We start from the raw sequence: 115,343 nt of genomic DNA on the forward strand, positions 1-115,343 counted from the left end.
AGGTTTCACGCACTTCCACCTGGCCGATGATCTTCTCTTCGAACTCCGGATCCAGCATTCCCTTCATCGCGGATTCGATCTCTTCGATCACCTTATAGATGATGCGGTGAAGCCGGACATCAACGCCCTCTGCCTCAGCGGCGCGTTTCGCGTTTACATCAGGACGGACGTTGAATCCGATGACGATGGCATTGGATGCAGCCGCCAAAGTGATATCCGATTCAGTGATGGCACCGACACCGGTATGGATGATCTTGACGTTGACGCCTTCAACCTCGATTTTCATGAGGGAAGCGGCAAGCGCCTCGACCGTACCCTGAACATCAGCTTTGACGATCAGGTTGATATCTTTCATTTCACCCTGCTTCATATGTTCGAAGAGGTTATCAAGGGTGACGCGGTTCTTTTCGCCGCGCTGTTCTTGAAGGTCGTCCATCGCGCGTGATTCACCGACCTGGCGAGCCGTCTTTTCGTCCTCGAAGACGACGAAACGGTCACCCGCGAACGGTACATCACTCAGGCCTGTGATTTCAACAGGAGCCGAAGGGAGCGCTTCTTTAACCCGTCGGCCGACATCATTGACCATTGCCCGGACACGCCCGAATGTGGAGCCGACAACAATCGGATCACCGACTTTGAGTGTTCCCTCCTGCACAAGCAGGGTTGCAACGGCGCCGCGGCCCTTATCCAGTTGTGCCTCAATGACGGTTCCGCGGGCATTCTGGTCAGGGTTGGCCTTCAGTTCTTCCACTTCGGAAACGAGCACGACCATTTCGAGCAGGGTATCAATCCCTTCGCCTTTCAGAGCGGACACCGGTACGAAGATCGTGTCTCCGCCCCAGTCCTCCGGTACGAGACCGTGCTCGGTCAGTTCCTGGATGACACGGTCAGGGTTTGCCGTCGGCTTGTCGACCTTATTCACCGCCACGATGATCGGCACTTCTGCAGCCTTTGCGTGGTTGATCGCTTCGACAGTCTGGGGCATGACACCGTCATCCGCCGCAACGACGAGAATGGTAATGTCGGTGATTTTCGCACCGCGTGCACGCATGGTTGTAAACGCAGCGTGTCCCGGTGTATCGAGGAAGGTGATTTTCTTGCCGTTCGCTTCGACTTGATAGGCACCGATGTGCTGGGTGATGCCTCCCGCTTCTCCTTCGGTCACTTTCGTGTTCCGGATGGAGTCAAGAAGCGTCGTCTTCCCGTGGTCAACGTGGCCCATGATCGTGACGACAGGCGGACGTTCTTCCTTAAGCTCTTCTGCACCTTCTTCTTCTTCGAAGTAGGTCTCAAGGTCTGTGCGGTCGATGCGGATTTCTTCTTCCACTTCCACACCATAGTCGGCACAGATCAGTTCGATCGCATCTTTATCAAGCTCCTGGTTGATCGTCGCCATGACGCCGAGCATAAAGAGCTTCTTGATGATCTCGGATGGTTCCCTGCCAAGCTTTTTCGCGAGTTCCGCAACGCTCAGGGACTCATAGAAAGTGATTTTCTCCGGTAGCGGCTTTGGTGTGCGAGGAGCCTGCTGCTGGCTGTAGTTTCTCTTTTTCCCTTGGTGGGTACCGCGGATCTTGCGGCCCCCGCCACGGCGATTGCCGCCTTGGCCCCCGGGACGGTTGTTGCCGCCAGGACGGTTGCCGCCGCCTTGGCCCGCCGGACGGTTGCCGCCGCCCTGGCCTGACGGACGATTGCCGCTGCCCTGGCCTGACGGACGATTGCTGCCGCCCTGGCCTGACGGACGGTTGCCGCCGCCCTGGCCTGACGGACGGTTGCCGCCGCCTTGGCCTGACGGACGATTGCCGCTGCCCTGGCCTGACGGACGATTGCCGCCGCCTTGGCCTGCCGGACGGTTGCCGCCGCCCTGGCCTGCCGGACGATTGCCGCCGCCTTGACCACCCTGGCGGTTACCGCCGTTTTGGCCTGCCGGACGATTGCCGCTCTGATTGTTCGGACGGCTCCCGCCCTGACCGAATTTACGGTCCAGCTTTGATGTTACATCACTGTCAAGCACCGACATATGGTTCTTGACGTCCACCTTCATTTTGTCCAGCTCGTCAATGACTTCACGGCTCGACTTATTCACCTTTTTCGCATATTCATGAACTCTCATTTTCGTCATTCAGTCAGTCCTCCTCTGGTTCCTCAAGCAGGCTGGACAGCTTTTTCGCAAAGCCGCTGTCCAATATCGCCAGTGTGACGCGCGCCTCCTTTCCGATTGCATGGCCCAGTTCGTATCTCGTCCCGAACTCATGCACTGGAATTCCGTAATGGGCACCCTTGTCAGTGACTTTGCCACGGGTATTGTCCGAAGCATCGCCAGACAGAATGACAAGCTTCGCTTTTCCCGAACGGATCGCTTCGATGGCGAGATCCTCGCCTGTCGCAATTTTGCGGGCGCGCGCCGCCAGCCCCAATAGGCTGTAAATCTTTTGTTCGTTCATAGCAGTTTTTCTCTCAGGATGAGGCGCAGTACCTCATCGTAGATTTCTTCAGGAACTTTGACGCCCAGCTGGCTGTCCAGCGATTTCCGCTTTTTCGCCATTTCAACAGCCTTTTCCGATTTGGAGATGTAGGTGCCGCGGCCCGACTTCTTTCCTGTCGGATCCACGGAAACTTCGCCTTCCTTTGTCCGGACGACGCGGATCATCTCTTTTTTCGGGAACATTTCGCCGGTTGCCGAGCATCTCCGGAGAGGGATTTTCTTGCCGTTCCCCATTGCTCCCATCCTTTCAAGAGTCAGTCTTCTTTCGATTCAGCTTCGTCTTCATCCCGTACGTCTTCGTACAGGTCGATATTTTCCGGGTTCCGATCGCCTATGCCCGGTTCATCATACAGGCCGCCGGCATCTTCGGTCCACTCTTCGTCTTCCCATTGTTCTTCCGGCTCATCGGTCACCGTTCGGGGGTAGATGCCAAGTTCCGTTGCATCCGCCTCACTCTTGATGTCGATCTTCCAGCCGGTAAGTTTTGCCGCAAGGCGGGCGTTCTGCCCGCGTTTGCCGATGGCGAGGGAAAGCTGGTAGTCAGGAACGACGACTGTAGTCGACTTGTCCTCTTCATTGACGAGTACATCCAGCACTTTGGCAGGGCTCAGTGCATTCGCCACAAAAATTTCCGGATTCTCGGACCATTCCACGATATCGATCTTTTCCCCGGACAATTCATCCACGATCGTCTGTACCCGGTTGCCCCGGGCTCCGACGCAGGAACCGACAGGATCGACATCTTCATCATGGGCATAGACTGAAATTTTGGAGCGGTCGCCGGCCTCACGGGCAATTGACTTGATCTCGACGATGCCGTCATAGATTTCCGGCACTTCCATCTCGAACAGTCGGCGCAGCAGGCCGGGATGAGTCCGCGAAACGAACACTTGCGGGCCACGGGAAGCACGCTCCACTTTCGTGATATATACCTTGATGCGGTCATGCGGGCGGTAGGTTTCGGATGGGATCTGCTCATTCTGGGGAAGAACCGCTTCCACCTTGCCCAGGCTCACATAGATGTTGCGCGGATCCAAGCGTTCGACGACACCGTTGACGATGTCGTCTTGCCGGTCCACATACTCATCGTAGATCATGCCGCGTTCAGCCTCGCGTACACGTTGCGTGACAACCTGTTTCGCCGTCTGGGCTGCGATGCGGCCGAAGTTCCGTGGAGTCACTTCCTCTTCCAGCACGTCACCGATCTCATACAGAGGATTGACTTTGCGAGCTTCCTCAAGCGAGACCTGCAGGCGGTCATCCTCGACCTCCTCGACGACATCCTTGCGCGAGTACACTTTCATCGTGCCTGCGTCCATGTTCAAATCGACACGGACGTTCTGCGCCTGGTTGAAATTGCGGCGGTATGCGGTGACGAGGGCGGTTTCAATCGCCTCGACAAGCACATCCCTCGAAATGCCCTTTTGTTGCTCAAGGGCGTTGAGCGCTTCAAGAAGATCGCTGCTCATCTGTATTTCACTCCTATCCCGACATTATGCCGAAAAATCGATGGCCAAACGTGCAAATGCAATTTTGTCCTTCGCAATCAGCACTTTCACTTTGCGTGTTTTCACTTTCATTTCAATTTCCGCACCATCTTCGCCGTAAGAAAGGAGATAACCTTCGAACTCTTTTCTTCCGTCGATCTGCTCATAAGTCCTGATATGGACATACTGGCCGACCGCGCGTTCCATGTCCTGCTCTTTTTTGAGCGGGCGCTCGGCACCCGGCGAAGAGACTTCCAGGAAGTAGTTTTGCGAAATCGGGTCCGCCTCATCAAGCTTGACGCTCAGCTGTTCGCTGACAGCCGCGCACTGCTCGATGTCGATGCCTCCCCCGGGCGTGTCGATGAACACCCGCAGGAACCAATCGCGTCCCTCTTTAACAAATTCGATGTCGACAAGTTCCAGATCCTGCTCTTCGAGGATCGGCGTGACCAATGTTTCGACTTCTTGTGTAACTTTGCTCATAAGGACCTCCTTGTTTACAGGGAATTTCCCCCGACAAACAGAAAAGAGCGGGGGACCCCACTCTTCTGTGCGCGACTATCCGAACTTGTTGAATCCATTTTACCATAGCCGCACGGCTGTTGCAACAAATCAGAAAAGCGAGAGCTGGTTGGCTTCGGGCATGCCTTCGAGGCATCCGAGCTCATCCAGGTAGTCGATAATGGCTCTCGAAACACGGCCGCGCTGCTGGAGATCTTCCTTGGAAAGGAACTCCCCATTTTCTCTTGCTTCCGCAATTGCGCGGGCCACGTTATTCCCGAGGCCGGGTACCGCGTTAAATGGCGGGATCAGTGAATCGCCTTCGATGACGAACTCGGTCGCCTTAGATTTGTAGAGATCCACCTTACCAAATTTATACCCGCGTTCGCACATTTCAAGCGCAAGCTCAAGGACGGTCAGGAGACTCTTTTCCTTCGGCGATGCATCCAGTCCCTTGGCCTCGATTTCGTCGATGCGGGCCCTGATCGTCGCAGATCCCTTGTTCATCGCGATCAGATCAAAGTCGGATGCGCGGACGGTGAAGTACGCCGCATAGTAGAGCAGCGGCTTATGGACCTTGAACCACGCAATCCGTACTGCCATGAGGACATAGGCGGCGGCGTGTGCCTTCGGGAACATGTACTTGATTTTTTTGCAGGAGTCGATGTACCAGTCCGGAACGCCATTCTTCTTCATCTCCGCTTCAAACTCGGGAGTGAGTCCGCGGCCTTTCCGCACCGACTCCATGATTTTGAACGCAAGCGATGGCTCAAGACCTTTGTGCATCAGGTAGACCATGATATCATCCCGGCAGCCGATCACTTCGGACAGCACGCAGGTCTTGTTGTGGATCAGTTCCTGCGCATTGCCGAGCCAGACGTCAGTTCCGTGGGACAGCCCGGAAATTTGGACGAGTTCCGAGAACGTGGACGGCCTCGTATCCTCCAGCATCTGTCGGACAAAGCGGGTGCCGAATTCAGGGATGCCGAGCGTACCGGTTTTACACCTGATCTGCTCCTCGGTGACCCCAAGAGATTCAGGTGTGCTGAATATCTTCATGACTTCCTGGTCGTCGACCGGAATCTTTTTCGGATCCAGGCCGGACAGATCCTGAAGCATTCGGATGACCGTAGGATCATCGTGCCCGAGGATGTCCAGCTTCAGCAGGTTATCGTGGATCGAATGGAAGTCAAAATGAGTCGTCTTCCACGACGCCTCCTGGTCGTCCGCCGGGAACTGCACGGGGCTGAAATCATAGATATCCATCGTGTCCGGCACAACAATGATTCCCCCCGGGTGCTGACCGGTGTTCCGCTTGACGCCGCTGCAGCCCTGGACAAGACGGTCGATTTCCGCATTTCTCATCGTCAGGCCATTGTCGTTCATGTAACCGCGCACGTAACCGTATGCCGTCTTTTCGGCTACCGTGCCGATGGTGCCCGCACGGTACACATAGTCTTCACCAAACAGCTCTTTTGTATAATTGTGCGCGCGAGGCTGGTATTCGCCGCTGAAGTTCAGGTCGATATCCGGGACCTTGTCGCCCTTGAAGCCGAGGAATGTCTCGAACGGAATATCATGGCCGTCTTTTGTCATTGCGACTCCGCAGGTTTCACAATCTTTTCGCGGAAGGTCGAAGCCGGAGCCGATGGAACCGTCTGTGATGAATTCCGACTTTTTGCAGGACGGGCATACATAGTGCGGCGGAAGCGGATTGACTTCGGTGATTTCCATCATCGTCGCGACAAGCGACGAGCCGACCGACCCCCGGGATCCGACAAGGTAGCCGTCGTCCAGCGACTTTTTGACCAGCTTGTGCGAAATCAGATAAATGACCCCGAAGCCGTGTCCGATGATGGACTTCAATTCTTTTTCGATCCGTTCGGTGACGATCTCAGGCAGCTCCTCACCATAAATCGAGCGTGCCATCGTATACGTCAGATTTCTGACTTCATCGTCCGCCCCTTCAATGACAGGCGTATACAGCTCATCCCTGATGACCTGGACATCGCCGATCAGGTCTGCAATCTGCTGCGGGTTGTCGATGACGATCTGCTCCGCCTTTTCCTCGCCGAGGAATTCGAATTCCTTCAGCATTTCATCTGTCGTGCGGAAGTGGACGTCAGGTAAACTATGGCGGTTGAGCGGGTTGGCCCCGCCCTGTGAGCCGACAAGGATTTTCCGGTAAGCGGCCTGATGCTCGTCGATATAGTGAACATTCCCCGTTGCCACGACGGGTATACCGGTCTTCTTGCCGAGTTTCATCATTTTCCGGATGATGTCCTCAAGATTCCATTCATCCCTGACCAGCTCCAGTTCGATCAGATGCTGATAGACCGGTTTAGGATGCACTTCCAGATAATCGTAAAACTTGGCGATCTGTTCGACTTCATCAAGCGGCTTCTGCATGAGTCCCTCAAACACTTCCCCTTTGTCACACCCGGAACCGATCAGCAGCCCTTCCCGATGACGCTGCAAAACCGACCGCGGGATGCGCGGAACCCGGTAAAACGTCTCGGTGTGCGAATGGGAAACAAGCTTGAACAGGTTTTTCAGGCCGACCGCGTCCCTGACAAGGATCGTGCAGTGGGACGGACGGGCACGCTTGTAAGATTCCCCCCCGCCGATATGGAGGTTGAACTCGTCATGGCGCCGGATGGCGTACTCCTGCTCCGCTTCCTTCAGCAGATGAATCAGCAGATGCCCGGTCGCTTCACAGTCATAGATCGCACGGTGATGCTGAGTGAGGTCGATGCCGAACTTTTTACAGAGCGTGTTAAGCCTGTGGTTTTTAAGCTCGGGATGAAGTAGCCTTGCGAGCTCCAGTGTATCGACGACTGGATGCTCGCGCTCCTCCACACCCGCGAGCTTGTAGGCTTCGTAGAGGAAGCCCATATCAAATGTTGCATTGTGGGCGACAAGGATGCCGTCACCTGCAAATTCCCGGAACCGGCGGGCCACATCTTCGATGGCCGGAGCGCCTCTCACCATATCATCGGTGATCCCGGTGAGCTCAATTGTCGTAGCGGACAGTGGATGACCCGGGTCGGAGAAGCTTTCGAATGTATCGATGATCTCCCCGCCCTTCACCTTCACCGCTGCGAGTTCGATGATCTTATCGTAGACCGCAGACAGGCCGGTCGTCTCCACGTCGAAGACGATGAATTCAGCATCATCAAGGTTCCGGTCTACCTCATCGTAGGCGATCGGGATGCCGTCATCGACCAGGTTCGCCTCAAGACCGAAAATCACTTTGATGCCGTGCTTTTTCCCCGCCGTGTAGGCATCCGGGAAAGCCTGGACATTGGAATGGTCAGTGATGGCGATAGCGGGGTGGCCCCACTTGGCTGCCTGGGCCACAAGCTCTCCTGCGGGAACCACAGCATCCATCTGGCTCATGTTGGAATGGGCATGCAGTTCGATGCGCTTCCGTCCTTCCGGCGCTTCATCCTTCTTCACCCTCGGGGCAATTTCCATAATGTCGTTTGCCATCATGACAAGATCGCGGATGAAGGTGTCGTTCTGGATGGACCCCCTTGCACGGACCCAGGCTCCCTTCTTGAGTGCGGTCATCATTTCCGCATCTTCCTTATCGCGGGAGAACATCTTGACGAGGATCGAATCTGTGTAGTCGGTCACTTTCACTGTCAGGAGGGAGCGGCCGCTCCGGAGTTCGCGCACTTCCACATCGAAGACGAAGCCCTCGATTGTGATTTTTCGTTCTTCGTCCTGGATCAGGCGGATGCCTGTGATTGGCTCATCCGGCTTGATCGGAAGGCCGATGGAAAACGGCCCCTCCGGACCGGTGGATTCCTTTTTATCTTTTTCCCGCTTTTTCATGTCTTCCAGAGCGCGGTTGGCGAGCGCCTCCTCCTCCAGTCTGCGCTGCTCGAAGAAGGCACGGCGCGCTTCTTCTTGGCCGTTGTCTTCTTCTCCTAGAACAAAATCGACGGACAGCCCTGTAAATCCGAACGAGCTGTAGGATTCCGAAATCAGGTTGCCGTACTTGCCCTTCATCGTCTGGAGTTCGAGCTCATTGCCGCATTTCAGCATGAGGGTCTGACCGTTCCATTGCGGAAGCTGCGACGCGAGCCGTTCCCGGACGGGCGGTGACATGTCCGCGATTTCGCCAACAGCGAGCTCATAATAGTCGCGGACGCTCTGTTCATCGAACACCGGTTTCTCGGCGCGGATATCCAGCAAAACACGTGCAATCGGGGAGAATGTGGCGTCGATCCGCTTTCTGAACTCCCCGAAGATTGCAGCCGGAAGAATTGACCGCACCGTCACCCTGAAACGCCAGACGCGCGATTTTGTATGGACGTCCAGCCGTTCCAGTGTTGCACCTTCAAAGTGACGGACCACTGCATCCTCTGTCATGCCGATATGTTGCAAAAGAATATTGAAGCGCATTCTCGGGTCTTGTTCCATAGGATGTTCCTCCTTCCCTTCAGAACCGAAAAAAGAAGGGAAAAGCCCAAAGGCTTTCCCGTTCTTCCGGTCCCGTCTTGTTTATCAGCCGAAGAACGAACGGAGTTTGTCCGTAAGTTCTTCTTTTTTCCATTCAGCTGTTTCACCGGTTGCCCGGAACTTAACTTCCACGATGCCTTCGACGGCCTTTTTGCCGACCGTCAGGCGGATCGGCAACCCGATCAGATCCGCGTCCGCAAATTTGACGCCCGGGCGTTCCGCGCGGTCATCAAACAGCACATTGTAACGGTAAGAGGACAGAAGGCCGTATATTTCTTCAGCCAGTTCACGCTGTACGTCATCCTTCATGTTCACAGGAATCAGATGGATATCCGCAGGCGCGAGGTCCTTCGGCCACTTCAGGCCGTCATCATCGTTGAACTGTTCCGCCATGGCGGAAAGAAGGCGCGATACGCCGATTCCGTAACAGCCCATGATGTATGGCTGCTGACGGCCATTGTTGTCCAGGAAAGTCCCTTCCATCGGTTCGGAATAGGTTGTCCCCAATTTGAAGATGTGACCGACCTCAATCCCTCTTGCAAAGCGGATGGTGCCGGTTCCGTCCGGGGACGGGTCACCTTCCATGATGAAGCGCAGATCTTCATAGGAATCCACCGAGAAATCCCGTTCCGGATTGGCATTCCGGTAATGCCGCCCGTCTTCGTTCGCGCCCGTCACCGCGTTGCGCATATAACGTACGGCATGATCAGCGATGACCTTCAGGCCGGTCGGCAGCTTAACCGGCCCGAGAGAGCCGATCTCCGTTCCGGTCGCCTCCTTGACCTGTTCCGGCGTGGCCATCTCGACCATGGATGCGTCAAGTGCATGCTTTACTTTAATATCATTGATCTCATGATCTCCACGGGACAGGACGATGACCGGTTCGTCGTCGACGATGAATACAAGTGTCTTGATGCAGTCTTCCGGACGGACATCCAGGAAAGCTGCAACATCATCGATTGTCTTCACGTCAGGCGTGTCGACCTTCTCGATTGCGAGTTCTTCACCTTCCGGTTCCGGGTAAGCAACGTTGACTTCCGCCATTTCGATGTTCGCCGCAAAGTCAGACGCGTCGCTGTAGGCGATCGTGTCCTCGCCGACCTCAGACAGCACCATGAACTCATGGGTATCCTTCCCGCCGATCGCTCCGGAATCTGCGATGACCGCGCGGAAGTTCAGGCCCAGCCGGGTGAATATGTTCGTATAGGCCTGTTTCATATCCTCGTATGTTTCATCCAGGCTTTCCTTGGAGTCGTGGAAGGAATAAGCATCCTTCATGATGAACTCCCGGCCACGGAGAAGTCCGAAGCGCGGGCGCTTCTCGTCACGGAACTTTGTCTGGATCTGATAAAGGGTAAGCGGCAGCTTTTTGTAGGATTTGATTTCATCGCGAAGAAGCGAAGTGATGACTTCTTCGTGGGTCGGTCCCAGTGCGAACTCACGGCCGTGGCGGTCATTAAGCCTCATCAGCTCTGGGCCATAGGTGTACCAGCGCCCCGTTTCCTGCCAGAGTTCAGCCTGCTGAAGGGATGGCATCAGCACTTCTGAACCGCCGATCGCATCCATCTCCTCACGGACGATTGTCTCGATTTTTGTGAGCATCTTCTTGGCCAGCGGAAGGTAGGAATAAACCCCGCTCGTATTCTGCCGTATATATCCTGCGCGCAACAAGAGCTGATGGGACTTGAGATCCGCGTCAGAAGGCGTTTCGCGCAATGTAGGAATGAACGTTTTGCTTTGTCTCATCGGTATAGCACCCCGGATATTCAATATTGTGGATCAGAAGAAAAATCGCTGGATATCGTTCCAGGTAACGACGATCATCAGGACCATCAGCAGCATGATGCCGACGAAATGGACCATACCTTCTTTCTGCTTGTCAATCGGCCGGCCTCTGAGCGCCTCAAATCCGAAGAACAGCAGCCTTCCCCCATCCAATGCAGGGAGAGGAAGCAGGTTCATGATGCCCAGGTTGATCGACAGCACTGCTGCCCAGTTCATCAGATTGAAAATACCCGCCTGCGCAACTGCTCCGGTCGCCTGGTAGATGCCGACCGGCCCCGATAGCGCCTCAATCGTAAACTGGCCGGTCACCAGCATGCCAAGCAGCTGGAAGATCCGCTTAAACCAGAACCACGTCTGTTCGGCGCCATAGGCAACTGTGCCAAGGACATTTTTCTCATAAACCGGCTCATAAAGGACACCGATCTGTCCGATCGTCTGTCCTTCCACATCGATGGAAGCTGGCGTGACATTGACCTCTTCGACAGAGCCGTCCCGCTCCACCCCGATTGTCAGCTGTTCGCCCGGGCTGTCCTGGATGATTGCCGAGAAAGCATTCCAGGTGCCGACTTCACGCCCATTGACGGAAACGATCCTGTCCCCCTTCTCGATGCCGGCAGAAATGGCGGGACCATCATCTGTCACATCTGCTATGACGGGATCATCCTGAGGGATTCCCTGGATCAGACCGAGAATGACAAAAATGAAAAATGCGAGGATGAAGTTAAAGAGCGGCCCTGCAATGATGGTTGCCGACCGCGCCGCGAGCGACTTGGACTCAAACTGCCGGTCGTAAGGGGCGATGAGGGTTTCCGTCCCTTTCTCTGAGATGATCGCTTTCCGTGATACCGGGTAGCGCACCCTCCGCTCTTCTTCATCATAGCCGTCAATGTACAGGTCTTTTTCCAGGTCTGCCTTTTCCACTTCCATATAGAGCATGTCCGGCGTCCTGTCATTCTGGTTCAGGACGATGCGCTCGGCACGCCCTTCTTTATCCAGAAGGAGTCCGATCCGGTGGCCGGGCTGGAGTTCGACCTTGTCGAAGTCCTCACCGGCCATCCGGACATATCCTCCAAGCGGCAGCAGCCGGATCGTATAGAGGGTTTCCCCTTTGCTGATGCCGATCAATTTCGGACCGAAACCGATGGCAAACTCCCTGACCATGATGCCGGACCTTTTGGCAAGGAGGAAATGGCCCAGCTCATGAAAGAAGACGAGCGAACCGAAAACGACGATAAATGCAAGGATTGTCTGCATGTGCACCCACCTTCAACCGGCTATCCGCCGGATTTCATATCGTCCTATTTTACCATATCGAGGACGGCTTTTCTTGTCTCCGTGTCTACAGCGAGCACGGTCTCCAGATCTGGTTCCGAGATGAGGTCATGCCGTTCAAGCGCCCGTTCAACGAGGGGCTCAATTTCGGTGAAAGTAATTCGGCCTTCCATGAATAGGGCGACCGCGACTTCGTTTGCCGCATTCATGACAGTGGTTGCCGTCCCTCCTGCCCTGCCCGAGTCGAAGGCGATCCGGAGTGCCGGGAAGCGGTTCAGGTCAACTTCCTCAAAGTGAAGCAAACCGATTTTCGCCAGGTCCAGCCTTTCCGTCCCCTTTCTCGGAAGCCTGTCCGGGTAAGTGAGTGCATACTGGATCGGCACCCGCATATCCGGTGAGCCCAGCTGTGCGATCACGCTTGTATCTTCGAACTCCACCATGGAGTGGATGATACTCTCCCTATGAAGAAGGACATCAATCCGGTCATACGGCATTCCGAACAGGTGGTGCGCTTCGATCACTTCGAGTCCTTTGTTCATCATCGTCGCAGAATCGATTGTCAGCTTGCTTCCCATTGACCAGTTGGGATGAGCTAGCGCTTCCTCGACAGTGACACCTTCCAGTTCATCACGGGGCTTATCCCGGAAACTGCCTCCGGATGCTGTCAGGATCAGACGATCCACCCGTTTCGGGTCCTCGCCGTTCAGCGCCTGGAACAGAGCGGAATGTTCGCTGTCGACCGGAAGCAGGCGAACGCCATGCTTGTCCGCCTCCGCCGTTACGATTGAACCTGCGGCCACCAGTGTCTCTTTGTTTGCAATGGCGATGTCACGGCCGCTCCGAATGGCTTCAAGTGTAGGCTCAAGACCGACGCTGCCAATCACCGCGCCGACAACGATGTCCGCTTCGACCCCAGCCGCAGCTTCGAGCAGGCCTTCCCTTCCGGAGCCAAAACGGATTCCCGGATATTCCGCCCTCAGTGTGGCGGCATCCGCCTCATCCGAAACCGAGACAAACAGCGGTTTCACCTGGTTGAGGATTTCCCGAAGCTTGATAAGGTTTCTACCGGCTGCCATTGCCGTGATTTCAAAACGCCCCGGATCTGCCAGGACGATGTCGACCGTCTGAGTACCGATAGAACCGGTGGCGCCCAATAAACTGATTTTCTTAACCATGATATGCTACTTCCTTTCCGTTCATCCAACAAAGTGAAGGAGGCTCAGCACCGGAAGGACAAAGAGCAGGCTGTCGAACCGGTCGAGGATTCCGCCGTGGCCCGGCAGGATATTCCCCGAATCCTTCACGCCGTAATGCCTCTTGAGCGCCGATTCCACGAGATCACCGATCTGCCCCGTCACCGAGGCGACAACTGTCACTGCGATTAGGATCAGATAGGAATCGGTGACCGGCATGAACAGCTGGAAAAGGCATGCTGCGATGACTGCAGCCACGATGCCGCCGAGAAAGCCCTCAACGGTTTTGTTCGGTGAGATTTCGGGCCAGAGTTTCCGTTTGCCGAAGCTGCGCCCGGTGAAATACGCACCCGTGTCTGTCAGCCATACGACGATGAGCGCATAAATGATATATTCGATTCCCGCGTCACGCGTGACAATCAGGTAGTAGAAGCCAATTCCCAGATAGAGCATGGCAAGTACCGTGAAGGCCGCGTGCTCGAATGTAAACCTGTTTTTCACGACAACGGTATATACCAGGAGCAGAAGGACTGTCATATAGACCACTTCAATCTTGGTATAACCGGTATACTCTGTGATTACCGCTGCCCATTCCGGCTTCAGCAGGAAGCTAAAAAGGGCAAGCACTGCAAGCAATCCCGGAATGGAGAAGACGGAAATCTTCTTCATCCGGAGCAGTTCGTACATCCCGATCGCAGCAAGCAGGAAGACCGCCAGCGTAAACGGCAGCCCCCCGATGATGACTAGCGGGATAAAGAGAAGGGCGGCCACCACGCCCGTAATGATTCGGGTCTTCAATCCGTGTCCTCCTTATCAACCCCGCCATAACGGCGGTTCCTTGCCTGGTAGACAGCGAGCGCTTCCTGCAGCCGGGTTTCGTCGAAATCCGGCCAAAGCGTATCGGTAAACCAGAATTCTGTATAGGCAAGCTGCCAGAGCATGAAGTTGCTGAGACGGACTTCTCCGCTTGTGCGGATCAAAAGGTCCGGCTCCGGCAGATCTGCTGTCATCAGCGTGCCGGTGATCATCGATTCATCGATATCTTCTGCGCTGATGCGGTTCTCGGCAACTGCCTTTGCAATCGAGCGGACGGCTTCCGTGATTTCTGAACGGCTGCCATAATTCATTGCGAAATTCAGGATCAACCCGTCATTGTCTGCAGTTTCTTCCATCGCCCGTGTGATCGCACGCCGTGTGTGCGGAGGAAGGTGCTCATAATCGCCAATCATCCGTACACGGACATTGCGCTCCACAAGCTCCGGCAGATAAGTCCCGAGAAATTCTTCCGGCAGCCTCATCAGAAATTCCACTTCAGGCTTTGGCCGTTTCCAGTTCTCCGTGGAGAAGGCATAGAGGGTGAGCACTTTTATGCCCAGACGATCCGCTTCTCTGGTGATCTTGCGGACAGTCTTCATCCCTTCGTGGTGTCCCGCAATTCTCGGAAGCGACCTCTTTTTTGCCCACCGGCCGTTTCCGTCCATGATGATGGCGATGTGCCGCGGAATCAAGGTCTCGTCCAGCATCGGACGGTCTGCATTTTCCGCCTTTGATTCGCCGCCTTTTTTGCGGATCAATTTATCCAACATAATCAGATTTCCTCCACTCAACACCAATTCGGAATCCATGCTTTTACTATCATAGCAGTTTTTCCACAACTAAAAAAGGCGTCCTTTTAGTTTAGGACGCCCTTTAAGGGTTTTGGTTCTTTCTTTAGACTTCCATGATTTCTTCTTCTTTTTCTTTCGCGATATCATCGATCTGGCGGATATGGTCGTCCGTCATTTTCTGGATGTCATCGCTGTAACCGCGCTGGTCGTCTTCCGTGATCTCGCCGTTTTTCTCCAGTTTCTTGAGGGAATCGTTGGCATCACGGCGAATGTTGCGGATGGAGATTTTGCCTTCTTCCGCTTCCTTCTTGACCAGTTTGACAAGATCTTTCCGGCGCTCTTCTGTAAGTGCCGGAACCGCCAGACGGATCACGTTTCCGTCGTTCGCAGGCGTAAGCCCGAGGTCCGACTTCAAGATCGCTTTTTCAATGTCGCCAATAACGGACTTGTCATATGGCTGGATTACCAGAAGGCGAGCCTCAGGAACGGAAATCCCGGCCAATTGGTTTACCGGTGTCGGCGCACCATAATAATCGACCGAGATCCGGTCGAGAAGCGATGCATTTGCGCGGCCAGCACGGATCGAAGCCAGCTCACGGCGGAGCGACTGCAGAGACTTCACCATTCGGTCTTTTGTTTCTTCAATCAGATTGTTCACCATTATGCATTCCTCCTGACAATCGTTCCGATTTCTTCACCGAGGACGGCTTTTTTGATGTTCCCCTGTTCCATGATCGAGAATACAATGAGCGGTATGTCGTTGTCCATGCAGAGCGAGGAAGCCGTAGAATCCATCACCTGAAGACCTTCCTTGATGACATCCAGATAAGTGAGCTTCTCATACTTCACCGCATCTGCATTGGTCTTCGGATCGTCATTATAGACACCATCCACATTGTTTTTCGCCATAAGGATGACATCCGCCTCGATTTCAGCTGCTCGGAGAGCGGCAGTGGTGTCAGTCGAGAAGTACGGGTTGCCCGTTCCGGCGGCAAAGATGACGACCCGTTTTTTCTCAAGATGGCGGATCGCCCGTCTTCTTATGTACGGTTCGGCAACCTGCCTCATTTCGATAGATGTGGCCACCCGTGTCTCAATGCCGAGTTTTTCCAGGGCATCCTGCATCGCAAGGGAGTTCATGACCGTTGCAAGCATCCCCATGTAGTCGGCTGTAGCCCGGTCCATTCCCATTTCGCTTCCGACTTTGCCTCGCCAGATGTTCCCCCCGCCGACGACAACGGCGACTTCCACGCCAAGGTCGACAACATCTTTCACCTGTTCGGCGACAGATTTGATGATTGCCGGCGAGAGCCCGAAGCCCTGCTCCCCGGCCAGTGCCTCCCCGCTTAACTTCAGGACGACTCTTTTATATTTCGGTACGCTCATGAGGTCTCCTCCATCATCTCTGTTTTTATCGAAAAAGAGGGAACACCTGGTTCGTGTTCCCCTCCCAATTATGGTATTGGATCAGTTGCCTTTGACTTGGTTCATGACTTCATCGGCAAAGTTGTCTTCACGCTTCTCAATGCCTTCGCCTACTGCGTAGCGGACGAACGACTTCAGCTCGCCGCCGGTCGACTTGACGAAGTCACGGACTTTCTGGTCGGAGTCCTTGACGAATGCCTGGTCGAGGACGACAACGTCTTCGAAGAACTTGCCGAGGCGGCCTTCAACCATCTTCGCAACGATGTTTTCCGGCTTGCCTTCGTTGAGTGCCTGTTCCGTGAGGACTTTGCGCTCGTGCTCGACTTCTTCTTCAGGAACTTCGTCGCGGGAGACGTATTTCGGATTGATCGCCGCGATATGCATCGCAACGTCTTTAGCCGCTTCTTCGTTTGTTGTGCCTTCGATAAGAAGGAGAACGCCGATCCGGCCACCCATATGGAGGTAAGCACCGAATGTGTCGCTGTCGGTCTTTTCGAGGATTTCAAAACGGCGGAGCGTGATTTTCTCACCGATTTTCGCTACAGCGTTGGAGATGTGATCCTGTACGGACAGGCCGGATTCCATTTCGGAAGCAAGTGCTTCTTCCAGGGATGCTGGCTCTGTTTTCAGGAGATGTGTGCCGATTTCGGAAACCAGCTGTTTGAAAGCGTCATTTTTGGCTACGAAGTCTGTTTCAGCGTTGATTTCGAAGATGACTGCTTTGTTGCCGTCAGTTTCAACGGAAACCGTACCTTCGGCTGCAATGCGGTCTGCTTTCTTCGCCGCGCTTGCGAGGCCTTTTTCACGAAGGAAATCTACTGCTGCGTCCATATCGCCGTCAGTTTGCGTGAGGGCCTTTTTGCAGTCCATCATGCCTGCGCCTGTTTTTTCGCGAAGTTCTTTTACCATTTGTGCTGTTACTGCTGCCATTTGCCATTCCTCCCGGTCGATTCAATTTGTTTAGAAAAGGCGATAAGGACTAAAAGCCGCTTATCGCCTGAACATACAGTCTTACTCTGCTGCGACTTCTTCGCCCTGAGCTTCGACTTCCGCTTCTTCTTCGCCTTGTTTCGATTCGACGAGTGCATCTGCCATTTTGCTTGTAAGCAGGCGTACCGCACGGATTGCATCATCGTTTGCAGGGATGACGTAATCGATTTCGTCCGGATCGCAGTTCGTGTCGACGATGCCGACGATCGGGATGTTCAGCTTTTGTGCTTCCGCAACGGCAATGCGTTCTTTGCGCGGGTCAACAACGTACATGACGTCAGGAAGACCATTCATGTCACGGATACCGCCAAGGAACTTGACGAGGCGTTCGTGTTCTTTTTTGAGCTGGATGACTTCTTTCTTAGGAAGGACATCGAAAGTTCCTTCTTCTTCCATGCGCTCGATTGCTTTCATGCGGTCAACGCGCTTCTGGATCGTACCGAAGTTCGTCAGAAGGCCGCCGAGCCAGCGTTGGTTGATGTAGTATTGGCCAGCACGTTCCGCTTCTTCACGGATTGCATCCTGAGCCTGTTTTTTCGTTCCGACGAAGAGCACTTTGCCGCCTTCTGCACCAGTCTGGCGCATGAAGTCGTATGCTTCCTCGAGTTTCTTGACCGTCTTCTGAAGGTCGATGATGTAGATGCCGTTACGCTCCACGAAGATGTATTTCTTCATCTTCGGGTTCCAGCGGCGTGTTTGGTGACCGAAGTGGACACCCGCTTCAAGAAGCTGTTTCATTGTGATAACTGCCATTTTTTTGTTACCTCCGTTTGGTTTTTTGGTCCTCCGCATCCATCAACCGGCGGGCAGCCAGTAGGCACCAGCCCTTCCGTCAGGATACGTGTGTAATCGCACCATTGGTCACTATACCACGTGTTTACCCGTTATGCAACACAAAACTCTTTGCATTAAAAACATCGTTTTCCCGGCCGCCGGATCGATTTTTTTCTACATATTAAATGCTTCCCTGTATCCGGTTCGTCAGATTCCAGTAAAAAAGAACCGGAAGTGACTCCCGGCTCTTCTGTTCCGCCAATGCAAAAAGCCAGGCAGGATTATTTGGATTTGAGTTCGTTCAGCTGGACGAGGAATTTGTCGTTCAGGACTTTGATGTACGTGCCCTTCATACCGAGGGAACGGGATTCGATGACCCCGGCGCTTTCCAGTTTGCGCAGCGCATTAACGATTACCGAGCGGGTGATGCCGACGCGGTCTGCGATTTTGGAGGCGACGAGAAGACCTTCCGTACCGTCAAGTTCTTCGAAGATATGCTCGATCGCTTCAAGCTCGCTGTAGGAGAGGGAATTAATCGCCATCTGGACGACCGCTTTCGAGCGCGCTTCCGTTTCGATTTCTTCCGCTTTCTCACGGAGGATCTCCATGCCGACAACCGTGGCGCCATATTCGGCAAGAACAAGATCGTCATCGGTGAACTGGTCTTTCACCCGTCCGAGGATCAGGGTGCCCAGTCGCTCCCCGCCGCCGATGATCGGAACAATTGTCGTGAGTCCTTCTTCAAAGAGGTCCTTGTTCTCGACCGGGAACACCGTGTGCTCATCATTGATGTCGAGGTTAGGTGAAGTTTCCGTTACGTTGAAGAGGTTTTTCGTATATTCTTCAGGGAAACGGCGCTCCTCCAGCATGTTCTGGATCCGTTCGTTCTGGATCTCCTGGTGAACAGCGGTACCAAGCAGCTTGCCCTTCCGGCTGACGATGAAGACGTTGGCTCCGATCACCTTGGACAGGGTTTCGGACATTTCCTTGAAGTTAACCGGCTTGCCGGCAGACGCCTGGAGCATGGAGTTGATCTCCCGCGTATTTTGCAATAGTGACATAACACAATTCCTCCTACTGGATATATGATTCATGAATATTCTAAAGGTTCGTAATCGTTTTGGGAAACGATAAGGTGGTATTACAGAATAAATTGTGACAAATCTTTGTTCGTCGCGATCTTTTTGAGCTTTTCGTCGACATATTCCGGAGTGATCCGGATTGAGGCAGGCGAAATATCGGATGCTTCGAAGCTCAGGTCCTCAAGCAGCTTCTCCAGAACCGTGTGCAGTCTGCGGGCACCGATGTTTTCCGTTTCCGCATTGACTTCCGCTGCAATTTCAGCGATGCGTCCAACTGCTTCGTCGGTAAAGTCGATTTCGACGCCTTCCGTCGAGAGCAGGAGCCGGTACTGATGGATCAGGGAGTTGTCAGGTTCTTTGAGGATCCGGACAAAGTCTTCCTTCGTCAGCTTATCCAGTTCCACGCGGATCGGGAAGCGGCCCTGGAGTTCAGGTATGATGTCAGACGGCTTGGAAACGTGGAAGGCCCCTGCCGCGATGAAGAGCATGAAGTCTGTCCTGACAGGACCGTACTTTGTAGTGACGGTCGTCCCTTCCACAATCGGCAGGATGTCCCGCTGGACGCCTTCCCGAGAGACATCGGCTGAGGATGCATTCCCCTGCCGGGAAGCGATTTTGTCGATCTCATCGATGAAGATGATCCCCTGCTGCTCCGCCCGTTCGATTGCGACTTGAGAGATTTCCTCACGGTCGACAAGCTTTTCCGCTTCTTCCATGGCCAGCACCCGGCGGGCATCCTTGACCCGCATCTCACGCTTCTTCTTCTTTTTGGGAAGAAGGTTTGAAAGCGCGTCTTGCATATTCATTCCCATCTGCTCCATACCCGAACCCTGCATGCTGTCAAACAAAGACGGCATGTTCTCGGTTACCTCGACCATGACCTTCCTGTCTTCCAGCCGTCCCGCCTTCAGTTCGGACCGGATTTCGGAACGCTTCATGCGGACCGAAGCATCCTCTTCCTCTTCTTCGGAGCGGTCCTGCATCTGTCCAAGAAGCATCTCCCACGGATTCTGCCCGGATTTCTCTTTCTTCATGGAAGGGACAAGCAGCTTTACAAGCCTTTCTTCGGCCAATTCTTCGGCGCGGCCTGCCACCTCTTCCATCCGTTCGCTGCGGACAAGGCGGAACGCGGCCTCGACGAGGTCGCGCACCATCGACTCCACATCCCGGCCGACATAGCCGACTTCTGTGAACTTCGTCGCCTCCACTTTTAAAAACGGCGCCCCGGCCAGCTTGGCGATCCTGCGGGCAATCTCCGTCTTCCCTACACCGGTCGGCCCGATCATGAGGATATTTTTCGGTATGATCTCGTTGCGCTCCTCTTCCGGCAGCCGGCTCCTGCGGTACCGGTTTCGCATCGCCACCGCCACAGCCCTTTTCGCTTCTTTTTGGCCCACAATGTACCGATCCAGCTGTTCGGTCAGAAGGCGCGGTGTCATCTGCTCGATTTTCATTCCCCGATCACCTCCAGGATGATTTGGTGGTTCGTGAACACACAGATGTCAGCGGCTGTCTCCAGTGCTGCCCGTGCAATCTGCTCGGCATCCATACTCTCGCCCGCATGCATTTTCAGGGCACGCCCGGCAGCCAGTGCATAGTTGCCTCCGGATCCGATTGCGAGGATGCCGTCATCCGGTTCGATCACTTCACCGGAACCGGAAACGAGGAGCATGGTGTCTTTGTCCATGACGATCAGCATCGCCTCCAGCTTCTGGAGCATCTTGTCTCCCCGCCATTCCTTGGCGAGTTCCACGGCCGCGCGCGTGAGGTTTCCGTCATATTCGGCAAGCTTCCCCTCGAACAGCTCGAACAGCGTGAAGGCATCTGCGACTGATCCCGCAAATCCCGCGACGACTTTTCCGCCGAACAGCCGGCGGACCTTCTTCGCGGTATGCTTCATGACGACCTGATTCCCGAGTGTCACCTGTCCGTCACCGGCCATTGCGGCCTTCCCATTGTGCCGGACTGCGAATATCGTGGTTGCATGAATGTCCATTGCCTCTCCCCCTTAAGCTCTAGGATGTGCGTTCATGTACGTCTTTCTCAGATGTTCTTTCGTCACATGTGTATAGACCTGTGTCGATGACAGGCTGGCATGGCCGAGAAGCTCCTGGACGGATCGCATGTCCGCACCATTATTGAGCAGGTGCGTAGCAAACGTGTGGCGGAGCATGTGCGGATGGATGGAAACGTGGAGGGCGGCCTTCTTGACCATCTCCTCCAGGATGTGCCGGACTCCGCGGTCAGTCAGCGGAGTCCCCCTCATATTGACGAAAAGCCGATCATGTTTGTTCCCCTTCATGATGGCCGGGCGTGCTGTGTCCAGATACCTGCCGAGTGCGTCGGCTGCGAAATGGCCGAATGGAATGTAGCGTTCACGGCGTCCCTTTCCCATGACCCGGACAATATCGAGATCCGGGTCGGCATCTTGTACGCTGAGTCCGGTCAGTTCGGACACCCGCATGCCGGTGGCATAGAGCAACTCCAGCAGGGCTGTATCACGGATCTCCTTCGGGGAGTTTCCCGCATTCGCTTCGAAAAGCTGCGCCATCTCTTCTTCGTAGAAGAATTGGGGCAGCTTTTCTTCCTTCTTCGGATGGTAGAGTGATCGGAATGCCTGGTCGTCAATACCGAACCGGGTGTTGGCAAATTTGAAGAACGAACGGAGAGAAGAGATTTTCCTGGAGATTGTAGCCCGCCCGAGCTCTCGTTCATACAGCCGCGTCACATAGAGCCGGGCCTCCGGATAACGGATATCCTCTTCCCCACCGATCCCTTCCGACTCAAGGAAAGCGAAAAACTCTTCAAGGTCTTTTCGGTATCCTTCCACAGTCAGAGGTGAAAAATTCCGCTCCAGACGGATATAGGATCTGAACTCCTCAGCAGCCTGCTTTAGCCTGGCATTCATTCCGTCACCTCCGGAAATATACAAAAGCCTCTAAAGTATAAGGCATTTAGAGGCTTTTGTTCAATCATTGTGCAATTGTATTCTTGAAATTTCGAATTGTATCCAGCGCACGCCCGGCCTGTTTTTCCGCACGCTCCGCTTTTTTCCTTACTTTCTCACCCAGAGAAGGGAAAAGCCCGAAGTTGACGTTCATCGGCTGGAAGTTGGCCGAGTCGGCTTCGCTGATATAGCGGGCCATGCTGCCGAGAGCCGTTTCTGCAGGGAATGTGACAGGTTCCTCGCCGAGCGCGAGACGTGCGGCATTGACACCTGCGATGAGGCCGCTGCCCGCCGATTCCACATATCCTTCGACCCCGGTCATCTGACCTGCAAATAACAGGTCTTTGCGCGCTTTTAGCTGATAAGTGCGCTCCAGCACCTTTGGAGAGTTGATGAACATGTTCCGGTGAATCACGCCATAACGTACGATTTCCGCATTCTCAAGTCCCGGAATCAGACGGAGGACTTCCTTTTGAGGTCCCCATTTCATGTGATTCTGGAAACCGACAATGTTGTAAAGGGTAGCTGCCGCATTGTCCTGGCGAAGCTGGACGACCGCGTAAGGGGTCTTGCCGGTTTTCGGATCCTCGAGTCCGACCGGTTTCATCGGGCCGAACCGGAGGGTATCACGGCCGCGCCGGGCCATTTCTTCGACCGGCATGCAGCCCTCAAAATACTTTTCCTCTTCGAAGTCTCTGAGGGCGACCGTTTCGGCCGATATTAATGCTTCATAGAAACGGTTGTACTCCTCTTCGGTCATCGGGCAGTTCAGATAAGCGGCTTCACCTTTGTCGTAGCGGGACTTCAGGTAGACCTTCTCCATGTCAATGGAATCCTTTTCAATGATCGGGGCAGCCGCATCATAGAAGTACAGATCGTATTCGCCCGTCAGGCTGCCGATCTGTTCGGCGAGGGATGAAGATGTGAGCGGTCCGGTCGCGATGACCGTGATGCCATCCGGAATCTCCGTTACTTCACCGTTCACCACTTCGACGAGCGGATGGTTTTTGACCATTTCCGTAACGCGGCCGGCGAAGTCGTGGCGGTCGACCGCCAGGGCACCGCCTGCCGGAACTGCGCTGGAATCGGCGGCCTGCATGATAACGGAATCGAGGATCCGCATCTCTTCTTTGAGAACACCCACCGCATTGGTGAGGTTGTTTGCGCGGAGCGAATTGGTGCAGACAAGCTCTGCAAACTGGCCTGTATGGTGCGCCGGTGTCTGCCGGACCGGCCGCATTTCGTGAAGGCGGACTCTGACGCCGCGGCTGGCAATTTGCCAGGCTGCCTCGCTGCCCGCAAGGCCTGCGCCGATAACGTTGACGACTGGTGTCATGTTGAATCGTGTCTCCTTTTTACTGTTGCGGTTGTTCTTTATAATCGCATTCCGTACATTGGATCTGTTTGCCCTTTTTCAGCTTTTTCTCAACCAGAAGGCTGCTGCATTTCGGGCACGGCCTGGAAACAGGCTTGTCCCACGAGATGAAATCACACTCGGGATACTGATCACAGCTGTAGAAGATGCGTTTTGTCTTGCTTTTGCGTTCGACGACCTCTCCCTTTTTGCATTTCGGGCACGTTACACCGATTTTCTTCAGAATCGGCTTGGTGTTCCGGCAGTCAGGGAAGTTCGAGCAGGCCATGAATTTGCCGTAGCGGCCCATCTTGATGACCATCGGGGACCCGCACTTCTCACAGTCCTCGCCTGCCGGCTCATCTTTGATGACGACCTTCTCCATTTCCTGTTCGGCGACTTTCAGCCGCTTCTCAAAATCCTTGTAGAAGGAATCGATGACATTGACCCATTCGTTTTTCCCGTCCTCGATGCTGTCGAGGTCCTTTTCCATCTCTGCCGTAAACTCGACATCGATGATCTCCGGGAAAAACTCACTGACCAGGGAGTGGACAATCTCTCCGAGTTCCGTCGGAATGAAACGCTTGGCGTCTAGAGAGACATAGCCCCTCTTTTGAATTGTATCGAGAGTCGGCGCGTAGGTGGAAGGCCGGCCGATGCCTAGCTCTTCCATCGTTTTGACGAGGCGTGCTTCCGAGTAGCGCGGTGGCGGCTGGGTAAAATGCTGCTTCGGATCGATCTTGAGGCTTTTGACGATGTCGCCTTTCTCAAGCGGAGGAAGCATCTTCTGCTTGACATCTTCCTTGTCATCCTCGCCTTCGACGTAGACTTTCATGAAGCCCTGGAACTTGACCTGGGAACCGGTTGCGCGGAAAACCACGTCTCCCTGACGGAGGTCGGCGGTCACGGTGTCCAGGACGGCAGGTGCCATCCGGCTCGCAATGAACCGTTCCCAGATCAGGCGGTAGAGCTTCAGCTGATCGTTCGAAAGAACAGCCTTCAGAGAAGCGGGTGTTCTGAGTACGGACGTGGGACGGATCGCTTCGTGCGCATCCTGGGCGTTTTTCTGCTTTGTAGTCCGTTCACCCGGGGCCAGGTATTCCTGTCCGTAATCGGAAAGGATGAAATCTCCGGCTTCTTTCTTTGCCGTGTCGGAGATCCGCGTCGAGTCGGTACGCATATACGTGATAAGGCCGACGCTTCCTTCCTTGCCGACATTGATCCCTTCATAAAGCTGCTGGGCAAGCATCATCGTCTTGCGCGCCCGGAAATTCAGCTTGCGCGCAGCTTCCTGCTGGAGGGAGGACGTAGTGAACGGCGGCGCCGGGTTGCGTTTCCGCTCTTTCTTCTCAAGCTCGGCGACTTCAAAATCACTTCCGTCCAGTTTGGCCAGGATGGTGTCGACGGCCTGACGGTCCGGCAGCTTGATTTTCTTTTTCCCGTCACCGTGGAAGGCTGCCGTAAACTCTTTTTTCCCTTTGCCGAACAGCCCTGTGATCGACCAGTACTCTTCCGGCTTGAAGTTGCGGATTTCGTTTTCACGGTCGATGATCAGGCGGAGGGCAACGGATTGAACCCGTCCCGCAGAAAGCCCCTTCTTAACCTTTTTCCAAAGGATCGGACTGATGTTATAGCCGACCAGCCGGTCAAGGATGCGCCGGGCCTGCTGGGCGTCCACACGGTCACGGTTGATTGCGCGGGGATGCTTGAACGCTTCCTTGACGGCATCCTTCGTGATTTCGTTGAACACCACGCGGCATTCGGAATCCTCGTCGATCCCGAGAGAGTGCGCAAGGTGCCAGGCGATTGCTTCCCCCTCACGGTCGGGGTCAGACGCCAAGAAGATTTTCTTGGCTTTCTTGGCCGCACTCTTCAATTCCTGGAGTACCGGCCCTTTTCCGCGAATCGTAATGTATTTCGGTTCATAATTGTTTTCAACATCGATGCCGGTCTGGCTGCGCGGGAGATCCCGCACATGGCCGACGGATGCTTTAACTTTGTATTTCTTCCCTAAATATTTCTCAATCGTCTTTGCCTTCGCAGGCGACTCGACGATGACCAAATAATCTGGTGCCATTGATGTGCCTCCATTCGAGGTGAACGTTACCTAAAGAAAGTCCTGATGGAAAATGTAAACTATCTTCTATATAATTGCAACCTTTTTCGGCTCTGCCCATTTCCGGGGTCAGCAAGCCCCCCGCACATTCAGACAGGTTCCCGCGGCAGCCCGCCAAGGATGGTATAGCCATCCAGCGCAGGAGCCGCCCCTTCCAGAATCAGCCGGTTGGGACCGGCGGAAAGAGGAGAATTGATCGGCCCCGGGACGGCATGGACATCCTTGCCGTGCTCCAGCGCATGGTCAATCGTGCTCATCGTTCCGCTCGGGCGGGCCGCTTCCGTCACAATGACGATGTCGGAGAGACCGCTGATGATCCGGTTGCGCATCGGAAACTGCCACTTTTTCGGACCGGCATAAGGAGGATATTCAGTAATGAGCAGGTGCCCTTCCTGCATCACATCATAGAGACCGCTGTTCTGTTTCGGATACCTGTGGGAAAGCCCGGTTCCGAGAACACCGATCGTTTTTCCGCCGTGGCGGATGGCCGTCTCATGCGCCATCGCGTCGGCACCCATCGCGAGACCGCTCACGATGGCATAGCCGCGCGAGACAAGCGGCGGGATGATCTTTTCCATGGCAACACGTGAATAGGAAGTCGCTTTTCTCGACCCGATAACAGCCGCTTTGTTCCGAATGGAAAGCAGGGACGTGTCACCCGCTGCATACAGAACGGCGGGAGGGTCGATCAGCTGGGCGAGTGATTGGGGGTAAAGTTCGTGGGTATACAGGATGGGGGTGATTGAGCTTGCGGCATACACTTCCGTGTATGGGGGGTCCGCATTGCAGTTAAGCTTTTTTCTGAGAAGCGACGCCCTGTCTGCGTCAAGGTCCAGCAGTGACGCCAGTTTGGCGGCTCCCATATCCGGGAGTGCCTCAAGCCCGGGGTCTGCTGCAAGCAGCCGTCCAAAACGGTTCAGCGGGGCCGGAAAAACATAATGCAACGCCAGAAGACGGTCTTCGAACCGATCGATGATCACTACCTCCTGTCCCGGAAAATTTCCGGAAATAGTAAAAGTGCGGCACTGAATGTGCCGCACTTTCATTTTAGTGGGTTTTGCACTGTTCGTACAGACCTTTTTCCTTCAGGACGCTGATCATCGTCTCACCGATGACCGATGGAGTTTCGGCAACCTTGATGCCTGCCGCTTCCATCGCTTTGATCTTCTCTGCAGCTGTTCCCTTACCTCCGGAGATGATGGCGCCTGCGTGGCCCATGCGCTTTCCTGGAGGTGCGGTCTGGCCGCCGATAAAGCCGGTGACAGGCTTTTTCATGTTCGCCTTGACCCACTCTGCAGCTTCTTCCTCTGCAGTCCCGCCGATTTCACCGATCATGACAACCGCGAGGGTTTCAGGATCTTCATTGAATTCTTTGAGGACATCGATGAAGTTCGTGCCGTTGACAGGGTCTCCGCCGATGCCGACAGCAGTCGTCTGGCCGACTCCTGCTTCGGACAGTTGGTGAACCGCTTCGTATGTCAGAGTTCCCGAGCGGGATACGACGCCGACATGGCCTTTTTTGTGGATATAGCCCGGCATGATGCCGATCTTGCATTCGTCCGCTGTGATGACGCCCGGGCAGTTAGGGCCGACAAGACGGGTCTTTTTGCCTTCCATGTAGCGGACGACTTTGACCATATCCAACACAGGAATGTGTTCCGTGATGCAGATTGCCATATCCAGTTCCGCGTCTGTAGCTTCGAGGATTGCATCCGCTGCAAATGGAGCCGGCACGTAGATGACGGAAACATTCGCACCCGTCGCCTTGACAGCCTCTTCGACCGTGTTGAAGACCGGAACGCCTTCTACTTCCGTGCCGCCTTTGCCCGGCGTTACACCTGCAACAATCTTCGTGCCGTATTCGATCATTTGTTTCGTATGGAAAAGGGCTGTTGAGCCCGTGATTCCCTGTACAAGTACTTTTGTATCCTTATTGACATAAATGCCCATCGTTTTCCCGCCTTTCTTAGCCTACGAGTTCGACAATTTTTTGTGCACCGTCAGCCATGGAGTCAGCTGAAGTGATGTTCAGACCGGATTCGTTCAGAAGCTTCTTGCCTGCGTCAACGTTCGTTCCTTCGAGGCGGACGACGAGCGGCACTTCAAGGCCGAGCTGCTTTGTTGCCTGGATGACGCCTTCCGCGATGATGTCGCACTTCATGATGCCGCCGAAGATGTTGACGAAGATCCCTTTGACGTTCGAGTCGGAAAGGATGATCTTGAACGCTTCAGTTACTTTTTCAGCTGTCGCGCCGCCCCCAACGTCAAGGAAGTTCGCCGGTTTGCCGCCGTAGAAATTGATCGTGTCCATCGTGGACATCGCAAGGCCCGCACCGTTTACCATGCAGCCGATGTTGCCGTCTAGGGAAACGTAGCTGAGGTCGAACTTGGACGCTTCGATCTCTTTCGGATCTTCTTCGTCAAAGTCGCGGAGTTCAACGATATCCGCGTGACGGTAGAGCGCGTTCGCATCGAAGTTGAACTTCGCATCGAGTGCTACGACCTGGTCGTCGCCTGTTACGACGAGCGGGTTGATTTCAAGGATGGATGCATCCTTGCTGATGAATGCCTCATAGATTCCCAGGAACAGCTTCGCTGCCTTGTTGACAAGTTTTGTAGGGATGTTCATGTTGAACGCCATGCGGCGGGCCTGGAATCCTGTCAGGCCGACAACCGGATCGATGACTTCCTTGAAGATCTTTTCCGGTGTTTCTTCAGCCACTTCTTCGATGTCCATGCCGCCTTCTTCGGAGCCCATGAGGACGACACGGTCCGTCGCACGGTCAACGACGAGGCTGATGTAGTATTCTTTGAGGATGTCGGAGCCTTCTTCAATGTAAAGACGTTTGACTTCTTTGCCCTCAGGGCCCGTCTGGTGGGTCACCAGGACCTTGCCGAGAAGTTCTTTCGCATATTCGCGTACTTCGTCGACTGTTTTCGCAATCTTGACGCCGCCGGCCTTGCCGCGGCCACCTGCGTGGATCTGCGCTTTCACGACATATACGTTGGTGTCGAGTTCCTTGGCTGCCTTGACAGCCTCTTCAGGGGAAAACGCAACGATTCCGTTTGGTACCGCGACGCCATAGTCGCGAAGAATCTGCTTCCCTTGGTACTCATGGATATTCATCTTACATCCTCCAATCGAACTGCTTGAATAGTTTCTTGCCATCCCCCATTGTAATCAACCCGTCACAGGTTGTCCATAATTGTCTTTTCCTGAGCCGGTTATTCGCTGGTTCCGACAAGAAATCCGGATACAGGCGCGAATGTCTTCCTGTGTTCCGGACAGGGGCCATGCGCTTCAAGCGCCTCCAGGTGCGCAGGAGTGCCGTATCCGGCATGGCGGTCAAAACCGTATGCAGGGTATTGTCCATGCAGGTTCTCCATATAGGCATCACGCTCCGTTTTGGCCAGGACCGATGCCGCCGCCACACTCAGGCTGAGCGCGTCCGCCTTCACGACCGAATGGCAGGGGACATCTCCCTGTAGCTTCATCGCATCTGCGATCACCGCCTCCGGCCTTATCGTCAGGCCGGCCACCGCCATTTCCATCGATTCGCGGGTAGCCCTGTAAATGTTCAGCCGGTCGATTTCCGCCGCCGGCTGAACATGGACCGACCAGGCGACGGCGTGCTTCCGGATCAGACCGGCCAGGCGTTCACGCGCCTCCCTGGACATCGCTTTGGAGTCATCCAGCCCCGACAATTCCGGGCAGGATGGCGGAAGAACGACTGCCGCTGTCACCACCGGACCGGCAAGCGGCCCCCTGCCCGCTTCGTCCACACCCGCGATGAGTGATTCCGGGCTGTGGCGATATCCGTCGTCAAACCGCTCTTTTTCAAGATGCCGCATAAACTCCAACCTTTTTTTCTCCAGTTTGCGCTCGTAGGAAGCCAGAAGCTTGCGGATGCCGGCCCGGTTGTCGTCCTTAAGTTCGAGGAAGTACGGATCCCCTTCCTCCGCCGACTCAAGCCACTTCATCACTTCACTGATCGTCATTTTTGTCACCGATAATCAGGCCCTTCCAGTCTTATGTATTCGCCCGCACCATCTGGAACCGGGCATGAGAAAACAGGCACGTCCCGCTTTGGCGGCGTGCCTGTTCACTGGTCTTCTGAAAAATCGAATGTTAGCTTGCCGAGCTGCTGGTCACGCACGTCGCGGACGATCAGTTCGGACACACTGTCGTAGTCGATGGTGCCGCCTTTTCCATAGACCTTGCGCCGCTCGCCGATCCGGTCGAAGGCTCCCGGTATGTCGCCGCCGAGAGTCCGGAAGCCATAGCGGTCCTCAAGGCGGTCCGGATAGTGCGCCTCAAGGAACCTGAGCGCATAGATCGCCAGTTCCTGCTGGGCTGTAATGGCATCCTTGATCGCCCCGGTCAGCGCCAATTTGTAGCCGGCCTCCGGGTCCTCGAACTTCGGCCACAGTATGCCCGGGGTATCCAGAAGTTCGAGTTCCTTGCCGACCTTGATCCATTGCTGAGCCTTTGTGACGCCCGGGGTATTCCCCGTCTTGGCAATATTCTTTTTGGCGAGCCGGTTGATAAGCGTGGATTTCCCGACATTCGGGATGCCGACGATCATCGCGCGTATGGCCCTCGGACGGATGCCCTTTGCCTTCATGCGCTCCCATTTCTCCTTAAGGATTTGCTGTGCCGCCTTCGTTACCTGCTGCAGGCCTTTTCCATCAAGTGAGTTGATCGCCACTGCTTCAGTGCCATCTTCACGGAACCTTTCCAGCCAGCGGGCGGTCTCGGCCTCGTCGGCCATATCTTTTTTGTTGAGGATGACAAGCCGGGGTTTCCGGCTGATGATGTCATCGATCATCGGGTTTCTGGAAGACTGGGGCAGTCTGGCATCGACCAGCTCAAAGACGATATCGACCATCTTCAGCTGTTCGGTGACTTCCCGCCTTGCCTTTGCCATATGTCCCGGGAACCATTGAATTGTCATGAATTACACCTCCGTCACTTGACGAACCCGATATCTTGCATCGGCCAGAAAATCAGGCTCGTGCTTCCGATGATTTCATCGAACGGGACGACGCCGATATGGCGGGAATCTTTGCTGAACCGCCGGTTATCACCCATGACGAAGACGTGGCCGTCCGGAACGGTCTCCCGCTGGATCTTTTCTTCAAGCGTGAAGTCCTCTGTCAGGGTTCCATCCGTGACCGCTTCCTTGTATTCATCCAGGTACGGCTCATCGTAAGCTTCACCGTTGATGAAAAGCTGATCATCGCGGTACTCGATATGATCGCCCGGGAGCCCGATGACCCGTTTGATGTAGTCTTTTTGTTCCGGTGCATGGAAGACGACGATATCAAATCGTTCCGGCTCGCCGATCGTATAGCCGATTTTGTTGACAATCATCTTGTCTCCATCCTCGAGCGTCGGCATCATGGATTCCCCGTCTACGACAATCGGCGTAAAGAGGAAATACCGGATGATGGCAGCCAGCCCAAACGCGATGAGAAGGACTTTCGTCCACTCCCACAGTTCATTTTTCTTTTTCTCTTCTGTCATCCCGTTGGCCTCCCTGTTCAATCTTATTCCATTATAGAGTGTATGAAACACTGAGGCAAAAAGAAAAGGAGCCGGACAGGCCGGCCCCTTTCGGATGTCGATTATCGGATTTCTTTGATGCGGGCAGCTTTTCCGCGAAGGTTGCGGAGGTAGTACAGCTTCGCACGGCGTACTTTACCGCGGCGAATCACTTCAAGTTTCGCGATTTTTGGCGTGTGCACAGGGAATGTACGCTCAACTCCTACACCGTAGGAAATCTTGCGGACTGTGAATGTCTCGCTGATGCCGCCGCCGCGACGCTTGATGACAACCCCTTCGTAAACCTGGATCCGCTCACGCGTACCCTCGACGACTTTAACGTGTACACGTACTGTGTCGCCCGGGCGGAAAGCCGGAAGGTCTGAACGAAGTTGTTCCTTCGTGATTTCTGCAATGATGTTTTGCATGTTTTCCTCTCCTTACTACAGATGCTCATGCACAAATTGCCTTTGCAGCGGAACACCGTAATCGAGTGCTTCACGCAGAAGCACGGGACTTATCATACCACAGGCCCGGCCTTCAGGCAAGCCCTGGACTCACGAACCTTCCTGCCAGCCAAGCCGGCGGAGCACTTCTTTCTGCCGTCCGGTGAGCTCGGCTTCATTGAGGAGGTCGGGACGCCTCTCCAATGTGCGCCTGAGCGACTGCTCCTCACGCCAGCGATCGATTTCCGCATGGTTCCCGGACAGCAGGACATCGGGCACCTTCATCCCCCGGAAGTCAGCTGGGCGGGTGTAATGGGGATGTTCCAGGAATCCCGTTGAAAATGAATCAAGTGCAGGGGACTCCTCGTTTCCGAGCACGCCCGGCAGGAGCCGGACGACACTGTCGATGACCGTCATCGCAGCCAGCTCCCCTCCGGTAAGGACAAAGTCACCGATGGAGATTTCATCGGTGATGAGATGCTGGCGGATGCGTTCGTCATAGCCCTCATAGTGACCGCACAAGAAAATGAGGTCGTCTTCGCGGGAAAGCTCCTCGGCCTTTTTCTGGGTGAACCGTTCCCCCTGCGGACACATGAGGATGATTCTCGGGGAGCGTCCTTCCGAAAGATTTTCCACGGCCCGGAAAAGCGGTTCCGGTTTCAGGACCATGCCGGCCCCTCCACCGTAGGGGTAATCGTCGACCTTATGGTGCTTGTCCGTTGCAAATTCGCGAAAATCCCGTACCGCGAGGCTGACGGCGCCGCTTTCCTGCGCCCGTTTCAGGATGGATGCATTGAAAACGCCGCCGAACATTTCCGGAAAGATGGACAGGACCGAAATCTTCATCAGGACAACAGCCCTTCGATCGGATTGATGACGATCCGTCCGTTTTCGGGATCGATTTCAAGGACGACATCCTCGATGTACGGAATGTAGTGCATCTTGCCTTCCGGCGGCTTGACCGCCCAGACGTCATTGGCGCCCGTCTCCAGAACCTCGGTCACCTTGCCGATTTCACGGCCTTCCTGGTCGACAACGGTGCAGCCGATGATTTCGTGGTAGTAGAATTCGCCTTCTTCCAGCTCCCCAAGGTCTTCATCCGACACTTTCAGGATGCCGTCGCGATACTTTTCCACGTCATTGATATTTGGGTGGCCCTCGAAAGTGAGGAGATCGAAGTTCTTATGGACCCGGTGAGAAGCTACGGTCAGCATGACCGGCTCCTTCGCACCCGGCATGAAGAGTGCCAGCCGCGCCCCTTTCGCATAGCGCTCTTCCGGGAAATCCGTCCGCGACATCACGCGCACTTCTCCGCGGATGCCGTGCGTGTTGACGATTTTTCCGACGTTGTACCAGTTCATCCGTCGTCCTCCTTCATCGGTTTTCCGGGGTATGAAAAAGGAAGGAACCTGAATCGTCCCTTCCTTAATCCATGATGTCGACGCGCACCCGTTTCCGGCTTGCGCCCTCAGCTGAATTTACGACAGTCCGGATCGCGGATGCCACCCGGCCCTGTTTGCCGATCACTTTCCCCATGTCTTCCGGGTGGACGGACAGCGAGCAGACAAGCCTGCCCTGCCGTTCTTCCACGCCGATCCGGACATCTTCCGGATGATCAACGAGCGGTTTGACAATCGTTTCAATCAGCTTTTTCATCATGTCGCCTCCGTCAAATTATTTTGCGGTCTTGGCGTTATGGAATTTCTCCATGATGCCCTGCGTAGCGAGCAGGTTGCGTACTGTATCAGATGGCTTCGCGCCGTTCTGGAGCCATTTGAGTGCAAGCTCTTCGTCGAGCTTGAGTTCAGCCGGCGTCGTGAGCGGGTTGTATGTGCCGATCGTTTCGATCTGGCGGCCGTCACGAGGGGAACGGGAATCTGCTACTACGATACGATAGAAAGGCGTCTTTTTTGCGCCCATACGCTTAAGTCGAATTTTAACTGCCATGGTTAGCACCTCCGAATAGTTTCACACAAGATAGTATATTACCAAGTCATTATTGCTTTGTAAAGTGTTTTTTCTTAACACCCTAATTACCGGCTGATTTTCACTCCGGGCGGACGCTTTCCGCGGGGAAGGCATCGAGCCCCTTTCAGGGTCTCTCCGCGCTTCCTTTTCCGCAGGAGTCGCCGCCCTCCGCTCCAATCAGCTGCAGAATGAGTATTCAATGACTGCGTTAGCTGGATTGCCAGCTGTACTTACTTGAACAGCGAGTCGAGTCCGGGCATTTTCATTTTCCGCTTGCCTTTGCCCTGTTGCATGTTCGACATCTGTTTCATCATCTTTTTCATCTCGTCGAATTGCTTGAGCAGGCGGTTGACTTCCTGGATGGATGTGCCGGAACCGCGTGCGATGCGCTTTTTCCGGCTGGAGTTGATGATTTCCGGCTTGGACTTTTCCGCGGTCGTCATCGATTTGATGACCGCTTCAACTCGGTCCATCTGTTTCTCGTCAACCTTCACATTGTCGATGCCCTTGATTTTACCCGCTCCGGGAAGCATTTTGAGGATCTCGTCAAGCGGCCCCATCTTCTTCACCTGTTCCAGTTGCTCAAGGAAGTCGTCAAACGTGAACGACTGGTCCCGGAACTTCTGCTCCAGTTCCTTAGCCTTCTGCTCGTCGACATTGGACTGCGCCTTTTCGATCAGTGACATGACGTCGCCCATCCCGAGGATCCTGGAAGCCATGCGCTCCGGATGGAACGGCTCGATCGCGTCGAGCTTTTCTCCCATCCCTGCAAACTTGATCGGCTTTCCGGTGACGGAACGGATCGAGAGAGCAGCACCGCCGCGGGTATCGCCGTCCAGTTTTGTCAGAACGACGCCTGTCACGCCGACCTGCTGGTCGAATGTCTCCGCGACGTTTGCGGCAACCTGGCCTGTCATCGCGTCGACGACGAGGTAGACCTCGTCCGGCTTCACCGCATCATGGATATCCCGGAGTTCCTGCATGAGGTCTTCATCGATCTGGAGCCGGCCTGCGGTGTCGATGAAGACGACATCGTGGTGGTCTTCCTTCGCCTTTTCGATGGCCTGTTTCGCGATATCAACCGGGTTCGCCTCGGTTCCAAGCTGAAAGACCGGCATCCCTAGCTGCTTGCCGATTGTCTCCAGCTGCTGGATGGCGGCCGGCCGATATACGTCGGCTGCGACCAGGAGCGGCTTCCGGTTATACTTCTTGCGGATAAGGTTTGCAAGCTTACCGGTAGTCGTGGTTTTCCCGGCACCCTGCAGACCGACCATCATGATGACGGTAGGCGGCTTTTTCGCAAATGTGATCGATTCGGCTTCGCCGCCCATCAGGTCCGCCAGTTCGTCGCGGACGATCTTGACGACCTGCTGTCCAGGCGTCAGGCTTTCCATGACGTCCGAACCGACAGCGCGTTCGCTCACTTTCTTGACGAATTCCTTGACGACCTTCAGGTTGACGTCGGCCTCGATCAGCGCGAAGCGTACTTCGCGCATCATCTCTTTGACGTCGGCCTCGGTTACTTTCCCTTTGCCCTTGATTTTCTGTAGCGTTTGCTGCAGGCGCTCGCCCAATCCTTCGAATGCCATCGATTGCCCGCCTCCTATCAGTCGAATTCTTTCAGTTCATGCAGACGCCGGATGATTTCGCCGGCATCTGTCCCGCCTTGTTCCACATCGGCCACAAGTGCGTCCACGGCTTCTCGCCGCTGGCGGAACTTGCCGAAAAGCTGGAGCTTCTGCTCGTACTCTTCGAGCATCGCCTCCGTGCGGCGGATATTGTCATAGACCGCCTGGCGGGAGATGTCATACTGTTCCGCAATCTCCCCCAGGGACAGGTCGTTCAGGTAATACAGGTCCATATAGCTCCGTTGCTTCTCGGTCAGGAGTGCCTGATAGAAGTCAAACAGGAAGTTCATACGGGTCGTTTTTTCAAGCAGCATGAAAGCCCCTCCTTCCCGTCTCCGTCAAGAGCATTCTATACAGGGTGCATCGTCCTGTCAAGTAAATCCCCTTGTCTCTCAATCTTCCTCCGTGCCGTCCTGGCCGGCGGCCGCGGCTTCCTGCTCGAGCCCTTCCGCAAACAGTCCATATACATACCGCTCCGCATCGAACGGCTGGAGGTCTTCCATGCCTTCGCCAAGACCGACGAACTTGACCGGAATGCCCAGCTTGTTGCGGATGGCGAGGACGATGCCGCCTTTTGCAGTGCCGTCCAGTTTCGTAAGGACGATGCCCGTCACATCCGTTGCTTCCTTGAATGTCTCCGCCTGGATGAGTGCGTTCTGCCCGGTCGTCGCATCAAGTGCAAGCAAGGTTTCGTGGGGTGCTCCCGGCAGTTCCCGTCCGATCACCCTGTGCACCTTTTCAAGCTCGTTCATCAGGTTGACCTTGTTCTGGAGACGCCCTGCGGTGTCGCAGATGAGGACGTCCACTTTCCGGTTTTTCGCGGCCCTCACCGCATCATACATGACGGCCGCAGGGTCCGAATGTTCAGCCTGGCGGATGACTTCCGCACCGACCCGGTCGCCCCAGACCTGGAGCTGATCGATCGCCCCGGCCCGGAACGTATCTCCCGCCGCCAGCATGACGGATTTTCCTTCACCGATGAACCGGTGGGCCAGCTTGCCGATCGTCGTCGTCTTGCCGACGCCGTTTACGCCCACAAGAAGAATGACAGTCGGTCCCTCTTCCTGCATGTTGATGCCGCCCTCGCCTTCTTCGCCTTTGCGGTAGATATCAACCAGCTTCTCGGAAATGGCCGTCTGGATGCCTTCCGTATCTTTGACGTTCCGGCGCTGCACTTCAAAACGGAGGTCGTCCATCAGCTCCATTACAGTGTCGAACCCGACATCCGCCTGAAGCAGGAGATCTTCCAGCTCCTCGAAAAAGTCTTCATCGACCTTCCGGTAACGGGCGATCAGGTCATTCACTTTCGAAGTGAACGATGTTCTCGTCTTTTCCAGGCCGTCCTTATATTTTTCAGTCGTTTCATCCGGCTTGCCGGCCATTTTCTCTTTCAGCTTCTTGAAAAAGCTCATGTTCCCGCTCCTTTCGGGCCAGCCCCGACCGACGGGACAGGCTCCTCATATTCCACTTCGCTGCCTTCCGTCAGCCTGACAGAGACCGGCTTTGAGATGCCGGATTCCTGCATGGTGATGCCGTAAAGCACATCGGCGCCTTCCATCGTCCCCTTCCGGTGGGTGATGACGATGAACTGCGTCTCGTTGCTGAATTTCTTGAGATAATCACTGTAGCGGAGGACATTCGCTTCATCCAGCGCAGCTTCGACTTCATCCAGCACACAGAACGGCACGGGCCGGACTTTCAGGATGGCGAAAAGCAGCGCAATCGCCGTGAGTGCGCGCTCCCCGCCCGAAAGCAGGCTCAGGTTCTGCAGTTTCTTGCCCGGCGGACACGCCACGATGTCGATGCCGGTCCGGAGCATATCGTCCGGATCGGTTAGGACAAGCTCTGTCCTTCCTCCTCCGAACAGTTCCTTGAAGACGATGCCGAACTGCCTGCTGACGGCTTGGAACGTACTGCTGAACCGCTCCGTCACTTCGGTGTCCATCTCGTCGATGGCGCTCTCAAGCGTCTCCTTGGCTTCAAGCAGATCATTGCGCTGAGCCGTCAGAAACGCATGGCGCTCCGAGACAGCCTCGAACTCTTCGATCGACGCGGTATTGACAGGTCCCAGTTCCTCGATCGACTGCTTCAGGAGCCGCACTTTCTTCCGGGCCTCCTCTGCGCCAAGATGTTCCGGGAAGCTGATTCCCTCAACCGGGAGTTCATCAATTCCGTAATCATCTTCCAGAGAACCTCGGAGTGATTCAAGCTCATAAGTGATCCGTCCGGCGCGGAGCTCTGCTTCACGGACGGTCGTTGAATGCACTGCCCTCGTTTCTGCCGCACGCCGGAACCTTGCTTCCGCGGATGCGATGGACTGCTGGAGAGATTCTCGCTGCTTCAACGCTTCCGACAGGTCTTTTTCGAGGGAGGCTTTTTTCTCTTTCCACACCAGAAGTTCATTCTCGGTTTCCTCGGGGCTCGAACCGGCATTTCCTCCGGCCGTCCACTCCATCTCTTCCCGGAGTCGCTCTGCTCTTTCCAGGCGACCGGCAAGCTCTTCCTCCACTCCGGCAGAAGCAGTTTCAGCCTGTGCAAGCTGTTCGGCAAGCACGGCGGCTTCCTGTCGAAGCTCCCCGAGCCGGTTATTCATTCTGTCACGCTCCGTGCGCCCCTCTTCATATAGGCCGGTCATTTCTTCGATCTCTTCGGATGCCCGGCCGAGCTCTTCCTTGAGCGCGGCCTGCCGGGCCTCGGCTTCGCTGATGCGATTTCGGATTCCGGATGCCAGAACCGTCGTGCCGGACTCCTCGTCACCGAAAAGGGATAGACGGTCGGCCAGGCGGCGTTCCGCCGCCTTCAGATTCGCGACCCTGCCGACAATTTCGACTTCCTTCTCCGTCAGCGCTTCACGTTCTTCCCTCACCCGTTCATGACTCCGGGTTTCTTCCGCCAGTCTTTGCTTCAGCGAACCGATCGACTTTTCAGCATTGCCGATCGACTTCTCAAGCCGGCCGGCATCAGCTGTCACCTGTTCAAGCTCCGCTTTCCTCATGAAGATCGGATTGCCCCGGTCCGTTCCGCCGCCGGTCATCGAACCTCCGGCATTGACGACATCGCCGTCGAGCGTTACGACCCGGTACCGGTGTCCGGTCATCCTGGCAATTTCGTTGGCCCCTCTCAGGGTGCGGGAGATAAGGACGTTGCCCAGCAGATTCTGCACGATGGGCATGTACTTTTCGTCCGCCGTCACGACAGCATCCCCAGTGCCGATAAAATCTTCGTGTGCGGAAGCCCGGGAAAGGGAGGAAGCATCCACACGCCGAGGCTTCATCACGGATAACGGCAAGAATGTTGCCCGGCCCTTCCGGCTGCTTTTCAGATAGCCGATCGCCTGGCGGGCATCAGCCTCCGTAACGGTGACGATATTCTGCGCTGCTGCCCCGAGCGCGGTTTCTGCCGCACCGGCGAACTCTTTTTTCACATTGACAAGGGAAGCGACCGCCCCCTCGATGCCGTCCAGGCGGTTGCTTTCTGCCGCCCGGAGCACTTCACGGACACCGGTATGGAAACCGGCGAATTCGGCCTCCATCGAAAGAAGAGCCTCCCGGCGGCCCCTGAGCTTTTCAAGCAGGCTGTAAGCTTTATACAGCTGCTCCTGTTTCCCGTTTAGCTCGGCTGCCGTTTGCTCCCTGGACGCCGACAGTTCCGTTTCATCGGTCCGTACGGATAACAGCTGCTCCTTTACTCCGGAAAGTTCCTGTTCCGCAGCGGCAAGCGCTGCGGAGGCCTCTTCCCATTCCGTTCGGGCCTCCCCTGCACGCGTCCGGTTCCGCTCTGCGGATTCGGACTGATACTTGAGTTGCTGCCCAAGATGCTTGAGTTCATTTTTTACGGCTGCTTCTTCGTTCAGCAGTTCTATATATGCGGATTTCAGTTCATCGATCCTGCGGGCCGTCTCATCCAGCGGGCGGTCCATGACTTCCTGCAGACGCCGTATTTCGGACCGTGTTTCCCGAAGGGCCTTTTTCCGGATGTCCGCTTCCTGCTCGGCCTGTTCCTTCCGCTGCCTGAGCCTCACAGCCGCTTCTTCCGTTTCGGCCAAGTCTTCCCGCAGCCTTTCCAGCTGCCGCTCGGCATGGGTCTTCCGCTCGGCAAGCACCTGTTTGCGGCCTTCCCATTTCTCGACGCTCGCCCCTGCTTCCGCAAGCGCCGTGTGCAGGCCATCCAGCCTTGCAGAAAGCTTTTCTGCTTCTTCACGCAGCCGGCCGAGTTCCGCTTCATGGCGTCCGGCCTCTTCCGCGGCGGCCTGCTCGAGTCCGGCCGCCTCCTTCAGTTGCTTGCGGACTTCAGCCAGCTGCTTTTCATTTTCACGAATGTCATGGGAAAGGAGTGCTGCGCCGATTTCATTCAGCTCACCGGACATCGCGAGGTAATCTTTTGCGGCGGATGCCTGGAACCGGAGCGGTTCGAGGCGTCCGTCCAGCTCGTGGAGGATGTCAAGGACCCGGTTCAGGTTGTCCTCCGTCTCGAACAGCTTATGTTCTGCCTTTCGGCGGCGCTGCTTGTACTTAAGCACGCCCGCCGCTTCCTCGAAGATCGCCCGGCGGTCTTCCGGCTTGCTGTTCAGGATTTCATCGACCCGCCCCTGCGAAATGACGGAAAACGCTTCTTTGCCGAGCCCCGAATCCATGAACAGATCGACGATGTCCCGCAGCCGGCAGTCTTGCCGGTTGATCTGGTAATCGCTGTCTCCCGAGCGGAACACCCGGCGTGTGACGCTGATCTCGCTGAAGTCGAGCGGCACCCGGCCATCAGAGTTGTCGAGGACCAATGTAACCTCCGCGAAATTCAGCGCTTTACGCGAATCGCTGCCGGAGAAAATGACATCCTCCATCTTGCCTCCGCGGAGGGTTTTGGCCGACTGTTCACCAAGGACCCAGCGGATGGCATCGGTGATATTACTTTTCCCGCTTCCGTTCGGGCCGACAACAGCGGTCACTCCCGGCACAAAGTCCAGGCCGATTCGTTCACCGAACGACTTGAACCCGATTATTTCGAGTCGCTTCAGATACAAATCAATCCGCCCGCCCTTCAGTTTTGCGCAATTCGCTGATGGCGTGGCGGGCAGCCAGCTGCTCCGCCTCTTTCTTGGATTTGCCCTCTCCGCGCCCCAGTTCGTCCCCTCCGATTGTGACGGCCGAGACGAACACACGATCATGTGCAGGTCCCTTTTCGTCCACGATCCGGTAGTTAAGCTGTCCGCTTGAAGACTGCTGGACCATTTCCTGGAGCTGGCTCTTATAATCCATCACATGGGAAAAAGCACCGACCTTCACTTTAGGGAAGACAATCCGCTCAAGGAATACAACAACCTTGTCGAATCCGTTGTCCAGATAAAGCGCGCCGATAAATGCTTCAAAGACATCGGCAAGAAGAGACGGCCGTGTGCGCCCGCCGGTCTGCTCTTCCCCTTTGCCGAGAAGCACATAGCGGCCGAAATCCAGCTCGTCCGCAAACTGGACGAGGGACGGTTCGCACACGATCGCGGCGCGCAGCTTGGTCAGTTCGCCTTCGCTCATGGATGGATAAGTTTCAAACAGAAAACGGGAGACAGCCAGTTCCAAAACGGCATCGCCAAGAAATTCAAGGCGCTCGTTGTCGTCGTGGATCCTCCTCCGGTGCTCGTTCACATACGAGGAGTGTGTGAATGCGCGGTAAAGGAGGGTCGGGTCACTGAATGTGAAGCCGATGTTCTCCTCAAAATCGGCAAATCGCTTATGGACGGATTCCGGGTAGGAATCTTTTTTGATGTGCTGCTCTTTTTTGTTCATAGTCATCAGATCTGCCTTTCCGTTGTGGATATATGCTAAGTTTACCCCTTTCGGCAGGGTAACGCAAAATGGCAAAAGAGGCTGGCGCCCGCCCGTCTCCGGACTGCTCGCCTGCCTCTCCAAAACCGATCATGCGGTCTTTTCTTCAATATAAGAAACTGCGTCTCCGACAGTCCCGATCTTCTCCGCATCTTCATCGGAGATCTCGAGGTCGAATTCGTCCTCAAGCTCCATGACGAGCTCCACGACATCAAGGGAGTCAGCGCCAAGATCCTCACGGAAGGAAGCTTCAGTCTTTACTTCGCTCTCATCCACGCCGAGGCGGTCGACGACCACCTTAGTCACACGTTCCAGAACAGTTGCCAATACGTTCACCTCCTCTCACGGGAGAGTCTGTTTGTCGGTCCTCTTCAGGCGGATGCCTGAAGCTTTTCCGGCCACCCAATCAGTATGACAGGCGGACCGTTCCCGGACAAGGGGTTACATGACCATTCCGCCATCAACATGCAGCGTCTGCCCGGTGATGTATGCGGATTCCTCGGATGCGAGGAACACGACGGAACGGGCCACGTGTTCCGGATCCCCGAGTCTGCCGAGCGGAATCTGGCCCAGCATGCCCTCTTTCACTTCCTCGGGTAGCTTGTCCGTCATGTCTGTCGTGATGAATCCGGGCGCAACGGCGTTGACCCGGATGCCTCGTGCGGCCAGTTCCTTGGCCGCCGTCTTCGTCAGTCCGATGACGCCGGCCTTTGCCGCCACGTAATTGGCCTGGCCGGCATTGCCCGCGACGCCGACGACGGATGCAAGATTGACGATTGTGCCGGACCGTTTTTTCATCATCGGCCGTGCTACGGCTTTTGTGCAGAGGAAGACCCCTTTCAGGTTGGTCGACAGCACGTCATCCCATTCTTCCTCCTTCATGCGCATGAGGAGGTTGTCCTTTGTGATGCCCGCGTTGTTGACAAGGATATCAACGGCGCCAAAGCGCTCCATCGTCTCATCGACCAGCTGCTTGACGTCTTCCTGGCTGCTGACGGAGGCACGGATGGCAAATGCCTCACCGCCCGCTTCCTCGATCATTCTGACCGTCTCCGCTGCCTTTTCTTCGCTGCCGGCGAAGTTTACTGCGACCTTCGCACCTTCATTTGCAAGTGCGATTGCGATGGCACGGCCGATGCCGCGGGAAGCCCCCGTCACTATAGCTGATTTTCCGGCAAGTTTGCCCATTTACGACCATCCTTTCGCCGTCTCGACGGCCTTGTTCAATGTTTCCGTATCTTCGACTTTCAGGACAGTAACAGAACGGTCGATTTTCCGGATCAGACCGGATAGCACGCCGCCCGGTCCGCATTCGATAAAGAGCGTCACGCCGAGGTCCAGCATTTGCCTGACGGATTCTTCCCAGCGGACCGGCGAATACAATTGCTCCACAAGAAGCTGTTTGGTCTGTTCCGGATCTTGGACAGGTTCCGCAGTTACATTCGCGATCACCGGGAATTCTGCCTGGGCGAACCCGACGGAATCCAGCTGTGCCTGCAGCTTCTGGGCCGCCGGCTTCATGAGGGAGGAGTGGAAAGGCCCGCTCACGTCCAACGGGATTGCCCGCTTGGCGCCTGCCGCTTTTGCTGCCTCGCATGCCAGCTCGACGCCTCGCTTGCTGCCGGATATGACAATCTGTCCAGGACAATTCAGGTTGGCCGCTTGCACCGGGTGCCCTTCATCGGTCACATCATCCGTCACTCGCTTAAGTTCTTCGGCACCAAGCCCGAGAATGGCAGCCATCGATCCTTCGCCTGCCGGGACTGCTTCATTCATGTACAGACCGCGGCGATGGACCGTCTTGACCGCATCACCGAACGTCAGGACGCCGGCCGAGACAAGTGCCGAATATTCGCCGAGGCTGTGGCCGGCTGCAAAGTCGGGGCGAATCCCCGCTTCTTTCAGGGCGGCGTCGATCACCGCACCCGCCGTCAGCAGTGCAGGCTGCGCATGGTAGGTAAGTGTCAGTTCTTCCTGCGGACCTTCCTGCATCAGCTTGCTCATCCCGATGCCGAGGCGGCTGTCCGCCTCGTCGGCAAAGCTTCTGAAGGCGGCGCCCTCTCCTATAAATTCCGAGGCCATGCCGACTTTCTGCGAACCCTGGCCAGGGAAGACAAATGCAATCTTACTCATGTTCCCCCATCCTTCCGATCGTCTCCCCGATACGTTCCGTCACGCCGTGGCCGGCCATGGTCCTGGCCTGCCGGATGGCATTCATGACGGCGTTCGCATTTGAGGAGCCGTGTGCCTTGATCAGCGGTGCTTTCAGGCCGAACAGGCCGGCACCGCCGTACTCTGTATAATCCATTTTCTTTTTCAGGTCCTTCAATCCGTCCTTTACGAGAAGGCCGGCAATTTTGCCCTTTGAATTGGACATAAAGGCTTCTTTCATCATGGACATAAGACCCTGGGCGGTTCCCTCGATGGTCTTGAGCACCATGTTGCCGGTGAAGCCGTCGGTCACGACGACATCTGCGACACCGCCCAGCAGGTCCCTCGCCTCCACATTCCCTATGAAGTTGACGGGAGAGCCGGCGATGAGGCCATAGGCTTCCTTCGTCAGTTCGTTTCCTTTGTTTTCTTCGGTGCCGATATTGAGCAGGCCCACACGGGGTTTTTGGATGCCCCTGACCTGCTCGGCATAGATGCTGCCCATGATCGCGTACTGCGCAAGATGCTGCGGTTTCGCGTCGGCATTGGCCCCCATGTCGAGCATGACAAACCCATTTCCGTCAAGTGTCGGAAGTGTCGGTGCTAGAGCGGGCCGGTCGACCCCGTCCAGGCGGCCGACAACGAAGAGTCCTGCGGCCATGAGGGCACCCGTATTTCCCGCGCTGACGCCAGCATCGGCCTCACCGTCACGGACGGCCTGTGCCATGCGCACCATGGATGAATCCTTTTTACGCCGGACGGCACGGACCGGTTCGTCATCTCCTTCGATTTTCTCACTGCAATGGATGAGTTCAAGGCGCTCATGCGACCCGATCATCGGCTCGATCCGCCCGGAGTCTCCGTACAGCCGGATCCGGATGTCAGGGAACGCCTCAAGTGCCTGGCGCACCCCTTCCACTGCCGCATCGGGAGCATGGTCGCCCCCCATTCCGTCTACTGCTATGATCATGATTGTCCCTCTTTTCCGCTCTCGTGGGTCCGGTACATTTCAAATGTTCCGGTGAAAACAGGCTCCTCGCCCACCGTCGAGATGACTTCCACGATCGACCGGCGTGGCCTTTCTCCGGGCCGGACCGCCGCTTTTGCGACGACACGCTCTCCGGCCCTCACCGGCTTGATGAAATTCAGCGATGATTTTGACGTGAGCGCAAGCTCGTCGTCGATGACTGCAACAGCAAGGGAGTTGGCCTGCGCGAACAGATGGTGCCCCCTTGCGATGCCGTTGCGCTGGAAGACGTGGTCATTCGTGACATCGAACACGGACACCGCGCGCTTGTCCAGCTCAATATCGATAATGTCGCCGATCACTTCGTCGATCGGGAGCGACTTTACATCATCTAGCGAACGGACCGCCACATGTTTCAGGCGTTCCCGCAGTTCGGGAATCCCCTTTTCCATCCGATCAAGCCGGATGGTCTGGACACTGACCCCGAAATGTTCGGCGAGGTCGCCGTCCGTGAGCAGCGGGTTCTCCTCCAGCAGTGAAGACAGGCGGGCCTGGCGCTCTCGTTTATGCAGTTTCATGTTTTCACCACCGGATTAGCACTTGGTACTAATATGAGTATATAAAACCAATGGGGCAGATTGCAACCATGCTTGGAAACTTTGCATTGGCATCGTGGTTGACTGTGATTATGTCAACATCCTATTGAAATAACGCAACGTCTCACTGAAATAGCGCACGTCCCATAGAAATACGTCAACGCTCGCTGTGAAACAGCATCGTTCCGCGACCACTTTCTCCGGCATGATTACCGCAACATAAAAAACCGACAAACGGATTCGAGTCAGTCGATCCGTTCGTCGGACAGGACCCCGGACTGTTCGATCATGGTCCGGAGAGGTTCATATTCAGGGTCATTCCAGAATGACTCGGACGCGATGAGTTGTTCCGCATCCAGCCTGGCTGTATTGAGTGCACGATAGTCATGGACAGGGTCCGCCACCTTGAAGTCCGGCATGCCGCTCTGCTTTTTCCCGAAAAAGTCTCCCGGGCCGCGAAGCTCGAGATCCTTTTCGGCAAGGCGAAAGCCGTCGTTCGTCTCGGTCATCGACTGCATCCGTTCCTTGCCGATTTCCGTCTTCGGATCGGCCAGAAGCACGCAATAGGACTTGTGCGCCCCGCGTCCGACGCGGCCCCGAAGCTGGTGCAGCTGCGCGAGGCCGAAACGCTCGGCATCCGAGATGATCATGAACGACGCATTCGGAACGTTAACGCCGACTTCGACGACCGTCGTCGAGACGAGCACATGCAGTCCGCCTTCGGAGAATTCCCGCATGACTGCTTCCTTATCGTCAGGATGGAGGCGCCCGTGCATGAGCCCGACATTGAACCTGCCTCCGAAATACTGCCGGATCTGCTCATACATATCGACCGCATTCTGGACGTCGAGCTTGTCGGACTCTTCGATGAGCGGGCAGATGACATATGCCTGGCGGCCCTGCTGCAGCTCCCTTCCCATCCGCTTAAGAACAGCAGGAAACGCTTCGCGCTTGGTCCAGTAGGTTTCAATCGGCTGGCGTCCCGCCGGCATCTCGTCAAGGATGGAGACATCCATCTCGCCAAATGCCGTGATGGCAAGCGTCCGGGGAATTGGCGTTGCCGTCATGAAGAGCACATCCGGATCCTCCCCTTTTTCCTTAAGAACCCGGCGCTGTTCCACTCCGAAACGGTGCTGCTCGTCGGTGATGACCAACCCGAGCTTCCGGAACGCCACATCAGGCTGGATCAGGGCATGCGTGCCGATGACCAGATCAATTTCTCCCTCTCCCAGCTTTTCAAGGATGATCCGGCGCGCCTTCGCTTTCGTCGAACCCGAGAGCAGGGCCATGCGGACGCCGAAGGGTTCCAGCCAATCCGCCAACGTCTGGGCATGCTGCTCTGCGAGAATTTCCGTCGGTGCCATGAGCGCCCCCTGTGCGCCGGCAGTGATTGTCGCATAAAGGGCGATCGCTGCCACGGCAGTCTTCCCCGATCCCACGTCACCCTGAAGAAGCCGGTTCATGCGCACCGGCTCCTTGAGCTCTGCACAAAGCTCATTGACGACCCGCTTTTGCGCGCCGGTGAGCTCGAAAGGCAGTGAGTCGATGAATGCCCTCAGCTTGTCCAGGTCATAATGGAGTTCCGTCCCCTTGCCCGTTTCTTTTCTGGCCTTTTTGATCGCCTGCATCTTCAGTTGATAGCCGAGGAACTCCTCGTAGACAAACCGGCGGCGGGCATGCTTTACATGTTCCCCATCACGCGGAAAATGCATGCCTTCGAGCGCTTCCGCGATTCCCGGCAGCTTGTATTTCTCCAGGAGTTCGGCAGGCAACGGATCCGGAAGGTCGCCCGCCACAGCATCCAGGGCAGCACGGATGTACCGGCGGACCGTCTTCTGATGCATGCCGCCCTTCAGGCTGTATACCGGCTCAAAATCCTCCCCGGCCTGCTTCGGGCCTTCCTTGAATGAGCTGACATTGATGACCTGCCGTCCCCGGTCCCATTTTCCGGTGACAGTGATCGTCATCCCCGGTGTGAGGCGGTGCTTGAGATAATGCTGGTTGAAGAATACGGCCTTTACGAGATGGCGTCCAGCAAGCATACGGATCTGCAGCCTGGACCTGTTTTTTCCCGAAAAGAAAACGGAAGGCTCGCTTTCGACCCTTCCTTCAATGGTGACCCGTTCTTCATGAGGTGTTTCAGCCAAATCTTTCAGACGGTTGTCTTCATGGCGGTACGGGAACATCATGACAAGATCCCCTACCGTACGGACACCCAGATTCTCCAATGACCCGGCAGCTTCCTTGCCGATGCCCTTAAGAGCAGTGACCGGTTCAGTCAACCACACTTTCTTCCGCCTTCTTTCCGAAAATCTCCGCCTCGAGTCTCTTGCCCGTCGGTGTCGCGGCCAGGCCTCCTTTAGCCGTTTCACGCAATGCGGACGGCATCGACCGGCCGATCCGGTGCATCGCCTCGATGACTTCGTCTGTCGGGATGACACTCTTGACGCCGGCAAGCGCCATATCCGCTCCGACCAGCGCCTTGGCGGCACCCATCGCATTGCGCTTGACGCACGGCACTTCCACCAGCCCCGCGACCGGGTCACAGACCAGTCCGAGCATGTTCTTCATGACGATGGAAAATGCATCGGCACTTTGCTGCGGTGTTCCGCCGGCCATCTCCACGATTGCCGCGGCAGCCATCGAAGCGGCGGAACCGGTCTCCGCCTGGCAACCGCCCGCTGCTCCGGAGATCGATGCGTTGTTTGCCACGACAAATCCAAACGCCCCGGATGTGAACAGGAAATTGATCATCTGCTCGCGCGTCGGGTTCAGCTTGTTCTTCACGGCAAACAGCGTACCCGGCACAATGCCTGCTGCTCCTGCGGTCGGCGTTGCGCAGATCATGCCCATTGCGGCATTGACCTCATTCGTCGCTACGGCCTTGCTCACGGCATCGAGGAGAAGGTCTCCGGAAAGTGATTTGCCGCTCTTGATATAGTTCTGGATGAGGACGGCATCGCCGCCTGTCAGTCCGGAAGTTGAGCTGACGCCTTTCAGCCCTTTCTCGACCGCTTCCTCCATGACTTCGAGGTTACGCTCCATCTGTGCGACTACTTCCTCGCGGGAACGCTTGGTGATCTGCATCTCCTGCTCGATCATGAGTTCGGAAATCGGCCGCCCGGATTCCTCAGCGAGCCCGACCAGTTCTTTAACTGTAGAAAATAAAATATCCAATGGAATCCCCCTTATCAGTCTGCAAGTATCGAAACTTGAGTCACATTGTCAAGGTCAGTGATGAGACGGATCATGGAGTCGGTGATGATCTGGTCGACTTCAATGACCATTAGCGCCATCTCGCCTTTTTCTTTTCGCCCGCACTCCATGTGCGCGATATTGATGCCGTCAGCCGCGAGTGCGTTTGCAACACTTGCAATGACGCCGGGCCGGTCGTGGTGGACGATCAGCAGTGCAGGGTAGTGGCCTGTCAGCCTCAGCGTGAAGCCGTTCAGTTCCGTCACTTCCATCTTGCCACCGCCGATCGAGATGCCTGTCAGTTCCATTTCACCCTTCGCGTCGCCGATGCGGACTTTAGCGGTGTTCGGATGCTCCGGCTCATCGGATTCAGTGATGAATTCGAATTTCAGCCCAACCTGTTCAGCTTCTTCGAAAGCCGTACGGATCCGTTCATCATCCGTATCATAATCCAAAAGCCCGCCGACAATAGCAACATCGGTGCCGTGGCCTTTGTAGGTTTCTGCGAATGATCCGTACAGACGGATTTCCGCCCATTCCGGCTGGCGTCCGAAGAGAGTCCTGGCCACACGGCCGATGCGGGCGGCTCCTGCTGTATGTGAGGATGAGGGTCCGACCATGACCGGACCGATAATATCAAAAACCGATCTGAATTTCATAAGTTACAGTCCTCCTTGGGGACGTTTCCCCTATTTTACACGATTTCGTGATTTTTCTCAAAACACACGTTCGCTGCAAGCGCTTTCTGCCGCTTTATAAAACAGCGCACCGAATGCCCGGTGCGCCTGTTTTTTTTATTCGGCAGAGATGATGTACGGGTACAGTGGCTGCTTGCCTTCGTGGATTTCCACTTCCACATCGGGATACTGTTCCTCGATATATGCGGCAAGTTCGTCCGCCCCTTGGCGCGTTGCCCCTTCGCCGAAAAGAATGGTCACGATTTCCGAATCCTCATCGACAATCTCCGGGACCAATGACTCGGTGACACTCTTGAGCGAAGGGTCGGAATTGACGATTTTGCCGTCAGCCATTCCCATATAGGAACCTTTGCGGATTTCGACGCCGTCAATGGTTGTATCGCGGACTGCGGTCGTTACTTGACCCGTCCGGACATGCGAGAACGCTTCCGTCATGGATGCTGCATTATCGGATACCGATGCCTCGGGATTAAAGGCAAGGACGGCAGCCAGGCCCTGAGGAACGTTTTTCGTCGGAACGACCGCCGCCTCGATGCCTGACACTTCAGCCGCCTGCTCTGCAGCCATCACGATATTTTTGTTATTCGGGAGAATCAGTGCACGTTCCGCACCGACTTCCCTGATCGCCTTGACGATGTCTTCCGTCGATGGATTCATCGTTTGGCCGCCCTCAATGACATATGAGGCACCGATGCTCCTGAACAGCTCTGCGATACCGGGCCCCATCGAAACCGTAACGATCGCATACGGATGTTTCGCAGGCTGCGCCGCACGGGCAGGCTCGTCCTTTTCAAGGATGGCTGTATGTTGTTCCCGCATGTTCTCGATTTTGATTTTGATCAGGCTTCCATACTTTTTACCGTAGGAAAGCACTTCCCCGGGGTCTTCAGAGTGAATATGTACCTTGGCGATTTCATCGTCCGAAATGACGAGAAGCGAATCTCCGTAGACGCTGAGGTCATCGCGGAACTTCGATTCGTCAAACGGGTTGTCCGCCGTCTTGTCTTCCTCGAAGCGGACCATGAACTCTGTACAGTAGCCGAATTCAATCTCCGATGTATCCATGAACCCCTGAACGCTTTTGTGGTGCTCGGCATTGACCAGGTCATCCATGGACGTCCGCAGAGAAGCTTCCGGCAGTTCTTCGCCCCTGAGTGCAGCGAGGAAACCTTCATAGACAAACACAAGCCCTTGGCCGCCGCTGTCCACGACTCCTACTTCCTTAAGGACCGGCAACAGGTCGGGCGTCCTCTGCAGGGAAGCTTTCGCTTCGTCTGTGAGCGCCTCCATCACCTTGATGATATCCGTTTCCGCTTCAGCGGCATCGACCGCTTTTTTCGCGGCATCTTTCGCTACAGTGAGGATGGTGCCCTCCACTGGCTTCATCACTGCTTTATATGCAGTATCCACGCCGGCCTGGAACGCGCCGGCAAATTCCTTTGCATCCAGCGTTGCCATGTCCTCGATCGCCTTTCCGAAACCGCGGAACAGCTGGGACAGGATAACACCGGAATTTCCGCGCGCACCCATAAGCAGGCCTTTGGAAAGGGCCTGCGCAGTTTTTCCGATATGATCGTTTGCCGCCTGTTCCGTTTCTTTCGCTCCGGATGTCATGGACAGATTCATATTCGTCCCAGTATCACCATCTGGCACTGGAAAGACGTTGAGTGAATCGACGAAGTCCGCATTATTGGAAAGGTGATGGGAGCCCATCATCACCATTTCCGCAAATCGATGTCCATCTAATTCTTTCATAAACGTTCGCTTCCTCCTTTTACAGGTTCGTCACACGGACTCCCTGGACAAAAATATTGACGGAGCTGACCGTCATTCCCAATTGTTTGCTCAATGTATATTTCACCTTGGATTGGACCTGGTATGCGACCTCGGAAATCTTCACCCCATAGCCGACGATGACGTACATGTCGATATGGAGATCTTCTCCTATTGAACGGACAACCACACCTCTGGTGAAGTTTTCCTTGCGGAGGATGTCAGTCAGGCCGTCCCGGATTTGATGGCGGGATGCCATCCCCACGATTCCGTAGCACTCGACAGCCGAGCCGCCGGCCACCTGTGCGATCACATCATTCGAAATTTCTATAGTACCGAATTCATTTTTAAGTCCGATCGACATGGTAACGCCTCCTGTGAGTCCATTTTGGCTAACGTCATTGTACACTACTGTCCTGGAATAGAAAAGACACACCGCAAGCTGTTCCCGTGATGGCTGTAAAGTGTTTTTTCTTGATGCTTGCTGTAAACCTGTTGCATCGCCGGCTAATTTATGCTAAATTATTTTAGTATGTGAGATGGCGAACAGACGGGATTCCGTCTTCATCTTCACCGAAGAGGAGGGAAAAACATGCCTAAAAAATGTGTTATTACAGGCCGCAAAGCAAGCGCCGGCAACAACCGCTCCCACGCGATGAACGCTAACCGCCGCACTTGGGGTGCCAACCTTCAAAAAGTGCGCATCATGGTTGACGGCAAGCCGAAGCGCGTATGGGTTTCCGCACGTGCTCTGAAGTCCGGTAAAGTCCAGCGCGTCTGACCTGTTAAATATCGCAAAAAGAAATGCCGAGCTGACCTGAGTCAGCTCGGCATTTTGCTTTTTCTCCGTTTTTTCTTCTTCGCAACAGGCTTCCGTTCCTCACGCTGGAAAAGCGTCAGGCACTTGCGCGCAAAGCTGCTCACCATTTTGGGCAGCTGGAATGTGTACACTCTCATCTCGTCCGCTCCTTTCAGGCATCGATGCTTCTTACAACCAAACATATGCCTGTCTCGAATGAGATAGTACATTCCCCGACGCCGGCTTCATTGCTCGTGAAGAGCGTCGTTCCCGGCAGGATCTCAGCATTGTCCGCTTCATACCTGAATCCCCTGAGCGTCATTCCCTTCACAGGTCCGCCGAATGAAAAGAAAGAAATATACCGGTATTCTCCGCCATCCCTCAGCACATGCCTGCCGGGACGGAGAAAGTAAAGTTCATTATTCGGATCAACGATTCTGAATCTGATTTCCGGATGCCTTTCCTGCAGCCGGTAAACGGCGTGCATGGCCGACTGCGCATGGTCAAGCCGTCCTCCCGTCACGCCGGTGAGCGTAACGGTCCCGGGCTCCAGACATGCCGCCCCGGCAAGTGCCAGTTCAGTATCGGTCTCATCCTTTTCCTCCCCGACACGGACGACACGATCCGAAACTGCCGAAATCTCCTTGAACTCATCCTCTGTGACCGAGTCAAAGTCCCCGACTGAAAGCACAGGACGGATGCCGAGGCGCACAAGACGGAGAGCGCCTCGGTCGGCACCGATAAAAACGGTGCCCTCTTCAGCGCCAGGCCTGATACCGGCTACATCAGGCCCACCCGCCACGACCACAGCTTCACGGATCATTGGAGTGCCGATACCCCTGCTTCCCGGATTGCGGCAATCGCCGCAGCCCGGTCATCCTTATTATATATTGCCGATCCGGCCACGAATACATTCGCCCCCGCCTTGGCACATTCCGCGATCGTGTCTGCGGTAATGCCGCCGTCCACTTCGATCTCGGTGGAAAGTCCACGCTCGCGGATCATCGCACACACCTTGGAAATCTTCGGCACCACTTCGCGGATAAACGATTGGCCGCCGAAGCCGGGGTTCACCGTCATAAGCAGCACCATATCCAGGTCATCGATCACATACTCGAGGACTTCATGCGGAGTATGGGGATTCAGGACAACCCCTGCCTTAACCCCAAACGAACGGATCAATTGGACGGTCCTGTGAAGATGGGTGCATGCCTCCGCATGTACGGTGATGATATCTGCCCCCGCCTCCGCAAAATCGGCAATATAGCGGTCCGGATCCGAAATCATCAGATGGACGTCAAGCGGAAGTTCCGTTACGGGTCGCAGCGCCCTTACAATATTTGGTCCCAGGGTGATGTTGGGCACAAAATGCCCGTCCATGACGTCCACGTGAATATAGTCGGCTCCCGCCTGTTCCACTTCCCTTACTTCCTCCCCGAGTTTCGCGAAATCGGCGGAAAGGATGGATGGCGCAATTTTAATCATGATGGATACCTCGGCTTTCGGTCTATGATTTCCTGCAGGAACTGAACATAATGGTCATACCTGAACTGTTCGGCCTCACCGGACTCTACAGCGGCCTTTACTGCACATTTCGGCTCTTTCAGATGAAGGCAGCCCCTGAACTTGCAGTTTTCGGCCAGCTCCGAGAATTCCGCGAAGCAGCCGGACAGTTCCTCTTTCTCAAGATGGTCGAAGTCAAGCGAGCTGAAGCCCGGTGTATCGGCGACCAGGCCGCCGGCAAACTCGATCAGTTCCACGTGCCTTGTCGTATGCCGGCCGCGCCCGAGCGAGTCGGAGATTTCGTCTGTTTTCAGTTCAAGTTCCGGCATAAGCGTATTGAGCAGGGTCGACTTCCCGACACCCGACTGTCCTGTGAGAACAGTCGTCTTCCCCCTGATGATCGGGTCGAGCTCCCCGGCAATCGCCCCGTCCCCCATACTGGTTTCCAGCACAGTATAGCCGATTCCCCGGTAGTAATCTGTGTACCTCCGGACTTCAGCAGCACTGCGATCTTCCAGCAAGTCGGTCTTGGTCAGGATGATGACCGGCTCAACCCCGTAAGATTCAATGATGGCAAGGAACCGGTCAAGCAGCTTTGGAGAAAAATTCGGCTCCTTTGCCGAGAAGACGAGGAGCGCCTGGTCGACATTGGCGATCGGCGGACGGACCAGTTCGTTTTTGCGCTCATGGACATTCACGATGACAGCGTCATTCTCACCGTCTTTTTCGTAGTCCACGAAGTCTCCCACAAGCGGAGTGACACCGCGGACCCTGAAGACCCCCCGGCCTTTGCTCCGCACCGTCTCGCCATCATCATACAAATAGTAGAACCCGCTCAATGCCTTGCGGATCTGGCCCTGTTTCAAACTTTCACCTTCCCTTTTCCGAATTTTCCCGGATGCTGTGAGGAGCTGCGCCTATTCATATGGAATTGTTGCCTCATCAATTGTCTCTCCGTCACGGACGATCTTGTAGGCTCCGGTCTGCCCCTCGCTGATCTCAAGCCGTATACGCCTTGTCTCATCGGCGGAGATCGCGAAGGATTCTGCAGGCTGATCCATTGTCCGGGTATTGTCACGGATATAGATCTCCACAGCCTGTTCAGCCTCCTCTTCCGACGGCTCATACGGAATGGTGATCGCCTGGATGTAAGTCTTCACAGGCTTTGCCTCAGGCCCTTTGGAAAGGACAACCTCTATCGTGCTTCCTTTTTCAAGTTCCGTACCAGCTTCCGGATCTTGCGAGATCACCCGGCCTGCCTCGACGCTGTCCGATGGCTTTTCGGCAACGATCCGGATATTGAATCCGGATCGCTTTGCATAATCGTTCAGCTGTTGCTCGTCGAATCCTGACAGGTTTTCTGTCCCGATCATTTCGAGGCCTTTGCTGACCGTCAGCACCAAGTCTGTCTGGGAAGGGGCGATTTCCTCGCCCGCTTCCGGATCCTGGCTGATGATCGTGCCCGGTGCCTCTTCCGAGAACTCTTCTTTTATTTCCACATTCCGGAATCCATAGTCTTCCAGCACATCAGAGATGGACTCATGATCCCGGCCCGTAAAGTCAGTCAGCTCGACTTTTTCAGGCCCGATGCTCACCACCAGATCGATGGTTTCTCCTTCATCGCGGACCCTGCCGGCCTGAGGGCTCGTCCTGATGACAGCTCCTTCCTCGATGTCCGGTGAATGTTCTTCATCCGTTTCACCTGCAAGGAAACCTGCCTGTTCAAGTTCTTTGGCTGCTTCTTCGGCGGTCATGCCCGAAACATCGGGCACTTCTGCCTGCCTGGTTCCGATCACCCCGGTCATATAAAGGACGATGCCGGTGAACAGAGCCAGCAGGATGATTCCACCCAATACCAAAGGCCACTTTTTGCGTTTTTTCTTTATCGGTGCCTTTGCCTCATCAGCAGGCTCCGGTGATGAAGACGTGACAGTGTTGGTGCCGATTGTACTTTCTGATGCAGGCTCATCCCTGATTATCGGGATGGCCTTAGTCGCTTCCTCATCAATCGGCGGCGGTTCATAAGGGGCTTCGCCGGACCGTTCGGGTGACAGGACCGTATGGAGGTCCCGAAGCATCGCTTCAGCGGACGGATATCGTTCCGCTGAATCTTTGGCAGTCGCTTTCAGGATGACATTTTCAAGACTTTGCGGGATGTCCGGCCTGAGAGCCCGGACCGAAGGGGTCTGTTCCTGCAGATGCTTCAGTGCGATGGAAACTGCAGATTCTCCAGAAAACGGGAGCTTTCCTGTCAGCATCTCATACAGTACGATCCCCAGCGAGTAAATATCGGTGCGTTTTGTCGCCATCCCTCCGCGTGCCTGCTCGGGCGAAAGGTAGTGGACAGTCCCCATCACCGAGTTGGTTCGTGTGAGTGCGGTGGCAGACAGTGCCATCGCAATCCCGAAATCGGTCAGTTTCACCTGTCCTTCGCGGTCCATCAGGATGTTCTGCGGTTTGATGTCACGGTGGATGATGCCATGCAAGTGTGCTGCTGTGATGCCTGAGCACAATTGCTTCATGATCTCCACTGCTTCCGCAGGAGCGAGCGGCGCATGATCCTTGATGTATTCCTTGAGTGTCTGGCCTTCTACGTACTCCATGACCAGGTATTGCAGATCGCCGTCTTCGCCGACATCATAGATGTTGACGATGTTCGGATGTACGAGCGAAGTTGCCGACAGCGCTTCACGCTGGAACCGTTTCCTCAGCTCATCCTCGTCCGAGAAGTCTTGCCTGAGGACCTTGATGGCGACCGGCCGGTCAAGAATGATGTCCTGCGCGAGGTAGACGGTGGACATGCCGCCTCCGCCAAGCAATCCGAGAACTTCGTAGCGTCCGCTGATCCGTTTTCCGATCATCCGGCATCAGCCTCCCGAACACCGTTATCAATCAGGATGACGGATATATTATCTTCGCCGCCCCGTTCATTGGCCAGGTCAACCAGTGCGTCCGCACGCTCGGTTGCGGTACCTTCACCGGCAACTGCCTCTGCGATTTCATTTTCCCCAAGTTTATTGCTCAGACCGTCGGAACAGAGCAGGAGCGCGCTCCCTTCCGGCAGCCGGAGAGGAATGATATCGGGTTCGACCCTGTCGTCAGTACCCAGTGCCTTTATGATGAAGTTCCGCTTCGGATGGTTGCGGGCTTCCTCTTCGGTAATTTCTCCCGAATCGACAAGAAGGCTGACGAGGGAATGGTCCTTGGTGACCTGTTCGAAGCCCTCCGGTCCCAGCCTATACGTCCGGCTGTCCCCGATATGGCACAGAGTCACTTCTTTGCCAGCGATCACCGCTGCTTCGAGTGTCGTTCCCATTCCCCGGCATTCTTCATTGGTAAGGGAATGTTCGAGCAGGCCGTGGTTCAGTCTTTCTGTTACGCCGGCAAGCCAGTCGGCGCGGCCGTCATCTGTATTGAGCGTGGTGATGTCAGCCTTTCCGAACTCTTCTCCAAAACCTTCGACGGCCATCCTGCTAGCCGTGTCACCGCTTTTATGGCCCCCCATGCCGTCTGCAACCACAGCCAGCATGAACCGGCCGCCATCTCTTGTGAAGAGGCCGGTCCGGTCTTCGTTGATGCGCCTTTTCATTCCGACATGTGTCCGGACTGCAACTTCCACTTTGACTCCCCCGTTTCCATTTACAGATACCCCGAAATTCCGGGGTCAGGTCCACCGGCTTATTCCGGTTTTCTGAAGGCGGCCACGAAAAATCCATCGCCGCCGAAATCTTGTGGCAGAACCTGAAGCATACCGTCCTCGTAGCGGAGACCTTCCGGCATCACTTCGCGGAGATCTGCACGTTCAAGATCCGGATGTGCATCTAGAAATGCCTCGGCCGTCATACGGTTTTCTTCCCTGTCGACCGTGCAGGTGCTGTAGACCAGCAGGCCGCCGGGTTTCAGAAAATGATAGGCCTCTTCAAGCAAGCTTTTCTGGATGTCCGGCAATCCGCCGATCTCTTCTTCCGACTTTGAATATTTGATGTCCGGTTTCCTCCGGATGACACCGAGACCGCTGCACGGCGCATCGACCAGGATCCTGTCGAAGGAGTCCGGTTCCAGGCGACCCGCAAGTTCACGGCTGTCCGCAGAACCTGTTCGGATGTTTTGCAATCCAAGTCGTGCCGCGTTCTGGTCGATGAGCTTCACTTTGTGGGGATGCAAGTCGAATGCCAGGACTTCGCCGGTGTTTTCCATCCGTTCTGCGATATGGGTCGTTTTGCCACCCGGTGCTGCGCACATGTCGAGCACCGACATGCCAGGGCCCGGATCCAGTACCATGACGGGAAGCATCGAGCTCTCGTCCTGGATGGTGACATACCCTTCCCGGAAAGCCCGGCTTCTTGCGGCATTGCCTCCCCGAATACGGATTGCATCCGGCACGATCGGACTCGGCTGGACCGAGAAGCCTTCATCCCCGAGCATGTCCAGGACTTCTTCGCGTGTGGCCTTTGTCCGGTTCACACGCACAGTCTGGACCGGAGATTCATTGTTCGCCAGCGCCATATCCCGTGCCGTCTCTTTTCCGTACTGTTCTGTCCAGCGGCGGATCATCCACTCGGGATGGCTCGTTTCGATCGAGGTCCGCTCTTCCCAGGTCAGGCCGCTTCCGATTTCCCTTGGGCCTTGCCGGAGGAAAGAGCGGAGGATGCCATTGACCAGCGATGCAATTCCCTTGTGGCCGCGCCGCTTGGCAATCTCCACCGCTTCATTCACCGCTGCGTGCGGAGGTATCTTTGAAAGATAGACCATCTGGTACACCGATAGCCTGAGCAATTCACGAACCCAGTCCTCAAGCTTGCCGCGCACAAGCGGCTCAAGGTGGTAATCGAGCGTCATCCGGTGCTGGAGCGTGCCGTAGGTCAGTTCGGTAAGAAGGGACCGGTCCTTGTCATCAAGGCCATACGTTTCGATCGTGCGGTTCAGCAGCAGGTTACTGTAGGCCTGATCGCGCTCAACCGCCAGCAGAATGCTTAGTGCAGCGTCCCTAACGTTCCCGTCCCATCTCTTATCTTTTTTCCGGCTCATATGAAACGGTCTCCTGACTTGATGTGCGAGCCGGCCCCGTTCAGGTATCCCCGGGTCTCCATCCGCTTTTTGCCGGACGGCTGGAGTTCAAGAATCCGGACGGCCGTGCCATCGCCGGCCTGTACCGTAATGACACCGTCATCCGTCGATATGATTTCACCCGGGGAAGCACCGGATTTGCCATCGGCCTTTTCTGAACGCCACATTTTTACGGTCTTCCCGTCCAATTCGGTATAGGCAACCGGCCACGGGCTGAGGCCGCGGATCTGATTGTGCACGGCACTTCCCGGCATCGTCCAGTCAATGCGCTCCTGCTCGCGTTTGATGTTCCCCGCGAACGTGGCTTTTTCATGGTCCTGAGGGATGCGTTCGTTCGTCCCGTTGATGACGGAAGGCAGGGTCTCTTTAAGCAGGCGGGTACCGGCTTCCGAAAGCCGGCCGAACAGCTCACCTGTGTTGTCATTCCCGCCGATCGGCACACGCACCTGGGAGATGATATCGCCCGCGTCCAGCTTTTCTGCCATATACATGATGGTGACACCCGTCTCCTCCCTGCCATCCATGATCGCCTGATGGATCGGCGCTCCTCCCCTGTATTCAGGCAGCAGGGAAGCATGGACATTCAGGCAGCCGAGCGGAGGTGCTTCAAGCAGCTCTTTCGGCAGGATCTGGCCGAAAGCGGCCGTTACGATCAGGTCCGGCTCCAGCGAGAGAATTTCATCCAGCTCGGCTGAACCTTTCAGCCTGCCCGGCTGGATGACCGGAAGTCCGAGTCTGAGTGCTTCCTCTTTGACCGGAGGCGGTGTGAGAACCCGTTTGCGTCCGACGGGCCGGTCCGGCTGGGTAACGGCAGCGAGGAGTTCATAACCCTCTTCATGAAGCATGCGGAGGATCGGCACTGAAAAATCCGGTGTCCCCATGAATACGATGCGAGTCATTCCTCTTCCTCCTCTTCAGCCGCTTCCAGTTCCTCCTCAGGTACGACCCGGATGATTTTCGAGTCGAACAGGATTCCGTCCAGATGGTCGATCTCGTGAAGAATCGCCCTCGCTTCGTAATCTTCTGCTTCAAGCTCGTACCATGAGCCGTCGCGATCCTGTGCATGGACCTTTACATGGAAAGGCCGTTCCACTTCGCCGTAGAGGCCGGGAAAACTCAGACACCCTTCCACTTCAGTTTCCTTTCCACCCGTTGCCACGACTTCCGGGTTGATGAGCCAGATCGGATCCTGGCCCTCACCGAGATCGACGATGGCCGCGCGTATCGATTTGCCGACTTGCGGCGCTGCGATGCCGATGCCGTCCGCATCGATCATCGTTTCGTACATGTCGTCCAAAAGCGTTTGCAGCCCGTCACCGAAATCAGTGACCGGCTTGCAGGATTCCGTCAGTATCGGGGACGGATGTTGCACGATTTCAAGGATTGCCATTGATGATTCCCCATTTCCGTTGCCGGGGTCAGCTGATGGTGGAAGGATTCATATCGATCGACATGAGAATGCCTTCCTTCATCCAGCTGCTTCTGTAGATCTTCACGAGATCCGTCAGAACTCCGGCCAGCTTCGGTTCTTTTTTGTATTTTATCAGACATTGATAGCGATATCTATTGTTCACACGGGCCACTTCGGCTGCCGTCGGGCCAATGATGACAGTGTCCGGCCCCAGCTTCCCCGAAAGGTAGCGTACTGCATTGCCGGCGGTTTCCGACACCTTCATCAGATCCTCATGAGAAAACTGGATCAGCGTCACGAAAAAGAATGGCGGATAGGAATATCTCTTACGGTTCCCCATTTCGATCGCGTAGAACGGCTCGTAGGCCTGGTCCTTCGCAAGCTCGACCGCATAGTGTTCCGGAGCGTACGTCTGGACGATGACCTCCCCTTCCTTCTCATGGCGGCCCGCGCGGCCGCTTACCTGGGTAAGGAGCTGAAATGTCTTTTCTGCCGCCCTGAAGTCGGACAGGCGCAGCATCGTGTCAGCGGACAGAACGCCAACAAGCGTGATGTTCGGAAAGTCCAGGCCTTTTGCGATCATCTGTGTTCCGAGCAGGATATCCGCACCGCCGTCACCGAATTGCCGGAGAAGGCGTTCATGGGCACCTTTCTGGCGCGTCGTGTCCACGTCCATCCGCAACACGCGCGCTTCAGGAAGCAGCCGGTGGAGTTCCTCCTGCACTTTCTGGGTGCCTGTCCCGAAAAAGCGGATATGTTCGCTTCCGCATTCCGGACAGGTGAGGGGAACCGGTTCCTCATGCCCGCAATAATGGCATTGCAGCCGCTCCGTCGCCCTATGGTAGGTCAGCGAGATATCGCAATTCGGACACTGGACGGACGTCCCGCAGTCGCGGCAGAGCACAAACGAGGAATAACCCCTGCGGTTCAGGAACAGCACCGTCTGCTCGCCTTTTTCCAGCCTGTCCCGGATTGCCTCTGCCAGTGCGACCGAGAACATCGATCGGTTGCCGTTTTTCAGTTCCTCGCGCATGTCGACGATCTCCACTTCCGGAAGAGGCTGTTTTTTCGCACGTTCGGTGAGGGTCAAAAGCGAATAGACCCCCTTGTGTGCCCGCGCATACGATTCGAGGGATGGCGTTGCACTGCCCAGGATGACCGGGCATCCATGCTCCTGCGAGCGCCGGATCGCCACATCCCTTGCGTGGTAGCGGGGGCTGTCCTCCTGCTTGTAGCTGGATTCATGCTCCTCATCAAGGACGATGACGCCCAGATTCCTGAACGGCGCGAATACGGCGGAACGCGCACCGACGACAACCTTCACTTCACCGCGCTGCACCTTCCGCCATTCATCGTATTTTTCACCCGCGGACAGCCCGCTGTGCATGACGGCGACCAGCGGGCCAAAGCGTCTTTTAAACCGGGAAGTGATCTGCGGCGTGAGCGAAATCTCCGGTACAAGGACGATCGCTTCTTTGCCGAGGTCGAGCACCTGGCGGATGACCTGCATATACACCTCTGTTTTTCCGCTTCCCGTCACACCGTGCAGAAGAAAAGTTTCATCACGTTCTTCAGCGACCGCTTTTCCGATTTCCCCGACGGCTGTTGCCTGTTCTTCCGTAAGCGGCCCGGGAAGGCCCCCGCTTTCCGGCATCAGGCCGGTCTCCGGCTTCCTGTACACTTCTTCCTCCGTCTCGCGGGCAGCCCCTTTCCCAACAAGCACCTTTAGGGTGGCCCTTGTGGTGCCTGTGGCTTCCATCACATCTTTCGATGGCACGGACATGCCGATATGTGTTTCCATCCAGTCGATCAGTTCTGCCTGCCGGCTCGCCGATTTCGGCAGTGATTCCCTGATCTCCCTCAGCCGGTCCGCTTCCCCGATATGGAGAACCTTCTCTTTTTTAATGTTCGTGCGCTGCCTGACTGCCGTTTCGATCGATATCGCCCCATCCGCAGCAAGTCGTTTAAGCACGGGCAGGAGCCGTTCGCCGAACTCCTTCACGGCCACGACCCGGCGGTTTCGGGCAATCCCCGCCACATCCCCTTCCAATTTTTCCGGTTCAAGGACATGGACGACTTTTTCATACTTTGCCCGGAGGGCGGATGGGAGCATGACCTGAAGTGCATCAATTTCGAAGCAGAGCGTCGTCCGCTTCATCCAATCCGCAAGCTGGAGCATCTCTTGCGTCAGGACCGGCTCAGGGTCGAGCAGCTCGTCCACGGGCTTCAGCCTGGCTGCGGGCACATCGCTTTCTTCCTTGAGACCTGTGACGAAGCCAAGCACTTTCCTGTTGCCGAACGGCACTCTCACTCGAGCGCCGGGCTCGATGACGTTTGCCAATCCTTCCGGAACGGCATAGTCGAATGGCCGGTCAACGGGATGCGCAGACACATCCGTGATAACTTCAGCGATCATCCCGCTCACCCCCGAAAATCCGGAGGAGAAGCTTCAGCGCAAGTTCTTTTTTCTCTGTAGCCGGGAACGATACTTCCATGCCGTCCCGGCCGAACAGGGTGACGACATTCGTGTCGCTTCCGAACACACCCGTAGGGGCGGTCACATCATTTGCGATGATGTAATCAAGGTTCTTGCGCTCAAGCTTGCCCCGCGCGTACTCTGCAACGCGGTCCGTCTCTGCCGCGAAACCGATGAGGCACTGTCCTTCTTTTTGTTCGCCGAGCGTTTTCAGGATGTCAGTCGTCCGCTCGAGTTCGATGACGGAGTCCCCCTCCTGTTTTTTCATTTTGCCGCTGTGGACAGTTTTCGGACGGTAGTCGGCAACGGCCGCAGCCTTGATCACGACATCGGCTGTTCCATACTCCGCAAGAACCGCAGCCAGCATATCCGCCGCGCTTTCCACCTGAACCACACGGACACCTTCCGGAACCGGCAGTCCGACCGGACCCGAGACAAGTACAGTCTCCGCGCCGAGACCGGAAGCTGCTTCGGCCATTGCATAGCCCATCTTTCCGCTTGAGAAATTCGACAGATACCGGACCGGGTCAATCCGTTCCCTGGTCGGGCCTGCCGTGACCACCACTTTCTTGCCTGCCAAGACAGTCCTTTCCGGGGTGAGCCCTTCCCTGAAATGCTGCTCCACAAGCTCAGTGATGCGCTCCGGTTCCTCCAGCCTTCCTTTCCCGACGTATCCGCACGCAAGAAATCCCTCCGAAGGTTCAATAAACCGGTAACCGTCACGGTGTAAGCGATCGATGTTCCGCATCACCGCAGGGTGGGCATACATATGGACATTCATTGCCGGCGCAATCCACACATCGGCTGTGGCGGCAAGCAGTGTCGTCGTCACCATGTCATCCGCGATCCCGTTTGCAAGCTTTCCGATCACATTGGCGGTCGCCGGGGCGACAATGATAAGGTCAGCCCAGTCGGCAAGGTCGATATGGGCAATCACAGATGAGTCTTTTTCGTCGAATGTGTCGGTGTATACATCATTGCGCGACATGACCTGGAAGGTGAGAGGCGCCACGAATTCGGTGGCGGATTCCGTCATGATCACCTTTACCTCGGCCCCTGCCTGGGACAACTTGCTGACAAGCGCCACGGCTTTGTATACAGCGATTCCCCCTGTGACACAAAGAAGGATATGTTTGTTTTTCAGCATCCTTTTTTTCTCCCTTTCGAATGAAAACTCCCAGGAAAAAGTTTCTCCGGGAGTTTTCATTGTGCATATCTTACATTTCGTCTTCGTACTGGATGTTGGCGTCGGAAGCCTGCTTCTCAAGCACACCTTCCGCGACTTCCTCGAGAGCCATGCCGACGAACTTCTCGGCGTCATACTTCTCAAGGAGGAAGTTGTCCCTGGCCTGGATTTCACGGGCTCGTTTGGCGGCGAGGCTTACCAGGGTGTATTTGGAGTCGATCTGTTTTTTGAGCGAGTCGATCGATGGATAAAGCATCATTGCGGATCATTCCCTTCCAGCATGAGTTTGTATCGTTCTTCAACACGGGTGCGACGGCAGTGCTCGGCCGTGATGATGGCATTGATCCGATCGCACGCCCGGCCCACCTCGTCGTTTTCAACAACATAGTCGTAGAGATGCATCATCTCCAGTTCTTCCTTCGCCTTGCCGATTCGGTTGCGGATGACTTCATCGGTCTCCGTACCGCGTCCGATCAGGCGCTGTTCCAGCTCCGACAAATTTGGGGGGGCCAGGAAAATGAAAACACCGTCCGGCATCTTTTCCCGGACTTTCGCCGCGCCGACAACCTCGATCTCGAGGAACACATCTCGCCCAGCGTCCAGTGTCTCATTCACGTAATCCAGCGGAGTGCCGTAATAGTTCCCGACATACTCCGCGTACTCCAGCAGCCGCTCTTCACGGATCAGCTGCTCAAATTCTTCGCGCTTCTTGAAAAAGTAATCTTTCCCGTCCACTTCCCCTTCCCGCGGGCTGCGGGTGGTCATGGAGATGGAATATTCGTAGTTCGTGTCCGGCTGTGAAAACAGCTCCTTGCGCACCGTGCCTTTTCCGACGCCTGATGGCCCCGAAAGGACGATGAGCAGGCCGCGTCCTTTTTTCATAAACGTTTGATCCCTCTGCAGTCAGTATTTCCGCCTTCCGGCACACCGGTAAAGGGCGGAACCGTTTTTGGATGATGTCGCAATTATACCATATCCCTCCGCATGAATGCTAAAATGGAAACAAACGCAATGAAAGAGGCAATCATATGGCTTTTGACGGATTATTCATGATGGCAATGACACAGGAACTCCGGCAGCTCACCGGCGGCCGGATCTCCAAGATCCAGCAGCCGAACACACAGGAGCTGCTTTTCACGGTACGTGCCGGCAGAACCAACCACCGGCTCCTCATCTCGATCCACCCCTCCTACTCACGCATCCAACTCACTGACGAGCCCGTCGACACACCGTCGCAGCCGCCCACGTTCTGCATGTTTCTCCGCAAACATCTGGAGGGCGGCATCATCACCGGCATCCGCCAGGCGGGTGCCGACCGGATCGTCACCCTCACCGTGCGCAGTCGGGACGAGATCGGCGATGACACAATTAGGGAGCTTCATGTTGAAGTGATGGGCAGGCACTCGAACCTGATCCTGACCGATCCTGAACGGAATCTCATTCTGGACAGCCTGAAGCACCTCCCTCCATCTGTGAACAGCTACCGGACGGTGCTTCCGGGACAGCCTTACATCCCTGCCCCGCCCCAGGATAAGCTGGACCCTGTGGAAGCAACAGACAATGAGATCATGGAAATCCTTCGTGACGCGGACACTGCCGGAGCGATTTTCCGGCGCATCGGAGGATTTTCCCCGCTCCATGCTGAAGAGCTGCTGTTCCGGACCGGGGGCATGGAAAAGGAAAACAGGCTTGCGGCATACCGCTCTTATATAGAAGATTTCCGTTCGGGAGGCGCACAGCCGACGCTGTGCGAGGCGGGCGGCAAGGTCTATTTCTCCGCCAACCCCCTCCACCATATCGGCGGCGAAACCAGGGATTTCCCTTCCCTCTCCGAACTCCTCGACAAAGTGTTCCATACAAAAGCGGAGCGGGACCGTGTCAAGCAGCAGGCCGGGGACCTTGAGCGCTGGCTGACGAACGAGGTCCAGAAACTGAAAAACAAGATGATCAAACTCCGGGATGAACAGGAGCAGGCAGGCAAGCTGGACCGGCATCAGCTGTTCGGGGAACTTGTCACCGCCAACCTGTATCAGATCAACAAAGGCGACAGCTCCATTGAAGCAGTGAACTACTATGACGAAAACGGCGGGACTGTCACCATTCCGCTTGACCCAAGACTTACACCGTCAGAAAACGCGCAACGATATTACTCCAAGTACAACAAGGCGAAGCACGCGCTCGTGAAGATTGCCGAACAGCTTGAGAAAGCGGAAGAGGATATCGGTTACTTTGAATCCCTTCTCCAGCAGGTGACCCAAGGCTCCGCGGCGGACATCGAAGAGATCCGTGATGAGCTTGCCGAACAGGGCTTCATGAAGGCGAGACGCCTTAAAAAGAAGAAGAAAAAGGACACCCGTCCAGTTCCGGATGAGTTTGTCTCGAGTACGGGTGTGCCGATTTCAGTCGGCAAGAACAACAAGCAGAACGACTATCTTACATTCAAGCTTGCAAAGCGTCATGAAACGTGGCTCCACACCAAGGATATCCCGGGATCCCATGTCGTCATTCATTCGGATGCGCCGGATGACGAAACCATCAGGGAGGCTGCCTCCCTTGCGGCCTACTTCAGCAAAGCCCGGGAGTCGGCTTCTGTCCCGGTCGATTACACGGAAGTGCGCCATGTGAAAAAGCCGAACGGCTCCAAGCCTGGGTTTGTCATTTACTTTGAACAAAAAACACTCTTTGCCGATCCGGATGAAGATCTGGTAAAGAAGCTCCGAAAGTAAACAAATTTTTGGGTTGGTGTCATACAACGTGACACTCCCAACGAAAAACAAGGGCTCTGACCGCAAAAAAAGCGGCAGCCCTTTTTTTGTGCGTTCATCCAGTTCATCAATTTAAATCTCATCCCCCGGTTGACTGTCCATGATTGGGACTATTTGCGTACATAAGATGAGATAGCATGCCGGATTTTGCCGGTGCATGCAAAAAAATTAATATAGAAAGGAAAATGCATACGATGGGCAAATGCGTCAATCCTTCAGATCCGAACAGCATCCCGAAGTTTATGGATCCGTTGCCGAAACCCACTGTCGCGATGCCGGTTCAGCACGACGAATATCCTGACGGCTCCTATCACGAGCTGGAAATGAAAGAGGGGCTGCACCGTTATCACCAGAACTTCCCCGAGACAAAAATCTGGGGATATGATGGACTGATCCCGGGCCCGACAATCGAGGCAAGAAAAGACAAAACCACCTATGTGAAATACTTGAACAACCTTCCGGATGAACACTTCCTCCCAATCGACCGCACCCTTCACTCCAGCATCGACACTGCCGACGTCCGGACCGTCGTCCACCTCCACGGTGCAAAAGTGGACTGGGAAAGTGACGGCCACCCTGAAGCATGGTACACGAAAAACTATGAGATGACCGGCCCGACGTTCAGAAGGCAGGTTCATGCGTATACGAACCATCAGCCCGGAGCCACCCTCTGGTATCATGACCATGCGATGTCGCTCACTCGCCTGAATGTCTATTCCGGCCTTGCAGGCTTCTATCTGCTCCGCGATGCCCTGGAAGACCGCCTCAGGCTGCCTTCAGGCAAGTATGAAATCCCGATGATGATCCAGGACCGAACGTTCAATGAAGACGGATCGCTCTTCTATCCGGACACGCCACCGTTTCCTGTTACGGTCAATCCTTCGATCACCCCTGGCGTCCTCGGTGATACCATTGCCGTCAACGGAAAACTCTGGCCTTACCTGAACGTCGAGCCGAGAAAGTACAGGTTCCGGATTCTCAACGCTTCCAATAGGCGGGGCTACTCCCTGAGTTTATCGAACGGGGGCACCTTCCATCAGATTGGAACCGACGGAGGCCTTCTTGAGGCGCCGGCCGAACTGACGTCCTTTGACCTGCTGCCGGCAGAGCGGACTGATATCATCGTCGACTTCTCGACGATGCAGGGCCAGACAATCACCCTCCTGAACAATGATCAGGAGTTCCCGCTCAATGAGCATACGAGCGTCGTCATGCAGTTCTCCGTCTGCCTGCCGCTGGACGGCGAGGACGACAGCCAGATTCCGGAAACCCTTTACCCGGAAATGGCACTTCATACTGAGCATGCCCACCTCGTCCGAAATCTTCCTCTTACGGCAACGACAGATGAATACGGACGTCCGATGCTCATGCTGAATGATCATATGTATCATGATCCGGCCTCGGAAAAACCGTCTATTGACAGCATCGAAATCTGGAATTTCATCAATACGACACCGATCCAGCATCCGATCCACCTTCACCTGATCCAGTTCAAAATTCTTGAGCGGCGCCCGTTTGACGTGGATGTCTTTACAGAAACGGGTGAAATCGTATTTACCGGACCTGCCGAGCCGCCACGGGAATATGAGCGCGGCTGGAAGGATGTCGTCAAGGTCGATGTCGGCAAGGTGACGTCGATTGCCATGCACTGGAAGGACTTTACGGGCAACTATATCTGGCACTGCCACTTCCTGGAGCACGAAGACCACGACATGATGCGTCCGATCAAGATCATCGAAGATGCCCATCCGGTTCAGCTGCCGCACGCAGATGAAACTCCAGCGGAAGATCCTGCTCCGGCCGATCCGCCGACCGACACTGCCACTCCGGAGGAAACCCCGGTCACGGATGAGACTGCCGAGGAGACAGTCAACGAGGTGATGGAGGGCACCGATGGCACCACCGCCGGCACAGCGGATGAAGGCGCCGATGAAACCAATGCGGATACGGCTGTCGCAGGCTCCAATGAAACCAATATTATTGCGGCCGTCGAGGGTTATGATGCAGCCTATGCTGTAACGGCAGTTGAAGGTACCGGTGAAACCAATGCAGATGAGGCTGTCGAAGGCTCCGATGAAACCAATGCTGACACTGCAGTGGAAGGCACCGACGACACCAACGCTGACACAGTAGCTGAAGATTCCGGTGACACCAATGCTGATCCGGCAGCTGAAGGTTCCGATGACACCAATGCTGATACAGCAGTGGAAAGCCCTGACGTCACCAATGCTGACACAGCAGCTGAAGATTCCGGCGACGCCAATGCTGACACAGCAGCTGAAGATTCCAGTGACACCAATGCTGATACAGCAGTGGAAAGCCCTGACGTCACCAATGCTGACACTGCAGTGGAAGGCACCGACGACACCAATGCTGATACAGCAGTGGAAGACACGGATCACACTGATGAGGCAACAACTGATGAGGGCTCCGATCAGCCAGCCACGGATACAGCAGTCCAGGGTGATGTAGAAGCAGGTACAGAAGCTGGCCCTGAGCGGGCAGAGTCCGGCGCTGGCCCGGTCTACAAACAAAAGCCATGCAACTGCCCGAAGTGCCGTTACGCAAGGAAGAGAAAGAAAAGCAACTAACAGAATGACGTTATGTTAAGCCGAAGCGAAGTGCAGCGATGCCTTCCTTCGGCTCTTTTCAATAGACAAGAAAAAAACGACCGGCCCTTGAACAGGACCGGTCGGATGTCTTATAGCAGTTCACCTTTACTCAACTTCCCGTGCCATTCGATCAGACTTGGGAGCGATGCTTTCGGTATCGCACCAGAGTCAGCTGCCGCATTCGCGAGTGCGTCAAAGTCGGTGAGGCTGTGGTGCGGCAGGCCGGCCTCTCCGAAATTCTTTTCTGCTTTTTCCAGACCATATGTAAAGATCGAAACAACCCCTAGGACATCGGCTCCCGCATCTTTCGCGGCAGCGGCTGCAGTCAGGCTGCTGCCCCCCGTCGAGATGAGGTCCTCAATGATCACCGTACGGCTTCCGTCCTTTAGCTCCCCCTCGATCTGATTGCCGCGGCCATGGCCTTTCGGTTTTGACCGGATATAGATCATCGGCTTGTCCATCAGGTCGCTGACCCAAGCGGCATGAGGAATGCCGGCAGTGGCGGTGCCTGCAATCACTTCCGCTTCCGGATACTCCGTCCTGATCAATTCGGCCAGCCCCTGTGCGATGCGCTTCCGCACTTCAGGATACGACATGGTCAGGCGGTTGTCGCAATAGATCGGCGACTTGATGCCCGAGGCCCATGTGAACGGCTCTTCCGGACTGAAGCGTACAGCCCCGATCGACAGGAGTGCATCCGCAATTTCTCTTTTCATTGACATTTCAACCAACCTCCCATTGCCGTTTCACGGTTTCATATGCGGCAGCCGGATCGGCAGCCTGGGTAATCGCACGCCCGACCACGATATGCGTCGATCCGGCATGCGCCGCATCAGCGGGCGTGGAGATCCGCTTCTGGTCATGTGCGTCGCCGTCCTCCAGGCGGATGCCCGGCGTCACCTTCAGGAAGTCTTCTCCGCAGGCATCCCGGATGGCCGAGGCTTCGTGTACCGAACAGACGACACCGTCCATTCCGGCCTCATCGGCGAGCCGGGCATACCGGACCACTGAATCCAAAAGTGTGCCCGGAATCCCCTGCTCACGGTTCATCTGCTCTTCCGCGGTGGAAGTCAGCTGGGTGACCGCAATCAGTGCCGGGCGTTTCCGGCCGGAAGGCGTTCCGGCTTCCAGGCCGTCGAGCGCCCGCTCCATCATTTCGCTTCCCCCCGCTGCATGAACGTTCACCATGTCCGCGCCGACTCGGGCGAGCCCTTCCATTGCCCGGCCGACCGTGTTCGGGATATCGTGCAGCTTCAGGTCGAGGAATACCTGATGTCCCCTACCCTTCACCCTTTCCACGATATCCGGACCGTTCTGGAGATACAGTTCCATGCCGACTTTCACCCACAGTCCCGAAGGCATTTTGTCCAGGAATCCAAATGCCTCATCCAGAGCCGGAAAGTCCAGCGCAATGATCGGCGAATGCTTCATATTCTGTGGCTCCTTCCGATAAGTTCCGTGATGTTCCCGATGCCCAGTTCGTCCAGACGGTCAGGAAGGACGTCAATCAATTTCGGACAGACAAAATGGTCAACGAAATTCGCCGTGCCGACCGCGACCGCACTGGCACCGGCAGACATGAAGTTGATGACATCATCCACATCGGAGATGCCGCCCATCCCGATCACCGGGATCGAAACACTCCGGGAGACTTCATAGACCATGCGCAGCGCGACCGGTTTCACGGCCGGTCCTGAAAGGCCGCCTGTTCCATTTGCTATGACCGGCCGTCCTGTGCGAGGATCGAATCTCATGCCTACAAGCGTGTTGATGAGCGTCAGTCCGTCAGCGCCGCCCGCTTCAACCGCACGGGCAATCTCGGTGACGTCGGTGACGTTCGGGGAGAGCTTGACATAGACAGGCACGGACGATACTGCCTTTACCGCCCGCGTAAGTTCCCCGGCAATCTTGGGATCCGTACCGAATGTGATGCCTCCGCACTTCACGTTCGGGCACGAGATGTTCAGTTCAAGTGCATGGACATTTGGAGCTTCGGAGATGCGCTCTGCGACCGCGACATAATCTTCCGTCTCGGAGCCGGCGACGTTCGCGATGATCGGGACATCGTACTGCTCCAGCCACGGAAGTTCCTCCGTGACTACTTTTTCGAGCCCCGGATTCTGGAGGCCGATTGCATTCAGCATTCCCGCGGGCGTTTCCGCAACGCGGGGTGTCGGGTTTCCGAACCTCGGTTCAAGGGTGGTCGCTTTCACCATGATGGCTCCAAGCTTTGACAGATCGTATAATTGTGCATATTCCTTGCCGAACCCAAAACAGCCGCTTGCCGGCATGATCGGGTTTTTCAGTGAAAGTCCGGGCAGTTCCACCTGTAGCCGGTTCATATCGACACCACCCCCGCCTTGAATACCGGGCCGTCCGAGCAGACCTTCACATAGCCGGGGTCGTTTGTATCCGTACGGCAGACACATGCAAAGCAAGCGCCGATGCCGCAGCCCATCCGTTCCTCGAAGCTCAGATAGCCTTCCGTCCCCTGCATCCCGTCCGCAACAGCTTTCAGCATCGGGAGCGGCCCGCAGCTGTAATAGACGCTGAATTCATGGCCGAGCGCCCCCATGACATCGGTCACGAACCCTTTCGTCCCCCGGGAGCCGTCAACCGTCGCGATATGGGTTTCGCCGAGCCGGCTGAATTCCTCTTCATAGAAGACGACATCGTCCGACTGGAAGCCGAGCACATGGACCGGCTCGACCCCTGCTTCCTTCAGACGCTTTGACAGACCGTACAGCGGCGGCACGCCGATCCCCCCTCCGACAAGCAGCGCCTTCGTCCCCGGAGCACCCGCCTCAACGGGGAACCCGTTGCCGAGCGGACCGAGAACGTCGGCCTGGCCATGACGTTCCTTTTCCGAAATTACGCGCGTTCCGTCGCCTTCCGCTCGGTAAATGAGTGTGATCCTTCCATCATCATAGTCGGCAATGCTGATGGGCCGCCTGAGAAGCGGGTCCATCGTCTCACCGGCCCGCACGTGGACAAACTTCCCGGGCTCCCGGATTTCATCGGCCAGCTCCCCTTCCAGGACCAGTTCGAAGATGTTCCTGGCAATTTCCCTCTGGCCCGCGACCTTCATGCGTTCGTTCAGGATCATGCATGGACCTCCCGCGGAGACTTCACATTACGAGGAAGCATCGCCTCTGCCGAGAACGTCATCGATTCGAGGACGCGAAGTACGGCTTTGGTCGTATCGAGGGAAGTCATGCACGGAATTCCGTTTTCGACGGATTCACGGCGGATGCGGAACCCGTCACGCTCAGGCTGCTTGCCTTTGGTAAGCGTGTTGATGATGAACTGGGCTTCCCCCGTCTGGATGACGTCGATCAGCGTCTTGCCTTCGCCACCGATCTTGCCGACCGTCCTGACAGGCAAGCCCGCTTCGCGGAATGTTTCCGCAGTGCCTTCTGTCGCGAGCAGCTGGTAGCCGATATCCGCGAAGCGCGCAGCGATGCCTGCTGCTTCTTCCTTGTCCTTGTCGGAAACCGTGAAGAGAACCGTTCCGTGGTCGCGTATTTCCATTCCGGAGGCGATAAATCCTTTGTAAAGCGCTTTTTCGAATGTATCGTCCTTGCCCATGACCTCGCCCGTCGATTTCATCTCCGGTCCGAGCGTGATGTCGACACGGGCCAGCTTGGCGAAGCTGAACACCGGAACCTTCACATAAACGCCGCTGACCTGGTCAAGCAGCCCGGTCGGATAGCCCTGGCCGGTAATCGATTCGCCGAGAATCGCCTTCGTCGCGATATTGGCCATCGGGATGCCGGTGATCTTGCTGAGGAACGGCACCGTTCGGCTGGAGCGCGGGTTGACCTCGATGACATACACTTCGCCGTCTGCAATCACATACTGGATGTTCATGAGCCCGACAATGTTAAGTCCGCGGGCAAGCCGCTCCGTATAGTCCGTCAGTGTGGCGACCTGCTTGTCCGTGAGGCTCTGCGGCGGATAGACCGCAATGGAGTCCCCGGAGTGGACGCCGGCGCGCTCGACGTGCTCCATGATGCCCGGGATCAGGACGTTTTCGCCGTCACAGATGGCGTCGACTTCGATCTCCTTGCCCGTCAGGTAACGGTCGATCAGGACCGGGTGCTCCGGGCTCGCCTCGACAGCATTTTCCATGTAGTGCATCAGTTCCTGCTCATTGTAGACGATTTCCATCGCTCGGCCACCGAGGACATAGGAAGGGCGCACAAGAACGGGATAGCCGATGCCGCGTGCAATTTCCGCCGCTTCAGGCGCGGATACGGCGGTTTTTCCGAGCGGCTGCGGGATGCCGAGTCCGCGGAGCGTCTCTTCGAACTTGTCTCGGCTTTCAGCGCGGTCGAGGTCTTCCAGAGTCGTTCCGAGAATTTTCACTCCTCGGGCTTCCAAAGCGTCCGCCAGGTTGATCGCCGTCTGGCCGCCGAACTGGACGATGACGCCTTTCGGCTGCTCAAGGTCGATGATCGCCATGACGTCCTCGATTGTGAGCGGCTCGAAGTAGAGCTTGTCGGAGATGGAGAAGTCGGTAGAAACCGTCTCCGGGTTGTTGTTAATGATGATCGCCTCGTAGCCGGCTTCCTGGATGGCCCAGACCGAGTGGACTGTGGCATAGTCGAACTCGACGCCCTGTCCGATCCGGATCGGGCCCGAACCGAGAACGATGACGCTTTCCTTGCCTGATTTCAGCGACTCATTTTCTTCTTCATAAGTGCCGTAGAAATAAGGCGTCTCGGATTCGAATTCTCCGGCACATGTATCGACCATCTTGTAGACCGGCACGAGTCCTTGTTCGGTACGCCACTCGTACACATCCCGCTCCTTCGTCTCCCAGAGTTCGGCGATGGTGCGGTCTGCGAAGCCCATGCGTTTCGCTTTGCGGGCGACCGTGCGGTCAAACGGGTTTTCCCTGAGCGTGTTTTCGTAGGCCACGATCTTTTCGAGCTTGTTCAGGAAGAAGAAGTCGATCTTGCTCCACTCATGGATCTCTTCCACCGTGACTCCGCGGCGAAGCGCCTCGCCGATGAAGAACAGGCGCTCATCGCCCGCGCGGCGGATGCGCTTTTCGATCCATTCCATCGAGAGGTCTTCCCCGTGCTTCAGATTCAGGTGGTAAAGGCCTGTCTCAAGGGAACGCACGGCTTTCAGAATGGCTTCCTCGAATGTTCTGCCGATGGACATGACTTCCCCGGTCGCCTTCATCTGCGTGCCCAGGTTTCGCTTTGCGCTTTCAAACTTGTCGAACGGCCAGCGAGGGATCTTCGCGACGATGTAGTCGATCGTCGGTTCGAAGCAGGCATAGGTCTGTCCCGTCACCGGGTTCATCATCTCATCCAGTGTCAGACCGACTGCAATTTTGGATGCGAGCTTTGCAATCGGATAGCCCGTCGCTTTAGAGGCAAGAGCGGACGATCGGCTGACACGCGGGTTGACTTCGATCGCGTAGAAGTTGAAGCTGTCCGGGTCGAGCGCCAGCTGGACGTTGCAGCCGCCCTCGATTCCAAGCGCACGGATGATGTTGAGCGACACGTTCCGGAGCATCTGGACTTCACGGTCGGACAGTGTCTGGACAGGTGCCACGACGATCGAGTCGCCGGTGTGGATCCCGACCGGGTCGAAGTTTTCCATGCTGCAGACAACAATGGCATTGTCCGCGGAGTCGCGCATCACTTCGAATTCGATCTCTTTAAAGCCTGCGATCGACTTTTCGAGGAGACACTGGCTGACCGGGCTGTACTTCAGGCCGCTCGCGACAATCTCTTCAAGTTCCTTGTCGTCGTGGCAGATGCCGCCGCCCGTGCCGCCGAGCGTAAATGCCGGGCGCACGATGACCGGATAGCCGATTTCCGCAACGAACGCCTTTGCTTCCTCAAGATTATGGATGATGTCGCTTTCCGGTACCGGCACGTCCAGTTCGTTCATGAGGGAGCGGAACAGCTCGCGGTCCTCGGCTTTGTTGATGGCGTCCAGCTTCGTGCCGAGCACTTCGATGCCGAGTTCATCCAGAATTCCCGACTTGTCCAGGTCGATGGCCATATTGAGGCCGGTCTGGCCGCCGAGTGTCGGCAGGATCGCGTCAGGACGCTCCTTGCGGATGATCCGGGAGACAAATTCCAGGGAAATCGGTTCAATGTATACCTTATCCGCAATCTCCGTGTCGGTCATAATCGTTGCCGGGTTGGAGTTGATGAGGATCACCCGGTACCCTTCTTCTTTCAGGGAGAGGCAGGCCTGTGTTCCGGCATAGTCGAACTCTGCGGCCTGGCCGATGACGATTGGCCCGGAACCGATGACGAGGATCGTTTCAATATCTGTGCGTTTAGGCATTGGCGATGATCTCCTTTCCGTTGTGGCGCTCCATGATGTCGATAAACCGGTCGAACAGATGGTTGGAATCCTCCGGTCCCGGAGAAGCTTCGGGATCGAATTGGACGGAGAATGCCGCATGTGTCTCATGGGCAAGTCCCTCGACCGTGCCGTCATTAAGAGCGACATGGGTCACGGTCAGGCCTGTCCCTTCGAGAGAGTCCCGGTCCACCGCGTACTGGTGGTTTTGGGAAGTGATTTCCGTACGTCCCGTTTGCAGGTCTTTCACGGGATGGTTGCCGCCGTGATGGCCGAAGCGCATCTTGAATGTCTTCGCCCCGCAGCTGATGGCAAGCAGCTCGTGGCCGAGGTTGATGCCGAAGACTGGAACTTTTCCGAGCACTTCGCGGATAAAGGCAGGCGCTTCTTGAACATCTTCCGGATTGCCAGGCCCGTTCGAAAGAAGGATTCCGTCCGGATGCCAGGCGAGCACGTCCTCGGCAGAAGTATCGTAAGGAACGACCAGGACATCGCAGCCGCGCTTATTCAGCTCGCGGAGAATGCCGTGCTTCATTCCGTAGTCTACGACGGCCACTCGCTTGCCGCGGCCCGGGCTCGGGTAAGGACGTTTGGTCGAGACGGCTTCGACGAGGCCCGGTGCCATTTCGGAGGCCGCCAGCACCTGAAGTGCTGTATTCAGATCAACATCCTTTCCGGCTTCGGTGAGCATTCCCTTCATCGTGCCTTTTTTGCGGATGATGCGGGTCAGTTTACGGGTATCGATCTCGGAAATCCCGGGAATGCTACGCTTTTGCATGAAGGAGGAGAGCGTTTCGTCACAGCGGAAATTCGACGGCTGCTCCTCGATTTCGCGGACCGCGAGTGCGCCGAGGTTCAGGTCGACCGATTCGGAGTCATCGCGGTTCACCCCGTAGTTGCCGATGAGCGGGTAGGTCATGACAAGAATCACGCCCGTATTGGACGGGTTCGTCAGTGCTTCCTGGTAGCCGCTCATGCTGGTCGTGAAGACGACTTCGCCGACCATGCCGCGGTCCGCTCCGAACGCCTCTCCCTCAAATACCGTACCGTCTTCAAGAATCAGATATCGCTTTTTTGTCATTGTTGACCCTCCTGCCAAACGATGTTGCCGCCGAAGATCGTCATGACCGGCCAGCCTTTGCATGAGCGGCCTCCGAACGGAGTGTTCTTTCCTTTTGATGCAAATGTTTCAGGTTCAATTGTTTTTTCCTTTTCAAGGTCGATCAGGACAAGGTCAGCTGGCAGCCCTTCCGCGATTCGGCCGTATCCGAGGCCGAACACATCCGCCGGCTTTTCAGACAGCCAGTCCGTCAGCTGCTTGAGCGTCCACTTGCCTGTCACGACGAAGTTCGTGTAGAGCAGCGGGAAAGCCGTCTCGAGGCCCGTGATGCCGAACGGTGCCTTTTCCATCCCGGCCGCCTTTTCTTCAGCGGTATGCGGGGCGTGGTCCGTGGCGATCACATCGATCGTGCCGTCGAGCAGCCCTTCGTGAAGGGCTTCCAGATCTTCCTGTGCGCGGAGCGGCGGATTCATCTTCCAGTTTGCATCATTGCCCGGAATGTCGTCTTCCGTCAGCAACAGATGGTGGGGCGTGACTTCCGCCGTCACCCGGATGCCTGCCGCCTTCGCGTCCCGGATTGTCCTCACAGACTCCTTCGTGCTCACATGGCAAACGTGATAGTGCGCGCCGGCCGCCTCTGCCAGAAGGACATCCCTTGAGATATGGACGGATTCAGCAATCGACGGGATGCCCGGGATGCCGAGCTCCCTGCTCCGCTTGCCGTCATGCATGGCGCCGCCATAGATGAGCGTGTTATCTTCGCAGTGCGCCACGACCGGCATGCCGAGCCCCGCCGCATCCCGCATCGCCTCGTACATCATGCCCGCCGACTGGACGCCGACGCCGTCGTCTGTAAAGGCGAATGCGCCGTTTTGCTCCAACTCCGCCATGTCTGTCCGTTCCTTGCCTGCTTCGCGGATGGTGATCGACGCATAAGGCAGCACCCGGACCCGAGCGTTTTCTTCGATGAGCTCGTTGACCTTGCCGATGTTTTCCGCCGAGTCCGGGACAGGCCTCGTGTTCGGCATTGCACAGATGGTCGTGAATCCGCCGCGCGCCGCCGCTTCCGTGCCCGTGCGGATCGTCTCTTTATGCTCGCCCCCCGGTTCACGCAGATGGACGTGCACATCGATCAGTCCCGGCGCGGCAAACCGTCCGCCTCCGTCGACGATCTCATGGCCTTCCTTAGGCAGTTCGTGCCCGATTTCCTTGAACAGGCCGTCTTCAATCAGGATTTCCCCATTCTTGAGTGTCCCGTTTTCATCCAGCATCCGGATGTTACTGATCAATGTGCCCATCTTAATCTCTCCCCTTCAATATCGATTCGAGTACTGCCATCCTCACATAGACCCCGTTCTCCACTTGCCGGAAAATTCTGGAGCGGCTGTGTTCAACCAGTTCATCGGCAATTTCCACGCCCCGGTTGACGGGTGCCGGATGCATAATGATCGCGTCTTTCTTCATCCGTTCCACACGCTCTACCGTCAGCCCGTAACGGTTGTGGTAATCTTCGGCAGAAAACGACCCGTCTCCGCTGTGCCGTTCGTGCTGGACGCGGAGCAGCATTACTGCGTCGCTGTCCGGAAGAACGTCTTCCCAATCTTCAACCGAGTTGAAATCGCCTTGCCATTCCGGCGGACAGAGAATCCGGACGTCTGCTCCGAACATTTTGAGCGCGTCCCTGCCGGACTTGGCCACCCTGCTGTGCGAGACGTCACCGGCAATGGTCACCTTCAGTCCTTCCAAAGTGCCGAACTCCTCACGCAGTGTGAACAGGTCGAGCAGCGTCTGTGTCGGGTGCTGGCCCGAACCGTCTCCCGCATTGATGATCGCCACAGAAGTCCGGCCCTCCAATTCTTTATAGAAGCGGTCCTCCGGATGCCGGATCACAAGCGCATCAAGGCCGATTGCTTCAAGTGTACGAACCGTGTCGTAGAGGGTCTCTCCCTTCAGCGTGCTCGAGAACCCCGCTTCAAAGGGGATGACTTCAAGACCGAGCCTCCTCTCCGCCATTTCGAAACTTGTCTTGGTGCGTGTGCTCGGTTCGAAAAACAGATTGCTGATGTAATGGGTCCGGCCGATTTCCGGCACGGCCCCGCACCTCAGTTCCGCCGCTCTGTCGAGAATGCGGCTGATCCCATCCATCCCAAGCCGTGTGATTGATAGCAGGTGGTCCATGATGACAGTCCTCCTTATGTAAAAAGAGCCTTTCCGGGTTTTGGAAAGGCTCTTTTCGCTTCGGTGGATACACCTATCCCGTCTGCGGCAAAAGGGCCTTTCCGTATCTCCCGGATACAGTTAAAAGGCGGTTATTCGATTTCGCCCGCTTCGCTTCCTTCCGGCTTGCCCGGCAAGAGCAGGTTGAGCACTACCCCAAGGATGGCGGCGAGCGCCATGCCCTCGATTTTGAACGTTTCGCTGATTTCGATAGCCGCTCCTCCGATTCCCGTCACGAGAATGACAGAGGCGATCACCAAGTTGCGCTGCTTGTCGAAGTCGATGCCGTGCTCGACCAGCATGCGGAGACCGGAGGAAGCGATGATCCCGAACAGCAGGATGGAGATGCCCCCGAGCACCGCCTGCGGGATGGTGGCAATCAGTGCCATCAGTTTGCCAAGGAAAGAGAACAGGATTGCCAGTACCGCCGCCCCGAAAATAACGTGGATGCTGAACACCCTTGTCAGCGCGAGGACGCCGATGTTCTCTCCGTAGGTCGTCTTTGGCGGGCCGCCGACCAGCCCGCTAAAGAATGTTCCGAGCCCGTCGCCGAGAAGCGAGCGGTGGAGGCCCGGCTCCCTGATGAAGTTCCTGTCCACAATCCGGCCGAGTACCAGCTGATGGCCGATATGCTCGGAAATCGTCACGATCGCGATCGGCACCATGACTGCGAGAAGCGTTCCCGTCACTTGGAATTCGTAATGCACACCAGGCACGATAAAGTCCGGAAGCGCAAACCAGTCTGCTTCTCTGACCGGTGAAAAATCAATGATTCCGATAGCGGCCGAATAGACGTATCCGGTGACGATCCCGATCAGGACCGGCATGAGGCTCACCAGCCCCTTAAAGAAGATGATGCAGATGACGGCTGTTGCAAGCGTCACGATCGCGGCCGAGAAATGAAGAAAGCTGTATGTGCTTTCCCCGTTCACCTCGATGGTGCTTGCCATGCCGACCGCAGTCGGAGCAAGCGCCAGGCCGATGACCATGATGACCGGCCCGACGACGATCGGCGGCAGGAGCCGCATGATCCACCGGTGCCCCGTTTTCCAGATCAGGAGCGAAACGAGCGCGTAGACCAGGGAGACAAACAAACTGCCGATCATGGCGCTGCCGATGCCTCCCGCCTGTGTCGCCACCTGGATCGGAATGATGAACGCGAACGAAGAGCCGAGATATGCCGGGACTTTGAATCCGGTCACCAGGATAAATACGATGGTTGAGATCCCGCTTGTCAAAAGCGCGATTGCCGGACTGAGTCCGACAAGCTGTGGAACGAGGATCGTCGCCCCGAACATCGCGAACATATGCTGTAGGCTGAGTGTCAGAAGCCTGCCATTTGACGGCTTATCCTGGATGTCGAGTACTGCGTTTGCCATGCTTCAAGCTCTCCATTCTAAGAAAGAAATTGCCATTACCGTTTTTCGAGGGTCACGCTGTCCGTGCCGTCCGTTTCCTTCAAAAGGACAGTGACCCGCTCGTCTTTGGAAGTCGGGATGTTTTTTCCGACATAATCGGGGCGGATCGGGAGTTCCCGGTGGCCTCTGTCGACCAGTACGGCAAGCTGGATGCTTGCCGGGCGGCCCGTGTCCATCAGGGCGTCCATTGCTGCTCGCACTGTCCTTCCCGTATACAGCACATCGTCGATCAGGATGACTTTCCTGCCTGTCAGGTCCTGCTCGATGTCGATTTGTTGCACAAGCGGTGCATCCATCCTCTCTTTCTTGCCGATGTCATCCCGGTAAAGCGTGATGTCCAGTTCTCCCATGTCGATCGAAGCACCCTCGATCGTTTCGATCTTGTCTGCAAGCCTCTTGGCAAGGTCGACTCCCCGGGTCTTGATGCCGACGAGGATACAGTTGTCGATCCCTTTGTTCCGCTCGATGATTTCGTGGGCGATCCTGGTTACGGCCCGTCCGATCGCCTTGTCATCCAGAAGATTCACTGTTTCTCCCATCCGGGTTTCCTCCTTTTATTCCAAATAAAATACCCTCCAGCCGGCAGGCAGGAGGGCAGATGTGCAGAATTTATCCGTGAAGCCATGCTCTCGGCATGGGTCCGCGGATTCCCGTACAACCTTCCCGGCCTCTCTGGACCGACTTAAAGGTTCGCTATTTGATTTGTCTGATTCACTATACACCTGCCGCAGGAGGGTGTCAATCCCGCCCGCGCAATTTTCCGAGAAGTGCCTCGAAGTCTTCCGGGAGCGGTGCATCGAATTCCAAATAATCACCCGTCGAGGGATGGGTGAATCCGAGCACACCCGCATGCAGGACCTGCCCGCCGAAAGACAGCGTCTTTTTGGGGCCGTACTTTGGATCCCCCGCGAGCGGATGTCCGATATAGCGCATGTGAACGCGGATCTGATGGGTCCTTCCGGTTTCAAGACGGCACTCCACAAGCGTGAAGTCCCCGAACCGTTCGGTGACGGTGAAGTGGGTGACGGCATCCCGTCCGCCATCGATGACAGTCATACGCTGGCGGTCTTTCGGATCCCGCCCGATTGGAGCATCGACGGTTCCTTCGTCGTGCTGGATGTTGCCGTGTACGAGAGCGGTGTATTTCCTCGTCACGGTCTTTTTGGAAAGTTGTTCAGCAAGCGATGCATGAGCAAGGTCATTTTTGGCAACAGCCAGCAGGCCGGTCGTATCCTTGTCGATCCGGTGAACGATTCCCGGGCGCATGACGCCATTGATGCCCGACAGATCTGTGCAATGGTGCATCAGCCCATTTACAAGTGTTCCGGACGCATGTCCCGCGGCGGGATGAACGACCATTCCGCGCGGCTTGTTGACGACCAGCACATCGCTGTCTTCATAAACGATGTCGAGAACAAGGTTTTCCGGTACGATTTCAAGCGTCTCCGGTTCCGGCTCGGTCACCTCGACCCGGTCGCCTGCCTTCAGCTGATAATTCGGCTTCACGGTATTGCCGTTGACGAGAATCATGCCATCTTTTACCCACGACTGGACCTTGGAGCGTGTCCACTCGGGATCGAATGCAGACAGAGCCTTGTCGATGCGGCCGCCGCTGTGTTCCGGTGTGATTTCTAGAATCTGTTTTTCCATTAAGACACCTTTTTCTTTCGCTTTTCTCTCAGTTCCTCAATAAACATATGCACTACGAGCAGGATGACCCCGATGGTCAGTGCGGCGTCGGCCACGTTGAAGATCGGGAAATCATAGTTGATGACAGGAATCAATACATCGACGAAATCGACGACCTCCCCCATCCGGAGCCGGTCGATGAAATTGCCGAGCGCACCGCCGAGGAGCATCATGAGGCTAACCCGGAAGCCCGTTCCGCCTTCTTTTCCGTGCTTATGGAAATAATATAGGATTCCTGCCACAACGACCAGCGTCACGATGTAGAACAGCCACATCTGTCCCTGCAGCATGCCCCATGCCGCCCCGCGGTTTCGGTGCGATAATATGGCAAGATACGGATCCAGCACGGAGATCCGCTCTCCGACTTCCATATATTTCACGACGAGCCACTTCGTCCACTGGTCGATGATGACGAGAGCCGCCGCGATGGCATAGTAAAATAACACGTCTTTTCCTCCATCCGGTTGAATCCTGTTTATTTTACCATATGATGCCGGGGCATTGCGCCCGGGATGTAGGTTCCATGCAGGAATAATCCTCCGGATTTCAGCTGCGGGCCCTCGCTTCAATCCGTCATAGGGATTGTTAAGACAAGTTGAGGCAAACGGTTCTAGTTTATACAAGTAATCACCTAAATAACATAACCTATCCTTTATTCTGAAGCCCCATATAAGGAAAGTAAAAAGCCCGCTGCCGTGCGGCGTTGTTGTGATTCACCGGGCTTGGAGGAATTCTGACACCCAATGGTGTGATTCCGGAGATGGGGGCAGTGATTGGCGAATTCCTGGATAACCACTCCTTCTCTCAAGATAACCATTCACCCCAAAGATCAACAAAAAGAAATCGGACCCAGACAGATGACTGCCGGGTCCGATTTTTCTTCGATTATGCCTTACTTATGCTTCGTAGTGGTTGGTGACGACGTCGGCGCAGCGTGCGCATAGTTCCGGGTGTTCCGGATTTTCGCCTACTGTGCCCGGAACGGACCAGCAGCGTGCACATTTCTCGCCTTCCGCCTTCTCTACGACGACGCGGACCCGGGAGCCCGTCGCGTCTGCAGGGGAATTTTCCAGATTGCCGCCGATGCGGAAGCCGGATACGATGAAGAACTGGGCAAAGTCGATGTCTTCCGAAGCCAGGAGCACTTTCAGGTCCTCCGGTACATAGACAGTCACTGCCGCTTCGAGCGATTTGCCGATGACTTTTCCGTTCCGCGCTTCTTCGAGCGCCTTCAGGACATCGTCGCGGACCTCCATCAGTTCGGAGAAGCGGGCCATGAGCGCGAAATCTTCATCGGTTTCCTCGCGTGCCTCCGGCATGTCGGTCAGCTGGACGCTTTCCGCTTCCTCGTGTGCGAGATAACTCCACATTTCGTCGGCCGTGTGAGGGATGATCGGCGACATCAGCTTGAGGAGCGCGACCAGCGTGTCATACATGACTGTCTGCATGGCGCGGCGGTGCGGATGATCGGCCGCCTCGATGTAGACGACGTCTTTCGCGATATCCAGGTAGAACGAGCTGAGGTCGACCGTGACGAAGTTGTTGACGGAAGTGTAGACCGTCATGAATTCGTAGCTGTCGTATGCAGCGCGGACCGAACGGATCAGGCGCTGAAGCTTGAGGTCCATATATTTGTCGACCGGACGGAGATCTTCTGGAGCGACACGGTCTTTTGCCGGATCAAAGTCCGATAGGTTCCCGTGCAGGAAGCGGAGCGTGTTCCGGATCTTCCGGTACACTTCGGAAACCTGCTTGAAGATCGCATCGGACACGTGTACGTCCGCCGTGTAATCCGCTGACGAAACCCAGAGGCGGAGGATATCCGCACCCATCTGGTCCATCACCTTCGCCGGCACGATGACGTTTCCAAGCGACTTGCTCATCTTGCGGCCCTCGCCGTCCAGCGTGAAGCCATGGCTCAGAATCCCTTTGTACGGTGCAATGCCGTTGATGGCCACAGACGTCGTCAGGGACGAGTTGAACCAGCCGCGGTACTGGTCCGATCCCTCAAGGTACAGGTCTGCCGGATAGACCAGATCATCGCGTTCGACAAGAACGCCCTGGTGGGTTGATCCCGAGTCGAACCAGACATCCATGATGTCCGTCTCTTTCGTGAACTTGCCGTTCGGGCTGCCCGGATGTGTGAATCCTTCAGGCAGCAGGTCTTTCGCTTCGCGCTCGAACCAGACATTCGATCCGTGCTCCCGGAACAGTTCCTGAACGTGTCCGATCGTCTCATCGGTGATGACAGGCTCTCCGTTTTCCGCATAGAAGACCGGAATCGGTACGCCCCATGCACGCTGGCGTGAGATACACCAGTCACCGCGGTCGCGGACCATGTTATAGAGGCGGGTTTCCCCCCATGCCGGCGTGAACGATGTGTCACGGATTGCCTGCAGCAGTTCATCCCTGAATTTATCAATTGAGGCGAACCATTGGGAAGTGGCCCGGAAGATGACCGGCTTTTTCGACCGCCAGTCATGCGGGTAGGAGTGCGTGATGAATTCAAGATGCACGAGGGCACCCTTCTCGTTTAGCGCATCGGTGATAGGCTTGTTGGCCTTGTCATAGAAGAGGCCTTCAAAGCCCGGTGCCTCTTCTGTCATGAAGCCCCGGTCATCCACCGGGCAAAGCACATCGAGCCCGTTCGCCTTGCCGACACGGAAGTCGTCTTCTCCGTGGCCCGGCGCGGTGTGGACACACCCAGTACCTGCGTCGATCGTGACATGGTCCCCGAGGATGATCAGTGAATCCCTCCCGTACAGCGGATGTGCGGCAGTGAGATGCTCAAGCTCGCTGCCCTTCAGTTCGCGCAGTGTTTCGACTTGTTTCCAGCCGACCTTGGAGGATACGTCTTCCAGGAGATCTTTTGCAAGGATATACTTTTTGCCGTCCGCTTCGACCACGGAATAGTCGAAGTCCGGATGGACGGAGATTCCGAGGTTTGCGGGAATCGTCCAAGGTGTCGTTGTCCAGATCAAGAAATTCACATCTGTATCAAGAACCCCTTTGCCGTCGTTGACCGGGAATGCCACATAGATCGAAGGTGACTTTTTGTCCTTGTACTCGATCTCTGCTTCGGCAAGTGCGGACTCGCTTGACGGCGACCAGTAAACCGGTTTCTTGCCCTTATAGATATAGCCCTTCTTCGCCATGTCACCGAAGACACCGATCTGGCGCGCCTCGAATTCAGGCTTCAGGGTGATATATGGATTATCCCAGTTCCCGCGGACACCGATCCGCTTGAACTGTGTGCGCTGGCGGTCGATCTGCTCAAGCGCGTATTCCTTGCAGAGCTCACGGAACTCAGCCACCGTCATTTCTTTGCGGTTGACGCCCTTGTTGACGAGTGCCTGCTCAATCGGCAGGCCATGCGTATCCCAGCCCGGCACGTACGGTGCGTGATAGCCGGTCATGGAACGGTGCCGGACGATGATATCTTTCAATACCTTATTGAGCGCGTGGCCCATGTGGAGATCGCCATTGGCATAAGGCGGTCCATCATGAAGGACGAAAAACGGACGGCCTTCGGTCCGCTCCTGAACTTTCTCATAGATGTCCATTTCTTCCCATCGTTCCTGCATTTTCGGTTCATTTTTCGGCAGGTTTCCGCGCATCGGGAAATCTGTCTTCGGCATGAGCAGCGTGCTCTTGTAATCCATGCTGATTCCTCCTCGTATTGAAGCCTGCAAAAGCAGGCGTCCGTCCAAATAAAAAAGCCCCGTCCCCAAAAGGGACGGAGCTTCTGCCCGCGATACCACCCTCATTGCGGCACGCATGCGCACCGCCTCTCGGACACCGTAACGGGGTGTGACGGGACCGCGTACTCAGTTCCGCGGTCCGGCTCCGGAGTGATTTTCGCAGGCGGCTTCTGCACCGGGCTCACACCATCCCCGGTTCGCTTTGGCATCCGCTGCCCCTACTGTCTCCGTCTTCGCCTTTTTTTTGATCGTTCAGTTTGCTTGTCGTCATTATAATGAATCAGGCTCCGCCGGTCAAGGAAGCTTACTCCTCTTCGGTCTCGAGTTTTTCAAGTCCGGCCGTGTCGACTTCGTAGTCCATCAGGAGATCCCAGTCATCGGTGTTGATCATCTCCAGCTGTGCCTCTGCCAACATCCGGAACCGGTTTCGGAATACCTTGGACTGCTTTTTCAGCTCTTCAATCTCATCTGCAATCCTGCGCGCCTTGTTCAGTGCATCATTAACAATGCGGTCACCGTTCTTTTCGGCTTCTTTGACGATGAGCTTCGCTTCCTTCTGGGAATTGCGGCGCACTTCCTCTGCAGCCTCCTGGGCGATCAGGATCGAGGATTGCAGCGTGTTTTCAATGGTTGTGAAATGGGTGACCCGTTCGGTCGTCAAGTCAAGCTGTTCTTCAAGCTGTTTGTTTTTCTGGAGAACGGCTTCGTAGTCTTTCATGATCTGTTCGAGGAATTCGTTGACCTCGTCTTCATCGTAGCCCCGGAACGAGCGCCCGAATTCTTTGTTATGTATATCAAGCGGTGTCAATGCCATTGTGTTGCATCTCCCCTTTTTTCAAACTGCGTTGTGAACTATTATACATGGACCCGGCATCCGTGACACGGCAAATCCGAAAATTTCGGCGGGAACACTGGCTTTCTGGCGAAATCTGCAACCGATCATTTCAGGATGCCGATGATCAGGCGGATCCGCTCTTTTTTTGTCCGGCCGCCGATCTCTTCAATCCGGATCCGTCCATGGCCCCGTACCGAGAGAAGATCCGAATCTGACAGTTCAAATGAGACCGACTCCCGGACGGCATGGTTCACTTTCACCCGTCCGGATTGGATCAATGAAGCGGCTTTCTGCCTTGAAAGATTCAATGCACCGGCAAGGACGGTATCCAGCCTCAGGGATGTGACGGTGATCGACTCTTCCTCATATCGCTCGGTCAGCGGCAGCAGTGATTCCGGATGACCCACTTCCGAAACACGAACCTTGGCCTTCCCCACCGACTGAAGATTGGCAGACAGGTAATCTGCAAGTGACCGGTCGGCAGAAAACTGAATGACGCCATCACCGGTCCGGATATCCCCGAACCTGGCCCTGTCGATGCCGAGCCCGGTGAGGGAACCGAGCACATCCCGATGTCCGAGCTCGATGAACTTGGACGGGTAGCGGATTTCCATTACCGCAATCTCATAATCTTCCGGCTGCGCCTCGAAATAGGAAGGGGCAATGATCATCCGCTGCCGTTCCGCTTCCGGAAGCCCGCCAGTCTCCGTAATGACCAGGTCCTCCGATCCGGCCACTGCCCGTACGATGTACCTCTGTCTCGGATCGAGAAAACCGGTCAGTTTCGGGGCATATCGGTCTTCCGCTTCTGTCGCCCAACCGTTCACCCGCTCGATGAACGGCTGTTCATCTTTTCTGAAATGCTGATAGATCTCATTCATTGCCTCCGTCATCCTTCCGGTTGAACTTTCGCAGACGCGGCCCGCCATATATCAGCGGCAGAAGGCGGACGCGTGTTATTTAAAAAAGCCTCCCCACTCCCTCCGCATGGCGGTTCGGGATCCGGGGAGGCCACAGCATCACTGCTGCCTGATTCGCTCTTGACAGGGACCTTTACGCTATCCACATAAAGACATTGAATAGGCCCTTCACAATCAGGTTCAATGCAATCAGCGCGACAATCGGCGAAATATCAATCATGCCGATCGGCGGGATGATCTTCCGGAATATATCCAGGTAAGGTTCGCAGATTTTGGCGAGCAGCCGGCCGATGGAAGTTTCCCTCGTGCTCGGAACCCAGGACATGAGTACGTAGATGACCAGCAGGATCGAATAAATTTGCGCTGCGTTGGCCAGTAGATTGAACAGTGCCCACATAAGACTTTATCTCATCCCATCATTCAAATTCGTCGTACAGATACTCGGAAATCTCCCCGGACAATTCCACGTTATCCGGAACACAGAGGAAGATGTCGTGCCCGACGCGGGTGATATCCCCTCCAAGTGCGTAAACCGTGCCGCTCAGGAAATCGATGATCCTCGTGCCCGATCCATGATCGATGCGCTGCAGATTGACGACAACCGTGCGCTTGTTTTTCAGGTGCTCCGCGATATCCTGCGCTTCCGCGTAAACACGGGGCTCTGAGAGGATCATTTTGGAGGATTTCTTGATGCTCTGCAGGCTCACCACATTCGGGCCTTCCTGCGGACGTGCCGGTGCCGGCTTGCGGCGCTCTTTCTGCCGCCAATCCTGATCTGCCTGGCGAGGCGGTTCCTGACGCGGCGGCTGTGCGGGAGCCGGCTGTCTATTTTCCTGCATTTCCTCTTCCTCCTCAAGATAGAAGAAGTTCTTGAACTTGTCCTTGAAGCTCATGAGCGTTCCCCGCTTTCATAGCCGACAATTGCGGTGCCGATCCGGACGAATGTCGCCCCTTCCTCTACCGCTATGCCGAAATCGTTTGACATGCCCATCGATAGTTCGGTGCATGGCGCATGCGGAAGCTTGAGCGCTGAGATTTCATCGCGCAATTCCCGGAGCCCGCGGAATGTGCTGCGGATAACTTCTTCGTCCTCCGTGTTTGGTGCCATTGTCATCAGACCGACAACACGGATTTTATCATAGGCACCAAGCATCCGGACGAAATCACCCACTTCATCCGGACCTAGTCCGGATTTGGAAGTTTCACCCGAAACATTCACCTGGACAAAGCAGTCGACCGGGCGTTCTGCCCGCTTCTGAATTTCCTTTGCCAGGCTTCCACGGTCCAGGGAATGAAGAAAGTCGATCCGGCCGATGACTTCCCTGACCTTCCGGCTCTGTAGAGAACCGATGAAATGCCATCGGGCATCGGGACCGATTTCAGGCTGTTTCTGATCGAGGCCTTCTAACCGGTTCTCGCCCAAGTGCCGGATCCCGGAATCAATGACTTCCCGGGCCCGCTCCGGACCGACCGACTTTGTCACCGCAACAATTGTGACTTCTTCCGGGTTTCTCGCTGCACGCCTGCACGCATCCGTGATCTGTTGTTGTATATCATTCAAACGTTCTGCTACAGTAGACAATTCAATTCCCACTTTTCTCTACGATGCTTTATTCATTGTAACAAGGCGTGTGCGCTTTTTCAATGACTTCTACATCCCTATTCTTTGGCCGCATCATCAACGAGGACAACATCCTTGCCGATGACCATCACCCGGCGGAGCGGAATTTTCACGGGTGCTTCAGAGTTTCCGAAAAGTCGCATCTTCTCCATTCCGCCAACATGAAAATATTCGATCGTCCCGTCATCCGTGGAAATCGTCGCATCGACCGCATAGCCGAGCTGACGGCCTCTTCCGGCCTCGATGAACTCTTTTTTCTGCAGATCAGAAAATTTCAAAACGGACCCCTCCCGTACATCTTATGCCGGACACTCCTGGAAAAGAGCCCTTGCCCATCATGTCTTATGACCGGCTCCCCATTTCCCGGGAAAAGATAAAATTACGTCCGGCACCGAGACAAAAACCGTTATATAAAATATAAAAACCCCGGTTCCGTCCATACTGAACAAAACCGGGGTTTTCTGGAATGGCCGTATAGCTACCGCTTTTTCTTTTCTTTGTCTTTTTCCTGGTCAAGAGTCTCCCGGATGATCCCGATGGCATGCTTCTCCAGCCTGGAAATCTGAGCCTGTGAAATTCCGAGTTCCCGTGCGATCTCCGTCTGGGTCTCTCCGTAGTAGAAGCGCTTGGACAATATCTTCTGCTGCCGGGCGTCCATTTTGCTGACCGTCTCCTTGACCGAGACGTAGTTCAGCCAGCGGTCTTCATTAACAAGTGTGTCTTGCAGCTGGTCCATCATGGTCACGGGATCTCCACCGTCATGGTGGATCGGTTCATGCAGTGACAGCGGGTCCTGGATGGCATCCAGTGCAAACAGGATATCCTCAGACGGAATATCTGTCATCTTCGAGAGGTCATCAAGAGTAGGCTCCTTCAGCTGCTCGTGGACAAACTGCTCTTTTGCCTTCATCGCCTTGTAGGCGATATCCCGGAGCGAACGTGACACCCGGACCGGATGATGGTCCCGGAGGTGTCTTCGGATCTCACCGATGATCATCGGTACGGCATAGGTAGAAAAACGCACATTATGCTTAAGATCAAAGTTATCAATGGATTTCAGAAGTCCGATGCAGCCTACCTGGAACAGATCATCTGCCTGCTCCCCCCTGTAGGCGAACCGTTGTACGATGCTCAGAACGAGCCGGAGATTACAGATGACCAGATCATCTTTGGCAGACTGGTCACCTGCCTGCATCCGTTTGAATGTTTCACGCATGTCTTCATGGGACAGGAGAGGGAGCTTTGATGTGTCGATTCCGCAAATCTCCACTTTCATGTTGGACATCTCATCATCCTCCGGACATTTGACTTTTCTCTGTTTCCCTACAGTCTGTCCGGAGGCCGGTCTCCTATTCCCCGATGACCCTCGCCAATTTCATCCATCAGCTCACCGGATGGTTCAGCAGCCCTCTCAAATCACTGATAATTTTCTTCTCAAGCCTTGATATATAGGATTGGGAAATCCCCAGGTGGTCCGCGACTTCCTTCTGGGTCATCTCTTCTTTGCCGCCAAGAGCGAATCGGCATTCCATGATATAGCGCTCCCGGTCATTTAACCTAGATATCGCCTCGACAACGTGCTGGCGTTCGATTTTCCGTTCTACGTCATCGGTGATGATGTCCTCATCCGTCCCGAGGATATCGGAGAGGAGCAGCTCATTGCCATCAGCATCCGAATTCAGCGGCTCGTCGAACGATACTTCCGATTTCATGCGGCTGGTCTTTCTGAGATGCATGAGGATTTCGTTTTCGATACAGCGGGATGCATAAGTGGCGAGCTTGATTTTCTTTTCTGTGTCAAAGGTTTCGATGGCCTTGATCAGCCCGATGGCGCCGATGCTGATCAGATCTTCGATATGCGTGTTCGTGTTTTCGAATCGGCGGGCGATGTATACGACGAGTCTCAGGTTCTTCTCGATCAGACGGTCCCGGGCCTCCCGGTCTCCTTCCATGAATCTTCGAAGCGTTTCTTCTTCCTCTTCCTTGGTGAGCGGGACCGGAAGTGATTCGTGGCCCCCAATATAGTATGTCCCGTCTTTCTTGATGGTCTGAAGGAGCACCGCAATCCATTTTTTAAGACCTGTCAGCATCTGTCGATCCCCTTTCCTTAAGATGAATGAGGGAGGAGCGGTGGAGGATGGCATCTGCGCCAAGCGGATATTCGGCATCATTCTCGGTAAGGACGAAGTATCCCCCAATCCTGGCATCTTCCGTATTGTCCACGGTCCATTTGCCTGCCCTGAATCCGACTGCCCAGGCGCTTCCGCCGACGGTCCTGAGCCGGATCGGGCGAATCTGGACCCTGACCTCGGGCGGAAAAACAGCCAGATCAGGAATGCCTTCTTTCGGCAGGTTTTCCAGGGCTCTTCGGATTTCTTCTGGCAACTGTTCTTTTACAGACCTGTAAGCAATAAAATGGACCGGAGCACCGGATAGGGGTTCCGAGCAGGCATTGCCGGAATCGGCAAACGCCGAAATCGGAATTTTGCTGCCGAATAATTCGAGCTCGGTATCGACCCGGTAGCCCGCCGCGGCAGAATCTTCTTCGGCACCTCGCCATCTGACAGCGAGCATATGAAGACCTCCCGAGGCAAACAGGCAGGATGTGAATATGGCTGCTGTGCCGCCCATCCCAAACTCAGACGGATTTACCACATTCAGAAGGCCGCCGGCGAATAGGGCTGCCGTCAGCGTCGCCCCTGCTCCCTTCAGCGCCGAATTCCGATGCAGTCCGAAGGCGATCATGATCATCGCCAGGAAAGCTGCTGCCGTCGGGACGGCAGCCCCCCCGAATAAAACCACCGGAAGCGCCCCCGCGACCGCCGCAGCCAGCAGCCTCCACTTGCCGGCAGGCCGCCGGCAAACCTTGTCCGCGAATGAAAGAATGAGATAATTGAATGCCGAGTTTACCGCAATTGCCACTTCTCCGTACATGGCTCCCCCTCCCTTGTCCATACCGTATCACGCCTAGTCTGCAGGCTCTGTCGGAATCCGGTACAGGCAGCCCTGAAAATTCGGACAGGAGCCGACAGGATAAGGGGCATCTCCTCGCTTAAGGCAGCAATGATTTCAGAACCATGCAAAAAGCCCTTTCCGTTTTATTACGGAAAGGGCTGTTGAACATTGTCGGATTCTATATTATCTTCTTCTGCGGTTGCGCAGGAATGTCGGAACATCCAGGGTATCTTCCTGGTGCTGCTGGCTCTGACGCTGCGGCGCTTCCTGCTGGAAGTGACCGCCCTGGTCGTCACGGTCACGATAATCGTTACGGGAAGGAGCCGGCTGCTGAGGACGTTCCTGACGGACAGGCTGCTGTACACGTCCCGCACTGAAGCCTCCGCCCCGCGTGTTGCGCTGGGTCAGCTGCTCTTCTGTAAAGCCTGTAGCGATGACCGTAACGACGATCTCGTCCTTCAGATTGTCGTTGATCACCGAACCGAAAATCATATTGACCTCTTCGTCGGAAGCGCTGGCAACGATATCGGCAGCTTCCTGCACTTCAAACAGGCTGAGGTTCGATCCGCCTGTGATGTTCATCAGGACACCCTTGGCGCCGTCTATCGAAGTTTCGAGCAGCGGGCTTGAGATGGCCTTTTTGGCAGCCTCTGATGCCCGGTTCTCGCCTGAAGAGACACCGATCCCCATCAATGCGGAGCCTTTGTTCTGCATGATCGTCTTCACGTCTGCGAAGTCGAGGTTGATGAGGCCAGGAACAGCGATCAGGTCGGAAATGCCCGAAACACCCTGCCTCAGAACATTGTCGGCCTCACGGAATGCCTCAAGCATTGGCGTGTTCTTGTCGACAATCTCGAGCAGGCGGTCGTTCGGGATGACAATCAGTGTATCGACCGATTCCTTCATGGCAGCAATGCCGCCGATCGCCTGTGTGGAACGTTTGCGGCCTTCGAATGTGAATGGGCGGGTAACAACACCGACAGTCAGTGCACCGAGGTCCTTGGCCACCTGGGCGATGACAGGCGCAGCACCTGTCCCGGTGCCGCCGCCCATTCCTGCAGTGACGAACACCATATCCGCTCCGCGAAGTGCTTCCTCGATCTGTTCTTTGCTTTCTTCAGCCGCTTTCTTCCCCACTTCGGGGTTTGCGCCGGCACCGAGTCCCCGTGTCAGCTTTTCGCCGATCTGGAGCGTCACTTCGGCTTTGGACAGCTTGAGAGCCTGGGCATCGGTATTGACTGCGATGAATTCCACGCCCTGAACGCCATGTTCGATCATCCGGTTTACTGCGTTATTGCCGCCGCCGCCTACGCCGATGACTTTGATGACGGCGAGCGCATCAATATTAGTATCAAATTCCAGCATGGTTTCTCCTCCTATGGATGTACGGGTGACTTCCGGTCAATCAAAGAACTTATCAAAGATTCTTTTCATACGGTTGACGACCTTGTCCTGGCCGTCCTTTTCCCGTGGTTCTTTTTTCTTTTTCGCAGGAGCCGTGGCTGCCGCCTCCATCGCTTCGCCAAACGGGGATTCCCCGCGCTGGCCGAAGAATTCGTCTTCCATGCGGGCATAGCGGATGAGGCCGACCGCAGATGAGTACTTCGGCTCGCGGACGCCGATGAATTCCGGCACATAGGTCCGCACACGGGTCTGCAAAACTTCCCTTGCAAGTTGCGGAAGACCTTCAAGCTTGGCAGTACCGCCTGTGAGGACAATCCCGCCAGGCAGATCCCGGACATTCATCCGGTACAGCTCGTCCAGTACCATCTCGAACAATTCTTCAAGGCGGACGCCTATGATTTCCGAGATATACTTCTGGCTGTATTGGTCTTTCGTTTCCATGCCCGCAACAGGCACCTCGAACAGTTCATCCTCGGAAGCATCATCGTAATATGCGTGCCCGTACTGGTGCTTGATCTGTTCCGCCTGTTCTGTCGTCGTTTTCAGAACGATCGACAGGTCTTTCGTCACATGGTCGCCGCCCACAGGAATGACGCCCGCCGATATCAGGCGGCCGTCACCGAATACGGCGACCGTCGTCGAACCGCCGCCGATATCGACATAGGCGGTCCCGTGGCTTTTCTCATCCTCCGATAGGGCGAAGTACCCTGCAGCAAGCGGCTGCAGGTAAATTTCCCGAATCTGGAGGCCTGCCCTCTCGACACAGCGGAGGATATTGTGAAGCAGCGTGCGCGACGTCGTCACAAGCGTTGCATCCATCTCCAAGCGCACACCGATCATGCCGCGCGGATCCTTGATTTCATCGAGGTCATCGACGATGAACTGCTGCGGGATGATGTTGATGAGCTCCCGCTCCGCCGGAATCATCACTTCCGCGGATCTCATGACCCGGTCAAGATCATCGTCCGTAATTTCGCGGTTTTCGCTGTTCACCGCCACGACGCCCTTCACCTGCTGAAGCATGACCTGATTGGCCGGGATTCCCAGCACGACCTCCCGGATCGACATTCCGATCATCCGCTCGGCCTGTTCAACTGCCTTCCGGATGGACTGGACAGTCGCATCTATATCTACAATGGCACCCTTCCGGATGCCTTCTGATTTTACATTTCCGACTCCGATTACGTGCAGCGAACGATCCGTCATTTCCCCGATCAGCACTTTAACGGAGGAGGAACCGATGTCGAGTGAAACATACATATCGGCCTGACTCACGGATGGCACCTCCTTCTGATCCTCTTAAACATCATTCTATTTCATTCTCAAGTCAATGTTAAGTATATTCGTAAATTATGTTTAAAAACCTTCAATTCCCGGTCCATCTCTACTTTAAACGTAAAAGGCTTGTTCTAGCAACTTATTGAACGGCGAGATGCCGGCCAAGTTTTGCCGGATGCCGGCTGTTCATGGAATTTCAATTTCCTGTTCCTCAGGTTCCCCTTCAGGACTGCCTTGCCCCTCTCCGTCACTCTCGCTTTCTCCGTCACCATAAATTTTTTCATAGCTGGTAAAGTACACTCCTGCTTCGAGATCGATGACCCCTTTTCCCTCTTCCGTAAGCTGTGCAACGATGGATGGATAGTACTCCATCTTCTCGGCAAATCCGGAGATGACACCCCGGACTTCATACCCATCTGTCATAAACGCAGTGATGGAGCCGTTGTCGGTATATTTCAGCTCTGATATAAGGGAAGTGATGGAGGCAGGTAGTTTTTCAAGTTCCTTTACCATCTTCTTCATCTGTTCCGCTTCGCCGAAGTCAGCGAGAATCGGAGCGGGGGGAGGTGTATCGGATATCCGGTCGAAAACTGATCCGTCTGCCAATACCGGATTGAAACCTGATTCACCCTGTATGATGGCCACGATTGGGAACTCGTCCACTCGGATAACAACATCACGGAAGTCTTTCCTGATGACTTCCGCCCCTTCAACCCCTTTCAGGCCTTTTACCGACCGCTCCGCTTCACCGGCGCTGAATCCCCAAAGAGCGTCTCCTTTCCGGATGCCGGATGCCCGGATATATTCCTCCTCGCCCTGAAGGGCTGCACCCTCCACCCGGATCTCCCTCACTTTGCTGAGCGGTGATTGGAAGTATAGAAGAACCGCAAGCAGCAGGAGGAACAGGACGAACAGAAAAATGAAGTTCCGGTTCGTCCTTCGCCTTCTCCTCTCCTTTAGCGAAGGAATGCGGTCTTCAATATCAATCACTTTATCCATACGGAAGGCCTCCTTTCAGCCCTTTCCCCCACCGGATCCGAATCTCAGGATGAGGGCTGCCGCAATCCAGGCGGCAAGCAAAGATGATCCGCCGTAACTGATAAACGGCAGGGTGACGCCCGTTACGGGAAGCAGACCCGTCACAACCCCGATATTGAGGAAAGACTGAAAACCCAGCATGGCCGCCATCCCCGATACCATTTGAAGTGAAAATGGATCCCGCTGTCGTGCCGCCAGTCCGAAAGCTGAGGCAGTCAGCAAAAAGAAAAGAAGGATCACAGCAGTAGAACCGATAAATCCGATTTCCTCGGCTATGATGGCAAAGATGAAGTCGTTTTGCGGCTCAGGAAGATAAAGATACTTTTGCCGGCTCTGGCCGTATCCATATCCGAGCAGGCCTGCGGGTCCCACGGCGAGAAGGGACTGGATCCCCTGGAAACCGCTTCCCAGAGGGTCGCTCCACGGATCAAGGAAAGCTTTGATCCGGTCGAGCCGGTATGGCGCAGCAGCAATCAGCGCCGTAATGCCGGCTGCTCCGGCCGCTCCAAGTCCGAAAAAGAACTTCAGCGGATAACCGGCAATCAGGAGTACGCAGAATGCGGAAACAGTCATGATCATCATAGAACCGAAGTCCGGCTGAAGCATGATCAGACCTGCCGGCAGCAAAATCACTGTCAGATGCGAGAGCCTGAACACCTTGCGGCCCCGCTGTTCCCCCAGCATGGAGGCAAGTTTGCCGATTACGGCGATCTTCGTGAATTCTGCCGGCTGGAGGCTGATCGGCCCCAATGCAATCCAGCTCTGCGAGCCGTTGCGCACCGCTCCGATTCCCGGAATCAGCACGCCGACCAGAAGAATGATAGACAAGATGTAGACGGCATTCCAGAACCTTTTGTTCCCGACTCCCCTGAAACGGAGGATAAATGCAGCCGCGGCCAATGCCACGGCAAGATAGATTCCCTGCTTCAGGGCGAACGGGAGGGTATCTCCATAATGGATCTCACCCCAGTAAGACCCTGCAGAGTGGACAAACATGATTCCCAGAAGACTGAGCGCTGCAGCAGCGGAGGCAAACAGGATCAGGAGCTTCTTTTCCAGTGCATGCATCCTTCCTTGTTATGGATCGGTTTGACTGCCCGGATGTCAGAGCTTCCGGACAGCTTCGATAAAGCGGTCGCCCCGTACCTCGAAGCTTTCATACTGGTCCCAACTTGCGCAGGCGGGAGACAGCAGAATGGTGTCCCCTTCCTCGGAAACACGGGCAGCGATTTCAGTTGCCCGCTCGATGTCTGAAGCATCATGGATTTTCTCGACTCCGCACGATTCAGCAAATTCACGGAGCCGGCCGGCTGTTTCTCCGAAGACGACAATCTCTCTGACCCGGTCCATGAACGGACGCAGTTCCTCGAATGAATGCCCCCTGTCCAATCCTCCTGCAAGAAGAACAACAGGACCTTCGAATGCTTCAAGGGCACTTTTCGTCGCGAGGGTGTTGGTCGCTTTTGAGTCATTGTAGAATCTGCGTTTTTTCCACTCCCGGATAAACTGCGTCCTGTGCCGGACTCCCGAGAAGGAAGAGAGGACGTCCTTGATTGCATCCAGCGGACAGCCATATGTAAGGGCTGCTGCCGTCGCCGACAGGATGTTTTCCAGATTGTGGCGTCCCGGCAGCAGAATGGCGGAACGGTCCAGCAAACGTTCCCCGTACCAGTATACCGCGTCCCCGTCTGCGCTGATGCCTTCATCTGAACGGCCGGACAGCGTGAATGGGATTTTTCTTGCACGGGACCTCGCTGCGTATTCCGCAACGGCTTTCTGGTCGGCGTTATAGATCAGCACGTCCTCAGGCAGCTGGTTGCGGGTGATATTAAATTTTGCTTCCCCGTATTCTCCGAAAGTCCCGTGGTAATCTATATGCGCCTCGTAAAGGTTGGTCCAGATAGCGATTTTCGGCCGGAATCGCTCCGTGCCCATCAGCTGGAACGAGGACAGTTCGATGACGACGGCCTGATCCGGCTTCGCATCTGCAGCGACCAGGCATGACGGCGTTCCGATATTACCTGCAATCAGCGGATTCTTGCCGCCGATGTTGAGCATATGGTACAGGAGCGTTGTGGTCGTCGTCTTTCCGTTGGAGCCTGTGACACCGAGCAACGGGGCTTCGCTGATCAGATATGCCAGCTCCACTTCGGTCCAGACCGGTATGCCGGCTTCCACCGCCATCGAAACGACGGGGTGGTCATATCGGATGCCCGGATTTTTGACGACGTAGTCAAATCCCCTTTCAAGCAGGTTTTCCGGGTGGCCGCCGAGAATCACCTCGACGCCCAGTTCACGAAGTGGTGCAGCTTCAGGATCTTCTCCTCTGGCATCATTAACCGTTACGTCGGCGCCAAGCCGGCTCAGGAGCCGCGCAGCGGCAGAACCGCTTTTGGCAAGCCCCAGCACGAGCACGCGGCTGCCTTCAAATTGGTCTATCGGTTTCATATCAGATCACCTCCGGCAATACCGCAATAAGTGCAGCTGCAAGCGCTGCTGTCCAGAAAACGATGACAACTTTCCATTCGGACCATCCGGACAGTTCGAAATGATGGTGGATCGGACTCATCTTGAAGATTCGCTTGCCCGTCGTCTTGAAAGAAATCACCTGCAGGATGACGGACAGCGTCTCGATGACAAATACAATGCCTACGAGAAGGAGGAGCAGTTCCTGCTTCATCAGCACTGACAGCATCGCCAAAATACCGCCGAGCGCCAGTGAACCGGTATCCCCCATGAAAATTTTGGCGGGGTTGGCATTAAAGAGAAGGAACCCCAGAAGCGCACCGGTCACAGAAAATGCAACCAGAGAAAGGTCTTCCTGCCCGTAAACAAGTCCCAGTACCCCAAATGCCGCAAAGGCGATAGAAGAAGTGCCTGCGACAAGTCCATCCAGGCCGTCCGTCAGGTTGACTGCATTTGAAAACCCGACAAGCCAGAAGATGAGGAACAGGACATAAAACGGTCCCAGGTCAATCTCCAACGATGTGAAAGGCAGTCCGACTGTTGTCTCGAACGGCCCAAGCCGGAGCAGCAGGTAAGAAACGACAGCGATGACAATCTGTCCGATCAGTTTTTGCAAAGATGTCAGTCCCAGATTGCGCTTCAGGACAACTTTGATGAAGTCGTCCAGGAATCCGATCAGCCCGAACCCCGCAAGGACAAGCAGCAGGACGATCGTCTGGGTGGTCAGCAGACCGTTCATCCAGCCGAGGGCGAGTGCAGTCACGATGATGGAAAGGATGAAGATGATACCTCCCATCGTCGGGGTACCGGCTTTTTTCAGGTGGGCCTGCGGGCCCTCTTCCCGAATGCTCTGGCCAAACTTAAGCCGCCTGAGCATCGGGATGAGCGGTAGCGCAAGAAGCGCAGATATGATAAAGGCGATCGCAATGATCGTGATGGTCGTGGCGAGTGTCATGTATTCTCGTTCTCCTTTAAAAAACGGCGGTGCCTGTTGCAGCACCTTTTATCGTTAATCTTTTCTTTCAGGCCCGGCATAAAGGTGGAGTGTTCCCGATTCTTCCAGGAGGGTCCCCTGCTCCGGCAGCTGCCGGATGACGGTTCCGCCTTTTGATCCGTGCCATTCCAGTTTCACAGTGTACAGCATCTGTCTGATTTCGTCATATGTTTTTCCTGTCAGGTCAGGAACACGGATCTGGACGGGATCGCCCCATCGGTATTCCCGCTCCAGCTGACCTTTCCTGGGTCCGATTCCGCGGACCGCAGCAACATCGCCGATGATCCTGCCGACAATCGGAGCCGAGATCGTTCCGCCGAACTGGACCTCATTTTTCGGGCTATCCACCGCTACATATACCAACACATCCGGATCGTCTGCCGGAGCAAAGCCGATAAAGGATACGATGTAGTCACCCTCCTTATAGCGGCCGTCCTCAACCTTCTGTGCAGTACCTGTTTTCCCGGCAACGCGCAGGCCGTCGACGAACGCATTTCGTCCGGAACCGTTTGCGACGACAGATTCCAGCGATTCACGAACTTTCTTGGACGTTTCTTCGCTGATCACCCGGCGTTTTTCTTCCGGGCCATACTCCTTGATCGGCTCGCGTGTTTCCGGATCCAGCACACGGCTTACGACATAGGGTTTCATGATCTTTCCCCCGTTGACGGCTGCCGCCACTGCCTGCACCTGCTGGATCGGCGTGACGGAGATTCCCTGACCGAACGAGGTAGTCGCATGTTCTACCGGTCCGAACGCCTCTTCCGAAAACAGGATGCCGGACGCCTCGCCGGCAATTCCGGAACCGGTGCTTGCTCCGAAACCGAAATCCCGGATATATTTCATGAGCTTATCTTTCCCGACCCGCTGGCCGAGTTCGATGAACCCCGGGTTGCATGAATTCTCGACGACTTCAAGGAAAGTCTGGGAACCGTGTCCTTCGCGCTTCCAGCAACGCAGACGGGCTCCTTCCACGAGGGCATAGCCCGGGTCATGGAAGTGGTCTTCCTCAAGGTTCACCTTCCCCTCTTCAAGCGCCGCGGCCAGTGTGATGATCTTGAAAGTGGATCCCGGTTCGAATGTCATCCAAACCGGCAGGTTCCTGTTAAAAATGGACGGGTCGACGGAGGCATAGTCCGCCGGGTTGAAATTCGGGGAGGAGGCGAGGGCGAGAATCTCTCCCGTGTCAGGATCCATGACGATCGACAGCGCCTGTGCAGCATCATACTTCAGCATGGCCTGCTCAAGTTCACGCTCCACAATTTCCTGGATGCGCACATCGATTGTCAGTTCCACATTGGCACCTCCCCCGCCTTCGACCCAGCCGTCCGCGACATGGGGCAGCGGGTTGCCTTTGGCATCGGTAAACAGCCGGACCTTTTCCCCTTTTCCGGAAAGCATCTTGTCGTACGCATACTCGATTCCTGCCAGCCCCTGGTTGTCATATCCGGTAAAACCGACGAGTCGGGAAAGCATATCGCCATAAGGATAGTCCCTTACATAGTCGACGCCCGTATAGAGCCCGGGGATCCCTATCTTGCCTATCTGCACGGCAGTCTTATAGGGGATGTTCTTGCCTTCAGGCGCGAGTTTAATGATAGACGCTCTTTTCGACATTTGCTCTTCCAATTTTTTCGGATCCGCATCGATCAGTGGTGCAAGTTCTTTTGCGGCACCGGGAATATCCCGGTTCTGGGATGGCATGAAGTAGAGAGTGGGCGCAATCCGATTCCCGATGATGCGGTTGCCGTTCCGGTCCAGGATTTCTCCTCTCTTCCCGGCAAACGGAAGCTCCCGATCCCAGTTTTCCATCGCCTTTTCGGTCAATTCGGCATTGCGGACAACCTGGACATGGAACAGTTTCGCTAGCAGTGCGGCAAACAGGACTGCGAGGACGAGAAAGGCCAGACGGAGCCTTTTTCTCATCCGGGCTTCGATAAAGCGTCGCACATTTTCCCCACCTTACGTTTTTCTTACAACGTATGACAGGCCTGCAGGTGCTATTCAGACGCTTAGTCCAGCGGAAGTTGCTCTTCCTCCTGATCTTCTCCCTGTCCGGATACGGCGGCTCCCTCCTCCGGGGTTTCAAGCTGAATGACCACCGGAGCAGAGGTATCCCCTTCTGATCCGGGAGAAACGCTCTGCGATACGGCATAGCCCTCGCCGCTCATCTCAATCTGGATCCCGGTCATGGATGCGTAAGCAAGTATGGTTCGCTTTGGCCATCCGGTAAAGTCCGGTATGATCGCTTCACCTTCCGTCTGGAGCAGAACGACGCTTTCCGGAAGGACCGGTGTCCCTTCTGCAGGGAACTGGGCAACGACTTTCCCTCCGTCGCCTGTAGAAATTGGACGGATATCGTTTTCCGAGAGTTCTGCAGATGCTGAATCTGCTTTCTGACCGGCAAACTCAGGAAGCCGGTAAGCCGCTCCTGCAGCCTGTTCCTCATCAGGACGGATATTGAGGTGTTTCAGGCTGTTTTCCATGACCGGCTTGAATATTTTCGATACCGGGATGGAACCGTACTCTCCGGCAGGGATTTTCGGCCGGTGGACGTTCACATAGACGATCAGCTGTGGGTCGTCTGCCGGCGCCATGCCGAGGAATCCGTACAGGAGATTGTTCGTTCCTCTGAGATAACCGCCCTTGCCGTCCGGGATCTGGGCAGTTGCTGTTTTCCCGGCGACAGAATAGTCGTTTAACTTAAAGATCTTTCCTGTCCCTTTCTCGGAGGTGATGGTCGATTCCATCATCTCCAGCACTGTTTCCGCGGTTTCCCCGGAAATCGGCTGGGCCTTTGTCTCAGGCTGGCCTTCCCTGAGCACTTTGCCTGTGTTCGGATCCTTGATTTCCCGGATCATATAGGGTTGCATCATTTTTCCGCCGTTTGCAACTGCAGTGGCGGCCTGCACCATCTGGATGGGAGTGACGGTCGATCCCTGCCCGTAAGACGTAGTCAGCCGCTCGACGGGTCCAACATCGTTCAGGCTCCCGGACGCTTCTCCCGGGAGGTCGATGCCGGTTTTCTGCCCGAAGCCGAAGTTCCGGAAATGATTCATCATCTCCTTCCCGCCCATCCGCTCCAGAAGGTTCGCCATCGAGACGTTGGAGGAGCGCTGGAAGCCTTCCCTGAAGGAGATCCATCCCCATCCTTCCCGTTTATGGTCGTAGATGGTCGTGTCATAGATGGAGTAACTTCCTGACTTGAAATAGTCGTCCGGCTTCCAGACTCCTTCCTCGATCGCAGCAGCGAGGGTGAAGATCTTCATCGTCGATCCCGGCTCGATCGTGTACTGGACAGCCTCATTCAGCCAGTTGGAGGACAGCCCTTCCCTCGTCCCGGGATCGAATGTCGGCCGCTGGCTCATTGCAAGGATCTCCCCCGTCTTCGGATTGGCGACGATCACCGACATCCGCTCGGGGGAATACTCTTGCTCCACCTGCTTCATGGAATCCTCCACAAAGTTCTGGATCGTCTTGTCGATGGTCAGCTTGATATTCGCGCCATCCTCCGGAGGGGTCACCTGCTTTTCGGCACTGGGCAGCAGATAGCCCCATGTGTCACTGTCGTAGGCCATCTTTCCATCTTTACCGGAAAGCAGTTCGTCATAGGTCTTTTCAAGACCCATCTGCCCGATCGTCTTCATAGACCCGTCTTCCTGCTCCTTCTTCTGCGCAAAGCCGATCAGGTGCGAGGCAAACGGCCCGTTTGGATAAAAGCGTTTCTTGTCTTTCACGAACTGAATGCCCGGGAGGTCGAGCGCCTCGATCTTCTTCATCTTATCATGGCTCAAATCCCTTCCTGCCGGCCCGAATTCCACTTGGTACACACCGGGATCATCCTGGCGGTTCAGCCGATCCAGAATTTCTTCCTCGCTCATGTCGATATGCTCTGCCAGAGCCCGGGCCGTCTTTTCCCGATCGATGACATGGAGCCAATCCTCATCTTTGACGTCTTTGCTCGCCTTCTCGGAAAGAACTGCAATCAGCTTGTAGCTCACGGTATCTTCCGCAATCGGATTTCCCGAACGGTCAACTATCTTGCCCCGGTCTGCACTCAGTACCTGTTCCCTTTCGTATTTTGCCTGGGCCATTGCCCGGAGCGGCTGACCTTCGGCTTCGCCAGTCACCTGAATGTATAGGAATCTTGAGAATAAAAGGAAAAAGAGCCCCCCATAGACGCAAAACATCAGGAAGGCTCCCCATTGGAAACGAAACTTCTTTTTCATTGCCCAGGCACGACCTTCACGTTTTTCTCATTGAGCGACAGGCCGAGCTCGCGGGCTTTGCCCCAGATGCGCTCGTAGGTCGATTTCTCGCTCACTTGAATGGACAAATCATGATTTTGCTTGGCCGTTTCCGTGATATCGGATTGGATCAGCTGGATCTCCTTGTTCACCTCGTTGAGGGATGACTGCGCCTGAAGAAGGATAACCGCAAACATGGCCACAGCGGCGACAAACGCTACGAACAGCGTTTTTTCACCTTTTGTGAACCATTTTTTTCTGCGTTCCGGTTGTATCTCCGGCGCGGGTGCCGGTACACGGGTGATCTCGGGTTCCTGTATGTAAGCATGGTCAAACTTGCGTGCTTCAAGCGCCATCGTAACTAGTCCCCCTTGGATTGTTTTTTCTCGTTTTCTTTATGTGTGTCAAGTTTTATCTCTGTTTTTCTGCGATTCTCAGTTTTGCCGAATGGGATCTGTTGTTGTTCTCCAGTTCCTCTTCGGTAGGCAGGATCGGCTTGCGTGTGATCAGCTTCAGCTCGGGTTCCATTCCTTCGGGAATCACCGGGAGGTTCGGAGGCAGATCGGGCAGCGAGGATGCTTCCTTGAACATCGTCTTGACCAGCCGGTCCTCCAGCGAGTGGAACGTGATGACACTGATCCGTCCTTCCTTGTTCAGAAGGCCGATTGCATCCTGCAGCGAGTCCTCTGCCGCCCCCAGTTCGTCATTCACCGCGATCCGGATGGCCTGGAAGATCCGTTTTGCAGGATGTCCGCCCTTTCTTCTTGCCGCCGCAGGAATGCCTGCCTTGATCAGTTCCACGAGTTCAAAGGTGGTCCGGATCGGTTGATCCTTTCTCGCTTCTTCAATCTTCCTCGCGATCTGTTTGGAGAATTTCTCTTCGCCGTAGCGGTAGAATATGCGGACCAAGTCCCCGTATGCCCATTCATTTACCACTTCATAGGCACTGAGAGGGGCGCTTTGATCCATTCTCATATCAAGCGGTGCATCATAGCGGTAGCTGAAACCCCGCTCCGGGGTGTCGAATTGGGGCGAAGAAACTCCCAGGTCATAAAGCACACCATCCACGCCGGTAATTCCCAATTGTCCGAGTTCTTCCTTCAGGTAGCGGAAGTTCGATCTGACGAATGTAATCTTGTCCAGGTGGTCGGCAAGGCGCTCACGGGCATGGCGGATGGCGGTCTCATCCTGATCGAAACAGATGAGCCTTCCGCCCTCTCCAAGTTGCTGCACAAGATATTCACTATGGCCGCCGCCGCCGAGTGTGCAGTCGACATAGAGGCCGTCCGGCCGGACGTTCAGTCCGTCGACTGTCTCTTTCAGCAGCACGGTCACATGATCGAACATGTCCGTTCCCTTCTTTCATCGGTAGGTTTAAATGTCAAAGTCAATGAGGTTTTCGGCGATTTCGTTGAAGGAGTCTTCCGATTCCTCGAAATATCCTTCCCAGGCTTCCTTGGCCCAGATCTCGATTCGGCTGGAAACCCCGAGCACGACGCAATCCTTCTCAAGGCCGGCATAACTCAAAAGGTTCGCAGGTAAATTGACGCGTCCCTGCTTATCGAGTTCCACCTCAGTTGCCCCCGAGAAGAAGAATCGGGTGAATGCACGGGCATCTTTTTTGGTGACAGGCAAAGCTTTCAGCTTTTCTTCAAGCTTTTTCCACTCGTCCATGGTATAGGCGAACAGGCATTTATCCAATCCGCGGGTAACGACGAATCCGCCGTCCAGATCATCGCGGAACTTTGCCGGAATGATCAGCCGGCCTTTTGCATCAACCGTATGCTGATATTCGCCCATGAACATGTGCCTTCACCCCACATCGTAAACTTAATGTACCACATCCCCCCACTTTCCTCCACCCGTTTTTGCAAATCTCTTATATTACAATTTGGTAACGGAAAATGTGGATCCGGCCGAGTTCATTTCTATATCGGATTTAAGCTGCACCGCCTTCACATAAGGGCTAAATCGACCATAAAGAAACCGGGTATTCCAGCCAGCAAAGTCAACCCGGAACGCTTCATCTCGACTTCCATTACCTGTAAGAGCAGTTTGTCCATCCACGGCTTTCTTATATACGGGCAAATAAAAAACACCGCCTCATGAAAGGCGGTGCCAGTCGATCCAATATGGTGATTCAAAGACGGACGATGTGATGATCCCCCGGATGTCCGGCCAGAGATGACGAAAGGTCGGCAATAAAGTCGGGACCGTATTCGTTCATGTACTGGAATGGGGTGAACTTCCGCTCCTGGTAGCCGCCCTCCGGCAGCAGTTCCGCTTCAAGGCGGCTGTACCTTCGTATCGCCGTCTCATGTTCGAGAAGGACCGATTCACGAATCTTTTCTCTCAGGTAGTTGAACTGCCGTTCATGAAACCCGATATTTCTCGCAATCAGTTCCTGGACATCTCTGCCCTTGGATTCCAGGGAGGACGAAAGCTCACGGTATCCTGCCTTCAGCTGTTCTTCCATTTCCGCAATCCGGCCGGCCGCTTCGCGGTCGCTGATCCGTTCGATGAACGACTGTTTTTCTTCTTCAGCCTTGCCGGCCAGCACATCTTCTGCAGTCAGGCCGGTCTCCTTGAGAAGGCCCGCTGTCAGGCGGCTGATAATGGTCAGGGACTGACGGGGAACGACGACCGGCATACGGATACCCATCTCTCGGAACGCAGGCCGCAACAGTGACCAGTAGGCGATTTCTCCGGGACCTCCGACAAACGTCAGTACAGGAATAATCAGGTCCTGCATGACCGGTCTGGTGACAACGTTATTGCTGAGCCGCTCAGGATGCGCGCGGGCGATATCCGCCAGGTCTTCTTCGGAAAACGAGAAGCCAGACTGGCTGTTGACAAATCGACCGCCCTCCCGTCTGAGAAGGAACCGTTCTCCGGAGTCCACGTAGAACAGATGTGCATCCTCCTCTTCCGCACCTAGCGGACGGTCAAAGCCGTCATGCCCGAAGCGTTCCTCCGTTTCCGCCACCCCGGCTGCAATCCCGGCCGAACGGCTGACCATGTTTTCGAAATGGGGCGCTTCAAGCTGCCTGAGTGCAGGATCGGCCGCATCAATCAGCAGCAGCCCCTCTTCACTGAAGAGCCGTGCCATAAGCGCAGCAAAGAAAGAGGTAAAGGTCGAATTGCTTTTCAAACAGCCGAGAACAGTATCAATCAGGCTTTCGGTATGTGCGGTTTCCCCAAAATCCCGGAAAACGCCCCGGATATACGATTCCATATCGGCGGGATCAAATAAAGTCTCCGACGCCATTGTCTTAGCTCCGAACGGAACCGGGAATTGCCGTTTCACTGTACGATCATCCGCAATCGCATAGGCATGGTTGATTTCAAGGAGATCATGATCCTCCCCGGCAACCCAGAAAACAGGAACTACAGGCGTTCCCAGCTTTTCGCGGAGCCGGCGCGCTTCCGCGACGACGGACAGGGCTTTGTTCACTGAGTACATCGGACCGGTCAGAAGTCCCGCCTGCTGTCCTCCGACGACTGCAGGAGCGCCTTCTTCAAGTTCCCTCAGATGGGTTTCCGCTTTAGCGGACAGACCTGCCTTTTCCATGAACCCCCGGATGATCCTGCCGAGTCCTTCACGGTCAAACGACCTGCTCTCGAGTTCCTTCAGCCTGGCAGAGTAGCCGGCTGCATCCGGAGTATAGTCAAAATATGTATGGATAAAATCCGGGTCGTTCAAATAGGCGTCCATCACTTTACCCGCCGGCCGGATGTCCAGTCGTTCAATTTCCATGTCGAAAACCCCATTTGTATTCTTTAATCGAATCCGATTATAGCATTCCCAATCAGCCTAATAAAAAATTCCGCTCAGCCTCCTGTGTAATCCGCAATCATGACCCCGATACCGATGACGAATGCGGCCATGTAGGCTGCAGAGAGGATCAGGAAAAGCAATCGCCAGATTTTCCTTAGGAGAGGGCCGATTTCCAGCTCACGCTCCGTCCTGCGTTCCCGGTAGGTCATGTAAAGTGCAAACACGATCACCGCGATGCCCAGATAGAATCCTATCCTGTAACCGGTAAAAGCCGCCACTACAGCCGGCACTGCCGGCAGCAGCAGAAATGTCGTAAAATCCGCGGCTCTGTTGAACCCCTTTGCAGGATCCTTGTACAGGCGGGTGAATACGGTGAAGAGAACCATGAAAGCAACAGCCGGGAAGGCAATCAGAAACCCTGCCGTCCCAAAGAAGAAGTTAGCCATAGCGGAGTCCTCTCCTTTCCATTGAACGGACGAGGTCATACATCGCCGCCAAAATCGGAAGAGAGGCATCGCGATCCCGGGCAAGCGCTATGACACCGCCCATGATCGAATCGGCTTCCGTCTTTCTGCCCGCAATGAGATCGGCCAGCATTGATGAAGTGTTATCCGCTGTATTCCGGCAGAGCGACAGCACTTCGTCCAGAGTCACTTCGTCCGCAGCCTCCGGAAATGCCGCAGTTATTTCTGCATGCAGCCGCACAAGAAGTGCACGGAGGTCGGGGTCTTCTGCAAGCAATCCGTTTCTGACACCGGCAACAGCCGTCACCGGATTGATCAGACAATTCTTTATGGCCTTTTTCAGGAGAAGCCGCTCCGGCTCCTCTTCCGCCGGGAAAACAGGAAAAGTTGGAGAATCCGCAGTCAGCAGCTGGTGGAAGGGGTGAAAATCACCGGAAACAGCCGAGATCCGGAGAGGACCCGCCCCGGTGTGCTCAACCGACCTGTGGCCCGTTTTCCTGGCTCCGTGCTCGACCGTCCCGAACGCAACCGGCCTGTCCCCAAAGCGGGAAGCCCAAGTCAGATGCCCCAACCCGTTCTGGATAAACAGCAGCGGTGACCGGCCCGTTATTCCGCCGGCTCCCGCAAGAAATGTCTCCAAGTCATATGATTTCATGGCCAATATGGTCAGACCGCCCTCTCCGGCAGCCTCAGGTCTCGCCGTCGCATCGACCCTGAAGACTTTTTCTTCACTCCCTGCTGAAAGCAGGATCCCTTCATTTAGGATGGCAGCCGCCTGCTCCGCAGTCCTGGTGACCATCCGGATATCAAATCCAGCCTCGGCAAGGCGTGCGCCGATCAGCATCCCGACCGCTCCGGCTCCAGCTACATTGATCCTCATCGCCAAACTCCTTCCCCCAATGAAAAGGCCCGCCGGAGGGCAGGCCTTGATACAGTACTATTATACCGGATTGACCGGGTGCTTGCGAAGTGGCGGTGCGACTTCTTTCGTAGCATACATGCTGAACCTGGCTGCCAGCGCTGAGCGGAGGTGGTCGGGAGATACGATATCATCGATGATCATCTCAGATGCCAGCTTATAGATATCAATCTGTTCCTTGTACTCCTCACGCTTTTCCTGGATGAATTGGACCCGCTCTTTGGGATCTTCGATCGCCTGGATCTTGTTCGAATACACGGCATTGACCGCGGCTTCCGGACCCATGACCGCTATCTGTGCCGACGGCAGCGCGATGCAGGCATCCGGTTCGAATGCAGGGCCGGCCATTGCGTACAGCCCGGCACCATATGCCTTGCGGACGATGACAGAAATCTTCGGCACCGTCGCGGAACTCATTGCGGAGATCAGCTTGGCGCCGTGACGGATGATGCCGGCACGTTCCACCTTTGTTCCGATCATGAAGCCCGGTACATCCGCAAGGAACAGAAGCGGGATCGAGAACGCATCACAGAGTGAAATGAACTTCGCTCCCTTATCGGCCGAATCGACAAAGAGCACTCCGCCTTTTACTTTCGGCTGATTGGCGATGATGCCGACCGGGCGGCCCTCGATGCGGGCGAGTCCCGTGATGAGTTCCGAAGCAAACAGCTTCTTGATCTCAAAGAAGCTGCCTTCATCGATCAGCCTGTCGATCGCCTCGTACATATCGAAAGGCGCGTTCTGATTTTTCGGAATGACCTCCCCGAGCGGGCGGCCTTCGATTACCGGAACAGGCGTCCGGACTTCGGGTTTTTCCATGAAGTTGGACGGGAAAAAGTCCAGATAGGCTTTTGCGGCTTCGATTGCTTCCTGTTCATCTGCGGCCAGCCAGTCCCCGCATCCGCTGACCGTACAGTGCATGCGGGCACCGCCCATCTCTTCAAGCGTTACCTTTTCCCCTATCACTTCTGCCGCCATCCTCGGTGATCCGAGATACATCGAAGCATTCCCGTCAACCATGATGACGATATCACAGAACGCCGGGATATAGGCGCCGCCTGCTGCGGACGGTCCGAACAGGAGGCAGATCTGAGGAATGACGCCGGATAGGCGTACCTGGTTGTGGAAGATCCGCCCCGCGCCCCTGCGGTTCGGAAACATGTCCAACTGATCGGTGATCCGTGCTCCTGCAGAATCGACGAGGTAAAGCAAAGGAACCTTCAGCTGTTCCGCCGTTTCCTGGATGCGGATGATTTTTTCAACCGTGCGGGCTCCCCACGAACCTGCTTTTACCGTGGAATCATTGGCCATGACACAGACAGTCTTCCCCCCGACCTTTCCTGTGGCTGTCACAACTCCGTCCGCCGGCAGATCTCCGGCCTCAACGTTTGCAAATCGTGCGTCTTCCGTATATTCCCCATCATCAAACAGCAGCTTGAGCCGGTCCCTCACGAAGAGTTTGCCCTGCTCCTTCAGCTTTTCATGATACTTCTCATGTCCCCCTGCGAAAATCTGCTCCAGTGACTTTTCAAGTCGCTCATTTTCGTTTGTTTTCACTGTCATTCCACTTCCCCCTCCCTTGGCTGCAGAGCAGCCGTTTTATTCGAATGTGAGGATGGTGTCCCCTTCGTTTATGAAATCACCGATGTTGACCCGGACTTCCTTCACCTTGCCGCCCTTTTCGGCTTCGATCGGAATCTCCATTTTCATCGATTCGAGCACGACGACCGTCTGTCCCGCTGTCACTTCATCCCCCGCATTCACATCAACGGTGAAAACTGTACCTGCCATTGTCGATTTTAGTTCATTCATCTTATACTTCCTCCTTTTTCTTGGCCTGCCACCCGGCAAGCACCTTGGTTGTATAGTTGCCCTCCGAAAATTCCTCGGATCCCCCAAATGCTGCAAAAAGCGGAATGTTCGTCCTGACACCCGCTGCATGCGCCTCACCGAAAAACCGCTCGGAACGGCGGATCGCTTCTTCACGTGAGCTGCCGCTGATGATCACTTTAGCAATCATCGGGTCATAAAATGGCGTGACCGTATCGCCTTCCGTGTAACCTCGGTCGATCCGGATTCCCTCTCCTTCGGGCAGCACGAGCTGTGTGATCTTTCCCGGGGACGGAAGAAACTTTTCCGGGTCCTCTGCATAAATCCGGTATTCAATCGCATGGCCGGCCGAAGTGATCGCGTCCTGGTCCTTCACTGGAAGCCCCTGGCCGGAAGCTACTTTGATCTGCCACTCCACCAGATCGAATCCGGTAACGGCTTCAGTGACCGGATGTTCCACCTGCAGCCGCGTATTCATTTCGAGGAAGTAAAACTCGTGGTCCGGTCCGACAATGAACTCGACCGTGCCCGCATTGGTATAACCCACTGCCTTACCGGCTTCCACCGCCGCACGCAGCATCCTTGCTTTCGCTTCCTCCGGGAATCCCGGTGATGGAGATTCTTCGATCACTTTCTGGTTTCGGCGCTGAACAGAGCAGTTCCGTTCGAAGAGATGAACGACATTCCCGGTGCTGTCACCGAAAATCTGCACTTCGATATGGCGGGCATCATCGATGAATTTCTCGATGAATACCCGATCATCCCCGAAATAGGACATGGCGCGCTTTTTTACCCCGTCAAAATTTCGACTGAGCGCTTGCTCATTTTCACAGCGGACCATGCCGATGCCTCCGCCGCCCGCACTCGCTTTCATCATGACCGGATAGCCGATGGCTTCCGCCGCTCTCAGTGCTTCTTCAAGCGTCGCCACGCCTTCCTCTGTTCCAGGAACAACCGGGACACCTGCTTCGGTCATGGCCCTCCTGGCTTCAATCTTGTCCCCCATCTTCTCGATCACTTCAGCCGAAGGACCGATAAAGATCAGGCCCGCCTCCTGGACTTTCCGTGCAAATGATGCATTTTCCGACAGCAGCCCGTACCCGGGATGGATGGCATCCGCGCCTTCCCGCTTGGCAAGTCCGATGATTTCGTCGCCCTTAAGGTAAGACTGAGGAACAGGGCCCGGCCCGATTTCAAACGATTCATCCGCTTCTTGTACAAATGGCATTCCTGCATCAGCCTCCGAATGGACTGCAATGGTACGGATGCCGAGCTTCTTGCAGGTCCGGATGATACGTGACGCGATTTCCCCCCGGTTCGCGATGAGAATCTTTTCCATGCGGATCCCCCCTATTGAATTGACAAACTATTTAAAACCCCTTCGTTATCAGTCTATATGAAATCTGAAACCGTTTTCAAGTCTTATCGGAAAAACCGGCAAAAAGAAAAGCAGAACCGTCTCGCGGTCCTGCTGTCAGCTGTCCTGTTTTTCGATGAATGCCACTCCTTTGGAAAGCCATGCCAGAAGCCTGTGATGCTCCCGGGCGAGGGCTTCATGCTCTTTTTTCAGTCGCATATAGGACTCGGATAGCTCATCGAACCCGCTCATCGCCTGTTTCAGGTGGGACTTCAGGTGATGTTCGGGCTTTTTCTGCGCGGCCTCCAGTTCAGCCGAATGGATTTTGCGGAGAGTCTTGTTCCATCTGAATCCGCATGCCTGCTTGGTCCGCCCAAGCTTCTCGGCCGCATCGGCGAATGCACCAAGCTGGGTCCCGCCATTTTTCACCGCATCGATCACCGTATCGGCGAGGATGCGGTCATCTTCCGGCGTCCATCTGTCTTTTCTTGTATTTTCCTTCACCTCTACCACCCCCGTTTGGGAAACTATATGCGGTGGTGGGAAAAAATAGACTTCATTTTTTCTTGTTCAGGAAACGGTCGACAGCTTCATGATGTACGTCCTCGGCCCATAGCTTTGCGCAGGCCGCCACTTCTTCCAGGACCTGTTCCGGAAGGCCCGCGGCCAATAGGCGCCGGACGGCAGCCTGTTTGTAAGCCCGGTGGACCGATGGATGGACGCGTTCCATCGGATCCGTGAAACGGTCGAGTGCTTCAAATTTATCAGATGTGAAAAGTTCTGTCGCCCAGCCGGATTCAAGCAGTTCATGGGCATTCTTCGGCCTGGCTTCCGTCAGCATCCTGAGTGCTGTGTCGTGCCTTGCTGACTTGTGCAGCAGATGGGACGCCCCGCCCCATCCGGTTGTGATGGCAAGTGTCCCCTGGATAAATCCGCACCTTACGCCCTCACGTACAAGCCTGAAGTCACAAGCGGTCGCAATTTCGCAGCCGCCTCCGACAGCATGGCCGTCGATCAGTGCAATGACAGGAACGGGCAACAAAGCCATCCGGAGCAGGATATCCGCCATCTTGCCGAGCATCGGCGCAGCATCTTCTTCCGTACGGAGCTTATGGAATTCCGACAGGTCCCCGCCCGAGCAGAATGCTGATTGCCCCTCGCCCGTGACGACGAAATACCGGAGAGACTCATCTTTCCCGGCAGCCCCGATTGCAGCCGACAGCCCGTCCATCACTTCTTCGTTGATTGCATTGCGCTTTTCCTGGCGGTCGATCGTGAAGATCGCTCCGCTTCCCCTCTTCTCAAACCGGTAAGCCATTCCCGCAGTCCTCCTTCAGTCGCTTGCTTCTATACCCTACCATTCCTTTAATCCCTTGGGCATATCTTCTTGGCGATCAAGCAGATTTCCGCCCCAGAGGGCAGGGAGAACTTTTAGCGCACAAAAAAAGACCGGAATGGGATTCCGGCCGTCGCGCTCGTCTCTGATTACTCGGAGATGACTTGTTTACCTTTGTATTCACCGCAATTTTTGCAAACACGGTGAGCGAGTTTCATCTCGCCGCAGTTATCGCAAGCGACCATGCCTGGCACTTGGAGTTTAAAGTGTGTACGGCGTTGACGCTTTGCAGTTTTGGAAGTTCTTCTCTTAGGTACTGCCATGCGGGGCACCTCCTTACGGTTCTATTCGTCCTTTGAATCCTCACCCTGCTGGTCGAAAAACTGGGCCAGCCCGGCAAGTCTTGGATCCACTTTCGGCTTTTCTTCTTCACGCTTGGCGGCGAATTCCTCTTCGGATGAGTAGGCCCATCCTTTCCCTTCCCGTGAAGGTGCCGCTTCTTCCCCGATCACCTGAATCGGGACTTCGAGCAGGACCAACTCTTCGAAGACCGGCGTCGGATCCACCACTTCCCCGGTCACCTCGTGAACGGCGTCATCGTCCGGGTCGGCATAGCCTTCCCAGACAAACTGTTCATCCGTTTCGATAGTGAACGGGTATTCGACATCTTCCCATGTCCTTGCTTCGGGGAGCGTCATCGTCCCCTCCAGCCTGAAGCGGCAGGTCATCTGGCCGGTCCCGACGGAGCAGGTGCCCGTCACACGGACCGGTTCGATCGCCCGGATTTCCGGGTCGCGCTTCATCACACCGGACAGGTCCGCAGTGCCGTCAACCGGCATGGAATCCTGCCGGAATTGATTTAATTGCCGGATGGTCCATTTCATCAGGAATCACCTCAAGACAACAGAATTGATTATAGTATGTCCAAAACGTGATGTCAAGATTATTTCTTGTCACCCGCGGATCTCGTTACCGCCTATATTTTTCATTCGGGCCACGCTATAATGTCGTTAATCCGATTGTATCAGAGGAGTGAGCGTGATGAAAGCCGCAGGTGTCGTCGTCGAGTACAACCCGCTTCATAACGGGCATGTCCACCATCTAAAGGAAACCCGCCGTATCACAGGGGCCGATGTTGTCATCGCAGTCATGAGCGGCAATTTCCTGCAGAGGGGAGAGCCTGCTTTCATCGACAAATGGTCCCGTGCGGAACTGGCACTCCGTTCAGGAGCCGACATCGTGTTCGAGCTCCCTTATAGGTTCGCTGTGGCACAGGCATCCGAGTTCGCCCAAGGCGCAATCGGCATTTTGGCGGCAGCCCGCTGCAACATGATCTGCTTCGGATCGGAAGACGGACGGATCGAACCCTTCCGGAACACGCTACGCCTGCTGGAGGACGAAGAGACAGGCTACGAGGCGGAAGTGCACCGGCTCGTGAAAACAGGGATCAGTTATCCCTCGGCATTAAGCCAGGCCTATCGGTCGATTGCAGATACTGCGGCAGTCGCGGAACCGCTCGCGGACCTCACGAAACCGAACAACATCCTCGGCTTCCACTATATGAAGGCAGCCCGCTCGATCGAACCGGCAATCACCGCTTTCACCATCGGCCGTACCGGTACAGGCTACCACGACCTCGGTGCCGATCCCGACAGCGGCATCATGAGCGCAACGGCCATCAGGGAAGCAGTCAGGACAGCAGGCATCACCAATGAGGTCCTCCGGGCCGTCCCGGATCATACTGCGCGCGCCATGGAACAGTTCCGGGAGGCACATGGCGGATTTGGCGGCTGGGACCGTTTCTGGCATATTCTCCGTCCCCTCATCATCCGCGACGGTGCCGTCCGGCTGAGGGATGTTGCAGAGATGACAGAAGGGCTCGAGCACCGGATTGCCAGGGCCGCGCTTGATGCTCCTTCTTTCATGGAGTTCATGGAGACGGTCAAGACGAAACGTTATACCTGGACACGGATCCAGCGGATTCTTACCCACGTTCTCTGCGGAATGGACAGGGACGAATTCAACCGGCTGCGCCATCCCCGCTACCTGAGGCTTCTCGGGATGACTGCGGCAGGCCGCAGATATTTAAACCAATATAAAGACGGATTGGGTCTCCCGCTGGTATCCCGGGTAGGCTCGTCCGATGACCCGATGCTGAAATCAGACATCCGGGCATCGGACCTTTATGCAGTAGGAACTGGTGACAGGCCCGGCAAGGACTTCCGCACACCGCCCGTCATGGCCGATTAAATGTCAATCAGACTTCGGATCCAGCGCCTCCAGATAATCAAGGGCATCATCTATCGTCTTCACCGGCACGATTTTCATATCAGTGCCGATTTTTTCTGCCGTCTCGGCAGCCGTTTCGTAATTGGATCGGATCCCGGGAATACGTTCCTTCATCCCGGCGGTAATTTCATCATCCGGTGCGAAGAAGATTTCAATTCCTTCCCGGTCTGCAGCCATGACTTTAAAGTCGATGCCGCCGATCCTGCCCACCGTGCCATCCTCATTCATCTCTCCTGTACCGGCAACCCGGTACCCTTTCGTGAGATCTTCTTCCAAAAGCTGATTCATGATTTCAAGAGTAAACATCAGCCCTGCGGAAGGGCCGCCGATATCCTCCGTCTCGATCTCAACTTCCGGATCGGTTTCAATCATACGCTTGGCTGTATAGCTTACGCCCAGCCCTTTCCTTCCCCCGGCACCCGGAATGGCGGCGGGGGAAATATCTTCTATGATCTCTTCTTCATCCCGGATGACAGTCAGACGGACCGTTTCTTCTTGGGGCACAGAAGCGACCGTATCGGCAAATGCATCCGGTGAATCCACCGGCTCTTCCCCCACCCGGATGATCAGGTCACCAGCCTCCAGTGTGCCGTCTGCCGCACTGCCCTCTACCACATCCAGAACGAGCACACCTTCGGTCTCCAGCGTGACGGATTCCCCCGCCCGGTTATAGGCCACATAGATTGCGTTGATCTGGGAGTCCTCCATCAGTTGCATTTGGCGCAGATTGTACTCCTCCTCAGACTCCCCCTCCCTGCGGATCTGTCCGGCTTTCATGATTTTCCGGCTGTCCATCAGCCCGGAAAAAGCATAAGTCAGCGGGGTTGCCTTAGAGAGGGCGATCGTCATCAGGCTCAGGGAACCTTCGTCATCCGAATCGCCGCCCTTCACTTTCACGAGAGGAGATAATTCGTATGCGCCGCCCGGCTTCTGGATATACATATCCAGCGGCAGGAGCGCAGCTGCCGCAAACAACAGCAAAATGGCCGTGAGCGCAATCCTTTTTACATTGTTCAAAACCAATCCCTCCAAAATAGCCCCGTACATGCCGGCATATACATAGTGTAGCACCGGCGATGGGCGCATTCAAAAACGAGGGAGTCG

Annotated in this window: 108 protein-coding genes and 1 other annotated feature (1 of these 109 only partly in view); of the genes, 4 read left to right on the forward strand and 104 right to left on the reverse strand. The window is 55.5% G+C overall.

What is annotated here, in order from left to right; translation table 11 throughout:
* From infB to DZC51_RS12675, 47 genes are all read right to left on the reverse strand, one after another.
* On the reverse strand, window positions 1–2,122 hold the 5' portion of the coding sequence (gene infB, locus DZC51_RS12445) for a translation initiation factor IF-2 (protein ID WP_157296389.1). It extends 257 nt beyond the left edge of the window; 2,122 of the gene's 2,379 nt are visible here — the first part of the coding sequence; the start codon lies at window positions 2,120–2,122; its stop codon lies off the left edge, out of view.
* A gap of 4 nt (window positions 2,123–2,126) precedes the next feature.
* On the reverse strand, window positions 2,127–2,444 hold the full coding sequence (locus DZC51_RS12450) for a YlxQ family RNA-binding protein (protein ID WP_157296391.1): 318 nt from the start codon (window positions 2,442–2,444) through the stop codon (window positions 2,127–2,129).
* Window positions 2,441–2,719, reverse strand: a complete 279-nt coding sequence (gene rnpM, locus DZC51_RS12455; protein WP_157296394.1) for an RNase P modulator RnpM — start codon at window positions 2,717–2,719, stop codon at window positions 2,441–2,443. Before rnpM ends, DZC51_RS12450 begins: the two co-directional genes overlap by 4 nt.
* Window positions 2,720–2,739: 20 nt before the next feature.
* Window positions 2,740–3,954 carry a transcription termination factor NusA gene (gene nusA, locus DZC51_RS12460; RefSeq protein WP_157296396.1) on the reverse strand — a complete coding sequence of 405 codons (1,215 nt, stop codon included), beginning with the start codon at window positions 3,952–3,954 and terminating at the stop codon, window positions 2,740–2,742.
* A 24-nt stretch (window positions 3,955–3,978) separates the two neighbouring features.
* Window positions 3,979–4,455, reverse strand: coding sequence for a ribosome maturation factor RimP (gene rimP, locus DZC51_RS12465; protein ID WP_157296398.1), 477 nt, complete (start codon window positions 4,453–4,455; stop codon window positions 3,979–3,981).
* A gap of 129 nt (window positions 4,456–4,584) precedes the next feature.
* A complete protein-coding gene (locus DZC51_RS12470; protein ID WP_157296400.1) occupies window positions 4,585–8,904 on the reverse strand; it encodes a PolC-type DNA polymerase III in 4,320 nt (1,439 codons plus the stop codon).
* Between the two features lie 84 nt (window positions 8,905–8,988).
* Window positions 8,989–10,689, reverse strand: coding sequence for a proline--tRNA ligase (locus tag DZC51_RS12475; RefSeq protein ID WP_157296402.1), 1,701 nt, complete (start codon window positions 10,687–10,689; stop codon window positions 8,989–8,991).
* Between the two features lie 33 nt (window positions 10,690–10,722).
* Window positions 10,723–11,982 carry an RIP metalloprotease RseP gene (gene rseP, locus DZC51_RS12480; protein WP_157296404.1) on the reverse strand — a complete coding sequence of 420 codons (1,260 nt, stop codon included), beginning with the start codon at window positions 11,980–11,982 and terminating at the stop codon, window positions 10,723–10,725.
* Window positions 11,983–12,026: 44 nt separating this feature from the next.
* Window positions 12,027–13,175 (reverse strand): 1-deoxy-D-xylulose-5-phosphate reductoisomerase, encoded by a 1,149-nt coding sequence (locus DZC51_RS12485; RefSeq protein WP_157296406.1) that lies wholly within the window; start codon window positions 13,173–13,175, stop codon window positions 12,027–12,029.
* A 21-nt stretch (window positions 13,176–13,196) separates the two neighbouring features.
* A complete protein-coding gene (locus DZC51_RS12490; RefSeq protein WP_157296408.1) occupies window positions 13,197–13,991 on the reverse strand; it encodes a phosphatidate cytidylyltransferase in 795 nt (264 codons plus the stop codon).
* Window positions 13,988–14,779: an undecaprenyl pyrophosphate synthase gene (locus tag DZC51_RS12495; RefSeq protein ID WP_157296410.1), complete on the reverse strand. Its 792-nt coding sequence runs from the start codon at window positions 14,777–14,779 to the stop codon at window positions 13,988–13,990. Before DZC51_RS12495 ends, DZC51_RS12490 begins: the two co-directional genes overlap by 4 nt.
* A gap of 124 nt (window positions 14,780–14,903) precedes the next feature.
* Window positions 14,904–15,461, reverse strand: a complete 558-nt coding sequence (gene frr, locus DZC51_RS12500; RefSeq protein WP_157296412.1) for a ribosome recycling factor — start codon at window positions 15,459–15,461, stop codon at window positions 14,904–14,906.
* The gene (gene pyrH / locus DZC51_RS12505) at window positions 15,461–16,186 is read right to left on the reverse strand and encodes a UMP kinase (RefSeq protein ID WP_157296414.1); all 726 of its coding nucleotides are present in this window, start codon (window positions 16,184–16,186) and stop codon (window positions 15,461–15,463) included. The genes frr and pyrH overlap by 1 nt, the downstream gene beginning before the upstream one ends.
* 81 nt (window positions 16,187–16,267) lie before the next feature.
* Window positions 16,268–17,155: a translation elongation factor Ts gene (tsf, locus tag DZC51_RS12510; protein ID WP_157296416.1), complete on the reverse strand. Its 888-nt coding sequence runs from the start codon at window positions 17,153–17,155 to the stop codon at window positions 16,268–16,270.
* Between the two features lie 81 nt (window positions 17,156–17,236).
* On the reverse strand, window positions 17,237–17,968 hold the full coding sequence (rpsB, locus tag DZC51_RS12515; RefSeq protein WP_157296418.1) for a 30S ribosomal protein S2: 732 nt from the start codon (window positions 17,966–17,968) through the stop codon (window positions 17,237–17,239).
* 302 nt (window positions 17,969–18,270) lie between these two features.
* Window positions 18,271–19,050 (reverse strand): GTP-sensing pleiotropic transcriptional regulator CodY, encoded by a 780-nt coding sequence (gene codY / locus DZC51_RS12520; RefSeq protein ID WP_157296420.1) that lies wholly within the window; start codon window positions 19,048–19,050, stop codon window positions 18,271–18,273.
* A gap of 80 nt (window positions 19,051–19,130) precedes the next feature.
* Entirely contained in the window at window positions 19,131–20,525 is a 1,395-nt protein-coding gene (gene hslU / locus DZC51_RS12525; RefSeq protein ID WP_157296422.1) for an ATP-dependent protease ATPase subunit HslU, read from the reverse strand.
* The gene (gene hslV / locus DZC51_RS12530; protein WP_008297198.1) at window positions 20,522–21,067 is read right to left on the reverse strand and encodes an ATP-dependent protease subunit HslV; all 546 of its coding nucleotides are present in this window, start codon (window positions 21,065–21,067) and stop codon (window positions 20,522–20,524) included. The genes hslU and hslV overlap by 4 nt, the downstream gene beginning before the upstream one ends.
* Before the next feature lie 12 nt (window positions 21,068–21,079).
* Entirely contained in the window at window positions 21,080–21,979 is a 900-nt protein-coding gene (gene xerC / locus DZC51_RS12535; RefSeq protein ID WP_157296424.1) for a tyrosine recombinase XerC, read from the reverse strand.
* 64 nt (window positions 21,980–22,043) lie between these two features.
* Window positions 22,044–23,354 (reverse strand): FADH(2)-oxidizing methylenetetrahydrofolate--tRNA-(uracil(54)-C(5))-methyltransferase TrmFO, encoded by a 1,311-nt coding sequence (gene trmFO, locus DZC51_RS12540; RefSeq protein ID WP_157296426.1) that lies wholly within the window; start codon window positions 23,352–23,354, stop codon window positions 22,044–22,046.
* 19 nt (window positions 23,355–23,373) lie between these two features.
* Window positions 23,374–25,449 (reverse strand): type I DNA topoisomerase, encoded by a 2,076-nt coding sequence (gene topA / locus DZC51_RS12545; protein ID WP_157296428.1) that lies wholly within the window; start codon window positions 25,447–25,449, stop codon window positions 23,374–23,376.
* A 128-nt stretch (window positions 25,450–25,577) separates the two neighbouring features.
* The gene (gene dprA / locus DZC51_RS12550; protein WP_370513695.1) at window positions 25,578–26,468 is read right to left on the reverse strand and encodes a DNA-processing protein DprA; all 891 of its coding nucleotides are present in this window, start codon (window positions 26,466–26,468) and stop codon (window positions 25,578–25,580) included.
* A gap of 67 nt (window positions 26,469–26,535) precedes the next feature.
* Window positions 26,536–27,438: a succinate--CoA ligase subunit alpha gene (gene sucD / locus DZC51_RS12555; RefSeq protein WP_008297209.1), complete on the reverse strand. Its 903-nt coding sequence runs from the start codon at window positions 27,436–27,438 to the stop codon at window positions 26,536–26,538.
* A gap of 16 nt (window positions 27,439–27,454) precedes the next feature.
* Window positions 27,455–28,615, reverse strand: coding sequence for an ADP-forming succinate--CoA ligase subunit beta (sucC, locus tag DZC51_RS12560; protein ID WP_157296430.1), 1,161 nt, complete (start codon window positions 28,613–28,615; stop codon window positions 27,455–27,457).
* A 98-nt stretch (window positions 28,616–28,713) separates the two neighbouring features.
* A complete protein-coding gene (locus DZC51_RS12565; protein ID WP_232524144.1) occupies window positions 28,714–29,487 on the reverse strand; it encodes a ribonuclease HII in 774 nt (257 codons plus the stop codon).
* 104 nt (window positions 29,488–29,591) lie between these two features.
* Complete coding sequence (gene ylqF / locus DZC51_RS12570; RefSeq protein ID WP_157296433.1) at window positions 29,592–30,443, reverse strand: ribosome biogenesis GTPase YlqF; 852 nt, start codon at window positions 30,441–30,443, stop codon at window positions 29,592–29,594.
* Between the two features lie 14 nt (window positions 30,444–30,457).
* Window positions 30,458–31,015, reverse strand: a complete 558-nt coding sequence (lepB, locus tag DZC51_RS12575) for a signal peptidase I (protein ID WP_157296434.1) — start codon at window positions 31,013–31,015, stop codon at window positions 30,458–30,460.
* Between the two features lie 101 nt (window positions 31,016–31,116).
* Window positions 31,117–31,461 carry a 50S ribosomal protein L19 gene (gene rplS / locus DZC51_RS12580; RefSeq protein WP_157296435.1) on the reverse strand — a complete coding sequence of 115 codons (345 nt, stop codon included), beginning with the start codon at window positions 31,459–31,461 and terminating at the stop codon, window positions 31,117–31,119.
* Between the two features lie 129 nt (window positions 31,462–31,590).
* The gene (trmD, locus tag DZC51_RS12585; protein ID WP_157296436.1) at window positions 31,591–32,325 is read right to left on the reverse strand and encodes a tRNA (guanosine(37)-N1)-methyltransferase TrmD; all 735 of its coding nucleotides are present in this window, start codon (window positions 32,323–32,325) and stop codon (window positions 31,591–31,593) included.
* Window positions 32,325–32,840, reverse strand: a complete 516-nt coding sequence (rimM, locus tag DZC51_RS12590) for a ribosome maturation factor RimM (protein WP_157296437.1) — start codon at window positions 32,838–32,840, stop codon at window positions 32,325–32,327. The genes trmD and rimM overlap by 1 nt, the downstream gene beginning before the upstream one ends.
* 64 nt (window positions 32,841–32,904) lie before the next feature.
* A complete protein-coding gene (locus tag DZC51_RS12595) occupies window positions 32,905–33,135 on the reverse strand; it encodes a KH domain-containing protein (RefSeq protein WP_157296438.1) in 231 nt (76 codons plus the stop codon).
* 18 nt (window positions 33,136–33,153) lie between these two features.
* Entirely contained in the window at window positions 33,154–33,426 is a 273-nt protein-coding gene (gene rpsP, locus DZC51_RS12600) for a 30S ribosomal protein S16 (protein ID WP_157296440.1), read from the reverse strand.
* A gap of 251 nt (window positions 33,427–33,677) precedes the next feature.
* Window positions 33,678–35,036 carry a signal recognition particle protein gene (ffh, locus tag DZC51_RS12605; protein WP_157296442.1) on the reverse strand — a complete coding sequence of 453 codons (1,359 nt, stop codon included), beginning with the start codon at window positions 35,034–35,036 and terminating at the stop codon, window positions 33,678–33,680.
* Window positions 35,037–35,053: 17 nt separating this feature from the next.
* Complete coding sequence (locus DZC51_RS12610; protein WP_157296444.1) at window positions 35,054–35,389, reverse strand: putative DNA-binding protein; 336 nt, start codon at window positions 35,387–35,389, stop codon at window positions 35,054–35,056.
* Between the two features lie 78 nt (window positions 35,390–35,467).
* Window positions 35,468–36,487 carry a signal recognition particle-docking protein FtsY gene (gene ftsY, locus DZC51_RS12615; protein WP_157296446.1) on the reverse strand — a complete coding sequence of 340 codons (1,020 nt, stop codon included), beginning with the start codon at window positions 36,485–36,487 and terminating at the stop codon, window positions 35,468–35,470.
* Window positions 36,484–40,092, reverse strand: a complete 3,609-nt coding sequence (smc, locus tag DZC51_RS12620; protein ID WP_157296448.1) for a chromosome segregation protein SMC — start codon at window positions 40,090–40,092, stop codon at window positions 36,484–36,486. Before smc ends, ftsY begins: the two co-directional genes overlap by 4 nt.
* Window position 40,093: 1 nt before the next feature.
* Window positions 40,094–40,855, reverse strand: a complete 762-nt coding sequence (gene rnc, locus DZC51_RS12625; RefSeq protein ID WP_304504516.1) for a ribonuclease III — start codon at window positions 40,853–40,855, stop codon at window positions 40,094–40,096.
* 123 nt (window positions 40,856–40,978) lie between these two features.
* On the reverse strand, window positions 40,979–41,215 hold the full coding sequence (locus tag DZC51_RS12630; RefSeq protein WP_157296450.1) for an acyl carrier protein: 237 nt from the start codon (window positions 41,213–41,215) through the stop codon (window positions 40,979–40,981).
* Between the two features lie 114 nt (window positions 41,216–41,329).
* Window positions 41,330–42,076 carry a 3-oxoacyl-[acyl-carrier-protein] reductase gene (gene fabG / locus DZC51_RS12635; RefSeq protein WP_157296452.1) on the reverse strand — a complete coding sequence of 249 codons (747 nt, stop codon included), beginning with the start codon at window positions 42,074–42,076 and terminating at the stop codon, window positions 41,330–41,332.
* Entirely contained in the window at window positions 42,077–43,021 is a 945-nt protein-coding gene (gene fabD / locus DZC51_RS12640; RefSeq protein WP_157296454.1) for an ACP S-malonyltransferase, read from the reverse strand. It lies immediately after the preceding gene.
* Window positions 43,014–44,009, reverse strand: coding sequence for a phosphate acyltransferase PlsX (gene plsX, locus DZC51_RS12645; protein ID WP_157296456.1), 996 nt, complete (start codon window positions 44,007–44,009; stop codon window positions 43,014–43,016). The genes fabD and plsX overlap by 8 nt, the downstream gene beginning before the upstream one ends.
* Complete coding sequence (fapR, locus tag DZC51_RS12650; protein ID WP_157296458.1) at window positions 44,006–44,584, reverse strand: transcription factor FapR; 579 nt, start codon at window positions 44,582–44,584, stop codon at window positions 44,006–44,008. Before fapR ends, plsX begins: the two co-directional genes overlap by 4 nt.
* A 263-nt stretch (window positions 44,585–44,847) precedes the next feature.
* Window positions 44,848–46,884: an ATP-dependent DNA helicase RecG gene (recG, locus tag DZC51_RS12655; protein ID WP_157296710.1), complete on the reverse strand. Its 2,037-nt coding sequence runs from the start codon at window positions 46,882–46,884 to the stop codon at window positions 44,848–44,850.
* Window positions 46,877–47,779 carry an L-serine ammonia-lyase, iron-sulfur-dependent, subunit alpha gene (sdaAA, locus tag DZC51_RS12660; RefSeq protein WP_157296460.1) on the reverse strand — a complete coding sequence of 301 codons (903 nt, stop codon included), beginning with the start codon at window positions 47,777–47,779 and terminating at the stop codon, window positions 46,877–46,879. The genes recG and sdaAA overlap by 8 nt, the downstream gene beginning before the upstream one ends.
* 14 nt (window positions 47,780–47,793) lie before the next feature.
* The gene (gene sdaAB, locus DZC51_RS12665; RefSeq protein WP_157296463.1) at window positions 47,794–48,456 is read right to left on the reverse strand and encodes an L-serine ammonia-lyase, iron-sulfur-dependent subunit beta; all 663 of its coding nucleotides are present in this window, start codon (window positions 48,454–48,456) and stop codon (window positions 47,794–47,796) included.
* 135 nt (window positions 48,457–48,591) lie between these two features.
* Window positions 48,592–50,250, reverse strand: coding sequence for a DAK2 domain-containing protein (locus DZC51_RS12670; protein ID WP_157296465.1), 1,659 nt, complete (start codon window positions 50,248–50,250; stop codon window positions 48,592–48,594).
* Between the two features lie 19 nt (window positions 50,251–50,269).
* Window positions 50,270–50,632, reverse strand: a complete 363-nt coding sequence (locus tag DZC51_RS12675; RefSeq protein ID WP_157296467.1) for an Asp23/Gls24 family envelope stress response protein — start codon at window positions 50,630–50,632, stop codon at window positions 50,270–50,272.
* 228 nt (window positions 50,633–50,860) lie between these two features.
* Between DZC51_RS12675 and rpmB the strand changes: the two genes are divergently transcribed.
* Window positions 50,861–51,049, forward strand: coding sequence for a 50S ribosomal protein L28 (gene rpmB, locus DZC51_RS12680; protein WP_008297256.1), 189 nt, complete (start codon window positions 50,861–50,863; stop codon window positions 51,047–51,049).
* Between the two features lie 41 nt (window positions 51,050–51,090).
* On the opposite strand, the gene spoVM is transcribed toward rpmB, so the two are convergent.
* The 13 genes from spoVM to gmk form a co-directional block, all read right to left on the reverse strand.
* Complete coding sequence (gene spoVM / locus DZC51_RS12685; protein ID WP_092049012.1) at window positions 51,091–51,225, reverse strand: stage V sporulation protein SpoVM; 135 nt, start codon at window positions 51,223–51,225, stop codon at window positions 51,091–51,093.
* Between the two features lie 14 nt (window positions 51,226–51,239).
* A complete protein-coding gene (locus DZC51_RS12690; protein WP_157296469.1) occupies window positions 51,240–51,890 on the reverse strand; it encodes a thiamine diphosphokinase in 651 nt (216 codons plus the stop codon).
* Entirely contained in the window at window positions 51,887–52,552 is a 666-nt protein-coding gene (gene rpe / locus DZC51_RS12695) for a ribulose-phosphate 3-epimerase (protein ID WP_157296470.1), read from the reverse strand. The genes DZC51_RS12690 and rpe overlap by 4 nt, the downstream gene beginning before the upstream one ends.
* Window positions 52,549–53,436: a ribosome small subunit-dependent GTPase A gene (gene rsgA / locus DZC51_RS12700; protein ID WP_157296472.1), complete on the reverse strand. Its 888-nt coding sequence runs from the start codon at window positions 53,434–53,436 to the stop codon at window positions 52,549–52,551. Before rsgA ends, rpe begins: the two co-directional genes overlap by 4 nt.
* 51 nt (window positions 53,437–53,487) lie before the next feature.
* The gene (pknB, locus tag DZC51_RS12705) at window positions 53,488–55,431 is read right to left on the reverse strand and encodes a Stk1 family PASTA domain-containing Ser/Thr kinase (RefSeq protein ID WP_157296474.1); all 1,944 of its coding nucleotides are present in this window, start codon (window positions 55,429–55,431) and stop codon (window positions 53,488–53,490) included.
* A complete protein-coding gene (locus DZC51_RS12710; protein ID WP_157296476.1) occupies window positions 55,428–56,189 on the reverse strand; it encodes a Stp1/IreP family PP2C-type Ser/Thr phosphatase in 762 nt (253 codons plus the stop codon). Before DZC51_RS12710 ends, pknB begins: the two co-directional genes overlap by 4 nt.
* Window positions 56,190–56,248: 59 nt before the next feature.
* Entirely contained in the window at window positions 56,249–57,598 is a 1,350-nt protein-coding gene (rsmB, locus tag DZC51_RS12715) for a 16S rRNA (cytosine(967)-C(5))-methyltransferase RsmB (protein WP_157296478.1), read from the reverse strand.
* On the reverse strand, window positions 57,595–58,536 hold the full coding sequence (gene fmt / locus DZC51_RS12720; protein ID WP_157296480.1) for a methionyl-tRNA formyltransferase: 942 nt from the start codon (window positions 58,534–58,536) through the stop codon (window positions 57,595–57,597). The genes rsmB and fmt overlap by 4 nt, the downstream gene beginning before the upstream one ends.
* Complete coding sequence (gene def / locus DZC51_RS12725; RefSeq protein ID WP_157296482.1) at window positions 58,533–59,027, reverse strand: peptide deformylase; 495 nt, start codon at window positions 59,025–59,027, stop codon at window positions 58,533–58,535. Before def ends, fmt begins: the two co-directional genes overlap by 4 nt.
* Window positions 59,028–59,055: 28 nt before the next feature.
* On the reverse strand, window positions 59,056–61,464 hold the full coding sequence (gene priA, locus DZC51_RS12730) for a primosomal protein N' (RefSeq protein WP_157296484.1): 2,409 nt from the start codon (window positions 61,462–61,464) through the stop codon (window positions 59,056–59,058).
* A complete protein-coding gene (gene coaBC, locus DZC51_RS12735) occupies window positions 61,454–62,671 on the reverse strand; it encodes a bifunctional phosphopantothenoylcysteine decarboxylase/phosphopantothenate--cysteine ligase CoaBC (protein WP_157296486.1) in 1,218 nt (405 codons plus the stop codon). Before coaBC ends, priA begins: the two co-directional genes overlap by 11 nt.
* Window positions 62,672–62,741: 70 nt before the next feature.
* Window positions 62,742–62,966 carry a DNA-directed RNA polymerase subunit omega gene (gene rpoZ, locus DZC51_RS12740; RefSeq protein ID WP_157296712.1) on the reverse strand — a complete coding sequence of 75 codons (225 nt, stop codon included), beginning with the start codon at window positions 62,964–62,966 and terminating at the stop codon, window positions 62,742–62,744.
* Window positions 62,966–63,592 (reverse strand): guanylate kinase, encoded by a 627-nt coding sequence (gmk, locus tag DZC51_RS12745; RefSeq protein WP_157296487.1) that lies wholly within the window; start codon window positions 63,590–63,592, stop codon window positions 62,966–62,968. The genes rpoZ and gmk overlap by 1 nt, the downstream gene beginning before the upstream one ends.
* Before the next feature lie 146 nt (window positions 63,593–63,738).
* On the opposite strand from gmk, the gene DZC51_RS12750 reads away from it, so the two are divergent.
* Window positions 63,739–65,436, forward strand: coding sequence for an Rqc2 family fibronectin-binding protein (locus DZC51_RS12750; RefSeq protein WP_157296489.1), 1,698 nt, complete (start codon window positions 63,739–63,741; stop codon window positions 65,434–65,436).
* Between the two features lie 233 nt (window positions 65,437–65,669).
* Window positions 65,670–68,066, forward strand: a complete 2,397-nt coding sequence (locus DZC51_RS16295; protein WP_157296491.1) for a multicopper oxidase domain-containing protein — start codon at window positions 65,670–65,672, stop codon at window positions 68,064–68,066.
* 110 nt (window positions 68,067–68,176) lie between these two features.
* Here DZC51_RS16295 and pyrE read toward each other — a convergent pair whose 3' ends face one another.
* The 43 genes from pyrE to DZC51_RS12970 form a co-directional block, all read right to left on the reverse strand.
* Window positions 68,177–68,809, reverse strand: coding sequence for an orotate phosphoribosyltransferase (gene pyrE, locus DZC51_RS12760; protein ID WP_304504517.1), 633 nt, complete (start codon window positions 68,807–68,809; stop codon window positions 68,177–68,179).
* A gap of 1 nt (window position 68,810) precedes the next feature.
* Window positions 68,811–69,518, reverse strand: a complete 708-nt coding sequence (gene pyrF / locus DZC51_RS12765) for an orotidine-5'-phosphate decarboxylase (protein ID WP_157296493.1) — start codon at window positions 69,516–69,518, stop codon at window positions 68,811–68,813.
* Window positions 69,515–70,429 (reverse strand): dihydroorotate dehydrogenase, encoded by a 915-nt coding sequence (locus DZC51_RS12770; protein WP_157296495.1) that lies wholly within the window; start codon window positions 70,427–70,429, stop codon window positions 69,515–69,517. Before DZC51_RS12770 ends, pyrF begins: the two co-directional genes overlap by 4 nt.
* The gene (locus DZC51_RS12775; RefSeq protein WP_157296497.1) at window positions 70,426–71,193 is read right to left on the reverse strand and encodes a dihydroorotate dehydrogenase electron transfer subunit; all 768 of its coding nucleotides are present in this window, start codon (window positions 71,191–71,193) and stop codon (window positions 70,426–70,428) included. The genes DZC51_RS12770 and DZC51_RS12775 overlap by 4 nt, the downstream gene beginning before the upstream one ends.
* On the reverse strand, window positions 71,190–74,405 hold the full coding sequence (carB, locus tag DZC51_RS12780) for a carbamoyl-phosphate synthase large subunit (protein ID WP_157296499.1): 3,216 nt from the start codon (window positions 74,403–74,405) through the stop codon (window positions 71,190–71,192). The genes DZC51_RS12775 and carB overlap by 4 nt, the downstream gene beginning before the upstream one ends.
* Window positions 74,398–75,504 carry a carbamoyl phosphate synthase small subunit gene (locus tag DZC51_RS12785; RefSeq protein ID WP_157296501.1) on the reverse strand — a complete coding sequence of 369 codons (1,107 nt, stop codon included), beginning with the start codon at window positions 75,502–75,504 and terminating at the stop codon, window positions 74,398–74,400. The genes carB and DZC51_RS12785 overlap by 8 nt, the downstream gene beginning before the upstream one ends.
* The gene (locus DZC51_RS12790; protein ID WP_157296503.1) at window positions 75,501–76,781 is read right to left on the reverse strand and encodes a dihydroorotase; all 1,281 of its coding nucleotides are present in this window, start codon (window positions 76,779–76,781) and stop codon (window positions 75,501–75,503) included. The genes DZC51_RS12785 and DZC51_RS12790 overlap by 4 nt, the downstream gene beginning before the upstream one ends.
* 1 nt (window position 76,782) lies before the next feature.
* Window positions 76,783–77,661, reverse strand: a complete 879-nt coding sequence (locus DZC51_RS12795) for an aspartate carbamoyltransferase catalytic subunit (protein ID WP_157296505.1) — start codon at window positions 77,659–77,661, stop codon at window positions 76,783–76,785.
* Window positions 77,662–77,792: 131 nt separating this feature from the next.
* Complete coding sequence (locus tag DZC51_RS12800; RefSeq protein WP_157296507.1) at window positions 77,793–79,079, reverse strand: uracil-xanthine permease family protein; 1,287 nt, start codon at window positions 79,077–79,079, stop codon at window positions 77,793–77,795.
* Between the two features lie 35 nt (window positions 79,080–79,114).
* Complete coding sequence (pyrR, locus tag DZC51_RS12805; RefSeq protein WP_157296509.1) at window positions 79,115–79,657, reverse strand: bifunctional pyr operon transcriptional regulator/uracil phosphoribosyltransferase PyrR; 543 nt, start codon at window positions 79,655–79,657, stop codon at window positions 79,115–79,117.
* Window positions 79,658–79,856: 199 nt separating this feature from the next.
* Complete coding sequence (locus DZC51_RS12810) at window positions 79,857–80,768, reverse strand: RluA family pseudouridine synthase (RefSeq protein ID WP_157296511.1); 912 nt, start codon at window positions 80,766–80,768, stop codon at window positions 79,857–79,859.
* Window positions 80,768–81,253 carry a signal peptidase II gene (lspA, locus tag DZC51_RS12815; protein WP_157296513.1) on the reverse strand — a complete coding sequence of 162 codons (486 nt, stop codon included), beginning with the start codon at window positions 81,251–81,253 and terminating at the stop codon, window positions 80,768–80,770. Before lspA ends, DZC51_RS12810 begins: the two co-directional genes overlap by 1 nt.
* Window positions 81,254–81,703: 450 nt before the next feature.
* Window positions 81,704–84,469: an isoleucine--tRNA ligase gene (ileS, locus tag DZC51_RS12820; RefSeq protein WP_157296515.1), complete on the reverse strand. Its 2,766-nt coding sequence runs from the start codon at window positions 84,467–84,469 to the stop codon at window positions 81,704–81,706.
* Between the two features lie 67 nt (window positions 84,470–84,536).
* Window positions 84,537–84,751 (reverse strand) — a binding site (T-box leader).
* 61 nt (window positions 84,752–84,812) lie between these two features.
* Window positions 84,813–85,322, reverse strand: coding sequence for a DivIVA domain-containing protein (locus tag DZC51_RS12825; protein ID WP_157296517.1), 510 nt, complete (start codon window positions 85,320–85,322; stop codon window positions 84,813–84,815).
* A 125-nt stretch (window positions 85,323–85,447) separates the two neighbouring features.
* Complete coding sequence (locus DZC51_RS12830) at window positions 85,448–86,224, reverse strand: YlmH family RNA-binding protein (protein WP_157296519.1); 777 nt, start codon at window positions 86,222–86,224, stop codon at window positions 85,448–85,450.
* A gap of 172 nt (window positions 86,225–86,396) precedes the next feature.
* Window positions 86,397–86,660: a YggT family protein gene (locus tag DZC51_RS12835; protein WP_157296521.1), complete on the reverse strand. Its 264-nt coding sequence runs from the start codon at window positions 86,658–86,660 to the stop codon at window positions 86,397–86,399.
* Between the two features lie 19 nt (window positions 86,661–86,679).
* Entirely contained in the window at window positions 86,680–87,156 is a 477-nt protein-coding gene (locus DZC51_RS12840) for a cell division protein SepF (RefSeq protein WP_157296523.1), read from the reverse strand.
* Window positions 87,153–87,845, reverse strand: a complete 693-nt coding sequence (locus DZC51_RS12845) for a YggS family pyridoxal phosphate-dependent enzyme (protein ID WP_157296525.1) — start codon at window positions 87,843–87,845, stop codon at window positions 87,153–87,155. The genes DZC51_RS12840 and DZC51_RS12845 overlap by 4 nt, the downstream gene beginning before the upstream one ends.
* 77 nt (window positions 87,846–87,922) lie before the next feature.
* Window positions 87,923–88,162, reverse strand: a complete 240-nt coding sequence (locus DZC51_RS12850) for a PRC-barrel domain-containing protein (protein ID WP_157296527.1) — start codon at window positions 88,160–88,162, stop codon at window positions 87,923–87,925.
* 200 nt (window positions 88,163–88,362) lie between these two features.
* A complete protein-coding gene (gene sigG, locus DZC51_RS12855; RefSeq protein WP_157296529.1) occupies window positions 88,363–89,169 on the reverse strand; it encodes an RNA polymerase sporulation sigma factor SigG in 807 nt (268 codons plus the stop codon).
* A 97-nt stretch (window positions 89,170–89,266) separates the two neighbouring features.
* Window positions 89,267–89,974, reverse strand: coding sequence for an RNA polymerase sporulation sigma factor SigE (gene sigE / locus DZC51_RS12860; RefSeq protein WP_008297311.1), 708 nt, complete (start codon window positions 89,972–89,974; stop codon window positions 89,267–89,269).
* Window positions 89,958–90,818, reverse strand: a complete 861-nt coding sequence (locus DZC51_RS12865) for a sigma-E processing peptidase SpoIIGA (RefSeq protein ID WP_157296531.1) — start codon at window positions 90,816–90,818, stop codon at window positions 89,958–89,960. Before DZC51_RS12865 ends, sigE begins: the two co-directional genes overlap by 17 nt.
* 204 nt (window positions 90,819–91,022) lie before the next feature.
* Window positions 91,023–92,204: a cell division protein FtsZ gene (gene ftsZ, locus DZC51_RS12870; protein ID WP_157296533.1), complete on the reverse strand. Its 1,182-nt coding sequence runs from the start codon at window positions 92,202–92,204 to the stop codon at window positions 91,023–91,025.
* A 36-nt stretch (window positions 92,205–92,240) separates the two neighbouring features.
* Window positions 92,241–93,518, reverse strand: a complete 1,278-nt coding sequence (ftsA, locus tag DZC51_RS12875) for a cell division protein FtsA (protein WP_157296536.1) — start codon at window positions 93,516–93,518, stop codon at window positions 92,241–92,243.
* Window positions 93,519–93,707: 189 nt separating this feature from the next.
* A complete protein-coding gene (locus DZC51_RS12880; protein ID WP_157296537.1) occupies window positions 93,708–94,520 on the reverse strand; it encodes a cell division protein FtsQ/DivIB in 813 nt (270 codons plus the stop codon).
* A gap of 15 nt (window positions 94,521–94,535) precedes the next feature.
* Window positions 94,536–95,627, reverse strand: coding sequence for an FtsW/RodA/SpoVE family cell cycle protein (locus DZC51_RS12885; RefSeq protein ID WP_157296539.1), 1,092 nt, complete (start codon window positions 95,625–95,627; stop codon window positions 94,536–94,538).
* 36 nt (window positions 95,628–95,663) lie between these two features.
* Complete coding sequence (murD, locus tag DZC51_RS12890; RefSeq protein WP_157296540.1) at window positions 95,664–97,007, reverse strand: UDP-N-acetylmuramoyl-L-alanine--D-glutamate ligase; 1,344 nt, start codon at window positions 97,005–97,007, stop codon at window positions 95,664–95,666.
* Window position 97,008: 1 nt separating this feature from the next.
* Window positions 97,009–97,980, reverse strand: coding sequence for a phospho-N-acetylmuramoyl-pentapeptide-transferase (gene mraY, locus DZC51_RS12895; protein WP_157296541.1), 972 nt, complete (start codon window positions 97,978–97,980; stop codon window positions 97,009–97,011).
* A 54-nt stretch (window positions 97,981–98,034) separates the two neighbouring features.
* The gene (locus DZC51_RS12900; RefSeq protein WP_465252471.1) at window positions 98,035–99,969 is read right to left on the reverse strand and encodes a penicillin-binding transpeptidase domain-containing protein; all 1,935 of its coding nucleotides are present in this window, start codon (window positions 99,967–99,969) and stop codon (window positions 98,035–98,037) included.
* 62 nt (window positions 99,970–100,031) lie between these two features.
* On the reverse strand, window positions 100,032–102,209 hold the full coding sequence (locus tag DZC51_RS12905) for a penicillin-binding protein (protein ID WP_232524137.1): 2,178 nt from the start codon (window positions 102,207–102,209) through the stop codon (window positions 100,032–100,034).
* Window positions 102,210–102,244: 35 nt separating this feature from the next.
* The gene (gene ftsL, locus DZC51_RS12910; RefSeq protein WP_157296545.1) at window positions 102,245–102,622 is read right to left on the reverse strand and encodes a cell division protein FtsL; all 378 of its coding nucleotides are present in this window, start codon (window positions 102,620–102,622) and stop codon (window positions 102,245–102,247) included.
* Between the two features lie 55 nt (window positions 102,623–102,677).
* On the reverse strand, window positions 102,678–103,613 hold the full coding sequence (gene rsmH / locus DZC51_RS12915) for a 16S rRNA (cytosine(1402)-N(4))-methyltransferase RsmH (protein ID WP_157296547.1): 936 nt from the start codon (window positions 103,611–103,613) through the stop codon (window positions 102,678–102,680).
* A 27-nt stretch (window positions 103,614–103,640) separates the two neighbouring features.
* Window positions 103,641–104,072 (reverse strand): division/cell wall cluster transcriptional repressor MraZ, encoded by a 432-nt coding sequence (mraZ, locus tag DZC51_RS12920; RefSeq protein ID WP_157296549.1) that lies wholly within the window; start codon window positions 104,070–104,072, stop codon window positions 103,641–103,643.
* Window positions 104,073–104,406: 334 nt separating this feature from the next.
* Entirely contained in the window at window positions 104,407–106,023 is a 1,617-nt protein-coding gene (gene bshC, locus DZC51_RS12925; protein WP_157296551.1) for a bacillithiol biosynthesis cysteine-adding enzyme BshC, read from the reverse strand.
* 74 nt (window positions 106,024–106,097) lie between these two features.
* Window positions 106,098–106,490 carry a DUF3397 family protein gene (locus tag DZC51_RS12930; RefSeq protein ID WP_157296553.1) on the reverse strand — a complete coding sequence of 131 codons (393 nt, stop codon included), beginning with the start codon at window positions 106,488–106,490 and terminating at the stop codon, window positions 106,098–106,100.
* Window positions 106,483–107,388, reverse strand: a complete 906-nt coding sequence (locus DZC51_RS12935; protein ID WP_157296555.1) for a ketopantoate reductase family protein — start codon at window positions 107,386–107,388, stop codon at window positions 106,483–106,485. Before DZC51_RS12935 ends, DZC51_RS12930 begins: the two co-directional genes overlap by 8 nt.
* 60 nt (window positions 107,389–107,448) lie before the next feature.
* Window positions 107,449–108,990 (reverse strand): acyl-CoA carboxylase subunit beta, encoded by a 1,542-nt coding sequence (locus DZC51_RS12940; protein ID WP_157296557.1) that lies wholly within the window; start codon window positions 108,988–108,990, stop codon window positions 107,449–107,451.
* 36 nt (window positions 108,991–109,026) lie between these two features.
* Window positions 109,027–109,239: an acetyl-CoA carboxylase biotin carboxyl carrier protein subunit gene (locus DZC51_RS12945; RefSeq protein WP_157296560.1), complete on the reverse strand. Its 213-nt coding sequence runs from the start codon at window positions 109,237–109,239 to the stop codon at window positions 109,027–109,029.
* A gap of 1 nt (window position 109,240) precedes the next feature.
* Window positions 109,241–110,596: an acetyl-CoA carboxylase biotin carboxylase subunit gene (locus DZC51_RS12950; protein WP_157296562.1), complete on the reverse strand. Its 1,356-nt coding sequence runs from the start codon at window positions 110,594–110,596 to the stop codon at window positions 109,241–109,243.
* A gap of 135 nt (window positions 110,597–110,731) precedes the next feature.
* Window positions 110,732–111,118, reverse strand: coding sequence for a transcriptional regulator (locus DZC51_RS12955; RefSeq protein WP_157296563.1), 387 nt, complete (start codon window positions 111,116–111,118; stop codon window positions 110,732–110,734).
* Between the two features lie 52 nt (window positions 111,119–111,170).
* Window positions 111,171–111,932 carry an enoyl-CoA hydratase/isomerase family protein gene (locus DZC51_RS12960; protein WP_157296565.1) on the reverse strand — a complete coding sequence of 254 codons (762 nt, stop codon included), beginning with the start codon at window positions 111,930–111,932 and terminating at the stop codon, window positions 111,171–111,173.
* 167 nt (window positions 111,933–112,099) lie between these two features.
* Entirely contained in the window at window positions 112,100–112,273 is a 174-nt protein-coding gene (gene rpmF / locus DZC51_RS12965) for a 50S ribosomal protein L32 (RefSeq protein WP_092096286.1), read from the reverse strand.
* A gap of 21 nt (window positions 112,274–112,294) precedes the next feature.
* On the reverse strand, window positions 112,295–112,834 hold the full coding sequence (locus DZC51_RS12970; RefSeq protein ID WP_157296567.1) for a YceD family protein: 540 nt from the start codon (window positions 112,832–112,834) through the stop codon (window positions 112,295–112,297).
* 157 nt (window positions 112,835–112,991) lie between these two features.
* Here DZC51_RS12970 and DZC51_RS12975 point away from each other — a divergent pair, with 157 nt between their 5' ends.
* Window positions 112,992–114,200, forward strand: coding sequence for a nucleotidyltransferase (locus DZC51_RS12975; RefSeq protein ID WP_157296569.1), 1,209 nt, complete (start codon window positions 112,992–112,994; stop codon window positions 114,198–114,200).
* A gap of 3 nt (window positions 114,201–114,203) precedes the next feature.
* Here DZC51_RS12975 and DZC51_RS12980 read toward each other — a convergent pair whose 3' ends face one another.
* A complete protein-coding gene (locus tag DZC51_RS12980; protein WP_157296571.1) occupies window positions 114,204–115,256 on the reverse strand; it encodes a SepM family pheromone-processing serine protease in 1,053 nt (350 codons plus the stop codon).
* Window positions 115,257–115,343 lie beyond the last annotated feature (87 nt).

The sequence above is a fragment of the Bhargavaea sp. CC-171006 genome (assembly GCF_009761675.1).
Taxonomy (GTDB): Bacteria; Bacillota; Bacilli; order Bacillales_A; family Planococcaceae; genus Bhargavaea; species Bhargavaea changchunensis.

What these genes read in the sequence shown, in the direction of transcription:
- murD (WP_157296540.1), bottom strand. Translation starts at nt 97,007, where the DNA reads ATGAAACCGATAGACCAATTTGAAGGCAGCCGCGTGCTCGTGCTGGGG.
- DZC51_RS12830 (WP_157296519.1), bottom strand. Translation starts at nt 86,224, where the DNA reads ATGAATGAGATCTATCAGCATTTCAGAAAAGATGAACAGCCGTTCATC.
- fabG (WP_157296452.1), bottom strand. Translation starts at nt 42,076, where the DNA reads ATGGGCAAACTTGCCGGAAAATCAGCTATAGTGACGGGGGCTTCCCGC.
- tsf (WP_157296416.1), bottom strand. Translation starts at nt 17,155, where the DNA reads ATGGCAGCAGTAACAGCACAAATGGTAAAAGAACTTCGCGAAAAAACA.
- DZC51_RS12610 (WP_157296444.1), bottom strand. Translation starts at nt 35,389, where the DNA reads ATGCTGCTTGAAAAAACGACCCGTATGAACTTCCTGTTTGACTTCTAT.
- DZC51_RS12840 (WP_157296523.1), bottom strand. Translation starts at nt 87,156, where the DNA reads ATGAGCTTCAAGGACAAGTTCAAGAACTTCTTCTATCTTGAGGAGGAA.
- ftsY (WP_157296446.1), bottom strand. Translation starts at nt 36,487, where the DNA reads ATGAGCTTTTTCAAGAAGCTGAAAGAGAAAATGGCCGGCAAGCCGGAT.
- coaBC (WP_157296486.1), bottom strand. Translation starts at nt 62,671, where the DNA reads ATGCTGAAAAACAAACATATCCTTCTTTGTGTCACAGGGGGAATCGCT.
- ftsL (WP_157296545.1), bottom strand. Translation starts at nt 102,622, where the DNA reads ATGGCGCTTGAAGCACGCAAGTTTGACCATGCTTACATACAGGAACCC.
- DZC51_RS12470 (WP_157296400.1), bottom strand. Translation starts at nt 8,904, where the DNA reads ATGGAACAAGACCCGAGAATGCGCTTCAATATTCTTTTGCAACATATC.
- DZC51_RS12835 (WP_157296521.1), bottom strand. Translation starts at nt 86,660, where the DNA reads ATGTGGGCACTGTTCAATCTACTGGCCAACGCAGCGCAAATTTATTCG.
- ftsZ (WP_157296533.1), bottom strand. Translation starts at nt 92,204, where the DNA reads ATGCTGGAATTTGATACTAATATTGATGCGCTCGCCGTCATCAAAGTC.
- DZC51_RS12825 (WP_157296517.1), bottom strand. Translation starts at nt 85,322, where the DNA reads ATGGCATTGACACCGCTTGATATACATAACAAAGAATTCGGGCGCTCG.
- rseP (WP_157296404.1), bottom strand. Translation starts at nt 11,982, where the DNA reads ATGCAGACAATCCTTGCATTTATCGTCGTTTTCGGTTCGCTCGTCTTC.
- DZC51_RS12935 (WP_157296555.1), bottom strand. Translation starts at nt 107,388, where the DNA reads ATGAGGATCAATGTAGCTGGAGCCGGAGCGGTCGGGATGCTGATCGGC.
- def (WP_157296482.1), bottom strand. Translation starts at nt 59,027, where the DNA reads ATGGCAATCCTTGAAATCGTGCAACATCCGTCCCCGATACTGACGGAA.
- sucD (WP_008297209.1), bottom strand. Translation starts at nt 27,438, where the DNA reads ATGGGCATTTATGTCAATAAGGATACAAAAGTACTTGTACAGGGAATC.
- hslU (WP_157296422.1), bottom strand. Translation starts at nt 20,525, where the DNA reads ATGAAAATCGAGCAGATGACACCGCGCCTTCTGACCGAACAGCTGGAT.
- plsX (WP_157296456.1), bottom strand. Translation starts at nt 44,009, where the DNA reads ATGATCATAGCAGTAGACGGAATGGGGGGCGACCATGCTCCCGATGCG.
- DZC51_RS12810 (WP_157296511.1), bottom strand. Translation starts at nt 80,768, where the DNA reads ATGGAAAAACAGATTCTAGAAATCACACCGGAACACAGCGGCGGCCGC.
- DZC51_RS12970 (WP_157296567.1), bottom strand. Translation starts at nt 112,834, where the DNA reads ATGAAATGGACCATCCGGCAATTAAATCAATTCCGGCAGGATTCCATG.
- pyrE (WP_304504517.1), bottom strand. Translation starts at nt 68,809, where the DNA reads ATGTCAATGAAAAGAGAAATTGCGGATGCACTCCTGTCGATCGGGGCT.
- rpsB (WP_157296418.1), bottom strand. Translation starts at nt 17,968, where the DNA reads ATGGCAGTTATCACAATGAAACAGCTTCTTGAAGCGGGTGTCCACTTC.
- DZC51_RS12960 (WP_157296565.1), bottom strand. Translation starts at nt 111,932, where the DNA reads ATGGCTTACCGGTTTGAGAAGAGGGGAAGCGGAGCGATCTTCACGATC.
- ffh (WP_157296442.1), bottom strand. Translation starts at nt 35,036, where the DNA reads ATGGCATTCGAAGGATTGGGCGAGCGCCTGCAGCAAACGCTACAGAAA.
- DZC51_RS12800 (WP_157296507.1), bottom strand. Translation starts at nt 79,079, where the DNA reads ATGGCAAACGCAGTACTCGACATCCAGGATAAGCCGTCAAATGGCAGG.
- DZC51_RS12775 (WP_157296497.1), bottom strand. Translation starts at nt 71,193, where the DNA reads ATGATCCTGAACGAACGCATGAAGGTCGCGGGCCAGAGGGAAATTGCC.
- priA (WP_157296484.1), bottom strand. Translation starts at nt 61,464, where the DNA reads ATGATCGCTGAAGTTATCACGGATGTGTCTGCGCATCCCGTTGACCGG.
- DZC51_RS12770 (WP_157296495.1), bottom strand. Translation starts at nt 70,429, where the DNA reads ATGAACCGGCTACAGGTGGAACTGCCCGGACTTTCACTGAAAAACCCG.
- mraZ (WP_157296549.1), bottom strand. Translation starts at nt 104,072, where the DNA reads ATGTTCATGGGCGAATATCAGCATACGGTTGATGCAAAAGGCCGGCTG.
- rpsP (WP_157296440.1), bottom strand. Translation starts at nt 33,426, where the DNA reads ATGGCAGTTAAAATTCGACTTAAGCGTATGGGCGCAAAAAAGACGCCT.
- pknB (WP_157296474.1), bottom strand. Translation starts at nt 55,431, where the DNA reads ATGATCGGAAAACGGATCAGCGGACGCTACGAAGTTCTCGGATTGCTT.
- fabD (WP_157296454.1), bottom strand. Translation starts at nt 43,021, where the DNA reads ATGAGTAAGATTGCATTTGTCTTCCCTGGCCAGGGTTCGCAGAAAGTC.
- DZC51_RS12905 (WP_232524137.1), bottom strand. Translation starts at nt 102,209, where the DNA reads ATGTTTTGCGTCTATGGGGGGCTCTTTTTCCTTTTATTCTCAAGATTC.
- DZC51_RS12475 (WP_157296402.1), bottom strand. Translation starts at nt 10,689, where the DNA reads ATGAGACAAAGCAAAACGTTCATTCCTACATTGCGCGAAACGCCTTCT.
- spoVM (WP_092049012.1), bottom strand. Translation starts at nt 51,225, where the DNA reads ATGAGAGTGTACACATTCCAGCTGCCCAAAATGGTGAGCAGCTTTGCG.
- bshC (WP_157296551.1), bottom strand. Translation starts at nt 106,023, where the DNA reads ATGGAAATTGAACGACTGGACATCCGGCCGGCGGGTAAAGTGATGGAC.
- ileS (WP_157296515.1), bottom strand. Translation starts at nt 84,469, where the DNA reads ATGGATTACAAGAGCACGCTGCTCATGCCGAAGACAGATTTCCCGATG.
- DZC51_RS12785 (WP_157296501.1), bottom strand. Translation starts at nt 75,504, where the DNA reads ATGACAAAAAAGCGATATCTGATTCTTGAAGACGGTACGGTATTTGAG.
- rsmB (WP_157296478.1), bottom strand. Translation starts at nt 57,598, where the DNA reads ATGAGCCGGAAAAAAGATAAGAGATGGGACGGGAACGTTAGGGACGCT.
- pyrR (WP_157296509.1), bottom strand. Translation starts at nt 79,657, where the DNA reads ATGGGAGAAACAGTGAATCTTCTGGATGACAAGGCGATCGGACGGGCC.
- fapR (WP_157296458.1), bottom strand. Translation starts at nt 44,584, where the DNA reads ATGAAACTGCATAAACGAGAGCGCCAGGCCCGCCTGTCTTCACTGCTG.
- rsmH (WP_157296547.1), bottom strand. Translation starts at nt 103,613, where the DNA reads ATGTTCGATCATGTGACCGTGCTGCTGAAAGAGACAGTCGACGGACTG.
- DZC51_RS12865 (WP_157296531.1), bottom strand. Translation starts at nt 90,818, where the DNA reads ATGTACGGAGAAGTGGCAATTGCGGTAAACTCGGCATTCAATTATCTC.
- topA (WP_157296428.1), bottom strand. Translation starts at nt 25,449, where the DNA reads ATGGCACCAGATTATTTGGTCATCGTCGAGTCGCCTGCGAAGGCAAAG.
- DZC51_RS12880 (WP_157296537.1), bottom strand. Translation starts at nt 94,520, where the DNA reads ATGGATAAAGTGATTGATATTGAAGACCGCATTCCTTCGCTAAAGGAG.
- rimM (WP_157296437.1), bottom strand. Translation starts at nt 32,840, where the DNA reads ATGAACTGGTACAACGTCGGAAAAATCGTCAACACGCACGGCATCCGC.
- sucC (WP_157296430.1), bottom strand. Translation starts at nt 28,615, where the DNA reads ATGAATATCCATGAGTACCAAGGGAAGCAGATTCTTCGCGACTATGGC.
- fmt (WP_157296480.1), bottom strand. Translation starts at nt 58,536, where the DNA reads ATGACTCGCATCGTATTCATGGGGACACCGGATTTTTCAGTGCCGATC.
- DZC51_RS12450 (WP_157296391.1), bottom strand. Translation starts at nt 2,444, where the DNA reads ATGAACGAACAAAAGATTTACAGCCTATTGGGGCTGGCGGCGCGCGCC.
- trmD (WP_157296436.1), bottom strand. Translation starts at nt 32,325, where the DNA reads ATGAAGATTTCGGTCCTGTCCATCTTTCCGGAAATGTTCGGCGGCGTT.
- DZC51_RS12950 (WP_157296562.1), bottom strand. Translation starts at nt 110,596, where the DNA reads ATGGAAAAGATTCTCATCGCGAACCGGGGGGAAATCGCGTCACGTATC.
- hslV (WP_008297198.1), bottom strand. Translation starts at nt 21,067, where the DNA reads ATGGACATTCATGCAACCACGATATTCGCAGTCCGGCACAATGGGAAG.
- DZC51_RS12595 (WP_157296438.1), bottom strand. Translation starts at nt 33,135, where the DNA reads ATGAAAAAGCTGATTGAAACGATTGTCAAACCGCTCGTTGATCATCCG.
- DZC51_RS12485 (WP_157296406.1), bottom strand. Translation starts at nt 13,175, where the DNA reads ATGGTTAAGAAAATCAGTTTATTGGGCGCCACCGGTTCTATCGGTACT.
- xerC (WP_157296424.1), bottom strand. Translation starts at nt 21,979, where the DNA reads ATGAATGCCAGGCTAAAGCAGGCTGCTGAGGAGTTCAGATCCTATATC.
- ylqF (WP_157296433.1), bottom strand. Translation starts at nt 30,443, where the DNA reads ATGACAATTCAATGGTTCCCGGGACATATGGCAAAGGCAAGGCGGGAA.
- nusA (WP_157296396.1), bottom strand. Translation starts at nt 3,954, where the DNA reads ATGAGCAGCGATCTTCTTGAAGCGCTCAACGCCCTTGAGCAACAAAAG.
- rplS (WP_157296435.1), bottom strand. Translation starts at nt 31,461, where the DNA reads ATGCAAAACATCATTGCAGAAATCACGAAGGAACAACTTCGTTCAGAC.
- pyrF (WP_157296493.1), bottom strand. Translation starts at nt 69,518, where the DNA reads ATGAAGCATTCGCCGATCATTGCGCTGGACTTTCCGGCTCTGGATGAG.
- DZC51_RS12940 (WP_157296557.1), bottom strand. Translation starts at nt 108,990, where the DNA reads ATGACAGTGAAAACAAACGAAAATGAGCGACTTGAAAAGTCACTGGAG.
- DZC51_RS12930 (WP_157296553.1), bottom strand. Translation starts at nt 106,490, where the DNA reads ATGGCTAACTTCTTCTTTGGGACGGCAGGGTTTCTGATTGCCTTCCCG.
- sdaAB (WP_157296463.1), bottom strand. Translation starts at nt 48,456, where the DNA reads ATGAAATTCAGATCGGTTTTTGATATTATCGGTCCGGTCATGGTCGGA.
- frr (WP_157296412.1), bottom strand. Translation starts at nt 15,461, where the DNA reads ATGGTGAACAATCTGATTGAAGAAACAAAAGACCGAATGGTGAAGTCT.
- DZC51_RS12975 (WP_157296569.1), top strand. Translation starts at nt 112,992, where the DNA reads ATGAAAGCCGCAGGTGTCGTCGTCGAGTACAACCCGCTTCATAACGGG.
- trmFO (WP_157296426.1), bottom strand. Translation starts at nt 23,354, where the DNA reads ATGACACCAGTCGTCAACGTTATCGGCGCAGGCCTTGCGGGCAGCGAG.
- DZC51_RS12690 (WP_157296469.1), bottom strand. Translation starts at nt 51,890, where the DNA reads ATGATCCGTGAAGCTGTGGTCGTGGCGGGTGGGCCTGATGTAGCCGGT.
- DZC51_RS12795 (WP_157296505.1), bottom strand. Translation starts at nt 77,661, where the DNA reads ATGGACCACCTGCTATCAATCACACGGCTTGGGATGGATGGGATCAGC.
- rpmF (WP_092096286.1), bottom strand. Translation starts at nt 112,273, where the DNA reads ATGGCAGTACCTAAGAGAAGAACTTCCAAAACTGCAAAGCGTCAACGC.
- rnc (WP_304504516.1), bottom strand. Translation starts at nt 40,855, where the DNA reads ATGACTATGAACAAAAAAGAGCAGCACATCAAAAAAGATTCCTACCCG.
- DZC51_RS12790 (WP_157296503.1), bottom strand. Translation starts at nt 76,781, where the DNA reads ATGGGCACATTGATCAGTAACATCCGGATGCTGGATGAAAACGGGACA.
- rpmB (WP_008297256.1), top strand. Translation starts at nt 50,861, where the DNA reads ATGCCTAAAAAATGTGTTATTACAGGCCGCAAAGCAAGCGCCGGCAAC.
- DZC51_RS12885 (WP_157296539.1), bottom strand. Translation starts at nt 95,627, where the DNA reads ATGCATGCACTGGAAAAGAAGCTCCTGATCCTGTTTGCCTCCGCTGCT.
- gmk (WP_157296487.1), bottom strand. Translation starts at nt 63,592, where the DNA reads ATGAAAAAAGGACGCGGCCTGCTCATCGTCCTTTCGGGGCCATCAGGC.
- DZC51_RS12495 (WP_157296410.1), bottom strand. Translation starts at nt 14,779, where the DNA reads ATGTTGGATAAATTGATCCGCAAAAAAGGCGGCGAATCAAAGGCGGAA.
- DZC51_RS12670 (WP_157296465.1), bottom strand. Translation starts at nt 50,250, where the DNA reads ATGAAAGAATTAGATGGACATCGATTTGCGGAAATGGTGATGATGGGC.
- lepB (WP_157296434.1), bottom strand. Translation starts at nt 31,015, where the DNA reads ATGACAGAAGAGAAAAAGAAAAATGAACTGTGGGAGTGGACGAAAGTC.
- rpoZ (WP_157296712.1), bottom strand. Translation starts at nt 62,966, where the DNA reads ATGCTTTATCCATCGATCGACTCGCTCAAAAAACAGATCGACTCCAAA.
- rpe (WP_157296470.1), bottom strand. Translation starts at nt 52,552, where the DNA reads ATGATTAAAATTGCGCCATCCATCCTTTCCGCCGATTTCGCGAAACTC.
- carB (WP_157296499.1), bottom strand. Translation starts at nt 74,405, where the DNA reads ATGCCTAAACGCACAGATATTGAAACGATCCTCGTCATCGGTTCCGGG.
- sigE (WP_008297311.1), bottom strand. Translation starts at nt 89,974, where the DNA reads ATGCTGACAGGTCTTAAAAAATGGATTGCGGTGCTCCTTCAGACCATC.
- sigG (WP_157296529.1), bottom strand. Translation starts at nt 89,169, where the DNA reads ATGTCCAACATGAAAGTGGAGATTTGCGGAATCGACACATCAAAGCTC.
- rimP (WP_157296398.1), bottom strand. Translation starts at nt 4,455, where the DNA reads ATGAGCAAAGTTACACAAGAAGTCGAAACATTGGTCACGCCGATCCTC.
- DZC51_RS12750 (WP_157296489.1), top strand. Translation starts at nt 63,739, where the DNA reads ATGGCTTTTGACGGATTATTCATGATGGCAATGACACAGGAACTCCGG.
- pyrH (WP_157296414.1), bottom strand. Translation starts at nt 16,186, where the DNA reads ATGAGCGTACCGAAATATAAAAGAGTCGTCCTGAAGTTAAGCGGGGAG.
- DZC51_RS12565 (WP_232524144.1), bottom strand. Translation starts at nt 29,487, where the DNA reads ATGACGATCAGTGAAGTGATGAAGTGGCTTGAGTCGGCGGAGGAAGGG.
- rnpM (WP_157296394.1), bottom strand. Translation starts at nt 2,719, where the DNA reads ATGGGGAACGGCAAGAAAATCCCTCTCCGGAGATGCTCGGCAACCGGC.
- DZC51_RS16295 (WP_157296491.1), top strand. Translation starts at nt 65,670, where the DNA reads ATGGGCAAATGCGTCAATCCTTCAGATCCGAACAGCATCCCGAAGTTT.
- codY (WP_157296420.1), bottom strand. Translation starts at nt 19,050, where the DNA reads ATGTCACTATTGCAAAATACGCGGGAGATCAACTCCATGCTCCAGGCG.
- mraY (WP_157296541.1), bottom strand. Translation starts at nt 97,980, where the DNA reads ATGACACTCGCCACGACCATCACGATCATTGCGATCGCCTTTATCATA.
- DZC51_RS12675 (WP_157296467.1), bottom strand. Translation starts at nt 50,632, where the DNA reads ATGTCGATCGGACTTAAAAATGAATTCGGTACTATAGAAATTTCGAAT.
- DZC51_RS12945 (WP_157296560.1), bottom strand. Translation starts at nt 109,239, where the DNA reads ATGAATGAACTAAAATCGACAATGGCAGGTACAGTTTTCACCGTTGAT.